Below are 113764 nucleotides of genomic sequence, written 5' to 3' on the forward strand. Positions count from 1 at the left end.
CAAGTCGCGCTCGATCCCCGCAAGCCGCATCTCGGCATAGCGCCCACGCCAGCGGGCCACTTGAATCCGCCCGACGCCCAAATGTTCCGCAATCTGCAGGTTCTGCATGCCCTCGGCGGCCAACAACACAATGCGGGCGCGCTGCGACAACCTGACGCTCGTGAGCCGCGAACTCGTCAGTTTCATCAACTCCGCTCGCTCGTCCTCGGTCAAAACAATCTCGGGCGCAACCCGCATTCGATCCTCCGCTCCGCATGCATGAAGCATGATAGCGGAAGTCGTCAATTAAGTATCCTCAAGAGCACAGCACTACACTAGCATTTGGTGGCACGGCTGCAAGTGGCCATCCCGACGCATCAATGACAGGAGAAATGGCATGGAAATCGACATCGGCATCAACAAGAAGGATCGCGCCAAGATCGCGGAAGGCCTGTCGCGACTGCTGGCAGACAGCTACACGCTGTACCTGACCACACACAATTTCCACTGGAACGTCACCGGCCCGATGTTCAACACGCTGCACACGATGTTCGAGACCCAGTACAACGAACTCGCACTGGCGGTGGATGAGATCGCCGAGCGCATTCGCGCGCTGGGCTTTCCGGCACCGGGCACCTACAAGGAGTTCCAGAAGCTCACCAGCATGAGCGAGCCGGACGGCGTGCCGGCGGCGCAGGACATGATCCGCCTGCTGGTGCAGGGCCAGGAGGCGGTGATCAAGACCGCGCGCAGCATCGCGCCGATCGCCGACAAGGCGAGCGACGAGCCCACGCTGGACCTGCTGACCCAGCGCATGCAGGTGCATGAGAAGACCGCCTGGATGCTGCGCAGCCTGCTCGAAGGCTGAGCGCATCGCCAGCGCCTGAATGACAAAGGGCCGCATCCGCGGCCCTTTGTCCGTGCGAGCCAGGCGCGACGTGGGTCCGCTCAGGCCGTCTTGCGCGTCGTGCTCCGCTTCTTCGCGGCCGGCTTGGCCTCACCGCCCTCATCGGCTGCCGCGTCGGCCGCCTTCGCCGCACCCGCCTTGGGCGCCTTGGCCTCGAACTCGAAGCCGACCTTGCCGTCCTTGCCACGCACCAGGAAGGCGGAGAACTTGCGCCGCGTGCGCGCCGACACGAAGCCCTTCAGCAACTCGGTCTTGCCCTCGGCCAGCAGCTTCGCCATCTGCTCGCGCTCGATCGGCTGCTGCAGGATGATCTTGCCGGAGCGGAAATCGCAGCTCTTGGCCGGGCCGACCGATTTCTCGCACACGTAGGCCATGCCGTGCTCGAACACGCGGCTGGCGCACTTCGGGCAGGGGCCGATGCTCTCCTGCGCGGAGAAGTCCACCGCCTCGGCCACTTCGCCCTCCTTGGGCTGGCCGAAGTCGAAGGTCGGCTGCTTGTCCTCGTTCAGCACGATGTCGGCGTTGAACAGGCGCCCCATCTTGTTGCGGAAGCCGAGCAGCGGGCCGACCTTGCCCGTGCGCAGCAGGGTCTCGATCTCGTCGTATTCGAACTGGCGGCCGGCGACGATCTTCCAGGTGCTCCAGTCGCAGGCCTGGCAGGCGAACTTCTTGTAGTTCTCCTTCACCACCCCGCCGCACTTCGGGCACGGCGTCTGCAGCGTGACGAACTCGCCCGGCACGGTGTCCGATTCATAGCGCTTGGCGCGCTCGACGACCTCGCGCGTCATCTCGGCGATCTCGTTCATGAAGGCCTCGCGGCTGAGCTTGCCGTGCTCCATCTGCGCGAGCTTGTATTCCCAGCCGCCGGTGAGTTCGGGCGAGGTCAGCGCGGTGACGCCCAGGCCCTTCAGCAGCGTGATCAGCGAGAAGGCCTTGGCGCTCGGGATGAGCTCGCGACCCTCGCGGTGGATGTACTGCTCGCTGATCAGGCCTTCGATGATCTGCGCGCGCGTGGCCGGGGTGCCCAGCCCGCGCTCGGCCATCGCCGCGCGCAGCTCCTCGTCGTCCACCATCTTGCCCGCGCCTTCCATCGCCGACAGCAGCGTGGCTTCGTTGAAGCGCGCCGGCGGCTTGGTCTGCAGGGACTTCACCACGATGTCCTCGGTGGACACCGTCTCGCCCTGCTTCACCGCCACCAGCTGCGGGGCGCTGCCTTCCTTGGTGTCCTTCTCGTCGTTGGCGGCTTCCTTGCCATACACCGTCAGCCAGCCCGGATTGACCAGCACCTTGCCCTCGGTCTTGAAGGCCTCGCCCGCGACGCGCGTGATGCGGGTGGTGATCTGGTACTCGGCGGCGGGGTAGAACACCGCCAGGAAGCGCTTGGTGACCAGGTCGTAGATCTTGTGCTCGGCGTCCGACAGGCTCTTCGGCAGGGCCCCGGTGGGGATGATGGCGAAGTGGTCGGAGATCTTGGCGTTGTTGAAGATGCGCTTGTTCGGCTTCACCCAGCCCTGCTTGGTGATCTCGTTGGCGAAGGGCGCGTACTGGTCGGGCAGCGTGCGCATGACCTCGCTCACGGTGGTGAGGTAGTCCTCGGGCAGGGCGCGCGCGTCGGTACGTGGGTAGGTCAGCACCTTGTGCTTCTCGTACAGCGCCTGCGCCAGTTGCAGGGTCACGCGGGCGGAGAAGCCGAAGCGGCCGTTGGCCTCGCGCTGCAGGCTGGTGAGGTCGAACAGCAGCGGTGACAGCTGGGTCGAGGGCTTGGCCTCCTCGCTGACCACGCCCGGCTTGCCCTCGCACTTGGCGCGGATGGCCTCGGCCTGGGCCTTGTCCCACAGGCGGAAGGCGGTGGCGTGCTCGTCGCCCTCGGGGCGCTTGAACTTCTCGTCGAACCAGCGCCCGGGGTATTCGCCGGCGGCGCAGCCGAAGCGCGCCTCGAGTTCCCAGTAGTCGCGCGACTTGAACTTGCGGATACGGTCCTCGCGCTCCACGACCATCGCCAGCGTCGGCGTCTGCACGCGGCCGACCGTGGTGAGGTGAAAGCCGCCGGTTTTGGAGTTGAACGCGGTCATCGCCCGCGTGCCGTTGATGCCGATCAGCCAGTCGGATTCGGCGCGGCAGATCGCGGCGTTGCGCAGGCCCTCGACCTCCTGCGCGGCGCGCAGGTGGGCGAAGCCGTCGCGGATCGCCTGCGCCGTCATCGACTGCAGCCACAGGCGCTGCATCGGCTTCTTGCTGCCGGCGTGCTGGGCGATGAAGTTGAAGATCAGCTCGCCTTCGCGGCCCGCGTCACAGGCGTTGATGAGGCCGGTGACGTCCTTCCTCTTGATCAGCCGGGTCAGCAGCTTGAGGCGGTCCTCGGTCTTCTCGATCGGCTTGACCGCGAAGTGGGGCGGGATCACCGGCAGGTGGGCGAAGGTCCACTTGCCGCGCTTGACCTCGAATTCCTCGGGCACGGTGAGCTCGAGAAGGTGACCGACGGCCGACGACAGGACGTAGTCGTCGGACTCGAAGTAGTCCTTCTCTTTCGTGAAGCCGCCCAGCGCACGGGCGATGTCCTGCGCGACGGAAGGCTTTTCCGCGATGATCAGTTGCTTGCTCATGCTCGTGTCGAGACGGCTGTGGCGCCCGGGAGGCGCGCGGGTTCGGGGAGCGGCGGATGATAAGGACTGCCCGCTTGCGCGTGCAAGCTGGCCGGGTGGACCGGTCAATGCACGATCGGTTCGTAGGCCCAGTCCTCCTCCTCGGTGAGGAGCTCGTCCACCATCAGGGTGTCGATTGGCTCTTCCTGCTGCCACAGCACCATCAGCACGATGACCTTGAGGCGGTTCAGCGTGATGGTGAAGTCCTGCAGCGCCATGGCGCGTTCGATGATCAGCTCACGGTGGGCTGCACCGAGTACGCCGGCGCTCTCGAGCAGACTCAGGAAGCCGCGGCAGCGCGCATCGAGCTGGGCCTGTTCCTGCTCGCAGAAGATGCGTAGCGAGCCGGCGCTGGGGGCGATGCCCGGCTGGATCTCGCGCGCCACCCGGCGCAGGCCGGCGAGCCACTCGAGCGCCTCCGAGATTTCCTCCGCCTCGAAGCCCACTGCCGACAGCTTGCGTGCGAGCAGATCGGATTCGGGGCAGGCGTCGGCGTGAATGTAGCTTTCGAACAGGTATACGAGGATGTCGAACAAAACGGCCTCTTCGGGGTCGGGCGGTAAACGCGTTTGGGGTGTGCAGACGGACCCTGCCGCGGGGTCCGCGGCCGCGCAGGCGAGGCTGGGGATGCCGTTTCAGATGCGCTGGAGGCGACCGCCGGGCAGGCGGGCGAGGTGACCGTCCAGCTCCAACGGCAGCAGGATGGCGTACAGGGCATCGACCGTCAAGCCGCAGCGCTGGGCCAGCGTGTCGATGTCCACCGGGTCGTGGCCGATGATGCCGAGCACGCGCGCAGCTTCGTCGCCCAGCGCCAGTGCGGCCTGAGTAGGAGGGGGCGCAGGGGTATCCGCAGCGGCGCGCAGGCCGCCCGCCCTGCGCGGGCGCCCGCCGCGCGCCGGCGCGGGCGGCGCCTGCCAGCCCAGCCGGCCACGCAGCTCCTCGATGACGTCCTCGGCTGTCTCGACCAGCTTGGCGCCCTCGCGGATCAGGCGGTGGCAGCCGCGCGACAGCGGCGAATGAATGGAGCCCGGGATGGCGAAGACTTCGCGCCCGCTTTCGGTGGCTAGCCGGGCGCTGATCAGCGAGCCGCTGTTGAGGGCGGCCTCGACCACCAGCACGCCCTGGGCGAGGCCGGCGATGAGACGGTTGCGGCGTGGGAAGTTGTGTTGCAGCGGTGGCATGCCGAGCGGGAACTCGCTGACGATCGCGCCGCAACGGGCGATCTCGCGCGCAAGCGCGGCGTTGCGCGCCGGGTAAATGCGGTCGATGCCGGTGCCGATGACGGCGAGGGTGCTGCCGCCCGCCTCGCCAGCGGCGAGGGCGCCACGATGCGCGGCGGCGTCGATGCCGAGGGCGAGGCCGCTGACGATGGTCAGCCCCTGAGCGGCAAGGCTGCGGGCGAAGGCTTCGGCATTGGCCTCGCCCTGTGCGGTGGCCGAGCGCGCGCCGACCAGGGCGATCGCGGGCTGCTGGAGCAGGGCGGGGTTGCCCTTCACGTACAGCAGCACCGGCGGGTCGGCGATGTCGAGCAGGCTGCGCGGGTAGGCTTCGTCGGCCAGGGTGAGCAGGTGGCTGTCGGGTTCGGCTGCCCACGCCAGCGCGCGCTCGATCCAGTCCGGCGCGGGCGCCGCCAGCAGGGCATCGGCGGCTTCGCTGCCGACCACAGCGGCGAGCGCGCTGCGGCTGGCGGCAAAGATGTGGCGCGGCAGGCCGAAGGCGGCCAGCAGATTGCGCTGGCGCTCCGGCCCCAGGCCGGGGATCGAACTCAGCCGCAGCCAGTCGGCGCGATCATCAGTGTCGGCGGACGAGGTTCGCGCTGCGGACGGCGAGTCGGGGGCGATCACGGCCGCGTGCGAGGCTGGTGCGCGTTGGTGCTCAGGGCTGGCGCACGGCGTCGGCAATCGTCACCTGGCCATCGGATTCCATCACCAGCGCGTAGGACACGCGCTCGAAGACGCGGAACACGAACACCACGCCGTAACGCTTTTCGGGCAACTGGAAACGCTCCTTGCCGCCTTCGCCGGCGTATTCGGCGACACCGCGATTGCGGAACAGCGACAGCACATGGCCGCGCTCGATGCCGTCACGCTCGCCGACATTGAGCGCCACCACGTTCAGGCGACCGGTTTCGCTGACGCCGCGGTGGATGGCAACGATGCGGCCATCGACCTGCTGCTCGGGCGCGTGGGGGACAAAGGCAAAGACGCTCGGCCGCTCGCTCGGCATCATCAGGTCGCCGACACCGATCTCCTCGACCGCGGACACGATCTCGAGCGTGGTCGGCTCGCCGCGCTCGGTGACGCGGGCGGCGCCGAGGTAGGCCGCCTCCCAGGCGATGGTCTCGCCGGTCACCGGATCCTCGAGCGGGCGTGCGGGACGGTAGACATGCCAGACCTCGGCCTCGGCGCCGACATCCTTGGCGAAGATGGTGTCGCCCGAGCCGGTCAGCACGCGGCTGGTCTCGGTGGCGATGATGGTGGCCGAACCCTCGAGGCGCGGACCGTCGATGACCAGCGGGCGGTTGAGGAAGGGTTCGATGATCTGCAGCGGAATGCTCGGCAGGGCGGCGTCGAGCTGCTCGGTGTAGATGCGCGGCTGCAGTCGCCCATCCTGCGTGCCGCTGCCGATCGGGCGTCCGATCGACAGCCACGGGCCGCTGCGATCGAGCAGGATGACCTGGCCGGGGTAGATCAGGTGAGGATTGCGGATCTGGTCGCGATTGAGGCGCCACACTTCGGGCCAGCGCCAGGGCTGCTGCAGGAAGCGCCCGGAGATGTCCCACAAGGTGTCGCCCCGCACCACGGTGTAGCTGTCGGGGGCGTTGTCCGCCAGGCGCACGCCGGACTGGGCCTGGCTCGCGCCGCTGAACAGGGCTGCAAAGGCGACGAGCAGAGGGAATATAATTCGGGTCATTGATCGCTTCCGGTAGATGCGGGGCGCGCCGAAACCGCCCCGGAACGCTGCTGGCCCGCCCGGGTCTCACCAGGCGACCTCAGGGCCGTGCGGCGCGGAACCGGCCGCGAAGCGCTTCGAGTCCCCGGCGCAGCACATGTGCATGCATGTGAAATCGCTTGAAATTCTGCACTTAAAGGTTTAACGCGGCAAGGCATTCATGGCTCTCCTACCCATCCTCCGATACCCCGATCCCCGCCTGCACACGGTTGCCAAGCCGGTCGCCGAAGTGGACGATGAAATCCGCCAGCTCGTCGCCGACATGGCCGAAACCATGTACGAAGCCCCGGGCATCGGCCTCGCCGCGACCCAGGTCAATGTGCATCGCCGGGTGGTGGTGATCGACATCTCCGAAGACAAGTCCGGCCTGATGGCCCTGATCAATCCCGAGATCCTCGAGCGCTCGGGCGAGCAGGTGTGCGAGGAAGGCTGCCTCTCCGTCCCCGGAATCTACGAGAAGGTGGCGCGCGCCGAGCGTGTGAAAGTTCGCGCCCTGAACGAAAAAGGCGAAACCTACGAGGTCGAGGCCGACGGCCTGCTGGCGGTCTGCATCCAGCATGAGATCGATCACCTCGACGGCAAGGTCTTCGTCGAGTACCTGTCGCAGCTCAAGCTCGGCCGCATCAAGAGCAAGCTGGCCAAGAAGGCCCGCATCACCGCGTGATGACGGCCACCCGAGCCCCTGCCCTGCGCGTCGCCTTCGCCGGCACGCCCGAGTTCGCCGCCTGCGCGCTCGAGGCCATCCTCGCCGCCGGCTACGCGGTGCCCCTGGTCCTGACCCAGCCTGACCGCCCGGCCGGGCGCGGCATGAAGCTCACGCCGAGCGCGGTCAAGCAGCTTGCCCTCACGCGTGGCATCGCAGTGGACCAGCCCGACAAGCTGCGCACCGACGAACAGCGCGCGCGCCTTGCCGAATGCGCGCCGGACGTGCTGGTGGTCGCCGCCTACGGCCTCATCCTGCCCAAGGCGGTGCTGGCGTTGCCGCGCCTGGGTTGCCTCAACATCCACGCCTCGCTGTTGCCGCGCTGGCGCGGCGCGGCGCCGATCCACCGCGCGATCGAGGCCGGTGATGCCGAGACCGGCATCACCATCATGCAGATGGACGAAGGCCTGGACACCGGCGCGATGCTGCTCAAGCGCGCAACGCCGATCCTGCCCGGCGACACCACCGCCACGCTGCACGACCGCCTGGCGGCGCTCGGCGGCGAATGCATCGTCGACGCCCTTGCCGCCCTGCAGCGCGGCGAGCTGGTCGCCACCCCGCAGCCGGCAGAGGGGGTCACCTACGCCGCCAAGATCGGCCGCGCCGAGGCCAGCATCGACTGGACGCGGCCGGCGGCCGCCATCGAGCGCGCGATGCGCGCCTTCGATCCCTTCCCGGGTATGGCCTCCAGCCTGCGCGACACGGTGCTGAAGTGCTGGTCGGCCGAGGTCGTGCCCGGCCAGGGCGAGCCCGGCACGGTGCTCGCGGCGGGCGATGAGGGCATCACCGTCGCCTGCGGACGCGATGCGCTGCGTTGCACGGTGTTACAGCGCCCGGGCAGCAAGCGCCTGCCGGCGGGGGAATTCCTGCGTGGATTCCCGGTCTCTGTGGGCGAACGCTTCACCGCTGCGGCCTGAGTCCTGCAGCCCGCCCGGGGGTTGCAGCGTCGTGCTTGATTTTGCTCGGTCGGGCCCCAAACTAGGCTGCTGAATCAACCTTTTGCAGGAAGGAAACCGCAATGCTCGGTAACTGGATCAAGACCTCCATCCTGATGGCAGGCATCGTCGCCCTGTTCGGCGCGATGGGCGCGGCCATCGGCGGCCAGCAAGGCATGCTGATTGCGCTGGTGGTCGGTGGCGCGATGAATTTCTGGGCCTACTGGTTCTCGGACAAGGCGGTGCTCAAGATGTACAAGGCCCGCCAGGTCGACGCCGCCTCCTCGCCCTACCTGTACAACATGGTGCGCGAACTCGCCCAGCGCGCCGAGCTGCCGATGCCCAAGGTGTACATCATCGACGAGGCCCAGCCCAACGCCTTTGCCACCGGGCGCAACCCGGAAAACGCCGCGGTCGCCGCCACCACCGGCATCATGCGCATGCTGTCCGAGCGCGAGCTGCGCGGCGTCATGGCGCACGAGCTGGCGCACGTCAAGAACCGCGACATCCTGATCTCGACGATCTCGGCGACGGTGGCCGGTGCGATCTCGATGCTGGCCAACTTCGGCATGTTCTTCGGCGGCCGCGACGGCGAGAACCGCCCCAACCCGATCGTGTCGATCGCGATGATGATCCTCGCGCCGATGGCCGGCATGATCATCCAGATGGCGATCAGCCGCACGCGCGAGTTCGGCGCCGATCGCGGCGGCGCGGAGATCTCCGGCGACCCCGAGGCGCTCGCCAGCGCGCTCGGCAAGATCGATGCCTACGCCCGTGGCATCCCGATGCACACCGCCGAGCAGCACCCGGAGACGGCGCAGATGATGATCATGAATCCGCTCTCCGGCGGCGGCCTGCGCGGCCTGTTCTCGACCCACCCCGCCACCCAGGAACGCATCGCCCGCCTGCGCGCGATGCGCTGAGGGGCCTCAGGCCCCTTGCAGGGCGGTGCGCACCAGCGCGAGCAGTTCGCCGGGGCGCACCGCCTCGCCGAAGGCGCCGGCGCGCAGCAGCGTGTCCCGTCGTGCCGTGCGTCGCGTCTCGTCGAATTCGCCGTGGTAGAAGATCACCGGTAGCCGAGGCGGCCGAGTCGCCAGCGCGCGCAGCAGCTTCAGGCCTGCGCTCGGCATGCCTTCCAGCGCCTCCGGCCGGCTCCAGTCCGAGATCACCAGGTCGAAACCCTCCTCGTCCGCATCGAGGCGGGCCAGCGCCTCCTCTGAGCTGTGCACGGTGACGATCTCGATCTGCAGTTTGGCCAGTGCGGCAATTTCGTGGCGGTTGCCCTCGGGCTTGTCATCCACCCACAGCACGCGTTTCTGATCGGGCATGTCGATCAGGGCCAGGGCCGTGCCCTCGGCTTCGCTGCTCTCGATGTCGTCGACGCCACGCATGCGAGCCGCCACCGAGAGTTCGTTGGCGAAGCCGGCCATCATGCGCCGCACCAGCGGGTCGGGGCTCTTGTCGGCCGTGCGGGTGTCCTCCTTGGCGCGTGCCCCCAGCCTGGCGCCAAGCACCTTGAAGCCCGCCTCGGGGGCCGGCGCCGTCGCAGTGGCGGTGCCGACATCGCTCGAGCGCGTCGCCTTTGGCGCCCCACTCGGCGGCGGCGCGCTCGCCCAGCGCTGCTGGATGCGCTCCACCGTGCGCCGGATCCCCTTGGCGACATCGGTCCAGGCCTCGTCGCGGTTGGGCCAGGAGGTGACCGGGCGCAGGTCGGTGGGCAGACCTTGCAGATGGGCGAAGGGGGCGCCCTCGATGTCCACCGCGCGTAACAGCACCGGCACCACGCTGGCGTCGCCGCGTTCGGCGCGCGCGACCGCGGTCGCGAGTTCCTTGCCCCAGATGTAGTCGGAGTTGAGGAAGTCCATGCTCACCAGCAGCAGGATCAGGTCGGCCCGGGTGAGCTGGGCGTCGATCGCCTCGTCCCATTTCTGTCCCGCAACGATGCCGCGATCGTGCCACGGGCGGATCACGCCCTTGCGACGAAGCAGCGCAAGGTGGCCGTCCAGTTCGTCACGCAGCTTCTCGTCTTCGTGGGCGTAGCTGTAGAACAGATCCACCGGTTCCATGGCGCGCATTCCCTTGGCTTGTGATCCGATCTTAAACATAGATCAGGCCGGCGCCCGCGTCTGCGTGGGCCTGCCCGCCCTGGCCGCCTGTGGATCAGTCTGTCGCCGACCGGCGCTGCAGCACGGTGAAGGTGGTGCCGCGCCCCGATTTGCCGCGGTCGTCGCTGACGATCATCACGCGGCCATCGCCGAGCGCGGTCAGGCCCTCGAAGTTGTCGGCCTCGTCGGGACGGTCGAGCACGGCCAGCTCGCGCACCGCACACACCGCTTGCACGGCGCAGGCGGCCAGATCCACCGCGCGCAGCACCACCACCATGGTCTTGCCCTTGCCTTTGCCCGCTTCGGCGCGTTCAAGCACCAGCAGGCGGCCGTCGTCCATCACGTCCATGCCCTTGAGGCGGGCGTTGCGCGCCGCATAGCTGGGGAAGGACCAGCTGCGTCCGGCCGCGACCACGCGGTGGTGGCCGGCGGCCTCGCCCTCCAGCGGTGCTTCGGCGGCGACCAGCAGGCCGTGCTCGGGATGCAGGGTGACCGCCTCGAGCATCGCGTTGCTGCGGCGGAAGCGCTCGCGGTCGTCGAGTCCGCCGGGCAGCGCCAGGGTCTCCAGCGCTTCGCCGGCCAGCGTGTAGCGGATCACCCGCGGCTCTCCTTCGGTGGCCACCAGCAGCTCGCTATTGCCGCGGATGCCGTCGGCGGCGTGGGTGAGCGCGAGGCCTTCGGCATCCACGCCGTTGCTGCCCGGGGGTGGGGCGAGGCGGCCGGCAGCGAGCGGTTCGACCTCGAGCGGGCCGTTTGCGCCCAGTGTGACGGCGAAGCGGAACAGTACGCCGCGGTCGGAAATCGCATACAGGCGTTGCGCGTCGGCGTCCCAGGCCAGGCCGGAGAGCTCGGTAATGCGTTCGCCATCGATGGTGGCGCCCACTACGCGCAGGCTGGCGGCGACCACCAGCGGCTCGGCATCCGGCGCTGGCGTGGGCGCGGCGCTCTCAGCGGGTTCCTGGGCGAGCGCGGCAAGGCTGAGGAGCGCGAGCGCCAGAATGGGGAGGGCGGTGAGCTTGGCTTTCATTGCTGGAGTCCTGTGTGGATTGCCCCGCTGCCGGCGCGCCTACCGGGTGGCGGGCGCGGGCGCGGAGCGGCGGAAGGATGCGGACGAGCGCGCGTTCAGTGCGCGGCGGCGTGCAGCAGGGGGGCGAACGGGGGACGGGGCGGCATGTCCGGCGCGCGGTGGCGTGCGGGCTCGACCTCGAGCTTGCGCAGCGCGGGCAGGAACTTGTTGTGACGCTCGACCGCCTCCAGCGCCGCCATGCCGACGCAGTACTTCGAGCAGCGCGCGGTCGGATGCTGGTGCAGCCCGCGCAGGATGCGGTCGGCGATGCCGTTGCCGTTGGCCGACTTGGTCTCGACGACGAACACGTCGGGCGGCGTCATGCAGCTGCGCTGGCCGCGGCGGAACAGCAGCCGCGAGTCGATCGTCATGCGCTCGCCGCCTTCGCGGGCGACCAGGGTCACGCGCTCGTAGCGCATCTCGATCACCGGCGCCAGGGCGTAGCGGAAGGGCTCGCCGTACAGGTTGCGATGGCAGCGGTCGACATGGGCGCAGGCGGCTTCGTCGAGCGTGCCGTACTTGTCCACCGTGTAGTCGAGGCGCTTCTTGATCGTGATGCCGCGCTTGTCCTTGAGCTTGACCTCGACGAAGCACAGCTGCGCGTCGTTGTAGCGGCGCACCCGCACCTTGCAGCGCCGGCGGCGGCCCTGATGGTGGTCGTAGTAGCTGTGCAGCGCGTCGTCGTCGAAGTAGCAGGTGTCGTAGCTGAAGGCGCGCCTGCCGTCGATCTCGAGCACGTCGAAGTGCTGCGCCAGTTCGGCCAGCGCCGCGCGCAGCACCGCCTCGCGGATCACGTACTTGTTGTCCAGGCGTTCGAGCATGGCGGCCTTGGCGTTGAGCGCCGCGAGCGAGATCGGGGTGAAGCCGGCGAACAGCCGGGCGCTGCGGTCGATGGTGTGGCTCATGATGCGCTCCGTGGGCAAAGGCGGTTCAGGGTTTGCGGTAGAAGACGTTGATGCGCGCCATGTCGTTGATGTAGTCGAGCGCGGTGATCTGGTAGGACATCACCTCCACGCCGAGCCGCGAGGACAGGTCGGCCTTCATGACGTCGGGGTTGGAGAGGGCGTGGGCGTCGATCTTGTCGAGGGTGATCTTGACGCCGTCGGCCGAGCGCAGGATGCGCGGGTGGTCGATGATCCAGGCGGCGAGCAGGATCAGCGCGGCCACGGTGGCGACCAATTCCAGCGTCGTGCCCTGCACCGAACAGATCACCGCGATCGCCACGCTGCCGAAGAAGTAGGTGATCTCGGTCTTGCCGATCTGCTCCGAGCGCAACGAGAAAAGCGCCAGAATGGCGAACAGGCCGAAGCCGGCGGCGAGGCTGAAGTCCACCGAGGACAGGATGGTCAGCACCGCGAAGGCGAAGATGTTGAACAGCGCGGCGGCGGTGACCAGCTCCTTGTCGCGGTAGCGGCGGTAGTACATGCCGAACACCAGGGCCGCCATGGCGAGGACGTCGATGGTGAAGCGGGCGATTAGCTCGAGGATGGCGGGATGGGGGAAGTCGAGGTTCATTTGTTTTCTCCGGCGCTGGGGTTGTAGCGATCTGCATCCGGGCCGCGTGCTGCCTGCCCTTGCACCGACAACGCGCCGCCGCGCCGCTTATTCCGGCCGGACGAGGCCTTTTACATTTCGCTTACACATTCGACGACGGGCCGGAGCGCGCCGCAGGGCGGCCGAAAAGACGGCGGGGAGACGTCCTGCGACGCCTCCCCGCTCGAAGGATCCCCTGGGTCGGGCCAGCCGGGCCCGAGCAACTCATTGCGCTCGTGCGTGACGCAGGATCTCGGCATAGACCTCGGCGCTGTGGCGGCCGCTGACGGGCAGCCTGTGCGCCGCCTGGAAGCGCATCAGCGCGCGCGTGCTCTGCTCGCCCCACACGCCGTCGGCCGTGCCCGGCGCATGGCCGGCGCGCGCCAGCGCCTGCTGCACCGCGCGGTGGCGCTCGCCCGCGCTCATGCGGGCGTAGGCCTGGACGTTCGCCTCGTAGCTGCCGGGGCGGGCCCAGGCATGCTCGATGCAAGGCCGGTAATCGACGTTGAAGGCGTGGGCGACGTGCACCAGCACGGCGGCCTCGGCGATGCGGCGCTGGGCGAACTGCGGGCCGTCGCTGCTGCTGGTACCGAGTTCGACGCCGACGCTGTTGCGCCCATCCTCGATGCGCAGGTCGAGCCCGGCGTTGCTCGCATTGACCGCGACGCTGATCGCGCTCGCATGCAGCACGTGGCCGTCGCGCGAGGACAGGAAGTCGCCGGCGATGACGTCGGCGCGGCGTTGGAAGCCGAACGCCAGGTCGAGCAGCCCGCTGCCGGTGCGCCGCCGCCCGCGGGCATCGACCCCGCCCTTGCCGACGTCGGCGTCGTCCTGGGTCCACGCCCCTTCGAGCACGATGTGGTTGCCGCGCGGCTTGGCGCGTTCCGCGCTGGCCGAGCGCACCTTGGCCGTGCCCAGGCGGTTGATCGCGGTATGCAGCCACCACGCGCCGCCGCTGCTCAGGCGGCGCTCCTCGAAGCTGCGCGGCACGGTGGTGTCGGGCACGTCCTCGACGAACACGGTGAGCGTGGGGCGGGCGCTGCGCTCGATCAGCCCGCCGAGGCAGGACAGCGCGAGCGAATGCTCGGTCATCACCGGGCTGACCGGGCTGCGGTAGCCGCTGGCTTGTTCGTTGACGAGGGTGGCGCAGCCGCCCAGCCCGACGAGGGCGGCGGCGGAGAGGGCGAGGGCCGGGATCGGGGTTTTCATGTCGGAACTCCTGATGGATGCGAGCCAGGGCACTGCCCTGCTTGTTCCGACAACGCGCAGCCGGCCGCCTTATTCCGCGCCGGCCGAAAAAAATCAGTCCGCGCGCCAGCCGCGCTCGATCAGCGTGCGTTCGCGCGCGGCCTCGAAGGGCTCGCCGTCCACGTGCTCGCCGAGGAAGGCATCGACCGCCTCGTGCAGGCGGTCGCTGGCGGTGCCATAGCCGCCCTGGGCCGCGGCAAGGGCGGGCTCATGGGCGACGAAGGCGAGCCGCCAGCCGGTCTCGGCCGCGCCGTCACGACAGGCGATGCCGATCTCGTGGCCGCTGGCCGGGCCGCTCAGCGCGTATTCGCGGCAGACGCGGCCGTCGCGGCCAGCGAAGCTCGCCATGATCTCCACCCGGGCATCGCCCAGGTCGACCACGACGCCGCTCGGCGCCGCCTGCAGGGCCACGGCCAGCGCAGGATTGCGGATCGGCTCGCCCTGGCGCACCAGCGGCGCGCCGGCTTCGGGCGGAGGCAGCAGGTAGTGGCCGATCAGCGCACCGATCGCCAGGGTGAGGATGGAGGCGAAGGCGGCGGCGCCGCCGAAGCCCTGGCCGAACCAGGCGCTCAGGCGCGCGCCGAGGCCGGGCGCGGTGGGGTGTGCCTTGGGCTGGGGACCGCCCGGTCGTACGGGCGTAGCCGGCGAGGCGTCGTCTGCGGGCTCGGGCGTGGCCTGGCGCGTATCGCCCGTGGTCGCGGCCTGCGCGGCGGTGTTTGCGGCGGAAGCCGCAGACTGCGGCAGCGGCGCATTCATGATCGCGGCGATCAGCTGCGGTGGCACCGCCTCCTCGAGCTTGGCGTCGAAGGCCTTGCGCGCCAGCTCGCCGCTCTCGGCCAGCGCCTGCAGGCGGGCGCGCAGCGCCGGGCTTGCCGCCAGCGCGTCCTCGACCGCCTCGTACTCGGCGTCGCTGCCGAGCTGGGCGTCGAGGTAGGCGACCAGGGTGTCGTCGTCGATCCTCATGTCAGCTTCCCTCGCCGCCGATGGCGTCCGCCAGCCGGGCGCGGGCGCGCGCCAGCCGGCTCATCACCGTGCCCATCGGCACGCCGAGCGCCGCGGCGGTCTCCTTGTAAGACAGTCCATCGACCGTGATCATCATCAACACCACTCGCTGCTCCTCCGGCAATTCGGCGATCACCCGCCGCACCACGCGCGCATCGCTGCGCGCCTCGACCACCCGGCGGCCGTCCTCGCCGGCGATCGCCTCGAGCGCCTCGCTGTCGGCCTCCGTCTGCTGGCGCTGGCGGCTGCGGTACTCGTCCAGCCAGGTCGTCTGCAGGATGCGGAACAGCCAGCTCGCCAGGCTGGTGCCGGGCTGCCACTGGTGCCAGCGCTCGATCGCCTTCAGGCAGCCGGCCTGGACAAGATCGTCGGCGACATGGGCGTCGCCCGTGAGGCCGAAGGCGAAGCGGCGCAGGCGCGGCAGCAGACTGACGATTTCGGCGCGGGGGTCCGGGGCCGACATGGGCTTTCCTTGTGTGGATAACGGCGGGCGGCGGCTTTTATTCCCGCCCGGTGGCGGAATATTCTCGCGCTCGCAACGTTGTCGTTAAGCGCAGGGCCCGTCGTTGACGAACGCTGCGCGCGGCAGGGGCGCGGCGATCTTATCACCGCTGCGGAACCGGCTCCCCGGCCGGCGACTCGGACCGCATGCACCCTGCGCTCCCTGGACTGCGGCCCGCTCGTGCAGGCGGAACCGCCCTTCCTCAGCCACTCGGATCGGAACACGATGAAACCCCACAATCGGCTCCCGCTGCGCGGCACGCTGCACGCCCTCGCCCTGCTCCTGGTGCTCCATGGCGCTTCATTTGCCGAGCTTGCCCCGTGGAGCGGCCTAGTCGTCGGTGTCAGCGCGCATGCGGACGATGGCGACGGCGACGGCGATGGCGGCGACGGTGGAGGCGGCGGCGCAGGCGCAGGTGGGGGCGGTGACGGCGGCGGGGGCGGCGAGGCCGCCTACGAGCCGCTGGAAGACCCGCTGCCGATTGCCGGCGAGACCTTCATCGCCGACGAGCTGCTGCTGCTCGCGCCCACCCAGGCGGCACTGAATCGCGCCAGCGCCATCGGCTTGCGCGTGATCGAGCGCGTGCAGACGCGCCACCTCGGCCTCGCCTTCGCCCGCCTGCGCCTGCCACCCGGCCTCGATGCACGGAGTGCGCGCCAGATCCTGGCCGAGCGCGGACCGGGCAGCTTCGACCTCCACCACCTGTACAAGATCGCCCAGGGCGCGCCGGCGGCGCGCTGCGACGGCCCCGGCTGTGCCGCCCGCGCGCTCATCGGCTGGCCGGCCGACAGCCGCGCCTGCGGGCGTGGCCAGGCGATCGGCATCGTCGACACCGCGGTCGATGCGGGCCATCCGGCGCTGGCGGGGGCGGATATCCGCGGCCTTGCCTTCGTCACCGAGGGCAAGGCGGCCGCGCCGGCCGACCATGGCACGGCGGTTGCCGCGCTGCTGGTCGGCCAGCCCGATTCGGTGGTGGCTGGCCTGGTGCCGCGCGCGCGGCTGTTCGCGGCCGCGCCCTTCTACACCCTGCCGTCGGGCAACGCCACGACGGACACCGCCGGCCTGGTGAAGAGTCTGGACTGGCTGGCCGGCCAGGGCGTGGCGGTGATCGGCTTGAGCCTGGCCGGCTCGGACAACGCCGTGCTGCGCGAGGCGGTGCGACGGGTGGCGGCGCGCGGCATCGTGGTGGTCGCGGCGGCGGGCAACGGCGGCCGCAACGCGCCGCCCACCTACCCGGCGGCGCACGAGCGCGTGCTCGGCGTCACCGCGATCTCGGCCGATCGTCGGGTCTACTGGCGCGCCAACCAGGGCGACTACATCGATTACGCGCTGCCCGGCGTCAACGTGTGGACCGCCGACCCCGCCGGCGGCGGGCGCGCGCGCAGCGGCACCTCCTACGCCGTGCCCTACATGGTGGCGCTCAGCACGCAGAGCTTGGCGCAGCGCAGCGCCAGCCGCGAGGTCCTGCTCAACGGGCGCCTCGGCGGGCTCGCCGACCTCGGCGATCCGGGCCGCGATCCGGTATTCGGCTACGGCAAGCCGCGCTTCGATCGCGATTGCCGCTGAGCGGCCCGGCGCGCCGCAGGCTCACTCGGCGGCGAGGCGCGCGAGCACGGCCTCGATGCGCGCCGGCGTGGCCACTCCGCTCGGCAGCGCCGCCGCCAACATCGCCACCCGCTGGCGGCGCTCCTCGAACCAGCTGCGGCGCACGTAGTGGCCGAGGGACGGCGCGTAATCCCAGGTGATCGTCTGCAACGGCAGCGGGAAGTTGGGCGCATAGGCGTTGCAGCGCACATGCCAGGCGGCGAAGTCGCCCGCCGGGACGAAGCTGACCCGTGCGTCCACCACCTCGCAGTCCCAGCGCCGGCGCACCGTCGCGACGTACCCGGTCTCGGTCCAGGTGGTGCGCCGCGTCTCCTCGAAGCTGACGCGCTTGCCCGCGGCCAGTGGCCACAGGCTCGCGGGCTGGCCGCTGATCGTGCTCTGCACCCGCCGCCCGGGGTAGTCCGCCGCCAGGGGCGGCACGAAGAAGTCGCGCGTGCCGCGCAGGCTGCGGCCGTCGGCCAGCGTCCATGTCAGCGACTGCGCGCTGGCGGCGCTGACCCGGCTGACCGTGCTGCGACCGAAGACGAAGGTGTCGCCGCGCTGCAGGTTCGGTCGTGCGGCCGGCGCAAGTTCGATGCGCTGTGGCCGGGTGTCGAGTGCAGCCCGCGTCTGCTCGAGCAGGCTGTCGCCATGGAAGGGCACTGCCGGCAGCTGGGCACAGCCGCCGAGGGCGAGGGCGGCGCTTGCCGCGACGGTGCGTGGCCAGGGGGTCATCGGCAAGGCTCCTGTTTGCGTCAAGGCAGGTGTGGTCGAGACAGGGGCGCCGCGGACCGGTTCCGTCGGCTCCGCTGCATCGGGCCTCACGGTATCGCTGCCGTGCGCGATTGCGGATAATGCGCGCCGGACCCCTGAGCGTCGATCTTCATATCGGCCGTCCATCCTGCCCGGTGCTTGCGCCGGGCGATTAAACCCCGGCGCGCCCGCACCGGGGTGGCTGGAAGCGGGGCGGCATCGCGCATGCCCGCCGCCTCCGCACAACGGGAGCAACACATGCATCACCATCGTCCTGCCTCGCGCAGAGGCTTCCTGCTGTCCGCCGCCGCCCTCGCCGTGGCCGCCAGCCTGGGTGTGAACGCGGGCGAGGCCCTCGCCCAGCAGCCGCCGGCCAAGCTCATCATCACCGCGATTCCGGACGACGGCGACGCCGACCGTATGCGCGAGAACTTCGGCGCACTGGCCCGCCATCTCGGCCAGGCGGTGGGCATTCCGGTCGAGTACATGCACGTCGAGAATTACGCCGCCAGCGTCACCGCGCTCGCCACCGGCCGCGCCCACGTCGCCTGGCTCGGCGCGGTGACCACCGCGCAGGCGCGCATGCAGATGGGCGAGCAGCTCACCATTCTCGGCTGCCGCGACATCGACAAGGGCTTCGTCAGCTATTTCATCGCCCATCCGGCGACCGGCCTTGGTCCTGTGAGCGATCTCGGCGAACTCGCCCAGGCCGCGCAGGGCAAGGGCTGGAGCTTCACCTTCGGCAGCAAGAGCAGCACCTCGGGCCACATGATGCCGCGCAAGTACTTCATGGACCAGGCCGGCGCCACGCCGGAGAAGGTGTTCCGCAGCGTGGCCTATTCCGGCAGCCACGACGTCGTGATGCAGATGGTGGCCGACGGTACGCACCAGCTCGGCGCCCTCAACTACGCCTCCTGGGACAAGGCTGACGATGCGCTCAAGGCGCGCGCGCCGATCGTCTACAAGACCCCGCCCTACACCAACTATGCGCTCGCCGCGCGCGCCGATCTCGGCCCGGACTTGCTCGCCAGGCTGCGTGCCGCCCTGCTCGCGGTCGATGGCAGCACGCCGGAAGGCGCCCAGGTGCTCAAGTACCTGAAGGCGGGCAAGTTCATCGAGGCCGACATCGGCGAGTGGCAGGGCTATGTAGACCTGCTCGAGTCCGGCATCGACATCGGCGGCTGACGCACCCCTGGGGCGGGCAGCTGCGGCGTCCGGGCGGACGCCGCGCCGCGCCCTGCCCCTGTCCGTGATCATCATGAAGATCGACTCCATCGACGCGCAGGCCCTGCCTGCCGTTCCGATCCGCCTGGAGGCCGCTGCGGTCGCCTACGGCGGCCAGCGCGTGCTCGACGACATCAGTCTGGACATCGCGCCCGGTGAGCGCGTCGCCGTCATCGGCCCCTCGGGCGCCGGCAAGACCACGCTGTTCCGGCTCGTCGCCGGCCTCGTCAAGCCGGCCGCCGGGCGCGCGCTGACCCTGGGCGAGGACACCCGCCGCCTGCGCGGGCGGCGGCTGGCGCGGCTGCGCCGCGAGCTCGGCTTCCTGCACCAGCAGGACAACCTGATCCCGCAGCTGCGCGTGGTGCACAACGTGCTGATGGGGCGCCTTGGCCACTGGTCGCTGGCGCGCGCGCTGCTGTCGCTTCTGTGGCCGCAGCAGATCGAGCGCGCGCGCGCGGCGCTGGCGCGCGTCGAACTCGCCGACAAGCTGTGGGCGCTGCCCGACGAGCTCTCGGGCGGTCAGCAGCAGCGCGTCGCCGTCGCCCGCCTGATCGTGCAGCAGCCCAGGCTGGTGCTGGCCGACGAGCCGGTGAGCGCGCTCGACCTGCGCCTCGGGCGCGAGATCATCGGCCTGCTGAGCGACCTGACCCGGCGTGACGGGGCGACGCTGGTGGTCAACCTGCATACGCTGGACCTCTTGCAAGGCCACTTCGACCGCGTCGTCGCGCTGCGCGGCGGGCGCCTGTTCTGGCAGGGCGCGCCGGCGCAGATCACCCAGCATCTGCTGCGCGAGCTCTACGGCGCCGAATATCGCGCGCTGCACCTGGACGAGATCGAGGTGCCGGCGTGAGCGGATCCACGTCTTCACGGTGCAAGGCGGCGTGCCCGGGCGCGCCCGCGCCTGATCGTGCCGGAGCGCGGGGATGAGCACGCTCGCGCTGGCCGCCGGCGCGCGCTACGAGCGCCGCCCGCTGGGCCATTTCGTCGCCCTGCTCGCCGTCCTGCTGGCCTTGCTGGCGGCCTTCGCCGCCGCCGACTGGGACTGGGGCGCGCTCACCGACGCCGAGCGCCGCGCCCAGGCGGCAGCGCGCATCGGCGCCTGGCTGGCAGCCCTCGCCCGTCCCGACCTGTCGCCAGACTTCGTGCGCCATGCCTGGGACCTGACCCTGCAGACTCTTTCCGCCGCCATCCTCGGCACCGCGCTGGCGGTGCTGCTGGCCTGGCCGCTGGCGATGGGGGCGAGCCGGGCGGTGTGCGTCGGCGAGGAACGCGGCGTGGAGGGGGCGGGCCCGCTTGCACGGCTATGGCGCCTGTTGCCCCTGCGCTCGCCGGCGGCCTTGCTGTGCGCGGCCTGCCGGCTGGTGCAGGACATCCTGCGTGCGGTGCCGGATTTCGTGTGGGCGATCATCCTGGTGGCGATGGTCGGCCTCGGCCCGCTGACCGGCGCGCTGGCGCTGGCGCTCAACATCACCGGCATCCTGGCCAAGGTGTATAGCGAGCTGTGGGACAGCGTTGACCCGGCACGGTATGGCCAGGTGCGCAGCCTCGGCGGTGGCCGGCTGGCGACCTTCCTGTACGGCATCCGGCCGCTGGCCTCGCGCAACGTGCTGTCCTTCACGCTGATGCGCGCTGAATGCGCGATCCGCAACGCCGCGGTGATCGGCGCGGTGGGCGGCGGCGGGTTGGGCTCGGAAATCTGGTACCAGGTGCGCTTTGGCGCCTGGGACAAGGTCGGCACGCTGATCCTGTTCACCCTGCTGCTGACGCTGGCCGCCGACCTTGTCAGCAACACGATCCGCCGCCAGCTGCGCGGTGACCAGTCCCGCCAGGGCGGCGGCGCCTCGTGCGCAGTGGCCGGCGGTGGCGCTGCGGCGGCCGACAAAGCGCAGCCGCCGGTGCGCACGGATGCGCCGCGCCAGGGCCGGCCTGCGGCCGAGCCCGCGGTCCCGCCTGTTGCGGGCGCTGCCGCCCGTCCGCCGCTCGGCCCCTGGCTGGCCACCGGCCTGGTCGTGCTGGCCTTGCTGTGGTCGCTGTGGTTCATGGGCTGGGGCAACCGCGCCGGTGACGAGGGCGCGGCGCGCAACCACCTCGCGCCGGCGGCCGAGCTGCTGAGCGGCGAGGCCTGGGGCAGGCTGCGCTTTTTCGAACGCCTGCTGCAACCCGAGCTCGACCTCGCCGCGATCGGCCTGGGCGACCCGGCCAAGGCGGCGGCGCGCCTCGCGCAGGGCAAGGCGGTCGAGCTGTTTGCCGAGCACGGCGCGCTCGACTTCTGGCGGCCGTCGGCCTGGGTCGCCTGGCAGCAGGAGCTGCAGAAGTGGTTCGTGTGGCGGGTCATCGAGTCGGCCGCCATTCCGCTCGCGATCGCAGTGGTCGGCACCGTGCTCGGCGTGGTCGGGGCGATCCTGCTCACCTACCCGCATTCGGCCAGCTTCCAGCTCCACGCCGCGCGCTTCAGCGGCGAGACGCCGGCGCCCTGGCAGCGCGGGCTGCGCGCCCTGCAGCTTGCGGCGGCGCGCGCCACCGCGGTGATCGCGCGCGGGGTGCCCGAGGTGATGTGGGCCTTCCTGTGCATCGCCTTCTTCGGCCCCGGGCTGGTCGCGGGCACCCTGGCGATCGCGTTGCACACGCTGGGCGTGCTCACCCGGGTGTTCGGCGAGGCGGTGGACAACCAGCCGCTGCCTCGCTTCGAACCCACCTGCGGCGCCTCGCGCATGGCGGCCTATGGCCTGGTGGCGGTGCCGCGGGTGTGGCGCGACTGGATGACCTACAGCTTCTTCCAGTTCGAAAGCAACGTGCGCGCGGCGGTGGTGCTGGGCCTGATCGGGGTGGGCGGGCTGGGCTTCCAGTTCAGCTTCAACTTCGAGTGGTTCCGCTTCGAGCGGGCCGGCACCTATCTGCTGATGATCGTGCTGCTGACCGTGCTGATCGACCGCGGCTCGCGCCGGCTCAAGCTGTCGCGGGTCGGGCGCTGAGGGGCCGACGCTGAGAGTCGGGCGCCGAGCGATGGGTCGCCCGGCGCCGGGTAGTGGTGCCGGGTAGTGGCAGCAGGCTTGACCGGCTTGGTGTAGGCTAGCGGGCGGACCAGCCGGCGGCCGACGAACAAGCCGGCATCACCCTCACCCACAGGAGAACACCATGAGCACAGTCACCCTTGGCGGCAACCCGATCGACGTCGCCGGCAGCTTCCCCCGCGCCGGCAGCGCGGCGCCCGCGTTCAAGCTGACCGCCGCCGACCTGGCGGACGTCGGCCTCGACGCCTTCGCCGGCAAGCGCAAGGTACTGAACATCGTCCCCAGCCTGGACACCCCGGTGTGCGCCACCTCGACGCGCAAGTTCAACGAGGAAGCCGGCAAGCTCGCCGACACCGTGGTGCTGGTCGTGTCCGCCGACCTGCCCTTCGCCGCCAAGCGCTTCTGCGAGGCCGAGGGCCTGAACAACGTGCACACGCTGTCGACCTTCCGCAACCCGGGCTTCGCCCAGGACTACGGCGTGGCCATCACCTCCGGCCCGCTGGCCGGCATCACCGCACGTGCGGTGGTGGTGATCGATGCCAACGACAAGGTGGTGTACTCGCAGCTGGTGCCGGAGATCAAGGAAGAGCCGGATTACGCGGCCGCGCTCGCCGCGCTGAAGTAAGAAACGGCCACCTGCCGAGCCGGGACGGGCCCCAGTTGGGGCCCGTCCTGCGTTCACCTGTCAGCGCCGCCGGCCGGTCTCGGCGCCCGGCCGCTTTGGCGTATCGAAGTGGCTGTCGTCCTCGAGCGGAAACACGGCCAGGCCTTGCTCGGACAGGCGCACGGTGGTGGGGCCGCGTTCCTGGGGGATGCGCAAGGTGTTGTCGCCCATGCTGACGGACACGCCCTCGTGGATGGCCTGTTCGGCATTCACGCGCGCCTGCTGGGCGAGTTCGAGGCGGAAGCGGAGGTCGTCCTCCTCGCCGCGCAGGGCCTCGATCTCGGCCGACAGGGCGGCGGCGGCCTGCTCGGCGCGGGCGAGCATGTCGGGCGTGACCCTGCCCGGGTTGCGGTCGGCGACGGTCAGCAGCTTGCCGATCTCGAGCAGGCGGTTTTCCTTGCCGTCGCGCTCCTGCGCTTTCTCCTGTACGGCGCGAGCCAGCTCGGTGTCGCTGCCGATCTCGAGTTCGGTGCGAATGCGGTTGGGCGCGCCGATCACGCGCGCGTGGATCGACAGGCAGGCGTGCGTCTTGCCGCCGATGATGTGGCCGCGGCGCAGGTTGCCGATGCGCACGTGGTTGGCGGCCTGGAGCTGGCACTGCATGGCGAGGTCGTCGATGAAGATGGAGTCGCCGGCGGTGATCCTCGCCTGCTGGGCATAGGTGGCGGAAAAGCTGCCCTCGCAGCGGATGGCGTGGGCGCTGAGATCCTTGCCGGCCGTCTTGCCACCGATGCCGCCCATGACGCCGCCGCGGACGATGATGTTGCCGCCGGCCTCCAGCGTGGCCGGCTCGACCACGCCGCCCACCTCGATGTCGCCGCTGGCGCGAATGCTCATGCCCGCCTGCACGTCGTTGCGGACCTTGACCGTGCCGTCGAAGTTGATGTTGCCGGTGGCCATGTTGACCGCATCCACGGTGTAGATCGGCTCGACGATGATGCCGCCGCGCACGCGCACCGGCTGGCCGTCGCAGGCCGCGACCAGCAGGTCGGGGTCTTGCGCCGAGAGGCTCACGCCGCGCAGTCCGCTGGCAAAGCGCGTGTCCTTGCCGGGCTTGGGCGCGATCGGCTTGCCGAACACGCTGAGGCCGTCCTCGCCGCTGGTCGGGGGGTGGCGGCGCATCAGGGCGTCGCCGGTCGCCACCACCAGGATCTCGCCCAGGTCGCGAAAGTCGGTGCGGCCGCAGGGGCGGATGCTGGGTACGCGCTCGCGCATGTCGGGCAGCAGGTATTCGAGCCGGCCGTCCTCGCCGGGTACCGGTTCGCGGCCGACGGCGATGACGAGCTCGTCGGCCTTGCCGGCGGCGATCGCGCGGTTGATCTCATCGACGCGCACGCCTTCGACGATGCCCTTGGCGGCGAGCAGGGCGAGCAGCTCGGTCTTGGTTGCGGCCTTGCCGCCCTTCGCGGGGACGATCGTGAGGCGGGCGCAGAGGCCGTCGATCGTGGTCGTGATCTGCAGGCTGGCGTCGAGGCAATCGGCGATGTCGAGCGGCGGCACGGACTCGCCGGCGTTGTAGCGGGCGATCAGTTCCTTGATCGCCTGCGGCCGGATCTTGACGTCCGCATAGCCGGCGTCGCCGAGACGGTCGCGCAGCCACAACGCGTCGATGCGCGGAAAGCGCGTGTCGTGCGCGAGACTGGCGCACAGGGTGCGCGTCGTTTCGTCGAGCGTCAGCGTGAGCGGGGGGCCGGCGGGCAGGTGGTCGTCCATCTTCTTATCGCAGTGGCATGCGTGGGGTTGCGCGTCAGAGGATTCTAGCGGTCATCACGACCGCAGGTTCATGCCCAAAGTCAAACTTCGTCAATCAATCCTGCTGCAGCGCGCGGGCGATGAACTGGCGCGACACCCGCGGCCGCGGCACCTTGTCGGCAAACCAGCTGCGCACGTCGGTGTCGAGTCCGATACCGTGCATATAGTTGTATAGCGCCTTGTTGAGCGCCTTGCCGAGGCGATCGTGATCGACGCCGGTGGGGTCGATGAAACCGACGTCGTTCTTGGCGAAGCTCACCTCGGGCAGGGGCACGAGTTCGACGCCGTAGTCCTGCGGGTTCATGCCCACCGGCGAATGCACGGTACAGGCAAAGCGGTGGAAGAAGCCGGACTGGATGCAGCCGGCCTCGAACAGCTGGCGCACGTATTCGAGCGCGTCGACGGTGTCGTGCACCGTCTGCGTCGGGAAGCCGTACATCAGGTAGGCATGGACCAGCACGCCGGCCTCGGTGAAGGCGTGGGTGACGCGCGCCACCTGCTCCACCGACACGCCCTTCTTCATCAGCTTCAGCAGGCGGTCCGAGGCCACCTCCAGCCCGCCCGACACCGCGATGCAGCCGCTGTCGGCGAGCAACCGGCACAGCTCGGGCGTGAAGGACTTCTCGAAGCGGATGTTGCCCCACCACGAGATCGCCACGCCGCGGCGCAGCAGCTCCTCGGCGAGCGCGCGCAAGGCCTTGGGCGGCGCGGCCTCGTCGACGAAGTGAAAGCCGGTCTGGCCGGTCTCGGCGATGATGGCCTCGATGCGGTCGACCAGCAGCGCGGCGGGGGCGCCGTCGTAGCGGCCGATGTAGTCGAGGCTGACGTCGCAGAAGCTGCACTTCTTCCAGTAGCAGCCGTGGGCCACGGTGAGCTTGTTCCAGCGCCCGTCCGACCACAGCCGGTGCATCGGGTTGAGCATGTCGAGCACCGACAGATAGCCGTTGGGCGGCAGGCCGTCCCAGGTCGGGGTGCCGACCTCGGCGAAGGGGATGTCGGGCTCGACGAGGTTGATGTAGCGCACCAGCCCCGTATCCGCCTCGCGCACGAAGGTCCGCACCAGGCGCGACCGGCCGCGCTTGCCCTGCAGGTGCTCGAGCAGCGCCAGTAGCGGACGCTCGCCGTCGTCGAGGGTGACGTAGTCGAAGTAGTCGAACACGCGCGGCTCGGAAAGCTCCCTCAGCTCGGTATTGACGAAGCCGCCGCCGAGCACGGTGACGATGTCCGGGCGGGCCGCCTTGATCGCCTGCGCGATGCGGAAGGCGCCGTACACCGAGCCGGGGAAGGGCGTGGACACCAGCACCACCTGCGGCGCGTGACGGGCGACGGATTCGAGGGTGAGCGCGCGCAGGGCGTCATCGACCAGCGTCGGCGGCGCGATGAGTGCGGCGGCGAGCGGCTCGAAGCTCGGCTGGCTCATCGCCAGCGACTCGGCGTAGCGCACGAACTCGAAGCGGGCATCGACCGCGTCGCGCAGGATGTCGGCGAGCTCGTTGAGATACAGCGTGGCCAGATGGCGCGCGCGATCATGCAGGCCGAGCGCACCGAAGGCCCAGGCGAGCGGATCGCCGCCGTCCGGATCGTCGGGGTCGACGTAGGCGTCGAGCGCATCGAAGCGCGGCCCCTCGGGCAGGAAGGTCCGGCTGGCGATGCGGTGGGCGATGGTCGGGTCGCGGTCCTGCAGGAAGGCGATGGTGGGCGCGATGGTGGCCCGGTAGCGCGCGAAATGCTCGATGAAGCCCTGCACCAGCGGCGTGCGCTGCTTCTTCGGCAGCGCCTCGGCGCGGGCGCGGATGTCGTCCAGCCCGGCGGGCGACAGCAGCCGCAGCACCAGCTTGAGCGCGAGGTCGTCCTGCACCGCGTCGATGCCGCGCGTGCGCAGGAAGCCGGTGAGATAGGCGGTGGACGGGTAAGGGGTGTTGAGCTGCGTCATCGGTGGAATCACCGACAGCACGCGCGGCGAGGTGTCTGTTGCCATGATGACCGCCGGTGCGCGGGAATGCGGGGCGAGGGCGGCGCCACTTCCCGACCACCATTGAATGCGCTGGGCCTGGGGCGCTCATTCTACGTGAGCGTTGCCGGCCCGGCGCACCTCAGCGTGCTCGCCGCCGCTTCACGACATCTCGCCGCACAGCGCGGTGGCAAAGCGGGCGCGCACGGTGGCCGGATCGGCGTGGGTGGCGAGCAGCACGTGCAGCTTGGCGAAGGCGGCCTCGAGGGTCATGTCGGCAGCCGACACCACGCCGATGCGCGCGAGTGCCGCGCCGGTGGCGTAAGCGCCCTGCACCACCGGTCCGTGGGCGCACTGCGTCCGGTTGACCACCACCACCCCGCGCGCGACGGCGCGCGCCAGCGCCTCGAGCAGGCCCGGCTCGGCATCGGGGATGTTGCCCGCGCCGTAGCTGCACAACACCAGGCCGCGCAGCACCGGGTCGTCGAGCATCGCCTCCACCCTGCGTGCCGGCAGGCCGGGATGGAGGGTGAGCACGGCGACGGCCGCGGGCTCGAAGTCGGGCAGACTGAAGTCGCGCGCCGTGACCGGCAGCAGGCGTGCGGCGTGCAATTCGATGTCGATGCCCGTCGCGGCCAGCGCGGCGGCGTTGGGCGAGTCGAAGGCGTCGAGCGCGGTGCTGCTCACCTTGGTGCTGCGGTTGCCACGCAGCAGCCGACGGCCGAAGAACACGCCCACCTCGCCGGCCGGCAGCCCGGCCGCCAGGGTCAGCGCCGCCTGCAGGTTGGCGAGCGCATCGCTGCGCGGCTCGACCAGCGGAATCTGCGCGCCGGTGAGGATCACCGGCCGGTCGGCGCCGCGCAGCATGAAGGACAGCGCCGATGCGGTCCACGCCATGGTGTCGGTGCCGTGCAGCACGACGAAGCCGCAGTAGTCGTCCCAGCGCGCGACGAGCTCGGCGGCAATCGTCGTCCAGTGGCCCGGCTGCAGGTTGGCGCTGTCGATCGGCTGCGCCAGTTCGACGAGCTCGAAGGCGGGCAGGCCAGGCACGCCGTCCAGGTGGCGCCTGAGCACGGCGGCGAAGCCCGGCATCGGACGGTAGCCGTCGGTGCCGCGCGCCATGCCGATGGTGCCCCCGGTGTGGAGCACCAGCACGCGCGCCCTCATGCCGCGCGTCGCTGCGGCGCCAGCATCGACTGCGGGCTCAGCAGTGCGTCCAGCTCGGCCTCGCCCAGCAGGCCCTCTCCCAGCACGAGGGCGCGCACGGTGTCGCCGCTGTGCAGCGCCTGGGCGGCGATGCGCGAGGCGTTTGCGTAGCCGATGTGCGGCACGAGCGCGGTGATCACGCCGATGCTGTGCTCGACATGGCGCCGGCACTGTGCGCGATCGGCGCGGATGCCGCGGATGCAGCGCTCCTCCAGCATGCGGCAGGCGGCGTCGAGCATGCGCACCGAGGACAGCAGGTTGTAGACGATCAGCGGCTCCATGGCGTTGAGCTGGAGCTGGCCGGCCTCGGCCGCCATCGTCACCGCGAGGTCGTTGCCGATCACCTGGTAGGCGGTCTGGTTCACCGCCTCCGGGATCACCGGATTGACCTTGCCCGGCATGATCGACGAGCCCGGCTGCATCGGCGGCAGGTGGATCTCGCCGAAGCCGGTGCGCGGCCCGCTGGAGAGCAGGCGCAGGTCGTTGGCGAGCTTCGACAGCTTGACCGCGAAGCGCTTGAGCACGCCGGAGAACAGCACGAAGGCGCCCATGTCCGAGGTCGCCTCGACCAGGTTGGCCGCCGGCACGATCGGCTTGCCCGAGATCGCGGCGAGATGGCGCACGGCGCGTGCCGCGTAGTCGGGGTGGGTGTTGATGCCGGTGCCGATCGCGGTGCCGCCGAGGTTGACCTCGCACAGCAGCAGGCAGACCTCGTTGAGACGGTCGATGTCCTCGCCCAGATTCACCGCGAAGGCCTCGAACTCGAGGCCGAGCGTCATCGGCACCGCATCCTGCAGCTGGGTGCGGCCCATCTTGATCACGTCGGCGAACTCGCGGCCCTTGGCCTCGAGCGCGCGCTTGAGGCTGGCGATCGCCTCGAGCAGCGGTTCGACGGCGAACTGCAGGCCGACGCAGACCGCGGTGGGGTAGGCGTCGTTGGTCGACTGCGACATATTCACGTCGTCGTTGGGGTGCAGAAAGGCATACGCGCCCTTGGGCTGGCCCAGCTTCTCCAGGGCGAGGTTGGCGATCACCTCGTTGGCGTTCATGTTGGTCGAGGTGCCGGCGCCGCCCTGGATCAGGTCGACGACGAACTGGTCGTGCAGGCGGCCGCCGATGATGTCTTCGCAGGCGGCGAGGATGGCCTCGGCCTTGTGCGCCGGCAGCAGGCCGAGCTCGTGGTTGGCGCGTGCGGCCGCGGCCTTGACCATCGCCAGCGCATTGACGAAGGCCGGGAAGTGGCTGATCGGCACGCCGGTGATGGCGAAGTTGTCGACCGCGCGCTGGGTCTGGATGCCGAACCAGGCCTCGGCAGGCAGGGCCATGTCGCCGAGGAGGTCGTGTTCGATGCGGGTAGTCATGCTGGATGATCCGTCCATGAGGGGTGTCGGAGCGGGGCCACTGCGGCCCCGGTGGGTGAGGGCTGGGCGTCGCGCGACGGCCTCAGGTGGTACGCGGCTGTGCGGCTGCGGCGGCGCGGGTGCCGCCGTCCTCGGGCTCGATCACCCAGGCGGCGCGGTCGATGTCGAGGTCGGCAAAGCGGGTGGCGTCGAACACCGGCTCGTCGACCCCCGCGGCGATCTGGCGGTCATAGTCGTGCATCAGGCGCAGGCCGGGCTTGAACAGCATCGCCAGGGCGAACAGGTTCGCCAGCGCGAGCAAGCCCATCGTCACGTCGGCGAAGGCGAAGGCGGTGCCGAGGTCGGTGGTGGCGCCCCAGCCGCACAGCGCGATCACCAGCACGCGGTAGAGTCCGACCAGCAGCGGGTTGTTGTCGCTGAAGAAGCTCAGGCTGTTCTCGCCGAGGTAGTAGTTGTAGATGATCGTCGTGAAGCCGAACAGCATCAGCGCGATGCTGACGAAGACGCGCCCCCACTCGCCGACATGCCCGGCGAGCGAGGCCTGGGTGAGCGCCACGCCGCCGATCTCGGATGCCACGCCGGGCTGGTAGACCTCGCCCAGCAGCACGATGAAGGCGGTGCAGGTGCATAGGATCAGGGTGTCGATGAACACCGAGAAGGCCTGCACGACGCCCTGGCTGGCCGGGTGCGGCACGTAGGCCACGGCGGCGACGTTGGGCGCGCTGCCCAGGCCGGCCTCGTTGGAGAACAGGCCGCGCTTGACGCCCATCAGGATGGCCGCGCCGATGCCGCCGCCGATCGCGGGTTCGAGGCCGAAGGCGCTCTTGACGATCAGCGCCAGCACCGCGGGCAGTTCGGTGATGTTGAGCGCCAGCACTACCAGCGCGATGGCCAGATAGCCGAGCGCCATCACCGGCACCAGCACCTCGGCGACCTGGGCGATGCGCTTGACGCCGCCGAAGATGATGGCGCCGACGATGAGCGCCAGGCCCAGGCCGGTGGCGACCACCGGAATGCCGAAGGCGTCGTTGAACGAGGTCGCCACCGAGTAGGACTGCAGCGCGCTGAAGCCGAAGCCGAAGGTGAGCAGCAGCAGCACCGAATACACGGCCGCCAGCCACTTCCACTTCGCGCCCATGCCGCGGGCGATGTAGTGCGCCGGGCCGCCGCGGTAGGTGCCGTCGGGTTCGGCCTTCTTGTAGGCCTGGGCCAGGGTGCACTCGAAGAAGCTGGTCGCCATGCCGATCAGGCCGACCATCCACATCCAGAAGATCGCGCCCGGGCCGCCCAGCGTGATGGCGACGGCGACGCCGGCGATGTTGCCGCCGCCGACGCGGCCGGCGACCGACAGCATCAGCGCCTGGAAGGAGCTGAGGTGGCCGTGCTTGTCATGGGCGAAGGCCTGCTTCGCGCCGAGGATGCGGAACATGCGGCCGAAGTAGCGGAACTGGACGAAGCGCGAACCGATGGTGAACCACAGGCCGAGGCCGATCAGCACCACGATCAGCACCTTGGACCACAGCAGGTCGTTGAGCAGCTCAAGCATGGCGGCACCCTCCGTGGCGCAGGCGGCGGTCGCCGGTCGTGGGCACGAAGGGCCGCAGGTTGGCGGCCGGGGCCGCGACGTGACTCGAGTGGGCAGGCATGAAGTGTCTCCTTGCTGCGCGGCGCGGGGCCGCTGTTGTCGTTTTCCCCCGCACGAGCGGCAGGGGTGGAGGCATTTCAGCAAGCCGCGGCGTGCGGGGGAATTTGGCGTTCTGGCTCCGAGCGTTGCCGAGTGACGCTGGAACTGCGCCATACTGCGACAGATGCACTGTGTGCTGCCGGTGTGTGCCGCGATCGCGCCGCGCCGGTGAGCCACCCAGTCCCCCGCCCGAGGAGCCCACCATGCACGAGGATTTCGCCCGCAACCTGCGCCTGCTGTGCAGCTACTACCGCTCGGTGGCCGAGGTCTGCCGCCGGCTCGACATCAACCGGCCGCAGTTCAACCGCTACCTGAGCGGGCGCTACCGGCCGTCGGCACACACGCTGCGCCGCTTCTGCGCCTTCTTCGGCGTCGAGGAGCACGAGATCCTGATGCCGAGCGCGCAGTTCGAGCGTCTGGTGCAGGTGCGGCCGCGGGCGGCGGCGCCGGCTGCAAGCGAAGCGCCGGAGGCGGCCCATCTTGCGCATCTGAAGGACATCGGCAGCGCCGGGCTGGACAAGTACCTCGGCTACTACTTCGAGACCTACCTGTCGATGGCCTGCCCGGGTCAGCTGCTGCGCACCCTGGTGTGCCTGGAAAAGCGTGACGGCCGGGTGTATTACCAGCGCACCGAGCGCCTGGTCGAGCATCCGCGCGAGAAGGCCTACCACGGCATCTACCGCGGCCTGGCGCATTTCCTGACCGACCGCATCTTCCTCACCGACTACGAGACGCTGACCGGCCTCGAGATGACGCAGACGATCCTGTTCCCCTCGTTCAAGAATCGCGTCACCCGCCTCACCGGGCTCAAGCTCGGCGTGTCGGGCAGTGGCGAACGCATGCCGTGCTGCGCGCGGGTCGTGTACGAATACCTCGGCCACACGCTCGAGGTGCGCCGCGCGCTACGCCTGTGCGGCCTGTATGAAGTCGATGATGAACGCGTCGATGAGGCGACGCGGCGGGCGGTGAGCAACGACATCGCGCCCGGCGAGTGGCATTTCCGCGCGCGCTACTGAGCGCGTCGACGGGCGCGCATCGTGCCGCTACTCGCCGCTACTGGAAGGCTACCTCGGCGAAGCTGCGCAGCTTGCGGCTGTGCAGGCGGTCGACGCCTTGCGCACGCAGGCGCTCGAGGGCGCGGATGCCGATGCGCAGGTGCTGGTCGACGCGCTCGCGGTAGAACTTGTCGGCCATGCCGGGCAGCTTGATCTCGCCGTGCATCGGCTTGTCGCTGACGCACAGCAGGGTGCCGTAGGGCACGCGGAAGCGGAAACCGTTGGCGGCGATGGTGGCCGATTCCATGTCCAGCGCCACCGCGCGGCTCTGGCTGAAGCGGCGTTCGGGGCTGCTCGCCATGCCGTGCGAGGGCAGCAGCTCCCAGTTGCGGTTGTCGGTGCTGGCCACCGTACCGGTGCGCATCAGGCGCTTGAGCTCGTAGCCGGACAGCTGTGTGACCTCGGCCACCGCCGCCTCGAGCGCCACCTGCACCTCGGCCAGCGGCGGGATCGGCACCCAGGGCGGCAGTTCCTCGTCGAGCACGTGGTCCTCGCGTACGTAGCCGTGGGCGAGCACGTAGTCGCCCAGCTGCTGGCTGTTGCGCAGCCCGGCGCAGTGGCCGAGCATGAGCCAGGCATGGGGGCGGAGCACCGCGATGTGGTCGGTGATGGTCTTGGCGTTGGCCGGGCCGACGCCGATGTTGACCATCGTGATGCCGCCGCGGTCGCTGCGTACCAGGTGGTAGGCGGGCATCTGCGGCAGGCGTGGCGGTGGCGCGCCGTCGGCGTCCTCGTCCTGCGGGGCCAGGTCGGCGCGGCGGGTGAGGACGTTGCCCGGCTCGACGAAGGCCTCGTAGCCATGGCCCGAGGCGGTGTCGGCCATCAGCTCGTGGCCGAGGCGGATGAATTCGTCGATGTAGAACTGGTAGTTGGTGAACAGCACGAAGTTCTGGAAGTGCGCTGGACGCGTGCCGGTGTAGTGGCGTAGCCGGTGCAGCGAGTAATCGACCCGCGGCGCGGTGAATAGCGACAGCGGATGCGGCTCGCCGGGGCCGGGCTCGAAGGTGCCGTTGGCGATGCCGTCGTCCATGGCGCCGAGATCGGGCAGGTCGAAGTGGTCGCGCAGCAGGCGGCGGCGATCGGGGCCGAGGTGGCCTTCCAGGTAGTCGTGCTCGGGCAGGGCGAAATGCACCGGGATCGGTTGCGTGCTGCTGCCCACGGCCAGCGCCACGCCGTGGTTCTGTATCAGCAGGCGGAACTGCTCGAGGTAGTAGTCGGCGAACAGGTCAGGCCGCGTCAGCGTGGTCTCGAACACGCCGGGGCCGGCGACGAAGCCGTAGGACAGGCGCGAGTCGGCGCGCGCCACGGTGTCGGTGCGCACCCGCAGCAAGGGGTAGCAGGCGCGCACGTGGCGGCCGACGTCGGCGCCGTCGACGTAGTGCTGCAGCCCGCGGCGCAGGTGATCGACCGCCAGCTCGTAGATCTCGCGCACCCGTTCGAGCGCGGCAGCCGGATCGGCGAAATCCTCGAGCTCGAAGTGGGGGGCGTGGCCGTTCATGGCTGGCTGCGCCGCTCAGCTGCGCGCGAGCAGGCGGTGCACCGCCTCGAGGTGCTCGGGCTCGTTGTGGCACATGCCCTGGAAGGCGGCGCAAAGGTCGAGGAAGTCCTTGAGTTCCATGCGCTGCGCCATCTTCATCAGGCGCTTGGTCAGGCGCAGCGCCTTCGGCGGCTGGGCGGCGAAGCGTGCGGCCAGCTCGTGGGCGCGCGTCAGCAGCTGTTCGGGCTCGACCACCTCGAGCGCGATGCCCAGCGTCTTCGCCTCCTCGGCGCCGACGATGCGGCCCGACAGCGTGAGCTCGAAGGCCTGCTGATAGCCGATCAGGCGCTGCATGAACCAGGCGCCGCCGTCGCCGGGGATGATGCCCAGATTCAGGAAGGTCTCGCCGAACTTCGCTTTGGTGGACGCGATGCGGATGTCGGCCATGTTGGCCAGATCGAAGCCGGCGCCGATCGCCGGGCCATTGACTGCGGCGATGATCGGCACCTCGACCGCCTGCAGCGCCAGCGGGATGCGCTGGATGCCGCGCCGGTAGCGGGTGGCGACCTCGGCCACGTCGCCGGCGAAGTCGCCGCCGCGCGCCGCCATGTCCTTGACGTTGCCGCCGGCGGAGAAGGCCGAGCCTTCGCCGGTGATGACGAGCACCGACACCTCGTCGCAGGCGTTGACCCATTCGGCGACGTTCACGATGTCGTCGATCAGCGCGGTGCCGGTGAGCGCATTGCGCACGTCGTCGCGCGCCAGCGTGAGCGTGGCGACGCGGTTCTCGAGTTGCAGGCGGGCGTCGTTGACGGTGGGCAGGGTCATCGTGCGGTCTCCTTGGGCGTGCGGCGCGTGCGCCGCGCAGGGTGCGGGATGCGCGTCAGCGCGGGGTCTTGAGCGGCTCGGGAAGCTTCAGGGTACCGGAATCGGAGAAGCGCATGCCACCCAGCAGGCCGCCGGCAAGCCGCCCGCGCAGGGCGTAGGGCACCTCGGCCTTGATCGCGCCGTCGCCGTCCATGACGCCCAGCGCCTGACGCACCACGGCGATCGCCGACACCGACACCGGGATCTCGACCAGCGTTTCGCCAAAGCGCGGCACGCTGCCCTGGCGGTCGCTGACCCCGGTGGCGAAGGGGCGGCCGTTGAGGTCGAGCTCCAGCGCCAGGCCGTCGAAGTCGATCGCGGTCTCGTTGGGGTTCTGCACGCGCAGCTTCACGGCGAAGCGCATCTCCATGCCCGCGCCGGGCAGCGGCTCGAGGCCGACGACGTTGATGCGGACCGGCTCGCGCTGCATCAGGCTGGCGCAGCCGGACAGCAGCACGGCCAGCATGAGGAGGGCCAGCATGATGGGGGCCCGCGCGAGGGGGCGGCGCGCGAGCGATCGATGCTGCAGCGGGGCGTGGGAATCCGGCATGGTCCTGTCCTCAGCGGTCGGCGATGGGGCCGATTCTACCCCGCCCGTCCGCTGCGCCGGCGCGGCGCCGTGCAGCCGCTGCAGCGGACGGCCGAGGCGCCCGCCTTCAGTCGCCCGTCCTCAGTCGCGGGCCTCGCCGGCGGACAGCGCATCGAGTTGCAGCTGGCCGCGCGCAAGCGCTGCGTCGATCTTCATCGCGGTGACGAAGGGGCTGACCTTCGCCGCATCCGCCGGCACGAGCAGGCTGAGCTCGTCGCGCATGCGGGTGGCGGCGACGTAGAAGCGGTTGTGCTCCTCGCTGCGGTCGCAGCCGGCGAGCGGGAAGGCGCCTTCTTCCAGGAAGGGCAGGATCACCGCGGCGAACTCCTGGCCCTTGGCCGCTTCCACCGTGCACAGCAGCACGGTCTTGCGCCGGCGCAGCTCGGCGACCTTCTCCTCGGCTTCGCGCAGCCACTGGGCGAAGGCGCGCAAGGGCTTGCCCAGGGCCCGCGCGGCGTCGATGAAGCCGGCGATCGAGCGTCCCACCGTGGCGGCGTCGGCCGGGTCGATGAAGATGCGCTGGGCGACCTTCTCCAGGTCCAGGGCCAGCGCCGCGCGGCCGAGGGCGAGATCGGCGGGCTGGTCGGCAGGTGCCTCGCGCAGCATGGCCAGCGCCTGCAGCAGGCGCTGGCGCGCGCGCTGCTGGGCGGGCGTATCGGCGACGGCCTGGGCGGCCGCCTGCTGGCGCGCGAGCAGCGCATTGGCCTCGTCGTGGCGGCCTTCCCGGCGCAGCCGCCCGAGCAGCGCGAGCAGGCGCTGCGCGGCCGCGGTCTCCTCGTCCTCGGACAGCCCGGCAGCGGCCTGGTCGGCCTGCGTCTGCGGCCGCAGCAGGCGCCCGTGCAGGAAGGCGTCGAACAGCTCGGGCTGGGCGGCGGCGGTCTTGAGATCCTCGATGCGGCTGGTCGACCACGACAGTTCCTGCCACAGCTCGAGCGCCTGCAGCACCTGCAGGCGCTTGGCCGCGCCGGGGATGGACTCGTAATCGGCGAGGGCGAAGGCGATCACGCCGCGCAGCAGCAGGATCTCGGGGCGCAGCAGGTAGCTGTCGAAGCCTTCGACGCGCACGCCGATGCCGGCCTCGAGCAGCGCGTTCTCGATCGCGATCGACTGGTCGGGCGAGCGCAGGATGATGGCGCACTCGTCCAGCCGTCCGCCGCGCGCGCGCCAGTCGCGCACGCATTCGAGTGTCCTGCGCGCGGCGTCCGCGGCGTCGGCATAGCGCTCGACGTGCAGGCGCGCCGCATGGCCGCGGCCGGACACCACCGCCTTGGCCTTCAGCGCCGCGGTGGCCAGCGCCATCGCCGGGCCGTGGCGGAAGGTGGTGGTCAGCGTCAGGCGCGCGACGCCGTGCCAGCCGGTGCCGAAGTGGCTGCGGATGAAGCCGACGTCCGCCCCCGCCCAGCCGTGGATCACCTGGTCGAAGTCGCCGGCGCCGGTGAAGAAGGCGCCGCCCTGGGCGAGCAGCTGCTCGAGGCAGGCGTAGCTCGCCGGGTTCATGTCCTGCAGCTCGTCGACGATCAGCACGCGGTAGCGCGGCAGCGCGGGCGGCTCGGCGTCGGGCGCGGTGAGCAGGCAGGCGAGGTCGTAGGTGTGGTCGAAGCGGGTGCGCCACAGACAGGCCTCGCCGTCGCCGGCGCGCGCCTTCTCGAGCTGGCGGTAGAGGGCGAAGATGGACTCCGGAATGTCGAGCGCGTCGGCGCGCAGGGCGACGGTTTCGTCCTCGTCCAGATCGGGTCGCACGAGCTGTGTCTTCAGTCGCTGCGCGATCTTCAGGAAGTCGGCGATCTGCGCGTTGTGCTCGGGCAGCCACAGCTCGCGCGGCGCGCGGCGCAGCGCGTTGAGACGGTGCAGCTCGGCGACGGCGGCGCGCACATGGGGCGCGACGGCCTCGAAGGTGTCGAGGTAGGGGGTGTCGCCGCCTTCGATGTCGCGCAGCGTGGCGCGCGCGAAGTCGTCGAAGGTGGTGCAGCGCACGCGGCGGGCAAGCTGGGCGTCGAGGCCGATCGCGAGCAGCCGGCCCTGCAGCACGCGCGCCGCCTCGGCGGAGAAGCTGAGCGCCAGGATGTGCTCCGGGGCCACGCCGCGCGTGATGGATTCGGCGATGCGCAGCGCCAGTGTGGTGGTCTTGGCCGCGCCGGCGTTGGCCATGGCGATCACATGGCGCGCGCTGCTGGTCTGGATCTCGCTCTGCTCGGCGGTGGGGACTAAGTCCTGCGGCGCGAAGCGCGGCGTGGCGCGGTCGGGCGGGGAGGGGCGAGCGGAGGCGGGGCGAGGGGAGCCGGGGCGAGGGGAGCCGGGGCCAGGGGAGGCAGGGCCAGGGGAGGCAGGGCGCGAGGGCGGGGCGCTGGAGGGGCGGGTGGACATGGTCGGCGGTCGCGTGGCGGCGGGGAGCCTGGCTGGCCATCCGGCGCGGACGGTGGCCGGGCCCGGCGTGAGCGCGCATGGTAGGCGCATTCTGCAACGGCCGGAAGCAGACCATAATCGCGCATGCGCCACCCAAGCCCCGCTCCCTCTGCCGCCGCGCCCGCCCCGTCCGCCCCGTCCGCCGCGCGCGCCGTGACCGCCCTGCGCGGCGTGCTGCCCTTCCTGCGCCCCTACCGCGCCCGCGTGGCGCTCGCCTTCGCGCTGCTGTGTCTGGGTTCGGCGACCATCCTGGTGGTGCCGCTGGCCTTTCGCGACCTCATCGATTCGGGCTTCGGCAAGGGGGTCGCGGCCGGCGGCGGCCTGCTCGGCACGGACAGCCTGGACGGCCAGTTCGTCGCCCTGTTCGGGCTGGCGCTGCTGTGGGCGGTGGCGGTGGCGGGGCGCTACTACATGGTGTCGTGGGTCGGCGAGCGGGTCACGGCGGACCTGCGCAGCGCGGTGTATGCGCGCGTGCTCGGGCAGTCGCCGCAGTTCTTCGAGACGCTGCAGACCGGCGAGGTGCTGTCGCGCCTGACCGCGGACACCACACTGATCCAGACCGTGGTCGGCAGCTCGGTGTCGATGGGCCTGCGCAGCCTGTTCCAGTTCGTCGGCGGCATGGTGATGCTGGCGGTGACCAGCGCCCAGCTGTTCGGCCTGATCGCCGGCCTGATGCTGCTGCTGGCGCTGCCCATCGTCCTCATCGGGCGGCGCGTGCGCAGGCTGTCGCGCGAATCGCAGGACCGCATCGCCGATGCCTCGGCGCTGGCCGGCGAGATCCTCAACGCGATGCCGACGGTGCAGGCCTTCACTCAGGAGGCGGCCGAGGCGCGGCGCTTTGGCGAGCGCAGCGAGACCAGCTTTCGCACCGCGGTGCGCCGTACCCGGGTGCGCGCGCTGCTGACCGCGCTGATCATCGCCGCGGTGATGGGCACCATCATCTTCGTGCTGTGGATCGGCGCGCGCCAGGTGCAGGCGGGCAGCCTGTCGCTGGGCGAGCTGGGGGCCTTCGTGATCTACGCCGCCCTGGTCGCCGGCGGCGTCGGCACGCTGGCCGAGGTGTGGGGCGACGTGATGCGTGCGAGCGGCGCCACCGAGCGCCTGATGGAGCTGCTGCATGCCGAGTCCGCCATTCGCGAGCCGCTCGCGCCGCGTGCGCCGCAGCGCGCCGAGCAGGTGGCGATCGACTTCGAGCACGTCGTGTTCTGCTATCCGGCGCGGCCGGGGCAGCGCGCGCTCGACGACATCTGCCTGCACATCGAACCCGGCGAGCGCGTGGCCCTGGTCGGGCCCTCCGGGGCCGGCAAGACCAGCCTGCTGCAGGTCCTGCTGCGCTACTACGAGGTCTCCGCGGGCTGCATCCGCCTCAATGGCCAGGACATCCGCGAGCTGGCGCTGCATGCGCTGCGCGGCAGCATCGCCATCGTGCCGCAGGATCCGGTGATCTTTTCCGCCAGCGCGCTGGAGAACATCCGCTATGGCCGGCCGGCGGCGAGCGACGATGAGGTGATCGCCGCCGCACGCGCGGCCGCTGCCGACGAGTTCATCGCCCGCCTGCCCGAGGGCTACGCCACCTTCCTCGGCGAGCGCGGCACGCGGCTGTCCGGCGGCCAGCGCCAGCGCATCGCGATCGCCCGCGCGATGCTGAAGGGCGCCCAGGTGCTGCTGCTCGACGAGGCCACCAGCGCGCTCGACGCCGAATCCGAGATCCTCGTGCAGCAGGGCCTGGCGGCGGCGATGCAGGGGCGCACGACGCTGATCATCGCCCATCGCCTGGCCACCGTGCAGCAGGTCGATCGCATCGTGGTGATGGACGGCGGGCGCATCGTCGAGACCGGCACGCCGGCCGACCTGCGCCGCCAGGGTGGGCTGTATGCGCGGCTGGCGGCGCTGCAGCTCGCGCCCTGAGGGGCCGCCCCGCCGCGCCCCGGCCTGGCACGCCGGCGTCCAGCGCAGGCTTGAACGCCGCGGCCGCGCCCCGGTCCGACTGAGCAAGCCTTCTGCTGCCGGACGCCCCGGGTGCCGGCGCGCACTGCGATGAAAACACACGGGTCTCGCCTTCTGCTGTCGCTGCCGGCTGCCGCGCTGCTGGCGGCACTGGCGTGGGCGGTGGTCGGCGGCCGGCCCGATGCGCTCGAGCCGCAGGTGGTGGGCATGCCGGATGCCCTTGCAGCCGGCGGGGCCGACAGCGCCGCTGCCGCGTCCTATCGCTATCCCCATCCCTTCCCCTATGCCGAGGACGACACCCGCTACCCGATCCCGATCGGCGGCATCGGCCCGGCGGGCGCGCCGGCCCTCGGTCCGCTGCAGTATCCCTTCCTGTGCGAGACCGAGCGCTCCGGCCTCGGCCAGCCCGAGATCGACAACCACGACGGCCACGGCGTGCCGGTGCGGCGCGTCGGTGCCGACGGCCTGCCCGGCGGCGAGATCCTCGGCTACAGCCGCGACTGCCTGATCCGCAGCCGCATCGATCACTACTACAAGCCGGTCGGCAGCGAGGCCTTCGTCCCCTGGAGCGCGGCGGCAACCGATGTGGACATGCTGCGCCACGAGGGCCGCGACATCCCCTTCGTGCTGCGCGTCGAGCGCGGCAGCCTGAACCGCTTCCTCTACGCCATCGTCGTCCTTGCCGATCCGGCCGAGGCGGCAGAGGCGCCCGACGGTCGCTACTGGAACCGGCGCCTCATCTATCTGTTCGGCGGCGGCGTCGGCATCGGCCGCCGGCAGGGCCGGCTGGCGCTCGAGCGCATCCTGGTGCGCAACGCCGAGGCGCTGGCGCGCGGCTATGCCCTCGTCACCTCCACCGGCAACCACAGCTCGGTGCACTACAACATGGTGCTGGCCGGCCACACCGCGCTGCGCGTCAAGCGCCAGTTCGTCGCCCGTTACGGCGCGCCGCTGTACACCGTCGGCCTCGGCGGCTCGGGCGGCGGGCTGCAGCAGTACCTGTTCGCGCAGAACCTGCCCGGCCTGCTCGACGCGGCGATTCCGCAGTACGCCTACCCGGACATGGTCACCCAGACCACCCATGCGCTCGACTGCGAGCTGCTCGAGTACTACTTCGACGTCGCCGCCGCCGACACCGCACGCTGGCGCGACCACGAGGCGCGGCGACAGGTCGGCGGACTCAATGCGGTGAACGGCGTCGATAACCGCTATGCCGTGCTCTATCCGCCCAACCTGCTGCTGCAGGGGCGCCTGCCGCGCTGGCCGGCGGGCGCGAGCGAATGCGTGCAGGGCTGGCGGCGGCTGACGCCGCTGGTGCTCAACCCGCGGTTCACACCGCGCGCCGATCACTACGCCGAGGCCCTGCGGGCGCAGGTGAACTGGACCTACTGGGACGACCTGGCGCCGATCTACGGCCTCGATGGCGAGGGCCACGGCCGCCGCACCTGGGACAACGTCGGCGTGCAGTACGGCCTGCAGGCGCTGCGCCGCGGCGAGCTCGAGCCCGAGGCCTTCCTCGAGCTCAACGCCCGCATCGGCGGCTGGCTGCCGGCGGCGCAGATGAAGCCCGAGCGCCTGTACCGCCTGCCCGGCCTGCGTCAGCCGCTGTGGCTGTCATTGTGGAGCGCGCACAACATGACGCGCGCGGCCGGCGATGGGCCGGCGCCGCGCAGCACGGGCGACGTCGCGGCCATGGAGGCGGCCTATCGCAGCGGACAGGTCTTCCTCGGCTACCTCGACATTCCGGTGATCGACCTGCGCCACGACCGCGAGGCCGAGCTCGACATGCATCACATCAGCGCCTCCTTCGCCGCGCGCGCGCGCATCGTCACCGCGCTCGGCGACAGCGGCCGCCAGGCGATCTGGGTCGCGCACCCCGACTACGACCCGACCCCGCGCGCGCTCGCGGTCATCGACGACTGGCTGCAGGCGATGCGCGCGGCGCCGGCGCGCGGCGTCGTAGGCAACCGCCCGGCGGCGGCGGCGGCGGACAGCTGCTTCGATGCCGCCGGCGAGCTCATCGCGCGCGGCGACGGGGTGTGGGACGGTGTCGGCAACGCGCGCCCCACCGGCCCCTGCAGCGCCGCCTTCCGCGTCTTCGGCACCTCGCGCACGGCAGCCGGCGGCCCGCTCGCCGGCGACCTCTTCAAGTGCCGCCTGCAGTCGGTCGACGCCGCCATCGCCGCCGGCGAGTACGGCGCGGTGGACATGCGCGCCCATGCCGATCGCCTGCGCGCGATCTTCCCCGACGGCGTGTGCGACTACCGCCTGGGCGATGCCGGCCGGCCGCTCGATGCGGTGCCGGCGCACTGGCGGTCGGCGCCTCGCTGAGTCGCGGCGCCCGCAGCACCTCCAGACGCACCCCGCTGGCTTTGCCCGACGGTCAGGGCGAAGTTCATTTCGTCTCGTAACCGAGTCCGGCTCGCCATGCGAAGCACGCTTCGCGCCGGCAGCGCTGCGCACCGCGAATCCACGCGATGTTCGGGCTGGCACGGACCCTGCTGGGAACCTGGCAGGCGGATCGACCGATTCGCGATGTGCAGGGTGGATGCCATGAATCGAGCACTGGTGGACTACAGCCCCGAGACCGAGCTCCTCGAGATGGCCGGCGCGGCGCGCGGAGCGGCGTCGGCCGACGAGGCGGTCGCCGACCTCGGCGACCTGGAACTCGCCGCCGAACTGCTCGACCTGCGCAGCGAGGCCGAGTTCGATGGCTTCCTGCACCGGCTGCTCGCCACCGCAGGCGCGGCTGGCGCGACCTGCCTGAGCCCGCCGCTGAGTGGCGCGCTGGCCGGCACGCTGCGCGCCGCGGCGAAACGGGCGTTGCCCGCGATGGCGCGCCTTGCGCACGGCCGCGCCGTCGGCGAGGGCTCGCCGCCTGTTACGGAAAGCGCTCATTACTTCGGTCTGGAGCTCGAAGGCCTCAGCCCGGAGGATCAGGAGTTCGAGCTCGCCCGCAGCTTCGTCCGCTTTGCCCGTGACGCGGTGCGCCACGTCGCCGGCGCCAGCCGGCGCACGCGCTCCGCATTGCGGGCCCTGCGCAGCGGGGTGCTTCAAGCCGCCAGCCATCATGCGCCCGGGCTGCTGCCGGCGCTTGTCGGATCGGGGGCGCCGCGGCCCGTCCGCGGTGCGCCATCACCACGTGCCGGACGCTGGGTGCGTCGCGGCGCCAGACTCATCATCGTCGATTGCTGAACCGGGGGTTCATGCCGTCGGCGCCGTTCGTGCCACCACATCCAGGAGACAGATCATGCACGACATCGATCGCACGCAGATGGAATATTCGTACGAGCAGCCCGGCTTCGAGTCGGAGGAGTTCGAGACCGACGGTCTGGGCGAGTACGACGAAGCCGAATGGTCCGGCGAGACCATTGGTGAGAGCGTCCTGAGCGAGGCCGACGAGATCCAGCTCGCCGGCGAGTTGCTGGCGGTGACCAACGAGGCAGAACTGGATCAGTTCCTCGGCAGCTTCATCAAGCGGGTCGGGCGGGTGGCGGGCAAGGTCATCCGGTCGCCGGTCGGGAAGGCCGTCGGCGGCGTCCTCAAGGGCGTGGCGAAGAAGGCGTTGCCGCTCGCCGGCGGCGCCATCGGTGGCTACATCGGTGGGCCGCTGGGCGCGAAGATCGGCAGCGGACTCGCTTCCGCAGCCGGCAGCGCACTCGGCCTGGAGGCCGAAGCGCTGGACCAGGAGGACCTCGAGTTCGAAGGTGCGCGCCAGTTCGTCCGAGTCGCGGCCGACACCGTCCGCCGCGCCGCTGTCGCCCCGGGGGGCGCCGATCCGCGCGCCGTCGCGCAGGCGGCGGCGGTGGCGGCGGCGCGACGACTGGCGCCGGGCCTCGTCGGCGGTGCTAGCCCGCGCGCGGCGCTGCTTGCCGGGGTCCGCGGCCAGAAGGGCACCTGGGTGCGCCGCGGCAACAAGATCGTGCTGTTCGGAGCCTAGGCGGCGATGCCCATCAGCCCGTACGCATCGTGGATGCTGGGGCAGGAAGCGCGGGCGCTGCTGACCCGGGTGGCGCGCGTGAAGCCCTTCGCCCTGGTCGAGCCCATGGTGCCGGCCGCTGCCCTGCTGCCTGCCGCGCAGGCCGCGATCGAGCGCCAGCTCGTGCAGGGTCGCCATCAGCTGCGTCGCTCGATCCGCGCCTTCCTTGCCTGGCTGGCCGGGCCGGAGGCAGGACGGACGACGATCGAGCAGGCGCAGCGGCGCTTCGCCCTGCTCAAGCTCCGCTTCAATGCGGCGGTCACCCAGTTCGACCTGTTCAACGACGCGATCATGCAGCGCAGCGAGCACGAGGCCGGGGTGTGGCTGGCTGGCCTGGACGTGGCCGCGGCGGATGCGCTGCGCCTGCCGGGGGGCTACTACGAGCTGCCGCCGGTGGTCTGTTACCTCGACCGTGGCGTTGGCGCCGCCATCCGCAGGGCGCGGACGCGGCTGCCTGGCGGCGGCGCGAATCCGGTGGCGATCATCCGCGTGCCGCGTGAGCGCATGGTGGGCAGCGGCATCGCCTCCTCGCTGTTCCACGAAGTGGGCCATCAGGCCGCGGCGCTGATCGAGCTGGTCGACTCGCTGCGCCCTGTGCTGCAGGGCATGCAGCGCGGGGGCGGCCATGAGCAGGTGTGGCGGCTGTGGGAACGCTGGATCTCGGAGATCGTGGCCGACCTGTGGTCGGTGGCGAGGGTTGGCATCGCGGCGACGATGGGCCTCATCGGTGTCGTGAGCCTGCCGCGCGCCTTCGTCTTCCGCCTCGACCTGGACAATCCGCACCCGGTGCCCTGGATCCGCGTGAAGCTGAGCTGTGCGCTCGGCGACGCGCTCTACCCGCACCCGCAGTGGGCGCGGCTGGCTGCGCTGTGGGAGGCCTACTACCCGGTCGACGCGCTCGAGCCCGCACGCCGGCGCCTGCTCGCCCAACTGCAGGAAGGCATGCCGGGCTTCGTCACCTTGCTGCTGAATCATCGCCCGGAGCGGCTGCGTGGGCGCTCCCTGGTCGAGGTGCTCGATGTCGCGCAGCGCCAGCCGGCGCGTCTCTCAGCCCTGTTCCGGGCCTGGTCGCGCCAGCCCGCCGACATGTACCGGGCGCCGCCCACGCTGGTGTTCGCGGTGCTTGGCCAGGCGCGCGCGGACGGTGTGCTGCGGCCCGAGGACGAGGCCGTCCTGGTCGCCAGGCTGCTCACGCATTGGGCCTTGCGCAGCGCGCTCGATACCTCGTCGGCCTGTGCCACGGCTTCCGCCGCGACCGGGGCGACGCACGCACTGGCGCGGCAGCTGGCGCAGCGCGTGAGCTTCCAATGAGGAGGATGACATGACAACCGAACAGAAACAGCAGAAGGGAACGGTCGACGTCCATGTGCGCGACGCCGCCGGTGCGCAGGCCGCGATCATCGGCGCGGCGGTGCGAGTGAGTCGCAAGCCTGAGGGCGGCGGCAAGGCGGAGGCGGGCGGCAAGCCCGAAGCGCCATCGCGGCTGCCCGGCCTCGTGGTCGCGGAAGGGGTCACGAACGGCAACGGCGCTGTCGCTTTCGAGTTGCCGGCCGGCGCCTACGAGATCCGTGCCGAGGCCCATGGCCTGAGCGATTGCCAGGACCTGAGGCTGCGGTCCGACTGCCGCGAACGGGTCGAGCTCGGGCTGCCCTTCGGCTTCACGGTGGAGACCTTCGTCGCCGGCAGCAACTGCACGCGGACCCCCTGCAACGAGGTGCGCGAAGGCCAGTCGGTCTTCGTCAGCCTGAGCTGGCAGCGGCAGGCGGGAACGGACTTCGTGACCTCGCTGACTTCGGCGGGCGGCAACATCCTGCCCGATTACCGCAGCCAGGAGGACGCGGAGCGGGTCACCCGCGAATACATCTTCCATGCCAGTCGGCGCGGCGTTGCGTCGTGGGACGCGACCCTGAGGGGCAGTCCGGAGCTGCATGTGCGCGGCGATCTGATCGTGCTGCCGAACGTGCAGAGCGTCGCCGGCGACATGTCGGTGACGATGCGACGTGCGGCCACCGAGCCGACCGAGGACCTGCCGCTGTGGGTCGTCATCCGCAAGAGCACCGAAGCGCTGTCATTCAACAACTACGCCCGCTTCATGAACCACGTGCTGTGCGGCGAACCCCTGCCTGACGCGCCGTCCGACTTCGAGACACAGCGTTTCCCGAAGAAGAAGGAGGCCTTCGACAGCCTGCTCAAGAAGCGTTTCCTGCCATTCACCGATACCGAGGCATACCGCATCCTGAAGACGGCGACCGAGGCTTTCGTCGCGGTCAATTGCGGCGTGGCGCTCGACGACTTCCCCTTCGACCAGGCCGATCTGGACTACGTCACCCGCCGGGTCGGTCGCAACGTCGATCTCGATGCCCTGTGGGACCGCTATCTGGTCGCCGTCAACGGCACCAGCGACCCGACCCTGCCCTATCTGGGCCTGATCCGCGCCAAGCTCGCCGACGTTCGCATCAAGGAGGCGATGTTCGGCGGCGCCGATCTGCCCGAGGAGTGCTTCGGCATCCTGCGCGAGAAGCTGCTCGCGCCCTGCCTGCTCGAGCTCATCTGGTCCTACTGGCACGAGGAAGGGATGCTGGTGCAGACCATGAATGCGATCACGCGCCGCTTCCAGAACGTGCGCGGCCCGCGCGAACCCGATCCGCTCGCCAACCTCGAGATCGACCCGCTGCGGCCGCTGAACAACCTGTTCTGGGGCATGGTGCAGGACGAACAGCACCGCCTGACCGTGGTGCGGCGCAACTACGAGTATGACCACCACTACGGCCTGCGCCTGGAAGGCAAGGCGGTGCGCGAGCTGCGCGCGGCCGACACGCGCTCGAAGTTCCTCGAGGCCTTCCACAACCTGCTCAACCTGTGCGCCGGCTTCTTCAAGCAGGACGACGACACCACGATCGTCGCCGACGGCTTCCCCTTGCTCAACGGGCTCAAGGACGTGCATCTGATCCTGTCGCAGGGCGCGCACAACCAGTTCGGCGACCTGCCCTCGACGGCGCGCATCGAGATGCTGATGCAGCAATGGATGCTGGCGCGGCCCGAATTCCGCGAGTTCCTGCCGACCCGCATCATGGTGGCCTATCCGGAGCCGTGGATGGACCGGGTCGATGCGATGAAGAAGCTGCAGGGCTGGACCGACACCAGCGTACTGCAGTTCCGCAACCTGGCGATGTTCGGCGAGCAGGTCCTGCTGTCGATCCGCTATGGGGCCTGGAGCGATGCGAACGATCCGGCCCAGGCCGCGAACTGGGCGCGTTTCTGGCGGCCGGAGATCCAGGGGTACACACACGCCTACCGCGCGGTCACCGGCGTCGACCTGACCGCGGCGAACGTCGGCGGCGCGGTCGACTTCACGTTGCCGGCGACCTTGCTGCAGCGGAGGCTCGCGGCGCAGCCGCGCAGCGCCTGAGGAGCATCGGTCATGCTCGACTTCAGCTCCGCGCTCTACCTCGGCCTGCGCCACCCAAGTGCCGAACTTGCGCCTTGGGACGCGCTGACCGAGGGGCGTCCGGCCGCGCTGGGCGAGACCGCCGCGGCGCAGGAGGCTGCTGCGGCGCTCGCGCGGCTGCAGGGCTGCGAGTCGGGCGTCCTGCTGCCGTCGACCCTGCATCTGTTCCGCGACCTCTTTCTGATGCTCGCCGCCGAGCGCGTGGCCATCTTCTGCGATGGCGCGGCCTATCCGATCGCGCGCTGGGGCGCGGAGGCCGCGGCGGCGGCGAGGCGGGTCCCGTTGCGCCGCTTTCCCCACCACGATGCCGAGGCCCTCGCGCGCCTCGCCGGGGCGGCGGCATGCGCCGGGCGGCGGCCCGTGGTGCTGACCGACGGTCTTTGCCCGAGCTGCGGACGGATCGCGCCGCTTGCACGCTACGCCGAGATCGCCGACCGCGGCGGCGGCTGGCTGGTGGTTGACGATACCCAGGCGCTCGGCCTGCTTGGCGAGGCGCCCAGCCCGGACCGTCCCTACGGCCGTGGCGGTGGCGGTTCGCTTCGCTGGCGGGGGTTGACTGGCGAACGCATCGTCGCCGGCAGCTCGCTGGCGAAGGGCTTCGGCGCCCCGCTCGCGGTGCTGGCGGGCAGCGCCGGCCTGGTCGGGCGTTTTCGGGCGACCAGCGAGACGCGGACCCATTGCAGCCCGCCCTCGATGGCGGCGGTGCGTGCCGCGGGTGTTGCGCTCGCGCGCAACGTCGCCGAGGGCGAGACCTTGCGCGCCCAGCTGATGGCAGCGGTGCGGCGCCTGCGCACATGGGTGGTCGCCGCCGGCGGCATGCCGCGGGGCGGGCTGCCGCTTCCAGTGCTGTCCTGCGTCTTCGGCGACGCTCCAGGCCCGCTGGCGCTGCACCGGCGGCTTCTGCAGGACGGCATCCGCAGCCTGCTGATGCGGGCTTGCGACGGGCTCACGACCTGCCTCGGCTTCGTGCTCACCGCAGGTCACCGCAACGCAGGGGTCGACCAGGCCGGCCGTGCGCTGCTGCGCGCCGTGCGTGGTGGATATCCTCGCAGGTCATATCCGGTGGAGGCGACATGAAAACCTTCTATCCCGGTTCGGGGCCCTCGCTTCGGCCCGTCGACAGCTTCGAACTCGTCCCGGCGCAAGCGCGGGGGTGGGAAGCGGAGGCTCGCCGCGCCCCGGGCCCGCGTCCGCGTTCGATGCCGCGGGCCACTCCGCCGCCACCTCGTCCGCGCAGGCCCGATGGCGGCCGCCCCATCGGCCCCCCGCGTGGATCCCGTCCGCGCCCGCTCCGCGGCCGACCCCGCTGGCCCGGCTATGGACTGCCGCTACCTCGATTCGGGATTGAGGGTGCCCTGGACGACGTCGCCGGGGGCTCGGAGTACGTGCGCTGGACCCAGGATTGCCTGAACCGCGTCATGGCCGCTGGCCTTGCGGTGGATGGGGTCATGCACGCGGCTGCGCGCAGCGTGCTGCGGCGCTTTCAACAGCGCGAGGGTCTGCCGGTGACCGGTATCGCCGGACCGGACACCGAAGCGGCGCTGCGACGCGCGTGCGCGGCGGTTGCCGAGCGCGCAGCCGGCGCTGCGCCGGCTGGCGAGTTGGGGACGGCGAGGCGCGCCTGGTCCGCCGAGTTGTCGCTGCCGGCCGCCATCGCCGACCCGCGCTCGGCCGGCCCGGGGATCTACACCCTGTATCGGAACGGGCAGCGGCTCTATGTCGGGAAAGCGCAGGATCTGCGTCGACGCCTGCAGCAGCACCTATGGTGCCTGCAGCATCTCGGCGTGGCGGCGGGTCGCTACGCGGTGAAGCTGACGCCGATGCGCGGTGCGACGCCGGCGCAACTGCAGCGGGTCGAGTCCGCGGCGATCGCGAGGTGGGGGCGGCGCGGAAAAGGCGGCATGCTGACAAACGTCAAGTCAAGCGAACTGGAAGTCGAACCATGGGGCGAGGCCTGGCGCTGAGGCCCTGCCGCCGGAAAACAGACGATATCGGAGCACATCATGCATGCAAGCAACTGCAACTGTCCGACGTGCCGTCAAGCGCGCGAGACCTTCTTCGAGCCCGAGACCTTCGACGATGAGTTCGGCGCGTTCGGCGACAGCGAATTCGAACTGCCGCTCAGCGAGGCGGAGGAGGTCGAACTCGCAATGGAGCTGCTGTCGGTCACCAGCGAGGCCGAGATGGACCAGTTCCTCGGCAAGGTCTTCAAGAAGGTGTGGCGGGGTATCAAGAAGGTGGGGTCCTTCGTCGGCAAGGTTGCGCGGCCGCTGGGTCGCGCCTTGAAGGCGGTGGCGAAGAAGGCCCTGCCTTTCGTCGGCGGCGCGCTCGGTTCGCTGATCCCGATCCCGGGGGTGGGTACCGCGGTCGGCTCGGCGGTCGGCCGCGCGCTCGGCAAGGCGCTCGAGCTCGAGACCGCCGGCATGAACGTCGAGGAGCGCGAGTTCGAGATGGCACGCCGTTTCGTGCGCATCGCCGCGGCGGCGGCGCAGCGCGCGGCCAGCGCGTCGGACGGCATCGAGGCCGAGGTCATGGTGCGCAAGGTCGTGCGCGACGCGATGCGTCGTCCGATTGCTGCGGGGTCCGGCCCCAGCGGGGCGAGCTCGGGCCGCTGGCTGCGTCGGGGCCGCAACATCGTCGTATATGCGGCGTAGCGCTGTGGACGCGGGCTGCTGCGGATGAGGCCGGCGATGATCGTCGACTGTCACTGTCATGCCGGCAAGGGCGACGGCCTGACCGGCCCGTGGGACACGGACGCGCCGCTCGACAAGTATCTTCGCCGCGCCGAACAGGCGGGCATCGCGCGCACGGTCGTGTTCCCCGCCTTCCACTCCGACTACGCGGTGGCGAACCGCGCGCTTGCCCGCCTGGTCGCCCGCCATCCGGGGCGGCTGTACGGCTTCGCCTTCGTGCACTGCGTGCGCGATCGTGGCCGCATCGGCGAGATGGTGGCACTGGCGGTGCGCCGCTACGGTTTCGTCGGCATCAAGGTCCATCGTCACGACGCGCCGATCAGCCGCGAGGTGTGCGAGGCGGCGCAGGCCTGCGGTGTGCCGGTGCTGTACGACATCGCCGGCGAGACTGCGGTGGTCGAGTTGCTCGCGCGCGAGTACCCGCGGGTGGCCTTCATCATTCCGCACCTGGGCAGCTTCGCCGACGACTGGCGGGCGCAGCTCGCCCTCATCGACCATCTGGTGCGCCACCCCAACGTCCATGCCGACACCGCCGGGGTGCGCCGCTTCGACCTGCTGGAGGAGGCGGTGCAACGGGCGGGCGCGCGCAAGATCCTGTTCGGTTCCGACGGCCCCTGGCTGCACCCGGGTGTGGAACTGGCCAAGATCCACGCCCTCGGGCTTGCACCCGCCGAGCATGCGCTGGTCGCCGGCGGCAATCTGCTGCGCCTGATCGGGCCGGTGCGGGCTCAGGGCGCAAATCCCGCGGGGAGCAGCCGGAACCGGGCCGACAGGCCGAAATGGTCCGACAGGTAGCACTGCATCCCCCAGGCCGCGTGGTAGGCGATCGGGAAGCGCTCGTTGCACATGCGGGTCTGGACCGGCGCGTCCTCGATCCTCACCTCCTCGGTGCGCAGCGCGAGGGCGGAACCCTGGCGGACGAGGATGTGATCGAGCCGCTCCCGCTTGCACGGGTGCACGAACCTGCCGGCGCACCAGTCCGGGTGGTACCGATAGATCTCGTGCTGCCGGCAGGCGGCAGCCGGCAGCCCGGAGGCGACATGCATGTGCCGATGGTCGCCCTCGCCGTCCCAGAAGTGCGCGTAGGCGTTGCGCTCCTGGTCCCAGGTGAAGGGTGCGGTGTCGTCGTCCGGTCCGACCCGCTGGTTCGGCGGCAGGGTGGGGAGGAGCGACTGCTGGACCGCGTCCAGCCAGCCCTGCAGCGGGCCCTGCTCGAAGTGTCCCCGGTACTCGCTGCTTGCGCCCTCGCTCGCCCGTACGTTGGTGTCGCCGAGCAGGATGACCGGATGGCGGCGGTAGCGGTCGGCATCGATGTGCTGCAGGATCATGTCCAGCTGCTGGCGGCGGATCTGCTGGCGTAGGGTCTCGCCTGAGCCGTCGTCTTCCGAGGCTTGCATGTGCGTGTTGATCAGCCAGACGAATGCGTCGGGGTGTTCGCCGAGCGGAACCTTGGTGATCGTGAAGCCCTTTCTGGCCCAGCAGTCGCCACCGGCGCAGAGCTGACCGAAAACGACCGGAGCGAGTTCTGGCGGGACACCACAATAGGGATCGGTGGGCGACGAGTGACAGGTCCAGAACTCGCTGCCTTCAAAGCCGGGAAGGCCACGGGCGAGCGAAGTCCTGACGAACAACGCGAGTCCTGATTCCTCATCCGTTGTCAGCTCCTCGGTCACCGGCCCCCAATGCAGATGGTGGAATCGATGTCGCGAATTCTGCTGGAACATGCCTGCCTGAATGGCTTGGGCACGGTCCAAAGCTGCCCAGGCGGCAAGTTGGTCCCGTTGATCGTCATCGAAGACCTCCTGCAGGGCGACGACGTCGAACTGGCGGATCCGGTTCAGGATGTGCGTTGCCCGTTCTTCATTGTCCCAGGCACGGTTTGCGGTGGTCGGCCATCCGCTCGGGCGCAGCTGCGCATTCTGCGTCCAGATGCGGACCGGGGCGGTGACGACGAAGGCGGTTGGTCGCAGGTGCGCCGAAGGCTGGAGCCGGAAGGCGAGTGGCCAGCCTCGGACCGGCGCGTTCTCCGGCACGGTGCCGGCAACGTACCAGCGTCCTCCGGTCTGCTGCAGCGCGAGCCCCGTTGGCAGGGCACCGGACGCCACGCTCCAGGTGTAGTTGGGGATGTTCCGCGGCCGTGGCAGCTCGCAGCGGAACGCCGCACCGGCTTCGAGCTCGACCCGCGTGCCGCAGGCCGGGTCACCGCCGAGGGTGTCGTGGAAGCGCACGCCGACGTCGATCTCCACCTGACGCTGCAGGATGTGGCCCGCCTGAGTGGCACGCACGGCCCCGCGCGCCGGACTGGCGATCGCCGCAGCCGGCGTCCCGCCGAGCTCGGCACGATGCTGCCGCAGCGTGTTTGCCGAAGGGCTCAGCGCCAGGCCCGCCGGCAGCGCATCCGGGTCGGCGACCCATGACCAGCTCAGGCCCTGCGGATCGCCGGCGACGCAGAGCGCGGCCGCGCCTGGGACGCCCGGCGTGAAGTGCAGCGGATAGGGTTCGCTGCGGTCCTCGCGATGGCTCGGGAAGCGGATCGGGCCGAAGCGGATCGGCAGGCGGACGGCGAAGTCGGTGGTGGAGCCGCTCGCCAGCGACACCCGCAGCGTGAACGATTCCGACTGCGCGCACGCCGGCAGGCCGCTGCTGAACTGTGTCGCCACGCCTATCCGATCCTGGAGCAGGCGAAGTTGCACGCTACCGCCGAAGAGGCTGGCGATGGTAGGGCCGTCCTCGTGCGCTTCGCCGAGCGCAGCGGTGATCGCGATGCCGGTGGCGCCGCTCATGCCCGCCGGAAGGCTCAGGATGACGCGGTAGGGCTCGAGGTCCTGGCCCGGCGGAAGGACGGTGACGCCGCCCGCGATCAATTCCATCTCTGGTGGCTGTGGGCTGCAGTGCGCGGCCGAGCCGTAGCGTTCGCGTAACGCGGCCTCGGCCATTGCGCCCTGGGGGCCGCCCCGGCCAAGCGCCACCAGCTGCCGGAGTTCTCCCTGCAGCTCCCGGGCGCAGTTCATGCGCACGAGATCGGCAATGGCGGGCTGCGCGGCGAGTTGCTCCGGGGTGAATGCGGCGGGTCGGTCGAGCCAGACCGGGCGTGCGCGCACGCCGTCGACCGCGTCGATCTCGAAGCTGGCCGCGAGGAGCTGCAATCCGCGTCGGGACGACACCTTCAGGCGGCTGCCGGTGTCCAGGCTCTCCCGGCGGAGACGTGCGTCGAACTGCCGCAGGTCCGCAGCTGACGGATCGATGCGGACGAGGTAGGCGGACTCCTCGCCCGCCACGCCGGCATGCGTATCGACGACGCGCGCCTGCCAGCGGCGCAGCGCGCGCTCCAGATCGTCGCGGCCAAGCCGTGACGAGACGATCAGGTGGTCCTCCGCGAAGGCACGCGAACTTCCGTCTTCCCCAAGCAGCGCCGCCTCACGCAGGTCGGCGAGCCCCGAGGCTCGCAGAACGGCATGGGGCCGCTCGACACGCTCACCCAGTGCCGCATCGATCTCGAATAGGCGCCCGGGTGGCCGCTGCGCGCAGCCGTCAAGCAGCGCGGCGCAGGCCATCAGCAGGATCAGCCCTGTCTTGGAGGGCGACGAGATGTTGAAGGTCTTCATTCGAGTTCCCTCCTTTCTGCGGCCGGTCGTCTGCCTCCTCGTCACCAGCCGCGACATTCAACCCGGCGCCGGTTCAGTCTGGTCCGACAGCCTCAGCCCGGCCTGCTCAGTGCGGGCGATGATTGGCCCGCCGCATCTGCAGCGCGCGGTCGGTGACGCCGAGCAGACCGGCGGCACGATGCAGGTTGCCGCCCTCGTGCTCGAGGGCGAGGCGGATCGCGGTCTCGGCTGCCGTCTGCGCGATCTCCTTGAGGCCGACACCGAGTTCGATCGCATGGTGGATCGCGCGCTCGAAACCGCCGTCGAGCCAGCCATCGATGCTGGGTTCGGACGCGGGGCGCTCGTCCTCGGGGATGTCGCCGATCGTGATCGGGCCCGGACCACAGTGGCGATGGGCGAGGCGGGCCACGACCCGGCGCAGGTCGCGGACGTTGCCCGGATAGCTGCGCGCGAGCAGGTACTGGCGCACCGGCTCGTCGATCTGCGTCGCGCTTGCTTCGCCCCCGCTGCCCCGCAGGAAATGCAGGGCGAGCGGCAGGATGTCCTCGCGGCGCTCGGAAAGCGCCGGCGTGCGGCAGATCCAGCCCGCCAGCCGGTAGTAGAGGTCGCCGCGGAACTGCCCCTCCGCCACCTCGGCCTCGAGGTCGCGGTTGGTCGCGCAGACCAGGCGGAATGCGGTCTGCAGCCAGCTGTTGCTGCCGACGCGCTTGTAGGTCTGCTCCTGGATCACGCGCAGCAGCTGGGCCTGCAGCGGCAGCGGCAGCTCACCGATCTCGTCGAGGAACAGCGTGCCGCGGTTGGCCAGCGCGAAGGCGCCGTCGCGCGCGTTCTGCGCGCCGGTGAAGGCACCGCGCTCGTGGCCGAAGAACTCGCTGCCGGAGAGCTCGGGCGTGATCGTCGTGCAATCGACCACCACGAGTGCGCCCTTGTCGGGACGTGGGTCGAGGTCGTGAATCAGGCGGGCGATGAGTTCCTTGCCGGTGCCGCTTTCACCCATGATCAGCACCGAGGCCTGGGTGAACGCCGCCACCTCGACCACCTGGCGGACCAGATGGCGCCAGGCCGCGCTCTGGCCGACCAGAACCTCGCGCACCCGCTCGCTGCGAGCCAGCGCCGCCACGGTCTGCCAGCGCTGCAGGCGGGCCGACACCTGCTCGCCGCGGTCCGGGAGCTCGGACCACACGAGCACGTCGCCGGCTCCGGCATGCAACAGCGTCCAGGCCACACGTGGATCGATGCCACGCGGGGCGAGCACGATCGCAAGCACGGTCGCCGTCCTGCCGAAGCGCCGCACGCAGTCCAGCGCGGCTTCGTCGGCCGTGGCCAGCACCACCAGGGCGAAGTGTTCCTCGGTCGGTATTGGCGCTGCGATCTCGATCCCCGCCTGCCTGACGAGTGCCGTCACCGACTCGCGGCAGTCCGCCGAGACCGATTCGCAAAAGCAGACGGAGGCTGACAGGGCCATGTCACACGGGGGTTGCACGGGTCATCCTGCAAGATGTCGTGCGCGGCCTCCCTTACGGAACGCCACGCAGTCGGGTTCCGATTGCCGGACGGCGTCGGCCTGCCGACCATTGGGGCCGCGCTCGGGATAGGCTGGCCCGGGCGTCTAGGGGTCGCGAGCGCCCCTGCGGCAGCGCGTCGAGGGCAAGCCGTCGACGCCGGGGCCGTCTCGAACTTCAGTTCCGGGTCACTGTGAAAACTGTTATAGACGCTCGGCCTGCAAGTGCAAGCATGGTTACCGAATCGCCATAAGCCTCAGCGGTCGATCCGTTGCTCGCAGCACCGGCGGCACATCGGGCGCCGTCGATGCAAATTTCGCGGTCCGCTCGTGCCGGACGGTCCGCGCAGCCGGTATCGAGGTCGGGCATCTGGTGTCGTGCGGCCCGACACGGCCCCGGCAGCATGTCTCCTGTGCCGGCGCTGTGATCCCTCAAGCGCCGATCCACTGTGACAGCTGCCGCTCGATCGCGACCCGCTTTGCCTGGTTGTCGTGTCCGAGCATGATTTCGGTTTCCTCCTCGCTGCAGCGCTTCAGCGAGGCTTCCTTGGGCCTTGAGCTGTAGCGCTCGATATCGGTTTCGATGATTTCGCCGTGCCCGCTCATCGGTGGGTGCTCGTCGGTCTTGAAGAGGTAGCGGCTCACGCCTTCGAAACGTTGGCTGCCGGGTACGGTGCCTTCCCAAGTGAAGCGGAGGTTCCATTGCGCACCACCGTCGACGAGTACCGAGGTGGTGCTGCGCCACCAGGCCGCTGGCTGTGACGGTGCGGCGGGCGCGAAGACGTCGCCCTGCACCGCGAGCGAGGGGCCGAGACGGTCGGGGGTGAGCCTGACGAAGCCGATGCCGTCGCGTGCCCAGTGCTGCAGGCTCCACCAGTAGCCCGCGGTCTCGCCTATGAAGCGCCAGGCGTCCTGTTGGCGCCTGCGGGTGTCGGGGTCGGGCTTGAAGCGGGCACCGATTTCGCGCATCTGCCTGGCGACCATGCGGCAAGCGTGCGCGAGACCAAGGTGATTCGATGATGTGCCGCCGCGGGTCGAGTCGAAGGCGACCTCCTTGACCCCCGAGAGATCCGAGGCGATGTGCGTGGGCGAGGCGCGGTCGATGAAGAAGAAGCAGCGCTCACGGCCGAGGCGGCCGATGAAGAGTCCCAGTTCGAAGACCACGTTGTCGCGAGGAAGGTTGACACGTTGCTCGCGCAGCTGGGCGGCGTCGTCGCCGACGTAGATGACGACGGCAAAGTCGGCGTGGTCGAGTTCGTGCTCGAGGGATTCGATGTAGGTGCGGCTGAAGCTGAAGGTCCCGTTGGTCCACGGCCGCGCTGCGATCGTGGGCCCCTTGTCGCCTGCTGTCCTCCCGGCGGAAGCGAGTTTCTTCGCGACTTCGACCGCGATGTCGATGCGCTCGGATGAAGAGGCGACGAATACCTGCAGGGGTTCGCTCATGGTCGCTGCCACCGCTACCTGGCCGATGATTCAAGCTAGACAAATGGCTACGACTTTGCCAGCCGGGCCGCGGATCGCGAGCACGCCTGGGTGCGTCGGGCCTGCCCCCTCAGGGCAGCGTGCGTTCGCGCACGAAGCGCGGAAAGCGGGGCTGACCGGCGGGGGTGAGTTCGCGGTAGCGGTAGGTGACCAGTGCGCCGAGCGCCGGTGGCTTGGCGCGGGTGGCATCGCTGAGGCCGCTGCCGAGACGGAAGCGGCGGCCGTCGTCGGCCTCCACCAGCAGCGCGCCGACCTTGCCCTGCAGCCGGCCCTTGCCGGGGATGTAGCCGACCACGCGCGCCTCGGCGTCCGCCCAGGGCGTGAGCTTGAGCAGGGCGTCGCTGCGGCCGGGCTGCCAGTGGGCGTCGGCGCGGTGCAGCATCAGGCCTTCGCCGCCGCCGGCGACGGTGTCGTCGAGCAGGCGCTGCAGGGCGGCGCGGTCGGGCACGCGCTGCTGCGCGACCATCTGCAGCCAGGGCACGCCTGCTGTGGCGACGGTGCTTCGCAGGGCGTGCAGCCGGGCGCTGAAGTCGCCGCTGGCCTGGGGCTGATCGAAGAGCATGTAGCGCAGCTCGCGCCAGGCGGGGTCACGCGGGTCTTCGCGGCGGATCAGGCCGGATAGCTCGTCGAAGCGCCGCCGGCCCAGCCACAACTCGCCGTCCAGTGCCGTGGCAGGCAGCGCGGCGACGAACCAGGCCGGGGCGACGAGCTCGCGCCCGCTGCGAAAGCGCAGGCGCTGGCCATCCCAGATCGCGCGCACGCCGTCGAGCTTTTCGCTGACCCAGTAGGCGGCGGGGTCGATCGATTCGTCGTAGCGCAGGGCGAGCATCGCCGCAGGCGGCGGTGAGTGGCGCTGCGGCGCGGCGAGCGGCGCGGCGCGGGCAGGCGCTTGCGCGAGGCCGGGTGGCGGTGACAGGGCGAGCGCCAGGATCAGCAGGGTCCGCATGGCAGTGACGACGCAGCTTGGGCGCAACACCGGCCGCCGGGCGGGCCGATGCGGCGGGCGTTCCTGTCGGCTCGCGGCGGGTCCTGGCGCGGGCGCTGGGTGCTTGCGGGCAATCATGGCGGCGGCTGCGAGACAATGACAAAAGCATTGTAGGTGCAGTCGCCGGGTCCGGCCAGTGCGCGCCCGCTTCAGCTCGGCGGCCTACGGGCCAGCGTGCGCCGGCGCCAGCAGCCGCGTCCAGTAACGCAGCCCGGCGGGCCAGGCGTCGGCGCCGACGCGCAGCAGGTCGGCAGTGGAGACGTGGGTGGAGAAGGCACGGGAGTCGGCTGCGCTGAGCAGGCGCGCCGGCCATTCGGTGGCGAAGCGCTGCAGGCCGAGGCCGATCAGCGCGAGGTCGGTGTCGCCACCGGCGCCAAGGTCGGCGAGTACGCCGGCGAGCGCGAGCCAGCTCTTGCGGAACACCGCCAGCTGCGCGCCGAAGCCGCTTGCCCCCTGCAGCGCGAGCGCATCGAGCAGGCCCACCAGCCAGTCGAAGCCGAGCGGCCGGCCGCTACGCACCAGGGTGTCGAGCGCACGGTCCACGGTGGCGGCGATCGGCGTGCCGCGTGCGTCCTGCAGGCCGAGACCGGCCAGGCCGGTCGTGATGCGGCGTGTGTCGAGCGCCAGCGCGGCAAGCGCGATCTCCACCAGCGCCTCGCGCTCGGCCTTGGTGAGGCGGACGGTCAGGCTCCAGTCGATCACCGCGACGCGGGCGTCGGCGGCGAGCAGCAGGTTGCCGCCATGGAGGTCGCCGTGGAAGGGTGCGGTTTCGTTGCGCGACCAGAACGGGCGGGCGAGCAGGCCGCCGACCAGCGCGCGGCCGAGGCGGCGGGCTTCGGCCGCGGGCAGGGCGGCGTCGCTCAGCTTGGGGCCGTCGATGCGTTCCATCGCGGTGAGCGTGGGTGTGCTCCAGGGCAGCAGCGCGGGGACGAAGACGTCGGCATCGTCGGCGAGCACGCCGGCCGCGGCGCGCATGTTGGCCTGCTCGTTCTCGAGGCGGATCTCCTGCGTCAACAGGCGGCCGGCGGCGGCGAGGTGGCTGTGGTAATAGAGGGCGGGCAGCGCCAGCGCGGCGCCGCGGCGCTCGAGGAAGTCGCCGAGCGCGGGCAGGATGGCAAGCTCCTCGGCCAGCCGCTGCGCCACCCCGGGCTTGAGCGCCTTGAGCACGCCCTCGTGGCTGCGTCCGTCCTGCTGCCACGAGAACGGCAGCACTACCGCGACGCTGCCCTCGGCGAGCGCGCGGTCGGCCAGGCGCAGGTGGCGGTCGTGGCCGAGTTCGGCGCGCACATGGGCGAGCAGGGCATCGATGTCGGTGCTTGCCGGCAGGGATTCCAGCGCCTGCAGGTGGCGGCGCAGCGTGGCGTCCAGGGCGGGCTGGCGGGCGACGACCTGGCCGAGCTTGTGCAGCGTGGGGCAATGCGCGAGCAGCGCGGTGAGGCGGGCGGCGGCAGGGGCGGTTGCGGCCAGCGCGAGCTGTTCGGCGACGATCGCGCCGAGACGGGCGGGCGGCAGGCGGTCGAGGAAGAAGGCCAGGCCCTCCACCAGCAGCGGCCGCCAGGCGGCGAGCGCTTCGGGCAGCAGGGTCTCGAGACCGAGCGATTCAAGCAGGTCGGAGGCGAGTTCGGGTTCCATCGGGCGCGCAGGCAGGAGGCGTTCGCGCCATCTTAGCGCGCCGCGCGAGTCTGGTTGCAGGGACCGTGCCCACGGCATCGTTCACGGATGCCGTGGGCATGTGATGGACGTGTGTGCTTCAGGCCGCGCGCGCCGCCGGTGCCGCGCTCAAGGCGGGCTGCAACCGGTTGACGCCGCTGACGATGGCGCGGATCGAGGCGGTGACGATGTTGCCGTCGACGCCTACGCCGTAGCGGTCGCCGCCCTGCCCGCCGGCCTCGGTGAGCTCGACGAAGGCGCAGGCCTGGGCATTGCCGCCGTCCTCGCTGGGGGCGATCGAGCGCTCCTCGAAGCTGCGCACCTGGACGTCGATGCCGGCGCCGCGCAAGGCGTGGATGGCGGCGTCGATCGGCCCATTGCCCTCGCCGACGAGCAGGTGGCGGGTGGCGCCGATCTCGACCACGAGGCGGATGCCCTGCGCCGCACCGTGCTCGAACAGGTGGTGCTCGACGTAGCGCACCGGCTCGACGCGGTCGAGGTAGGTGGCGCGGAAGAGGTCCCAGATCGCCGCCGCCGACATCTCGCCGCCGCGGGCGTCGGTCACCTGCTGCACCTCGCGCGAGAACTCCACCTGCAGGCGGCGCGGCATCACGATGCCGTACTCGGTCTCGAGCAGGTAGGCGATGCCGCCCTTGCCGGACTGGCTATTGACCCGGATCACGGAGTCGTAGCTGCGGCCGACGTCGGCGGGGTCGATCGGGAGGTAGGGTACGTTCCACGGCTGGCCAGCCTTTTGGGCGGCGAATCCCTTCTTGATGGCGTCCTGGTGGGAGCCGGAGAAGGCCGTGAACACGAGATCCCCCACATAGGGGTGGCGTGGGTGGATGGGCAACTGGTTGCAGTACTCGACGGTGCGCGCGACCGCGTTGATGTCGGAGAAGTCGAGCCCGGGCGACACGCCCTGGGTGTACATGTTGAGCGCGAGGGTGACGATGTCGACGTTGCCGGTGCGCTCGCCGTTGCCGAACAGGCAGCCCTCGACGCGGTCGGCGCCGGCCATCAGGCCGAGCTCGGCGGCGGCCACGCCGCTGCCGCGGTCGTTGTGCGGGTGGAGCGAGAGCACGACGCTGTCGCGGCGCGCGAGATGGCGGTGCATCCACTCGACCTGGTCGGCATAGACGTTGGGCGTCGATACCTCGACCGTGGCCGGGAGGTTGATGATCACCTTATTGTCCGGCGTCGCGCCCCACTCGGCGGTGACGGCGTCGCAGACCTCCCTGGCGAAGTCGAGCTCGGTGGCGGAGAAGGTCTCCGGGCTGTATTCGAGGCGGATTTCGGTGCCCTCGGTCTTCATCTCGGCGGCGATCTGCTTGATCAGGCGTACCGCGGAGACCGCGAGGCCCACGACCTGCGGCTTCTCCATGTTGAACACCACTTCGCGGAAGGTGGGCGAAGTGGCGTTATAGACGTGGATGATCGCCCGCGGCGCACCACGCACCGATTCCATGGTGCGGCGGATGAGGTCCTCGCGCGCCTGGGTGAGCACCTGGATGGTGACGTCCGCGGGGATGTGGCCGCCCTCGATGAGGGTGCGGACGAAGTCGAAGTCGGTCTGCGAGGCGGACGGGAAGCCGACCTCGATCTCCTTGAAGCCGATGTCGCACACGGTGCGGAACATGCGCATCTTGCGCTCGACGTTCATCGGCTCGAACAGCGCCTGGTTGCCGTCGCGCAGGTCGGTGCTCATCCAGACCGGGGCGCGGTCGATGACCCTGTTCGGCCACTGGCGGTCGGCGAGCGCGATCGGGGCGAAGGGGCGGTACTTGGCGGCAGGGTTGGGCAACATCATGGCGCGGTCCTCGTGGGCATGGCGTGATTCGATGGACGAAAGTCTACGCCGGTGAGAGCGGAATTTGCTTGCGATCTTGCGGGCGAGATCGGTCATTTTGCGCAGAATCGTTCACAAAGTTTTGCAGTGGTGCAATGATCTGCCAACCCACGACAAGCCCCGGAGTGATCATGCAACTCGACCGCTACGACCGCCAGATGCTCGAGCTGCTGCAGCAGGACGGCCGCATCAGCAACCAGGAACTCGCCGAACGCATCGCGCTGTCGCCCTCGTCCTGCCTGCGCCGGCTGCGTGCGCTGGAAGAGTCCGGCCTGATCCGCGGCTATCGCGCCCTGCTGGACGCGAGAAAGCTCGGCCTGTCGCTGATGGCGCTGATCCACATCTCGATGGACCGCCACACGCCCGAGCGCTTTGCGCACTTCGAGGGCGAGATCGAGAAGATTCCCCAGGTGCTGGAATGCCTGCTGATCACCGGCCAGGACGCCGACTACCAGCTCAAGGTGGTCGTCGCCGACATGGACGGCTACCAGGAACTGCTGCTCAACCGCATCACCCGCATCCCCGGCGTGACCGGGGTGCATTCGAGCTTCGTGCTGCGCCGGGTCATCGACAAGACCGCGCTGCCGGTGATGGGGGGTTGAGACGCATGGCGCCGACTTCATTCCTGCGGCGCGGATCCGGGCCGAGGCCATCTGGAGCGACGCGAACCTCCCGAGCCCGGTGGGCGATGGCCGCATGGCTGCTTTCCTTGCTCACCGGCTGCGTGATGCTGGAAAACTACGGCGACGACGCGCTACCGGAGAGCGAGCGCGCGATTGTGGAGGGGTACTGGCACTACCGCTTCATCTATGACGAGGAGTTGCATATCGCGTCGGTCGACGGCAGACGGGAGGGCGGGAGGAGCGGCTGGCCATACGCCTACTCGGTCAGCTTGCCGTCCGGACAGCATTGGCTACAGATCGCGATTCTGCGTAACAGCGGAGCGATCGCGGGATGTGCTTTCGCGTGGACCTTCGAGGCGGGCCACCACTACAAACTGCAGCGCTTGCGTCACGACCAGTTCCTGCTTGCGCACCCGGCGACCGAGCGTTTTCGCGCGACCCTGGACGTGGTCGTGACGGCACCGGATGGGGTCGCGCAGCCTGTGAGCGTGCCGGCCGTGTGCGGTAAGCGCCTGATGTGCCGAGGGGACGCGGACTGCCCCGCCGGGCAGTCCTGCCTGATTGATGCCGAGTTCGAGTTCGGTGCCTGCGTCCCCGGTGGTTGAGGCTCAGCGGAACGAGGGCGTTCGCAGACGGGGCTCGGTGGAGGCTGCCCGCGTCGCTGCCTGCGGCCGATCCCGCTGGCAGAAGGCGAGCGGCGCTTTATTTGTCGGCGTTCGGGAAGAACAACTGCTCGCCCTCGATCTTGTACGACGCGATCGCCTCCTGGCCCGCGGGCGACACCACCCAGTCGACGAACTGGCGCGCTTCGGCCGTCTTCACGTGCGGGTGGCGCTCCGGATTTACGACCATCACACCGTACTGGTTGAACAGCCGGGTGTCGCCTTCGACCAGCACCGCGAGGTCGGCGCGGTTCTTGAAGCTGAGCCAGGTGCCGCGGTCGGCGAGCACGTAGGCGCCGGAAGACGCTGCCATGTTAAGCGCCGGGCCCATGCCGCAGCCGCACTCCTTGTAGTCCGTGCCCTTGTCCTCGACGCCGGCCGCCTTCCAGTAGCGCAGTTCGGCGGCGTGGGTGCCGCTCTTGTCGCCGCGTGACACGAAGCTGCCGTTGGCGGCAGCGAGCTTCTTCAGTGCCTCGGTGATGTCCTTGCCTTGCGTGCCGGCCGGGTCGTCCTTCGGCCCGATCAGCACGAAGTCGTTGTACATCACCTTGCGGTGCTCGATGCCGTGGCCTTCGTCGACGAATTTCTGCTCCGCGGCGGCGTCGTGCACGAACACCACGTCGGCATCGCCGCGGCGGCCGACGTCGAGCGCCTGGCCGGTGCCGAGCGCGACCACCTTGACCTCGATGCCGCTGACCTCCTTGAACCGCGGCAGGATGTGACCGAACAGGCCGGACTGCTCGGTGGAGGTGGTGGAGGCGACGATGATGGAGGGCGTCTGCGCCTGGGCGGCAAGCGGCAGCAGCGCAAGGGCGGCGGTGGCGGCAAGGCGGGGCAGGTGCGTGCGTACAAGGGCTTGGATCAAGGCCTTCATCGGGGGTGTCTCCTCGGGGGCGGGGCAGGACTGCAGGGCGCGCGATTGCGGCACGCAGGGGGATTGGCGCAATCTATTGGCCCTGCCTACCTCGATCAATATGAACAGAAATGCATAGGATCAGCCTCCACTACACGCTCGGCACCGACACCGCACCGGCGCTGATCCGAAACCCGCTGCTCGACCTGCTGCAGGCGGTCAGCGCGCAGGGCTCGATCTCGGCCGCGGCGCGTGCGCTGGCGCTGTCATATCGCCACGTATGGGGCGAGCTCAAGCGTTGGGAGGCGGCGCTCGGCCAGCCGTTGATCCTGTGGGAAAAAGGCCAGGCGGCGCGGCTGTCCGAGTTCGGCACCAAGCTGCTGCTCGCCGAGCGCCAGGTGCAGGCGCGTCTGCTGCCCCAGATCGAGGCCTTGCGCGCGGATCTCGAGCGCGCCTTCGCGATCGCCTTCGACGATTCGGTGCATGTGCTGACTTTCCACGCCAGCCACGACGAGGGCCTGGTCGCGCTTGGCGACGCGGCGCGCGCCAATGGCCTGCATCTCGACATCCGTTTCACCGGCAGCGTCGACGCGATCCGCGCCCTCAACGAGGGTCGGTGCACGATGGCCGGCTTTCATGTGCGCCTGCCGGCAGCGCCGGACTCGCTGTCGCAGCGCAGCTACAAGCCGCTGCTGCGCCCCGGCTTGCACAAGCTGATCGGCTTCGCCCGCCGCAGCCAGGGCCTGATCGTGGCGCGCGGCAATCCGCTTGGACTGCGCGGTCTGCTCGACCTCGCCCGGCCCGGCGTACGCTTCGTCAATCGGGCGCGCGGCACGGGCACCCGCGTGGTGCTGGATGAACTGCTCGGCGAACTCGATATGCGCCCCACCGCAATCCGCGGCTACACCACCGACGAGCCTTCGCACGCCGCGGTTGCCCACGCGGTGGCGAGCGGCCAGGCCGACGCCGGCTTCGGGATCGAGGCCAGTGCGCGCAGTCGCGGGCTGGACTTCATTCCGCTGGTCGAGGAGGGCTATTTTCTCGCCTGCCTCAAGTCCACCCTCGACCAGCCCGCCCCCCGCGCCTTGCTCGCCGTGCTGCGCACGCGTGCCTGGCAGCAACGCCTGGCGGGCCTGCCCGGCTACGCGCCGATGCGCAGCGGCGAGGTGCTGTCGATGAGCCGGGTGCTGCCGTGGTGGCGCTTCGGCGGGCGGGGCGAAGCGATTAGCCCGCCTTCATGATCGCTTCGGGGATGCGCTCGAGCGGCAGCACGCTGTCCGCGGCGCCGAGCTTGATCGCCTCGCGCGGCATGCCGAACACCACGCAGGTGGATTCGTCCTCGGCGATGGTCTGCGCGCCGGCGTCGTGCATTTCCTTGAGGCCGCGGGCGCCGTCGTCGCCCATGCCGGTCATGATCACGCCGACGGCGTTCTTGCCGGCGAACTTGGCGCAGGAGCGGAACAGCACGTCCACCGACGGCCGGTGGCGATTGATCAGCGGGCCGTCGATGACTTCGACCGTGTACTGCGCGCCGCTGCGCGCTAGCATCATGTGCTTGCCGCCGGGCGCGATCAGCGCGCGGCCGGGCATGACGCGGTCACCGTGGCGGGCTTCGCGCACCTCGAGCGCGCACAGGCTGTTGAGGCGCTCGGCGAACATCGCGGTGAAGCGCTCGGGCATGTGCTGCACGATGACGATGCCGGGGCACACCGCCGGTAGGCGGGTCAGCACCGCCTCCAGCGCCTGGGTGCCACCGGTCGAGGTGCCGATGGCGACGATGCGCTCGGTGGTGCGAACCATGTTCGCGCCGCTGCCCAGACCGGCGCCGAGAATGGCGTCGGCGCTGAGCTTGGGCGCCGGCGTGAGCGGCGCCACCGCCCGCGGCACCAGCCGGCTGGCGTTGGCGCGCGCCGCGGCCTTGACCGCCTGCACGACGTCGTTGGCGCTGTCCTCGAGGAACTGCTTGACGCCCATCTTCGGCTTGGTGATGATCGCCGCGGCGCCGGCCGACAAGGCCTGCATGGTGGCGGCGGCGCCGGTCTCGGCGAGCGAGGAGCAGATCACCACCGGCGTGGGGTGCTCGGTCATGATCTTCTTCAGGAAGGTCAGGCCGTCCATGCGCGGCATCTCGATGTCGAGCACGATCACGTCCGGCCACTGGCGCTGCATGTGGCCGATGGCGAACAGCGGGTCGGAGGCGGCGGCGATGACCTCGATGCCGGCGTCGCGTTCGAGGGCCTGGCGCACCGTCTGGCGCACCACCGCCGAGTCGTCGACGATCATGACCTTGATTCTGCCGCTCATCGTCCGTGCTCGCTGCGCGTGGGATGAAGGGCGCGCGGGCCGCGGGGGCTGCGATGGTGCTCGAGCAGCGCCTGCGCGCTGGGGCGGCAGTACAGCGTCGGTCGCAGGGTGCTGAGGGCGTCGGTGATGCCGGTCAGCGTCTCGGAGTGGCCGACGATGAAGGTGCCGTCCTCGCGCAAGTGGGGGACCATGTTGCCGACCACCTTGCGCTTGGTGTCGTTGTCGAAATAGATCATCACGTTGCGCAGGAAGATGACGTCGAACTGGCCGAGGTCGCGCGTCTCGGGCGCGATCAGGTTGATGTGGCGGAAGTCCACCCGTTCGCGCAGCTTGGGCACGACGAGGAAGTTGCCCTCCTGGCTGCGCACGCCCTTGAGGCAGTACTTCTTCATCAGCTCGGGCGGAATGCCGCGGCCACGCTCCAGCGGGTAGAGGCCGGCCTGGGCGCGCTCGAGCACGGTCAGGCTGATGTCCGAGGCCACCACCTCCCAGTTCGCCGTCATGCCCAGGGTCTCGGCCAGCACCATGGCGATGGTGTAGGGCTCCTCGCCGCTGGAGGAGGCGCCGCTCCAGACGCGGAACGGACGGCCACGCCGGCTGGCGGCGAAGTCCTGCAGGAAGTCGAAATGCGCCGCTTCGCGGAAGAAATAGGTCTCGTTGGTGGTCAGCAGGTCAACCATCAGCTGCCGCTCGTCCGCGTGCTCGCCGCTGGTGACCAGCTTGTAGTAGGCGCCGAAGCTATCCAGGCCGTAGTGGCGCAGGCGGCGCGACAGCCGGCCGGTGACTAGCGGCTTCTTGCTGTCGGCCATGTTGATGCCGGCCAGGCGGTAGATGAGCTTCTGGAACAGGGCGAATTCCTGGTCGCTGAGGCCTTGGTTATCCATATGCGGGCAGAGCTCCACGATCAGAAGAGTTCGACATTCGATTTCGGCGGCGGTCGCTTCAGCGATTCAGCATAGGCCTGCTCGGCCTTCGCCACTTCCTGCGCGCTCGCCATGGTGGTCGTCATGCGGCGGCACCAGGCGTCGCCGGTGGCGGGCACGAACAGCAGCTTGCGCGAGCAGGCGCCGAGGAAATCCGATGCCAGCAGCTCGATGCCCTCGCGCTTGAGCCATTCGCAGGCGAATTCCGCGTTGCGCTTGCCGATGCCCGAGGCGGCGATGCCGCTGATGATGGTGCCGCCGCCGAAGGCCTTGGCCTTGAGGCGATGGCGCGCGCCGCCGCGGGCGAGGATGCCGTTGAGCAGCACCTCCATCGCGTAGTCGCCCGACAGCAGCGAATCGACGTCCACGCCGCCTTCGCGCTTGCGCATGTTGGGCAGCATGAAGTGGTTCATGCCGCCCACGCCGACCGCGGGGTCATACATGCACACCGCCACGCAGGAGCCGAGCAGCGTGGAGATCGGCTTGTGCATGTCGACCGCCCACTCGCCGGGCGCGATGCTCTGCGCCCGCCGTTCGATCTCCTGCGGCGAAAGGGTGTGCCAGCTCATCATGGCGTGCGTCCGCTCATCGGGCCCTAGGCGAACCGGAGGCGGCGCGCGCCGCTGGCGTCGTCGATGGTGAAGAAGCCCATCAGCTCCTGCAGCTGTCCGGCCTGTCCGCCGAGCTCCTCGGCGGTGGCGGCGAGCTCCTCGGAGGCCGAGGCGTTCTGCTGGGTGGCCTTGTTGAGCTGTCCCATGGCGTTGTTGATCTGGCCGACGCCGGCGGTCTGCTCCTGGCTGGCCGAGGCGATCTCCTGCACGAGGTCGGAGGTCTTGTTGATCGAGGGCACCATCTCGTCGAGCAGCTTGCCGGCGCGCTCGGCCAGGGTGACCGAGTTGCCGGCGAGCTGGCCGATCTCCTGGGCGGCGACCTGGCTGCGCTCGGCGAGCTTGCGCACCTCGGCCGCGACCACCGCGAAGCCCTTGCCGTGCTCGCCGGCGCGGGCCGCTTCGATCGCGGCGTTCAGGGCGAGCAGGTTGGTCTGGTAGGCGATGTCGTCGATGATGCCGATCTTGCCGGCGATGTTCTTCATCGCCTCGACGGTGGATTTGACCGCCTGGCCGCCTTCGCCGGCCTCGGCCGAGGACTTGCTGGCCATGGCGTCGGTGATCTTGGCGTTCTCCGAGTTCTGGTTGATGGAGGCGCTCATCTGCTCGATCGAGGCCGAGGTTTCCTCGACGCTGGCGGCCTGCTCGGAAGAGGACTGGGACAGGCTCTGTGCGGTGGCCGAGACCTGGCCGGCGGCGTTGGTGAGCGCATCGGCCGCGCCGCGGACCTGCTCGATGATCTCGGCGAGCTTGTCCATCGAGTCGTTGACCGCGTGCTGCAGCACCTGGAAGTCGCCGGCGTAGTCGTCGGTGATCTTCTGGGTGAGGTCGCCGCCCGAGAGCGCGACCATGACGCGCTTGACCTCGTCGATGGGGGCGATGACCGCATCGAGGGTGGCGTTGACGCCCTGGACGATGCGGGCGTAGTCGCCCTGGTGGCGGCTGGCGTCGGCGCGGGTGGACAGGCGGCCCTCGACGGCGGCCTGGGCGAGCATGTTGGCGTCGGTGACGAGGGCGTTGACGGCGTCGATGGCGGTGTTGAGGTTGTTCTTGATGGTGTTGAAGTCGCCGTTGTAGCTGTCGGTGATGCGCGGCGGGATGGCGCCGCGGGCGATCTGCTCGACATAGTCGGCGGCGACGTTCAAGGGCCCGATCACGGCGTCCAGCGTGGCGTTGACGCCTTGCACGATGCGTGCGTAATCACCCTGGTGGCGGCTGGCATCGGCGCGGGTGGAAAGCCGGCCTTCCACCGCCGCGGCGGACAGCAGGGTGGCGTCGTCGATCATGGCGTGCAGGTTGGACTGCACCTCGGCCAGCGCGCGCTCGATCTCGCCGAGCTCGTTGTGGCTATGAACCGCGATCTTCTCGTCGAGCTTGCCCTGGGCGATGCGGTGCGCCGCTTCGGCGTTGCCGCGCAGCCCGCGCAGCAAGGCGGTGACCTGCAGCCCGAACAGCACGGCCGCCACCAGCACCGCCAGCGTCATCGCGATCGACAGCGCGAACTGGGTGGACGAGTCGCGGCTCAGCACCTGCGCGCGCTCGAGCAGGATGGCGGCGAACCGGTCCTCCTCGACCTTCATCAGGTCGATCTTGCGCGTGATGGTGGCGAACCAGTTCGCCGGTTCCACGCCGAAGCCCCCGAGCAGCATGCGGTCGAGCGCGATCTGGCGCAGGTGCGCGGTGTCGCGCCCGGCCTCGCTGTCGAGCACCGTCTGCAAGGCAGCGCTCCAGGCCGGCGGCGCCATCGAGCGGAAGTTGGCGAGATAGGTGTCCTGCGCGGTGAGGATGGTGATGATGCGCCGATGCAGGGGCACGTCGGCCGCCGCATCGCCGGCGAACAGGCCGTTGATCGAGGCGCGCTCGCGTCCGGCCTGCTCCTTGGCGAGCACGAACATCAGATAGGCGTTCATGCCGCGCGACAGCTCGACCTCCTCGGCGGCGGAGGCGGCAATGTCGATGACCGTGATCAGACGCTCGATGGTGCCGGTGTAGTAGTTGAACGAGTCCGCGCCCGGGATGCTCAGCGCGCTCACGCGGCCACGGGTGGCCTGCAGTTCGGCGAGGCGGGCCTGGGCGTCGGCGAGGGCCTTCTGGATGGCGTCGCCCAGCTGCGTACGGTCGGCTGCGGCCAGCCACGCATCGAGTGCCGCGCGCGCCTTGTCGCTGTCCTGGTGCTGGGTCGCCAGTTCGGCCTGGAAGCGGCCACCGCGCGAACCGATGAAGCCGGCCGACAGACCGCGCTCCTTCTGCAGCTCATGCACCACACCGTTGATCTGCACCGAGAGCTGGCTGTATTGCGCGCCGCGCTCCATGGCATTGCGGGTGTTCCATTGCGTTGCGACGTCGTTCACCGCATAGAACAGGACTGCCGCAATCACGATTGCGAACAGCAGGAACAGGCGCAGGCGGATCGAGCGCCAGCCGTAGGATTGAGTGTTCATCTCGGGTCTTCCGGATTGAGTGCGGGCGAGGGCGCACAGGGCGCGCGCACCCGTCGTGTGCTTATTCTTCTTCGCTGCCGTTGGCCTCGCCGCTCATGCTGGCGAGCATGGCGATCTCCTCGGTCGACAGCACGCGGGCGACATTGAGGATGATGACGAAGCGGCCTTCGACCTTGCCCATGCCCTGGATGAAGTCGGCACGAATCCGGGCGCCGAAGCTGGGCGGCGGTTCGATGTCGGCGCGCGGGATCTCGAGCACCTCGTTGACCGCGTCCACGATCACGCCCAGATCCTGGCGCTCCTCGCCGTCGCCGAGCTCGACGATGACGATGCAGGTGCGGCGCGACACCCTGGAGGCGGCGCCGCCGAAGCGGGCCGACAGGTCGATCACCGGCACCACCGCGCCGCGCAGGTTGATCACGCCGCGGATGAAGGCCGGCATCATCGGGATCTCGGTGATGTTGCCGAACTCGATGATCTCCTTGACGTTGAGGATGCCGAGTGCGAACACCTCGCCGCCGAGGCTGAAAGTCAGGTATTGCTGCGGGCTGTTGTCCACACGGACGCTGAGCTCGTGCTTGCTGTGTGTAAGGTTCTGGCTCATGGCCGGGCTCCTGCTACGTGGCGTGTGCTCAGAATTTTTCGAAGTCGCTTTCGCTGAAGCTGACCGGCTTGCCGATCGTGACGCGACCGGATGAACGTACCGCCTTGGCGCGTGGCGCAGCGCCCGTCACCGCAACCAGCTTGGGTGCCGCACTGCGCCTGGGGGCCGCGGTGGAGGTCGCGCCGACATTGAAGAAGCCCATCAGCTCCTGCAGCTGGCCGGCCTGTCCGCCGAGCTCCTCGGCGGTGGCGGCGAGCTCCTCGGAGGCCGAGGCGTTCTGCTGGGTGGCCTTGTTGAGCTGTCCCATGGCGTTGTTGATCTGGCCGACGCCGGCGGTCTGCTCCTGGCTGGCCGAGGCGATCTCCTGCACGAGGTCGGAGGTCTTGTTGATCGAGGGCACCATCTCGTCGAGCAGCTTGCCGGCGCGCTCGGCCAGGGTGACCGAGTTGCCGGCGAGCTGGCCGATCTCCTGGGCGGCGACCTGGCTGCGCTCGGCGAGCTTGCGCACCTCGGCCGCGACCACCGCGAAGCCCTTGCCGTGCTCGCCGGCGCGGGCCGCTTCGATCGCGGCGTTCAGGGCGAGCAGGTTGGTCTGGTAGGCGATGTCGTCGATGATGCCGATCTTGCCGGCGATGTTCTTCATCGCCTCGACGGTGGATTTGACCGCCTGGCCGCCTTCGCCGGCCTCGGCCGAGGACTTGCTGGCCATGGCGTCGGTGATCTTGGCGTTCTCCGAGTTCTGGTTGATGGAGGCGCTCATCTGCTCGATCGAGGCCGAGGTTTCCTCGACGCTGGCGGCCTGCTCGGAAGAGGACTGGGACAGGCTCTGTGCGGTGGCCGAGACCTGGCCGGCGGCGTTGGTGAGCGCATCGGCCGCGCCGCGGACCTGCTCGATGATCTCGGCGAGCTTGTCCATCGAGTCGTTGACCGCGTGCTGCAGCACCTGGAAGTCGCCGGCGTAGTCGTCGGTGATCTTCTGGGTGAGGTCGCCGCCCGAGAGCGCGACCATGACGCGCTTGACCTCGTCGATGGGGGCGATGACCGCATCGAGGGTGGCGTTGACGCCCTGGACGATGCGGGCGTAGTCGCCCTGGTGGCGGCTGGCGTCGGCGCGGGTGGACAGGCGGCCCTCGACGGCGGCCTGGGCGAGCATGTTGGCGTCGGTGACGAGGGCGTTGACGGCGTCGATGGCGGTGTTGAGGTTGTTCTTGATGGTGTTGAAGTCGCCGTTGTAGCTGTCGGTGATGCGCGGCGGGATGGCGCCGCGGGCGATCTGCTCGACATAGTCGGCGGCGACGTTCAAGGGCCCGATGACGGCGTCCAGCGTGGCGTTGACGCCTTGCACGATCTTATGGAAGTCACCCTGGTGCCTGGAGGCGTCGGCGCGGGTAGCGAGCTTGCCGGCCACCGCGGCCTCGGACAGCATGCCGGCGTCCGCGATCATGCGCTTGACGCTGGACTGGACGTCGGCGACCGCGCGGACGACTTCGCCCACCTCGTCCCTGGCGTCGGACTTGAGGTCGAAGTTGAAGTCACCTTGGGCCATCTTCTTCGCGGCCGCGCTCACCTCGCTTACCGGGCGGGTGATGGAGCGCGTGATGAAGGTCGCGAAGCCAATTCCGATGACGAGTGCGCCGGCGAGCAGGCCCAGCAGCAGCATGACCGAAGCATCGGCCTGCGCTTCGGCGTGCTGGCCGGTTTCCCGCGCCAGGTTGTTCTGGAAGTCGATGAACCGGGCCAGTGTGTCCCGATAGGCGATGTAGGCCTGCCGGTACTCGGGGAAGATCTCGCCCGCGCGGTCGAAGTTGCGCTGCTGGATCTGCGCTTCGAAGCGCTGCTGAATGCCAACAAAAGCCTGACGTGCAGATTTCACCTGCTCGAGGAGTTGCGTGCCTTGGCTGCTGTAGGCCATGCCATCCAGCTTCTCCAGGCCCTGGATGATCTTTTGCCGCTCCTCCGTCGTCCTTTGCAGGAAGCCTTGCAGCGAGCTGTCGGATTGCAGCGCGGTGATCATCATGTTTCGGTGCTGCAGGCCGAGTTCGTTGACCGAATTGATGATTTCGTTGGCCAAGGCAACCTTCACGTTCTTGTCACCGACCAGGTCGGCGACGCTACCTTGTAATGCCTGCAGTCGCAGGCTGCCCATCACGGCGGTAGTCAGCAACAGCAAGAGGACGACGGCAAAGCCGATGCCGAGGCGCGTGCCGATCTTGAGGTTCTTCATGTTCAACTCCGGGTTGATCTGGAAGGCTTGCCAGCCCTCAGGAATTCGCGGGGGCCGGGACGGCGCGAGCCTTTCCGGCGGGCTGGGCGCGCTGTTCCTCGCGCGCGGCGCAGCGCTTGACGAGGGCCTGCACATCCAGGATCAGCGCGACGTCGCCGCTGCCGAGAATGGTCGAGCCGCCGATGCCCTTGATGTGGCGGAAGATGCGGCCGAGCGGCTTGATGACAGTCTGGAACTCGCCCATCAGCTCGTCGACGACGATGCCCGACTTGATGCCGGCGTACTGGACGACGACCACGTTCTGGCGCTTGGGTGCCTCGCCCTCGATGGCGAACATCTGGCGCAGGCGCACCAGCGGCAGGACCTCGCCGCGCAAGTTGACGTAGTCGCGCTCGACGCCATCGGCGGCCAGCTCGATGCACTCGACCACGCTGTCGAGCGGGATCACGTAGGCGGCGTCGGCGACACCGACCAGGAAGCCGTCGATGATCGCCAGTGTGAGCGGCAGGCGGATGGCGAAGCGCGAGCCCTGGCCCGCTGTCGAGCTGACGTCGACGCTGCCGCGCAGGCTCTGGATGTTGCGGCGCACGACGTCCATGCCGACGCCACGCCCCGAGATGTTGGTGACCTTCTCGGCGGTCGAGAAGCCGGGTTCGAAGATCAGGTTGAAGATCTCGGTATCGGACAGGGCCTGGCCGGGCTGGGCCAGGCCGCGCTCGATCGCCTTGGCGAGGATGCGGTCGCGATTGAGACCGGCGCCGTCGTCCGCGACTTCGATGACGATGCTGCCCGAGTCGTGGAAGGCGTTGAGCTCGAGCCGGGCGCGCGGCGGCTTGCCTTGCGCCTCGCGCACCCCGGGCATTTCCAGGCCATGGTCCATGGCGTTGCGCACCAGGTGCATCAGCGGGTCACCGATCTTTTCGACCATCGATTTGTCGAGTTCGGTTTCGCCGCCGGTGATGACCAGCTCGACGTCCTTGCCCATCTCGCGCGAGGTGTCGCGCACGACGCGGTTGAAGCGGTTGAAGGTCTCGCCGATCTGCACCATGCGCAACTGCAGCGCGGCATCGCGAATGCCCTCGACCAGCCGGCTGCTGAGGGAGGCCGCCTCGACGAGTTCGCCCATGCCACTGCGGCTGGCCAGCAGGCTGACACCGGCGCCGGCGATGACGAGTTCGCCCACGAGGTCGATGAGGCGGTCGAGCTTGTCGGCCTGGATGCGGATCAGGCGCGCTTCGGCGGCCTTTTTCTCGGTCACCTGCTTTTGCTTGGCGACCGCGGCCTCGACCAGCTCGGGCTGCACCACCTGGTGCTCGACCAGGATCTCGCCGAGCTGCGGTGCGGCGGCTTCCCCGGCGCCAGGGGCAGGTCCCGCCACGGCGTCGGCCGGCTGCTGCTGCTGGAGCAGGCCCTCGTCGAGCTCGGCCTGGGTGAGCGCGCCGACCTTCACCAGGATCTCGCCCAGCCGCATCGTGTCTTCGGGCAGGCCGTTGATGAGCGCGAGGTAGTCGTCGAGGCGGCTGTGCGGCGGCAGGATGTGCAGCGTGCATTCGTCGCGCACGAAGTCGAACACGCGCTCGATGGCGGCCTTGTCGGCGTTGGACGAGAAGCTGATCTCGAAGCCGAGGTAGCAGGCCTCGGGATCCATCTGTGCGGCGGCCGGCATGGCGTCGGCGAGGGTCTCGATGCGCTCGATGCGGCCGATGCTGCCCAGGTAGCGCAGGAAGGACAGGGGGTCCATGCCGTTCTTCAGCACGTCGGGGCCGAAGCGCAGCGAGAGGTGCCAGCAGTCGGTCTCGACCGCGGCGCCGCCGCTGGCCTCGATCGGCGGCGCCATGGCGGCGGGTGGGCCGGAGGCCGGGTCGGCCCGGGCACCCGACAGCCAGTCGCGCTGCAGGCGCGCGAGCAAGGCCTCGCCGTCGGCGGCGAGGTCGGCATCCGGTCGGGCGCCAGCGGGCCCGGCAGCGGCGGATTCGAGCACGCCGAGCAGGTTGCCGATATGGTCGGCACAGCCCAGCAGCAGCGCGATGAGGTCGGCGTCGAGGGCGATGTCGCGGTTGCGCAGCTTGTCGAGGACGTTCTCGACGACGTGGGTGAAGGCGACGATGTAGTCGCATTCGATGACGCCGGCGCCGCCCTTGATGGTGTGCGCGCTGCGGAAGATCGCATTCAGGGTGTCGTCGTCGCCGGGGCTGTTCTCGAGCTGCAGCAGGGCGGCCTCGAGCGCGGCGAGCTGCTCGCGGCTTTCGGTGACGAAGACGGTGGTGATTTCATCCATGGTTCGGCGGCTTCCGGCTCAGGCCTGGTGTGCGGGGATCAGCAGCGGGTCGCCGAACTCGGCGGCCATGTTGTAGAAGTCGAGCAACTCGCGCACGGCCTCGCTGTGGGCGACGATCTGCGCCTGCTTGCCGAGGCAGCGCGCCTCGCGCTTGACCAGCATCAGCAGCTGGAAGCCCGCGGTGTCGATCTCGGCCACCGCCGACAGGTCGATCTCGAGCCGGTCGGCGGCACCGGCGAGGGCGTCGAGCAGTTGCTGCTTGTGGGCGGCGGCGTTGTAGATGCTCATGTCCTCGCCGATCGCGATGCGAGCGGGAGACTTCTTCTTGCGGGCAGGCATGGGGGTTCTCAGAACAGTTCGATCTTCGGGTTGGTGCTGCTCGCTGCGCCGACGGCGGTCTTGCCGATGGCCTCGTCATGGGTCCGGCGTTGCTGCGCCATGACGTAGCGGCTGTAGATCTCGTCCAGGTGCGCGCTGAGCGGGGTGTAGCTGAAGCTCGGGTTGTCGCTCTGCTCGAGGCGCTCGGCGAGCATGCCGAGGTGCTGGTCGAGACGGGAGAGGGCGTCGGCCGTGTGCTCGATCTGCTGCCGGGTGACGTCCTGGAACTGCACGCTGGCGAGCGCATCCATGAACATCGAGGCCAGCTCGTTGCTGCTCTCGCGCACCGTGTCCATCGCCTTCGATTGCGCGCGCAGGATGTCCTCGTAGCTCTGGCCGAGCTCGGCGAGCTGCCCGGCGAACTGGCAGAGGGCGTCGCGCTCCTGGTCGAGGTCGGTGGCGGCGAGCTTTTCCTTGAGCTGGGTCTCGATCGTCGAGGCGACGCCCTGGATGCCGAGGTTGATCGACTGCACGGCCTTCTCGGTCTCGGTCGACAGCTTGCGCACCTCATCGGCCACCACCGCGAAACCGCGCCCGGCCTCGCCTGCGCGCGCGGCCTCGATGGCGGCGTTGAGCGCCAGCAGGTTGGTCTGTGCGGCGATGTCCTTGATCAGCTTGGTCAGCGATTCCAGCGAGCGCGCCTCGTCGACGACCTGGGCGACGCGTTCCTGATCCTGGCGCGCCTCGACGATGCGGTGGTCGATGTATGCCTGCATGCGTTGGATCAGGGTCTGGTTGTTGGCGATGCGCGACTCGGAGCTGTGCACCATCTCGGTGGATTCGTTGGAGCGCTCGGTGACGAAGGTGTTGAGCCGCTCGACCACGTTGTCGATGGTCTGCAGCCGCTCGCTGATGTCGTAGGCGGCCTGCTCGGTCTGCTGCACCACGCTGTCGAGCTGCTTGCGCAACACGTCACTGTAGGCGGGCACACCGCGCAACTCGCTGGCGATCGCATGGCAGACCTGGGTGGCCTGCTCGCGGTTGTGCTGTAGCTTGTCCAGGGTGATCTCCTGGCCGAAGGCGTTGTCGCGGAAGAAGGCCAGCGACACCAGGCGCACACCGAGGTAGGCGGCGAACACGATCATCACCGAGCCGACCGCGTTGCCGAGCGGCTGCGGAATGCCCAGCATCGGCAGGAAGCTGTTGTTGAACCAGTCGTTCAACAACAGCACGGTGAGGCCGGTCGCGAGCGCGATGGCGCTCAGCATGAGCAGCGAGCGACGCAGGAAAGTCGAGGTGCTCATGATCAACGCATGACGAGCTTGATGGTGTTGAGCAACTCGTCGGCCGAGGCGGGCTTCACGATCCAGCCGGAGGCGCCGGCCGCCTTGGCCTCCGCCTTCTTCGACTGCTGTGACTCGGTGGTGAGGAACAGGATGGGCATGAAGCGGTAGCTCGGCAGCTTGCGGACTTCCTTGATGAAGTCGATGCCATTCATGCCCGGCATGTTGAGATCGGTGATCAGCAGGTCGACCTTGACCCCGGCCTGGAACTTCTTGAGTGCGTCGAGGGCGCTGGGGGCCTTTTCGACCGCATAGCCCGCCTTGGACAGGATGCCCGAGATGGACAGCAGGATCGTTGCGGAGTCGTCGACGAGGAAGATGGTTTTCATTGCGGGTGCGCCGTCGTGCCGGTTTTGAGTGGGGAATGCGTTCGAGGGCCCATCAGACCATGCAGCAGGGCGGTGAACCTTGATCAAGGTCTAGGACTGGCCGGGCGTGGCAACTCGAACCGCGTAGGAATTCACGTTTCATGATGGAAACCTTATCGGCCGCGGCGGCGCCGACTTTAGCCGCCGGGGGCGGCGCGCCGCCGCTGTGCGCCCGCATGCGAGGGGCCTTGGCGGTGCGGGTCAGGGCAGCCAAAGCAACGGGATAAATTACTGTTTAAACAACAAAATTCCGTGAAACACGGATGCGGAACCTAGTCGCTCGGGCGTCAAGGGCGTAGAATCCTGGCCCTCGTTAATGCATTGCAGCACGGAGCGCACCATGCTCTACCCCACCCGTTTCGATGTCATCGTGGTCGGCGGCGGTCACGCCGGGACCGAGGCCGCGCTCGCCGCGGCGCGTATGGGCGCGGCCGCGCTGCTGCTCACCCACAACATCGAGACGCTCGGCGCGATGAGCTGCAACCCCTCGATCGGCGGCATCGGCAAGGGCCACCTGGTCAAGGAGGTCGATGCGCTCGGCGGTGCGATGGCCGCGGCCACCGACGAGGGCGGCATCCAGTTCCGCATCCTCAACGCCTCCAAGGGCCCGGCGGTGCGCGCCACCCGCGCCCAGGCCGACCGCGTGCTGTACAAGGCGGCGATCCGGCGCCGGCTGGAGAACCAGCCCAATCTGTGGCTGTTCCAGCAGGCGGTGGACGACCTCACCGTGGTCGGCGACCGCGTCACCGGCGTGGTCACCCAGATCGGCCTGCGCTTCGAGGCGCCGGCGGTGGTGCTGACCGCGGGCACCTTCCTCAACGGGCTGGTGCATGTGGGGATGCAGAACTATTCTGCCGGGCGCGCGGGCGATCCGCCGGCGATCTCGCTCGGTGCGCGGCTGAAGGAACTGAAGCTGCCGCAGGGCCGCCTGAAGACCGGCACGCCGCCGCGGCTCGATGCGCGCACGATCGACTTCTCGGTGATGACGGTGCAGCCGGGCGACGACCCGGTGCCGGTGTTCAGCTTTCTCGGCCATGCCAGCCAGCATCCGCGCCAGCTGCCGTGCTGGATGACGCAGACCAACGAAGGCACGCACGACATCATCCGCGCCAACCTCGACCGCTCGCCGATGTATTCGGGCGTGATCGAGGGCGTGGGGCCGCGCTACTGCCCGTCGATCGAGGACAAGATCCACCGCTTCGCCGACAAGGGCAGCCACAACATCTTCCTCGAGCCGGAAGGTCTGGAGACGCACGAGATTTACCCCAACGGCATCTCGACCTCGCTGCCCTTCGACGTGCAGCTGCAGATCGTGCGCAGCATCCGCGGCCTGGAGAACGCCCACATCCTGCGCCCGGGCTACGCCATCGAGTACGACTACTTCGATCCGCGCAACCTCAAGTCGAGCCTGGAGACGAAGTCGATCGGCGGGCTGTTCTTCGCCGGCCAGATCAACGGCACCACCGGCTACGAGGAGGCCGCCGCGCAGGGCCTGCTCGCCGGCGCCAACGCCGCGCTGCAGGTGCAGGGCTTTGATCCCTGGTGCCCGCGCCGCGACGAGGCCTATCTCGGCGTGCTGGTGGACGACCTGATCACGCGTGGGGTGTCCGAGCCCTACCGCATGTTTACCTCGCGCGCCGAGTACCGCTTGAGCCTGCGCGAGGACAACGCCGACCTGCGCCTGACCGAGAAGGGGCGCGAGCTGGGCCTGGTGGACGACGAGCGCTGGGCGGCCTTCTGCGCCAAGCGCGAGGCGGTCGAGCGTGGCACGGCGCAGCTCAAGGCGGCGTGGGCGCGGCCGGAGGCGATTTCCGCCGACGACCAGCAGCGCGTCCTGGGTAAGGCGCTCGAGCGCGAGCAGCGCTATTTCGAGCTGCTGCGCCGGCCGGAGACCACCTATGCGTCGCTGATGAGCTTGCCCGGCGCGCCGGACGCGCGCGAGACCGACCCGCAGGTGATCGAGCAGATCGAGATCGCGGCCAAGTACCAGGGCTATATCGACCGCCAGCAGGACGAGGTCGCGCGCCAGGCCCAGGCCGAGGCCACCCGCCTGCCGGTCGAGCTGGACTATGCCGAGGTACGCGGCCTGTCGCGCGAGGTGCAGCAGAAACTCAACCAGCACAAGCCCGAGACGATCGGTCAGGCGGGCCGCATCCAGGGGGTGACGCCGGCGGCGATCTCGCTGCTGCTGGTGTGGCTCAAGCGCCGCGAGCTGGCGGCGGGCGCCGGCGACACGCGGCGGAGGCCGGCGGCATGAGCGCTCGGCTGCAGGCCCACGCGGCGCAACTGGCCGAGGGGGTCGCCGCGCTCGGCCTGGCCTTGCCGGCGGAGACCGTCGACCGCCTGCTCGTCTTTGGCGAGCTGCTGCTGAAATGGAACAAGGTCTACAACCTCACCGCGATCCGCAAGCCGCAGGACGTGATCACCCATCACCTGCTCGATTCGCTGGCGGTGCTGCCGCATCTGGGCGCGGTGCACCGGCTGGCCGACATCGGCTCCGGCGGTGGCCTGCCGGGCGTGGTGCTGGCGATCGTGCGTCCCGGCCTGGTGGTGAGCTCGATCGAGACCGTGGGCAAGAAGGCAAGCTTCCAGCAACAGGCCAAGATCGAGCTCGGCCTGGCCAACTTCGGCGTGATCAACCAGCGCGTCGAGCAGGTGCAGGCCGAGGACCTGCCGGGCGGCGCGGCCGAGGGCGTGATTTCGCGCGCATTTTCGAGCCTGGCCGATTTCGTGCGCCTGGCCGGCCATCTGGTCGCCGAACGCGGTGCGCTGTATGCGATGAAGGGCACCCATCCGGCCGATGAACTGGCCGCGCTGCCGGCAGGCTGGGCCCTGAGCGATACGCATGCGCTCGCGGTGCCGGGCCTGGGGGCCGACCGTCATCTGCTGGTCATCCGCCGCACGGCATGAGGCGGCATCGCAGGTCGCGCGCGGCAGTGCGCCTGCTGCGCTGCCGCATTGAAGTACACTCCGGGGGCCGCGCAGTCTGCGCAACCCCTCCAACCGGAACAGCCTGAACCGAACATGGCCAAGATTTTCTGCGTCGCCAACCAGAAGGGCGGGGTGGGCAAGACCACCACCTGCGTCAACCTCGCTGCCGCCCTGCACCAGGCCGGGCAGCGCGTGCTGCTGATCGACCTCGACCCGCAGGGCAACGCCACGATGGGCAGCGGCATCGACAAGCGCGAGCTGAAAAGCTCGGTGTACCACCTGCTGGTCGGCCTGGTCGATCTCGCCGGGGTGCGCGTCGTCTCGACCACCGGCGGCTACGACGTGCTGCCCGCCAACCGCGACCTGGCCGGCGCCGAGGTCGAGCTGGTCAACCTCGACCAGCGCGAGAAGCGCCTGCGCAACGCGCTCGCCGCGTTCACCAAGGACTACGACTTCGTCCTCATCGACTGCCCGCCCTCGCTGTCGATGCTGACCCTCAACGGCCTGTGCTGCGCCACCGGGGTGATCATTCCGATGCAGTGCGAGTACTACGCGCTCGAGGGCCTGTCCGACCTGGTCAACACGATCAAGAAGGTGCACGCCAATCTCAATCGCGATCTCAAGATCATCGGCCTGTTGCGGGTGATGTTCGACCCGCGCGTGACCCTGCAGCAGCAGGTGTCGAACCAGCTCGAGGGCCACTTCGGCGACAAGGTGTTCCGCGCCATCGTGCCGCGCAACGTACGCCTGGCCGAGGCGCCCAGCCATGGCATGCCGGGTGTGGTGTTCGACAAGTCCGCCAAGGGCACCCAGGCCTACATGGCTTTTGCACACGAGATGATCGAGCGCGCCAAGACCTTCTGAATTCCGGAACCGACATGAACAAACCCAGACTCAAGGGCCTCGGCCGCGGCCTCGACGCGCTGCTCGCCGCCAACCAGGAAGAAGAGGCCGACAAGGGCGAACTGCAGTCCTTGCCGATCATCGCGCTGCAGCCCGGCAAGTATCAGCCGCGCACACGCATGGACCCGGGCTCGCTGGAGGAGCTCGCGGCCTCGATCAAGGCCCAGGGCGTGATGCAGCCGATCATGGTGCGTCCGGTGGACGACGATGCCTACGAGATCATCGCCGGCGAACGGCGCTGGCGCGCGGCGCAGATCGCCGGCCTGGCCGAGGTGCCCTGCCTGGTGCGCGAGATCCCGGACGAGGCCGCGCTGGCGATGTCGCTGATCGAGAACATCCAGCGCGAGGATCTTAACCCGCTCGAGGAAGCCGGTGGCATCCAGCGCCTGATCGACGAGTTCGACATGACCCACCAGCAGGCGGCGGACGCGGTCGGCCGCTCGCGTCCGGCGGCGTCGAACCTGCTGCGCCTGCTCAATCTCGCCAAGCAGGTGCAGGAGCTGCTGATGGCGGGCGACATCGACATGGGGCACGCGCGCGCCCTGTTGCCGCTGGATGGCGCCAGCCAGATCCAGCTCGCCAACCAGGTCGCCGCGCGCCAGCTGTCGGTGCGCGACACCGAGCGCCTGGTGCAGCAGATCCTCAACCCGCGCCAGAAGAAGCCGGCCCCCCAGCCCGATCGCGACCTGCTGCGCCTGGAGGAAGAGGTGTCGGATGCGATCGGCGCCACGGTGAAGATCAAGGCCAACAAGAAGGGCGCGGGCGAGGTCACGATCCGCTTCGGCAGCCTGGACCAACTCGAAGGCGTGCTCGGCCGCCTGCGCTAGGCGTCCCCGGCGCGCGCCTGTTCGTCGGCGCGCCGCGCCGTGCCCACGCCACGCGCCTCGTCGATGGCGGCCAGCGGCAGCAGCGCGAGGGCGAACAGCGCGATGCAGAACAGCACCGCGCCCTGCAGCCCGAACAGCCACTGCAGCAGGCCGACGCCGAAGATGCCGAAGATTGCCGCCAGCTTGCTGAACAGCCCCCAGAAGCCGAACAGCTCGGCTGCCCGGTGTTCGGGTGCGAACATGCCCACCAGGGCCCGGCCGACCGACTGGCTCGAGCCCAGGCTCAGGCCGGACAGCAGCCCGGCCAGCAGGAACACCTCCTCGACCGCCAGCGTGAGGCCGAAGCTGCGGTTGAGGGCCGCGGTCAGCGCGCCGACGAAGTAGATCGCCAGGATGGCCGCAATCCACAGCACCAGGGTCAGCGCGTAGGTGCGGCGGCCGCCGAGCCGGCCCTGCAGTGCGCCGAACAGCAGGGCCCCGAGGAGGGCGGTGATCTGCACGACGATGAACATCAGGTTGCGCGTGCCTTCGCTCCAGCCGATGACCTGTGCGCCGTAGATGAAGGAGAAGGCGACGATCACATACACACCGGCCATCGCGAACAGGATCGACACGAACAGCAGGCCGAGGTCGGGGAAGTGCGACACCGAGCGCAGCGTGCCGAGCAGGCGGCCGTAGCCTGCGCGCAGCACGCCGCGATCGAGCGTGCGGTGACGACCGACCGGCGGCTCGCGCAGCCACAGGAAGGTGGGGATGGCGGCGACAAGGAAGAACATCGCCGCGAAGGGCCCCACCCAGCGCATGCGCTCGAAGTTCTCCGCGCTCACCTCGCCCAGGAAGAGCAGCACGAAGCCGGCCGACACCAGACCGCCGGCATAGCCCAGCGCCCACCCCAGCCCCGATATCCGGCCCAGCTCGTCGCTGTCGCCGAGAAAGGGCAGGAAGCTCGCAATGAAGGACTCGCCGACCGAGTAGGCGGTGTTCGACACCACGATGAGCACAAAGCCGAGCCAGATGTGGCCCGGGCTGACGAAGTAGAGCAGGGCGGTGCTCGCCACCGTGAGCAGGTAGCTTGCGAACAGCATGCGCTTCTTGGCCTGCGCGTAGTCCATGATGGCGCCGAGCAGCGGCGCGCTCGCCACCACCAAGGCATAGCTCAGGCACAGCGCCAGGCTCCACAGCAGGTTGCCGAGCCGGTAGTCCGGCGCGTCGCCCACCACCAGGCGGGTGTACAGGTCGCCGAAGATCACCGTGATGATCAGCAGCGTGTACGCCTGGTTGGCGAAATCGAACATGCTCCAGCCGAAGATTTCGCGGCGCGCGGCCTTGCGGGTCGTGATCATGGCGGCGTGGTACAGGGGCGGAGCCGGGCGGTGAGGGCAGGAACAATGTGTTCTGGATCGCCCGCAGGTGATCCAACTTCTATAAGATACACGACGGTTGCTCGAGTCCGTGTTGCGATGCAACCTAAGTTTGACTTTGCTGCGGTAAACCCCTACCATCCGCGGGATTTTGGGCGGTCGCCTGCGAAGAAATGCGCACGGGCGATAAAACCGATGCTTAAAGCCGTCATAATGCAGTTCGTTGCGACACTGCTGGCAGCGCTGATTTCAGCAGCCCTGTTCGGTGTCCCCGGCGCGATTTCCGCGGCGGCTGCAGGCCTGGCGTGCGTGTTGCCGAGCTGGATGTTCGCCATGCGCCTTGCGGCCATGACGCGCCGGACCGGTACGGCGACGGTGACCGCCTTCGTCGCAGGCGAGTTCATCAAAGTCGCCTCGATAGTGGGATTGTTGGTGCTGGTGTGGGCTGTCTATCCTGACCTCCACTGGGGGGGCATGCTGATCGGTCTCATCCTGGCGCTTAAGGCGAACTTATTTGCATTTTTGGTGAAGACCTGACCATGGCTGGAAACGCTCCCACCGCATCCGAGTACGTAATTCACCACCTCGGACATTTCAACAACACTGGGCATCCGCAGGAAAACATCGTCGATTGGAGCGTCATCAACATCGACTCGATGTTCTTCTCCATCGCGCTGGGTCTGCTCACCGTCTTCCTCCTCTGGCTGGCCGCCCGCAAGGCGACCTCCGGTGTGCCCGGTCGCTTCCAGGGCTTCGTGGAGCTGCTGGTCGAGATGGTGGCCGACCAGGCCAAGGGCATCGTGCATAGCGCCGAGTCGCGTCGCTTCGTTGCCCCGCTCGCACTCACGGTCTTCGTCTGGATCTTCTTGATGAACGCGATGGACCTGGTGCCCGTCGATCTGATCCCGATGATCTGGACCGGCATCTACTCCGCGACTGGCGGCGATCCCGCCCACGCCTACATGCGTGTCGTCGCCACCGCCGACCTCTCTGCCGCGCTCGGTCTGTCGATCGGCGTGCTGCTGCTGTGCCTCTACTACAACGTCAAGATCAAGGGCGTTTCGGGCTGGGTGCACGAGCTCTTCACCGCCCCCTTCGGCAGCCATCCCCTGCTCTATCCGATCAACTTCGCGATGCAGATCATCGAGTTCCTCGCCAAGACCGTTTCGCACGGCATGCGACTGTTCGGCAACATGTACGCCGGTGAGCTCGTGTTCATCCTGATCGCCCTGCTCGGCGGCACCGCCACCGTGTTCGGCTTTGTCGGTCATGTTGTTGCAGGCACCGTCTGGGCGATCTTCCACATCCTGATCATCACCCTGCAGGCCTTCATCTTCATGATGCTGACGCTGGTGTACGTCGGTCAGGCGCACGAGAGCCACTAAGTTTCGGTTTCATCTTCAAAGCAGTACCTGGTTTTAAACTCACCTTCCCCACTAAGGAGTTGTCATGGAAAACGTTCTGGGTTTTGTTGCTCTGGCTGCTGGTCTGATCATCGGTCTGGGTGCCATCGGTGCTTGTATCGGTATCGGCATCATGGGTTCCAAGTACCTCGAAGCCTCGGCTCGTCAGCCCGAACTGATGAACGCCCTGCAAACCAAGATGTTCCTGCTTGCTGGTCTGATCGACGCCGCGTTCCTGATCGGTGTCGGTATCGCCATGATGTTCGCCTTCGCCAACCCGTTCCAGCTCTGATCGGTTCGAGTTCATCCTTTATTGAACCAACCTGAGGGCCAAGAACCGTGAATTTGAACGCAACTCTGATAGCCCAGCTCGTTGTGTTCTTCATTCTGGCGTGGTTCACGATGAAATTCGTGTGGCCGCCCATCGTGAAGGCACTGGACGAGCGTGCGAAGAAAATCGCCGACGGGCTGGCAGCTGCGGACAAGGCCAAGGCTGATCTGGCACTCGCCGAGAAGAAGGTCGTCGAGGAACTGCGCAAGGCCCGCGAATCCGCGGGCGACGTGCGTACCTCTGCTGAAAAGCAGGCGAGCCAGCTGATCGACGAGGCCCGCGCCGAAGCCGCCCGCATCATTGCCGCAGCGCGCGAAGCCGCTGAATCCGAAGCCGGCGCCGCAGCGCAACGTGCCAAGGAAGCCCTGCGCGACCAGGTCGCCCATCTGGCCGTTGCCGGCGCCGAGAAGATCCTGCGCCGCGAGATCAATGCCCAGGTGCATGCCGAACTGCTTGCCAACCTGAAACAGGAACTGCAATAAGTCATGGCCGAGAACGTCACCATCGCGCGCCCCTATGCCGATGCCGCCTTCGAGCTGGCTCGCGGGGCAGGTGCGCTGGGGCCTTGGTCGGAAGCACTGGATCGGCTGGCCAGCCTGGCCGCCGATCCCGACATGCAGGCGTGCTTCAAGAATCCCAACCTTTCTGCCGACCAGCTCAACAAGCTGGTGCAGGACGTTGCGGGTGAACTGACCGCCGAACAGCAGAACTTTGTCCGTGTCCTCGTGGACAACGAACGCCTGCTGGTGCTTCCGGAGATCCGTGACCTGTTCGTTGCTCTCAAGAACGAACACGAAGGCGTCCTGGAGGCGGAAATCGCCTCCGCCTTCCCGCTCGACGATGCAGCGCTGGCCGCATTGAAGGCAGACCTCGAAGCTCGCTTCAAGGCCGCCATCAACGTGACGGTCACACTCGCCCCCGAACTGATCGGTGGGGTCCGCATCGCCGTCGGCGACGAAGTCATCGACGCCTCGGTCCGCGGCAAGCTCGCGAACATGGCCGCTGCGCTTAAGAACTAGGAGCATAAATGTCTATGCAACTCAACCCCTCTGAGATCAGTGACCTGATCAAGAGCCGGATCCAGAACCTGCAGCTCGCCGCCACGTCGCGCAACGAGGGCACGGTGGTTTCCGTCACCGACGGCATCACCCGCATCCACGGCCTGACCGACGTGATGCAGGGCGAGATGCTTGAGTTCCCCGGCAACACCTTCGGCATGGCGCTCAACCTCGAGCGTGATTCGGTCGGCGCGGTGGTGCTCGGCGAATACGAGCACATCACCGAAGGCGACACCGTCAAGGCCACCGGCCGCATTCTCGAAGTGCCCGTCGGCCCCGAGCTGGTCGGTCGCGTCGTCAATGCCCTGGGCCAGCCGATCGATGGCAAGGGCCCGATCAACGCCAAGCTCACCGACAAGATCGAGAAGGTCGCGCCGGGCGTCATCGCCCGCCAGTCCGTTTCGCAGCCGGTGCAGACCGGCCTGAAGTCGGTTGACTCCATGGTGCCGATCGGCCGTGGTCAGCGCGAGCTGATCATCGGCGACCGCCAGACCGGCAAGACTGCCGTTGCGGTCGACGCGATCATCAACCAGAAGGGCCAGGACATGTACTGCGTGTACGTGGCCATCGGCCAGAAGGCCTCGACCGTCGCCAACGTCGTGCGCAAGCTGGAAGAGAACGGCGCGATGGAATACACCATCGTCGTCGCCGCCACCGCCTCCGAGTCCGCCGCCATGCAGTACCTGGCTGCCTACTCGGGCTGCACCATGGGCGAGTACTTCCGCGACCGCGGCATGGATGCCCTCATCGTCTATGACGACCTCACCAAGCAGGCTTGGGCCTACCGCCAGGTCTCGCTGCTGCTGCGCCGTCCGCCGGGCCGTGAAGCCTACCCGGGCGACGTGTTCTACCTGCACTCGCGCCTGCTCGAGCGCGCCGCGCGCGTGAACGCCGACTACGTCGAGAAGTTCACCAACGGCGAAGTCAAGGGCAAGACCGGCTCGCTGACCGCGCTGCCCGTCATCGAGACCCAGGCCGGCGACGTCTCCGCGTTCGTTCCGACCAACGTCATCTCGATTACCGACGGCCAGATCTTCCTCGAGACCGACCTCTTCAACGCCGGTATCCGTCCCGCGATCAACGCCGGTATCTCGGTGTCCCGCGTCGGTGGTGCCGCGCAGACCAAGGTCGTCAAGAAGCTGTCCGGCGGCATCCGTACCGACCTCGCGCAGTACCGCGAGCTCGCGGCCTTCGCCCAGTTCGCTTCCGACCTCGACGACGCGACCCGCAAGCAGCTCGAGCGCGGCCGCCGCGTGACCGAGCTGATGAAGCAGGCCCAGTACTCGCCGATGTCGATCGCCGAGATGGCCATCGTGCTGTACGCGGTGAACAACGGCTACTTCGATGACGTCGATGTGGGTCGCGTGCTGGCCTTCGAAGCCGCGCTGCTGCAGTACGTCAAGAGCCAGAAGGCCGATCTGGTCTCCTCGATCCTGAGCAAGAAGGAACTCGACGCCGACGGCGAAAAGACCCTGGCTGCCGCGATCGCCGAGTTCAAGAAGAGCTGGTCCTAAGGCTGGCGAGGGAGACGGAATATGGCTAGCGGTAAGGAAATCCGTACCAAGATCAAGAGCGTGCAGAACACGCGCAAGATCACCAAGGCCATGGAGATGGTGGCCGCGTCCAAGATGCGCAAGGCGCAGGACCGGATGCGTGCTGCCCGCCCCTTTGCCGAGAAAATCCGCCGACTCGCCGCGAATCTGTCCCAGGCCAATGTGACCGACTACAAGCACCCCTTCCTGGTCCGCAAGGACCAGGTCAAGCGGGTGGGGCTGATCCTGGTGACCACCGACAAGGGTTTGTGCGGTGGCCTCAACACCAACGTCCAGCGCGTCGCACTCAACGCGATGAAGGACTGGGAGTCCTCGGGCGTGACCGAGATCCGTGCCTGCTGCATCGGCAACAAGGGTCTGGGCTTCATGCAGCGCATGGGCGCCAAGGTGGCGTCGAACGTCACCCAGTTGGGTGACACGCCGCACCTGGAGAAGCTGATCGGTCCGGTCAAGGTCATGCTCGACGCGTTCCAGAACGACGAGCTCGACGCGGTTTACCTCGCCTATACCCGCTTCGTGAACACCATGAAGCAGGAGCCGGTGCTCGAGCAGGTGCTGCCGCTCACCGGCGAGAAGCTGGGTACGCCCGAGAGCTCATGGGACTACCTCTACGAGCCGGACCCCCAGGTCGTCATCGACGAGCTGCTGGTCCGCTATGTCGAGGCGCTGGTCTATCAGGCCGTGGCCGAGAACATGGCATCCGAACAGAGCGCGCGCATGGTGGCAATGAAGGCCGCTTCCGACAATGCCAAGAACGTGATTGGCGAACTGCAGCTGGTCTACAACAAGACCCGCCAGGCCGCGATCACCAAGGAGCTGTCGGAAATCGTCGGCGGCGCCGCCGCGGTGTAACGGATTATTGATTTAAGGATATGACGATGAGTCAAGGTACGATCGTTCAGTGCATCGGCGCCGTGGTGGACATCCAGTTCCCGCGCGATTCGATGCCCAAGGTGTATGACGCCCTGAAGCTCGAGGACGCTGCCGACTCCTTCGCCGAAGCTGGCCTGACCTTCGAGGTCCAGCAGCAACTCGGTGACGGCGTGGTGCGGACCATCGCGCTGGGTTCTTCCGACGGCCTGCGCCGCGGCATGAAGGTTTCCGGCACCGGCAAGCCGATCTCGGTCCCCGTCGGCCACGGCACGCTCGGCCGCATCATGGACGTGCTGGGTCGTCCGATCGACGAAGCCGGTCCGATCGAGACCGACGAGCTGCGCGCCATCCACCAGAAGGCGCCCAAGTTCGACGAGCTGTCGCCGTCGGTCGAGCTGCTCGAGACCGGCATCAAGGTGATCGACCTGATCTGCCCGTTCGCCAAGGGCGGCAAGGTCGGCCTGTTCGGTGGCGCCGGTGTGGGCAAGACCGTGAACATGATGGAGCTGATCAACAACATCGCCAAGCAGCACTCAGGCCTGTCGGTGTTCGCTGGCGTGGGTGAGCGTACCCGTGAGGGCAACGACTTCTACCACGAGATGAAGGACTCCAACGTGCTCGACAAGGTCGCGATGGTGTTCGGCCAGATGAACGAGCCCCCGGGCAACCGTCTGCGCGTGGCGCTGACCGGCCTGACCATGGCCGAGCGCTTCCGTGACGAAGGCCGCGACATCCTGTTCTTCGTGGACAACATCTACCGCTACACCCTGGCCGGTACCGAAGTGTCCGCGCTGCTGGGCCGGATGCCGTCCGCGGTGGGCTATCAGCCGACGCTGGCCGAGGAAATGGGCCGCCTGCAGGAGCGCATCACCTCGACCAAGGTGGGCTCGATCACCTCGATCCAGGCCGTTTATGTGCCCGCGGATGACTTGACCGACCCGTCGCCCGCCACCACCTTCCTGCACCTCGACTCCACCGTCGTGCTGTCGCGTGACATCGCCGCGCTGGGTATCTACCCGGCCGTGGATCCGCTCGACTCGACCTCGCGCCAGCTCGATCCGCTAGTCGTGGGCGAAGAGCACTATGGCGTTGCCCGTCAGGTCCAGCAGACCCTGCAGAAGTACAAGGAACTGCGCGACATCATCGCGATTCTGGGCATGGACGAACTGTCGCCGGAAGACAAGCTTGCCGTGGCGCGCGCGCGCAAGATCCAGCGCTTCCTGTCGCAGCCCTTCCACGTGGCGGAAGTGTTCACCGGCTCGCCGGGCAAGTACGTCTCGCTGAAGGACACGATCAAGGGCTTCAAGATGATCGTCAGCGGCGAACTGGACAGCCTGCCGGAACAGGCCTTCTACATGGTCGGCAACATCGACGAGGCCATCGAAAAGGCCAAGAAGCTCCAGTAACGAGGCTGCCCGCGCGCCGCCATCATGGCGCGCGGGACATCAAGAGGAAACACTATGGCTATGACGGTTCACGTCGACATCGTCAGTGCGGAAGAACAGATCTTCTCCGGGCTGGCCGAATTCGTCGCGCTGCCTGGCGAGACGGGTGAACTCGGCATCCTGCCTGGTCACATGCCGCTCATGACCCGGATCAAGCCGGGTGCCGTGCGGGTGCGTGCCCAGAACGCGACCGAAGACGAGCTGGTCTTCGTCGCGGGTGGCCTGCTGGAAGTTCAACCGGGTCTGGTGACGGTGCTCGCCGACACCGCGATCCGCGGTAAGGATCTGGACGAGGCCAAGGCGCTCGAAGCCAAACGCAAGGCCGAGGAAGCGATGGCCAACCAGACCGCGCGTCTGGACTACGCCAAGGCCCAGGCCGAGCTGATGGAGGCGGTGGCGCAACTCGCCGCCATCCAGCGGCTGCGCAAGCGCGGTCACTGAGCAGCGCCCTTCGCCGGCGCATCAGGAAAGCGGCTCTTCGGAGCTGCTTTTTTTTGGCTGCAGAAGCGCGAAGGCGGCGACGGCCGCGGCTTACGCGCGCCGGGCGCGCTGTTCCAGGCGCCTGATGCGTTTCTCGAGCCGCGCCGCATCGTCGCGCAGCGCAACCAGCGACTGGGCGAAGGGCGCGAGTGCCGCCCTCGGTACCAGCAGCGGGGCTTCTTCGGTGAGGTATTCGGCGACATTGCCGCCCACACGCTCCGCTGACCGCCGACCTTCGGCGACCAGCTTGCGGCCGGTGTCCATCAGGCGGTGGGCGGTGATGTCGCCGAACACCCGCGACAGGTCTTCCTCGGCGTCCCAGCGCAGGTGGCGGAACACGAAGCCGAGGGCCTCGGCAAATTCGGCGTTGCCCTCAATGCGCACGTGACGCATCGCCGTTTCCAGCCCATCGACCAGTAGCCGCGGCAATTCACCGACGGCGACGCGCAGGCCGACGTCGGGCGGAGCCTCGCCTGCCCACTCGGCGAGGTAGCCGTCGGCCGTCACGCAGAAGTCCACGTCGCCGATGGGACTGAGCGCCAGTCTGGCCGTCTGCCCGGCGTGGGGCTGCAGGCGCTGGCGTGCCCAGCCGGACTGGGCGAGGAGGTGGTTGGTGGCCGACAGGAAGGCGCTGGAGAGCATGCGGCGCTGCCAAAAAAGAAGGAGGCACCTGAGCAGTGCCTCCCGGGGTTACGCGAGCGGGCTTACTGGAGCTGCTGCACGCCGGCGATCAGCCACCCACCGCTGCCGCTGACCGGCTTGGTGAGGTGCCAGATCTCGTTGAAGGCCACCGGCGCGGCATCGGCCTCTTCGCGCAGCAGGCCATCGAAACGCACACTCACCACGTAGCGGTTGTCGGCTTCCTCGACGTCGATCACTTCGGCATTGAGTTCGGCGACGTCGGTGCGCTGTTCGGCGCCACGGCGCTCGTTGAGCTGCATGCACAATTCGGCGAACACCTCGGGCGTGGTGAATTCGCGCAGGTCGTCGAGATTGCCGGCATCGTTGGCCGCCTGCAGGCGGATGAAGTTCAGCTTGGCCTGACGCGCAAAACCTTCGGTGTCGAAGCCCGATGCAATCGCCTTGTCGAGCCCGCTGCTTGCCGGCTCGCCCTGCGCGGCGCCGCTGCTCAATGCCGGCTGGCCCTGGAAGGGCATGGTGTTGCCCGTGGTGCTGCCCGCCGCAGCCGGCGCGCCGGCGTACTGCAGGCCACGACCTTGCTGGGCGTTCGCGCCGGCATTGCGGCGGAAGATCATGCGGAAGATGAAGAAGGCCGCTGCGGCGAGCAGCAGGATCATGAAGAAGTTGGCGAAGCCTTCGCCGAGACCCAGATGCGAGAACAGCGCCGCGAGGCCGAGGCCGGCGGCGAGGCCGGCGATCGGACCCATCCACGAGCGGCTCTGGGCCGCAGGCGCGGCAGCACCCTGACGCGGTGCCTGCTGCTGGGTGGCGGCGGGCTGGCGCGGCTGCGACGGCGGTGTGGCCTGGCGCTGCATGCCGAAGCTGCTGCCGCCGCCAAGGCGCTTGGCCTCGGCCTCGGGGATCACCATGGCGAAGGAAGCGATCGCAAGGACGAGCGAGAGGAAGAAGGATTTCATGGGTGTTGAGTCTCCAGGTTCAGATCTTGTAGCCACGGTGCAGCGCAACAACGCCGGCACTCAGGTTGAAGTAGTCGACCCGGCCAAGGCCGGCTTGTTCCATCATGGACTTCAATTCTTCCTGCCCCGGGTGCATGCGGATGGATTCGGCGAGGTAGCGATAGCTGTCGGCGTCGCGCGCCACCTTGTCGCCCATCCAGGGCAGCAGCTTGAAGGAATAGAGGTCGTAGAGCGGTGACAGCGGCTTCCATACGCGCGAGAACTCCAGCACCAGCAGGCGGCCGCCCGGGCGCAGCACGCGGCGCATCTCGGCCAGGGCGACGTCCTTGTGTGTCATGTTGCGCAGCCCGAAGGCGACCGTGACGCAGTCGAACCAGTCGTCGGGGAAGGGTAGCTTTTCGGCATTGCATTGCGCCGCCGGCATCGGGACGCCGCGGTCGATCATGCGGTCGCGGCCACGCGTGAGCATGGCGTGGTTGATGTCGGTGAGCCACACCTGGCCGGCCCTGCCCACCTTCCGTGCAAACGCGAGCGAGAGGTCGGCGGTGCCGCCGGCGACGTCGAGCACGCGGTCGCCCTCGCGCACGCCCGAAACCTGGATGGTGAAGGCCTTCCAGATCCGGTGCAGGCCGAACGACATCAGGTCGTTCATGATGTCGTACTTGCTCGCGACCGAGGAGAAGACCTCGGCCACTTTCTTTTCCTTCTGTTCCTCGGCCACCGTCTGGTAGCCGAAGTGCGTCGTCTTGTCGCTCATGATGTGCTCAGTGGTGATGGCCGCAACCGCCACCCTTCGGCGCCGGCGGCGGGAGCAGGGCCGGGTCGCGGGTACCGCCCTCGTGCTCGAGGCGCTCGAGGTAGGCCGCCCACAGCGCCTCCTGCTCGCGCCCGAGCCCGTAAAGGTAGTCCCATGAGTACAGGCCGCTGTCGTGCCCATCGGAGAACACCGGCTTGATGGCGTAGTTGCCGACCGGCGAGATGTCGACGATGTCGACGTCGCGCTTGCCCTGCTGCAGGGTCTCCTGCCCGGGGCCGTGGCCGCGGACCTCGGCGGAGGGCGAGTACACGCGCAGGAATTCGAAGGGCAGTTCGAAGCGGCTGCCGTCGTCAAAGGCGATCTCGAGACGCCTGGACTTGCGGTGCACCGTGATCTCGGTGGGAATCGGCGTGTTGCGATCGAGTCCGGCCATGGTTTCAGTCCCGGTTTTGGGGCCACAATCATACCCGAATCGGTGCCGGCCGTTCCCAGTGCCGGCGCCAGCGGGGCAGGCCCGCGCCGCCACGGTGGTGTTTCACTGCGATGACGTGTCATGAAAGCGTCAAAGAGCTGCAATACACTGCCGCTGCTGCTTACACGGAGTCGAGGCATGCCAGCGAACATCTTGCTTGTGGAAGACGAACCGGCGATTCAGGAACTGATTGCCGCCAACCTCGCGCGTGCCGGGCACCACGTCGTGCGTGCCGCGGATGCGGAGACGGCCCAGCGCATCGTGCGCGAGGCGCTGCCCGACCTGGTCCTGCTCGACTGGATGCTGCCGGGCGCCTCCGGGGTCGAGTTTGCGCGCCGCCTGCGCGCCGAAGAGCGCACCCGCGAGATTCCCATCATCATGCTCACTGCGCGGGGCGAGGAGCAGGACAAGGTCACCGGGCTCGAGACCGGCGCCGATGACTACATCACCAAGCCCTTCAGCCCGCGCGAGCTGGTCGCCCGCATCAAGGCAGTGTTGCGTCGGCGCGCGCCCCAGGCGACCGAGGACGCGGTCGAGCTCGGCGGCCTGCGCCTCGACCCCGCCACGCACCGGGTGAGCGCCGGCCAGACCGCGCTCGCCCTCGGGCCGACCGAGTTTCGTCTGCTGCACTTTCTCATGACCCATCCCGAGCGCGTGCATTCACGTGCCCAGTTGCTCGACCAGGTCTGGGGCGATCACGTGTTCGTCGAGGAACGCACCGTCGACGTCCATATCCGGCGCCTGCGTTGCGCGCTCGAGCCCAGTGCCCACGACAGCCTGATCCAGACCGTGCGCGGCAGCGGCTACCGCTTCTCGGTGCAGGCGCCGCTGAGCTCGGCTGCGTCCTGATCGACAGCCCATCCCGAGCGGCCCCAGCGTGATCCTCAGACCCCTGCGCTATATCGGTATCGGTGCCGCCACGCCCTTCATCGCGGTCATCGTGCTGGCGGCGCTGGCGGCGGCGTATCGCGGTGCCGATGCGGCGCTGGCCATGCTGCTGGTGGGCCTCATCGCGTCAGCCATTCTGCTCGTGCGCAACCTGCTCGCGCTCGTGGAATGGGCGCGACAGCCGGTCGGCACCCCCGTGCCGCAGGGAGAAGGCGTGTGGGGAGGCGTGTTCGCCGAGATCGGCGAGCGCCTGCAGCGTGAATGCGAGGTCAAGGAAAGGCTGTCGGCCCAGCTTGGGCGATTCCAGCAGGCGGCGCAAGCGATGCCGGACGGCGTGCTGTACCTCGACGAGGACGACACGATCGAATGGATGAACCCGATGGCCGAGCAGCATTTCGACCTCGACCGTCGGCACGATCTGCGCGCGCCGCTGCAGAACCTGATCCGCCAGCCCGAGTTCGTCGCCTACCTGGCCGCGAACGATTTCAGCGAGCCGCTGGTGATGCACTCGCAGCGCCGGCGCGACCGCGCGCTGCAGATCCTGGTCATCACCTTTGCCGGCAAGCGGCGCATGGTGCTGTCGCGCGACATCTCCCAGCTCGAGCGCCTGGAGAACATGCGGCGCGACTTCGTCGCCAACGTGTCGCACGAGCTGCGCACGCCGCTGACCGTGGTGGGGGGCTTTCTCGAGACCCTGATCGACGGCATCGACCACTATTCGCGCGAGGAGGTCATCCAGTACCTGAGCCTGGCGAGCGAGCAGTCGGACCGCATGAAGCGCCTGATCGAGGGGCTGTTGACGCTGTCGGCGCTGGAGACCGGTGCGCCTGCCCAGGTCGACGAGCTGGTCGATGCCATCGGCCTGGTGCGCGAGGTCGCGGCCGAGACCGAGCTGCTGTCGGCCGGCCGCCACGAGATCCGGCTGGTGCTGGAGGGCGGCGAGGCTGCCGTGCTCGGCAGCCGCAAGGAGTTGCACAGCGCGTTCGCCAACCTTGCCAGCAATGCGGTGCGCTACACGCCGGCCGGCGGGCACATCGAGATCGGCTGGCGCGCCAGCGCCGAGGGCGGCGAGTACTGGGTCAGCGATGACGGGATCGGCATCGATCCGACGCACATCCCGCGTCTGACCGAGCGCTTCTACCGGGTCGACCGCGGGCGCTCGCGCGAGACCGGCGGCACCGGCCTCGGCCTGGCGATCGTCAAGCACATCGTCACCCGCCACCAGGGCGAACTGGCGGTCGACAGCGAACTGGGCAAGGGCAGCCGCTTCACGATGCGTTTCCCGGCGGCACGCCTCAGGCGGGAATAGGCTCGACCTCGTCGAAGCTGCACTGGTCGAAATTGGCACCTCGCAGCAACAGCTTGCTCAGTTCGACCTTGCGTGCGACGCCGTCCTGGCGCAGCTCGAGGATCCGTCCGCGCCGGAACCACTGCGCCGGCAGCACCAGCGAGGGGGCGGACTTCAGGGCTGGCGAGGCCGGCAGCAGGAAGGCCTGGTGGTAGGGCTCGCGGCCGCCGTTGCTGGTCTGGCGGATCGCCAGCACGCGCGGGATGCCGGGCAGCACATTGACGCCGATTTCGAGCATGCCTTCGGCGCGGTACATCAGCCAGCTCAGGTCGCCCAGCAGGAACTGCTCGCCGTCGGGCGGCCGGATGGCGATGAGCTGGTGATGCTCGAGGCGCGACGCGACGCTGCGGCGCTGCAGCCGGAAGCCGCCGACCGACTGGTCGAGCAGACCCCAGCGCTCGCATTCGAGACCGAGCATCTCGGCCTGCTCCTTGCGCCGTTGCAGCTCACGTTGCGGATCGGGGACCAGGCTCGCGCGCTCGCGGAAGGTGAGCAGCGCGATGTCGTCGGCCCGCGGACGGTGCGGCGAGGTCGTGCGCGGCTGCTGGAACAGCTCGCCCTGGATGGCGAAGCCCATGCCCAGCCAGTCCCCGGTGAGCTCGACCTCGCCGGCCTTGCTGCGTCGCGGAAAGCGCCTGCCGGCGGCGGCCAGCCCCCAGGGCCGGTACAGCGACAGCAACAGACGGCCGGCGTCGCCGGTCGAGCAATCCTCGCCCAGTCCAAGCGAGGCCGGTTTGACGCCGCGCTTGAACTGCGCCATCACGGCCTGGATCTGGGTTGCCAGCGCGCTGCCGTCGAAACGCATCAGGCTCGGCGTGCGGGCGAGCAGGCCGAGCGGGCGCAGGCCCTGGTCGAGCTCGAAATCGACCCCGTAGGTGGTCGACTTCGAGCTCTCCAGCTCGGCATCGACCGCGCAGTAGGGCGCGAAGCGCTGCGCCCAGCGCACGATCCAGCTCAGCTCGCGCTCGCTGCGGCCGTAGGGGTTGGCGAGATCGACGAGCAGGATCGCGACGTAGGCCTCGTGCGGGCTTTGCGCGCGCCAGGTTTCGTTGAGCGGCTCGGAGACCCGGATGCGGGCGAGGCCCTGCTCGAGCGCGCTGGCATAGCTCCTGTGCAGGGTGCGCCACATGCCCGGCTCGAGTGCGCGATGGGCACGGAAGTACTCGATCAGGGCCAGGCCCTCGTACAGGATGCGGCGTTGCATCAGCAGGGCACGCTGGTCGTCCAGCGTGCCCTCGGTCGCGTCGGCGTCGGCGATGCGTGCGTAGGACCGCGCCATGTCCTGCCACAGGGCGATCACGCGGCCGAGGGTGGCGTTCTCCTCGCTGTCGGGCGGCAGCGGGTGGGCGGCATAGCGCCGCGCCATCTCGCCCTGCGCGAAGCTCAGCGTGTCACGCGCGGCTTCGAGCACCTCGAGGTGCTGGTTGGGGGCGGGGCGACCCTCGAGCAAGCCGTGCACAATTTGCACCAGCGTCTGGTGCGTGGCCTTGACGTCGATCGGATGAAGGCGCTGCAGCAGGTCGAGGCAGGCGGAGGGGTGGGTGTAATCCATGGCGTAGGGTCGAGGTTCGCGCGCGGCCGGCTCAGTCCGCGTGCGCGAGGCTGAGCGCGTCGTCGATGGCGCGTGCGAGGGCAACGGGGTCGGCTGCGGGGTGGACGACGCCGTCGCGCTGCGCGGCGCCCCACACGGACTCCGGAAAGTGGCGGTCGTCGCGGTAGCGCGGGATCACGTGCCAGTGCAGGTGCGGCACCATGTTGCCAAAGCTGGCGAGGTTGATCTTGTCGGGGTGGAGCAGGCCGCGCAGCGCGGCCTCGGTCGCCATTACCACCGCGAGCAGGTGCCGGCGATCGGCGCCGACGAGGTCGGTCATCTCGGCGACGTGTTCGCCCCACACCACGCGGCAGAAGCCGGGGTGGGCGGGGTCATCGACACGGATCACCCGGCAGCGGTCGTCTTCCCAGACGATGTGTTCGGGCGGCAGGGCGCACAAGGGGCAATCCATGGTTGATCTCGATCGGCTGGGGAGGCATTTCGGGACTCACACTCTAACCCGGTCCAAATCCTGCACACGAGGAATTGTTACGCATTCGGGCTCGGCCCGGCTGCGGACGGCCGCGGGTAATCCTGCGCCACGGTGGTGCCGTCGCCGAGCGGCGCCGGTGCGCCGTTGTGGAAGGCCACCAGTGTGCCGGGCGGGATGTCGGTCCACGATTCGTTGTCGGTGAGCGCAGTGGTGGCGATCACCGCGACGCGGTCGTCGGGCGTCGTCACCTCGTTGAAGTCGACGGCGAGATCCTCGTCCGACAGGTGGGCGACCGGGAAGGGGGCCTGGCGCACGATGTAGCACAGGCGCGAGGAGCAATGGGCGAACAGCCAGTCGCCGTCCGAGAGCAGGAAGTTGAACTCGCCCTGGCCGCCGATCTCGCAGGCCAGCTCGCGCAGCGCGCCATGCAGCTCGGCCGGCGCCGGCCGGCCCTGCGGAAAGCGGCTGGCCAGCGCATCGAGGATGGCGCAGAAGGCGAGCTCGGAGTCGGTCGTGCCGACCGGCAGGAAGCGCCCGGACAGGGTGGGCGCAAACGCGCGCAGGTTGCCGTTGTGAGCGAAGATCCAGTAGCGCCCCCACAGCTCGCGCTGGAAGGGGTGGGTGTTCTCGAGCCGAACCTCGCCCTGGGTGGCCTTGCGGATGTGCGCGATGACATTGAGCGAGCGGATCGGGTAGTGCTTGACCAGTTCGGCCACCGGGGAGTGCGCGCTGGGCGCGGGGTCGAGGAACATGCGCACGCCCGTGCCCTCGAAGAAGGCGATGCCCCAGCCGTCCCGATGGTGGTCCGTGCGTCCGCCGCGCGCGCGAAAGCCGGCGAAGGAAAAGCAGATATCGGTCGGCACGTTGCAGTTCATGCCGAGCAACTGGCACATGGTCGCACTCCGGGCAGCGGGCAATAAGGCCGCAGTATAGCGAAGCGACCGCAGATCCCGGCCGCGCGCGGCCTCAGGGTGCACTGGGTGCCGTCGCCGTGCGCGCCCTGGCGGCGCCCTGGCGGTCGACCAGCCAGTCGGTCAGGCTGGCGGCGAGCCACATGGCGCTCAGCGTCACCCATGCGGTGAGGGCAAACACCGCCGCCCCCGACACGCCGGCGCCGACCGCACAGCCGCCGGCGAGCATGCCGCCAAAGCCCATCAGTACCGCACCGACGATGTAGCGGCGCATCGCGTGGCCGCCCTGGAAACCTTCGAGCTTGAGCTCGCGGGCCAGCAGCGCAGCGACGAAGGAGCCGACAAAGACGCCCGGCACCATGCCGAGGTCGAAATTGAGGGGCTGGCCCGGCGGCGACAGCACGCGCATCAGCACATCGGCCGAGGGGCCGGTGAAGGACAGGCTCTGCACCGGCGTCGGCTCGAAGCTGAGACCGGCCATGCGATGGGTGAACCACCACGCCAGTCCCACCGTCAGGCCGGCGCCGATGCCGCCCATCCAGCCCCACGGCGCGATGCGGCTGCGCCTGGCGAACACGATGGCGCCGGCGAGCCAGACGAGGCCGAACACCAGCCCGCCGCTCCTGCCCAGGCCACTGAGGGCGAGCAGGTCGCGCGCGCTGCCGCCGTCGATCACCCACAGCGCGGCGAGCGCCTCGCGCCATGGCGACAGGGCGCCGCTCATCGCGGCCTGGGCGGTGACGGCGAAGATCAGCCCGGACAGCAGGGCACGCAGGTTGCCGTTTGCCGCCAGCACCAGCAGGCGGCTCGAGCAGCCGCGGGCGAGGACCATGCCGATGCCGAACAGCAGGCCGCCGATTGCGGCACCGGACAGGCTTCCCTGACTGGCAAGCTGGCGTACGTTGGCGGTATCGAACAGGCCCGCGAGGATCAGGCCCTGGGTGAGGATGATCGCGGACGAGAAGGCGAGCAGCCAGACGGCGAGCTTGGGGCCGAGCTCGCCGCGCGCCACCTCGACCACGGCGGCGCGCAGGCAGAAACGCGAACGCTGGGCGAGAAAGCCGAACAAGCCGCCGATGAACAGGCCCCCCAGCGCCAGGCTGCGATCCTCCCCCAGCCATTCGATGAGCTCGATCATCGTCGTCATGTCCTCCTCCCGCGCGGCGCTCGGACCCGCGTCGTACAGCACTCGCCAGCATTCAAGAATATAAGAATGTGACGAATTAGAGGGGAGGACATTGACGCAGCGCAAGCCTGCGTCACGCGGCGGCGGCAAACGGGCCGCCGCCGGTCAGGGCGAGGCTCAGCCGCCCAGCTTGCGCTTCAGCAGCTCGTTCACCTGGGCCGGGCTGGCCTTGCCCTTGCTGGCCTTCATGACCTGGCCGACCAGCGCGTTGAAGGCCTTCTCCTTGCCGGCGCGGAATTCGTCCACCGACTTCGGGTTGGCCGCCAGCACGTCGTCGATCATGGCCTCGATCGCGCCCGTATCGGTGACCTGCTTGAGGCCTTGCTTGTCGATGATGTCGTCGGCGGTCTGGCCTTCGCCGTTCCACAGCGCCTCGAACACCTTCCTGGCGATGGCGTTCGAGATCGTGTTGTCGGCGATGCGCGCCACCAGCCCGGCGAGCTGCGCGGGCGACACCGGCGAGGCGGTGACGTCGAGCTCGGCCTTGTTGAGGCGCGCGGCGAGATCGCCCATCACCCAGTTGGCGCAGGGTTTGGCGAGCGCCGCACCGGCCGCCGACACCGTGGCCTGGTAGAAGTCGGCGACCTCCTTGGAGGCGGTGAGGGTGGTGGCGTCATAGGCCGACAGGCCCCAGTCGTGCATGAAGCGCGCCTTCATCGCCCCCGGCAGCTCGGGCATCGCCGCCTGCACGCGTGCCTTCCACTCCGGCGCGATCATCAGCGGCAGCAGGTCGGGGTCGGGGAAGTAGCGGTAGTCGTGGGCGTCTTCCTTGCTGCGCATCATGCGCGTCTCGCCCGTGTCGGGGTCGAACAGCACGGTGGCCTGCTGGACGCGGCCGCCGTCCTCCAGGGTGTCGATCTGCCACTGGACCTCGTAATCGATCGCCTGCTGCAGGAAGCGGAAGGAGTTGAGGTTCTTGATCTCGCGCCGCGTGCCGAACTCGGCCGCACCCTTCTTGCGCACCGACACGTTGGCGTCGCAGCGAAACGAGCCTTCCTGCATGTTGCCGTCGCAGATGTCGATCCAGCGTACCAGCGCATGCAGCGTGCGGGCGTAGGCCACGGCCTCGGCGGAGGAGCGCATGTCGGGCTCGGAAACGATCTCGAGCAGCGGCGTGCCGGCGCGGTTGAGGTCGATGCCGGTCATGCCGTGGAAGTCCTCGTGCAGGCTCTTGCCCGCGTCTTCCTCGAGGTGGGCGCGGGTCAGGCGCACGGTCTTCTCGTAGGCGGCCTCACCCTCGCCGACGCGGATCGTGATCGCGCCCCCGACCACGACCGGCAGGTCCATCTGGCTGATCTGGTAGCCTTTGGGGAGGTCGGGGTAGAAGTAGTTCTTGCGTGCGAACACGCTCTTCTCGGCGACATGGGCGCCGATCGCGAGCCCGAAGCGGATCGCACGCTCGACCGCGCCGCGGTTGAGCACCGGCAGCACGCCGGGCAGGGCGATGTCCACCGCGCTCGCCTGGCGGTTGGGCTCGGCGCCGAAGGCGGTGCTGGCGCCGGAAAAGATCTTGCTGGCGGTGTTGAGCTGGGCGTGGACTTCCAGTCCGATGACGACTTCCCAATCCGTTCTGCTCATGGTCGATTCTCTCGTTGCAGGCGATCGGCCCGCTTCAATGACACTGTCCGTTCGACCGATCGACGATGATCGGCCACACGTAGTCGAAGGCGCCCCGCGTGCAGCGGCCGGCGCAGTTGGCGAAGCCGACGGTGACCGCTTCGCCCTGTTCCCAGATATTCACCGTGCAGCCGTCGCTGGCGCTGAGCTGCACGCTGGGCAGGCGGCGGGTCTGCGTGAACGGGCCCTCGAAGCGGCAGCTGCCGCGGCGCGGAATGTCGACCGCGGCGCTGAAGGCGCGCACGTCCGATTGCGCGATGTCGAGGCGGACCACGGTGAGGTAGCCCGCTTCGTCGCGGAAGCGGCAGTCGGTGCTGACGTCGAAGGGGCGCACCGGCATCGGCTGCAGGCGGCCGGCGGCTGCGGTCGGCCGTTCCAGCCAGGCTTCGGGGATCGTCCCTGCGCCCGCGCTCGGTGACGGCGGTGGCGGGGGGCTTGCGCAGGCGCCGAGCAGGACGGCCGCCGAGGCCCCCAGGCTGGCGCGACGCAGGCTGCTCCTCATCGCCGCGGCAGGCGCGTCAGGCCGCACATGCCGGCCGCCGGACATGCCAGTCGGTGGCCTGCTGGAAGCGGTGGGCGGCGTTCAGCAGCCGGCTCTCGGCGAAGTAGTCGCCGATCAGCTGCATGCCCACCGGCAGGCCGTCGCTGCCAAAGCCCGCGGGATGCGACAGGCCGGGCAGCCCTGCGAGGTTGACCGCGATGGTGTAGATGTCCGACAGGTACATCTGCACCGGGTCGTCCGCCATCTCGCCCAGCGCCCAGGCGGTGCGCGGCGTGGTCGGGCCGGCGATGAGGTCGCAGTGCTGCAGCGCGGCTTGGAAGTCCTGTGCGATCAGGCGGCGCAGGCGCTGCGCCTGCAGGTAGTAGGCGTCGTAGTAGCCGTGCGACAGGACGTAGGTGCCGATCAGGATGCGGCGCTTGACCTCGGCGCCGAAGCCCTCGGCGCGGCTCTTGCTGTACATGTCGACGAGGTCGCCGTAGTCGGCGGCGCGGTGGCCGTAGCGCACGCCGTCGAAGCGGGACAGGTTGCTCGAGCACTCGGCCGGCGCGATCACATAGTAGGCCGGGATCGCCAGCTTGGCGTTGGGCAACGAGACCTCGACCGTGGTGGCGCCCAGGGCGCGGTATTGCGCGAGCGCGGCCTCGACCGCAGCACGCACGTCGTCGGCCATGCCCTCGGCGAAGAACTCGCGCGGCAGGCCTATGCGCAGGCCCTCGAGCGGGCGGGTGGAGGCGGGCGCGGCGAGCGCGGCGGCATAGTTCTCGGTGGGGCGCTCCAGGCTGGTGGAGTCACGCTCGTCGAAGCCGGTCATCGCCGACAGCAGCAGCGCGCAGTCTTCGGCGCTGGCGCCGAAGGCGCCGCCCTGGTCGAGCGAGGAGGCGTAGGCGATCATGCCCCAGCGGCTCACCAGGCCATAGGTGGGCTTGATGCCGGTGATGCCGCAGAAGGCCGCCGGCTGGCGCACCGAGCCGCCGGTGTCGGTGCCGGTGGCGATCGGCGCCAGGCGCGCGGCCACTGCGGCGGCCGAGCCGCCCGACGAGCCGCCGGGAACACGCGCAAGCTTCCACGGGTTCTTCACCGCGCCGTAGTACGAGCTCTCGTTCGACGAGCCCATCGCGAACTCGTCCATGTTCGCCTTGCCCAGGCTCACCGCGCCGGCCGCCTTGAGCAGGCTCACCACGTGGGCGTCGTAGGGGCTGACGAAGTTGGCCAGCATCTTCGAGCCGCAGGTGGTCAGCACGCCTTCGGTGCAGAACACGTCCTTGTGCGCGAGCGGGATGCCGGTGAGCGCGCCGGCCTGGCCGGCCGCAATGCGTTCGTCGGCCGCACGCGCGGCGGCGAGCGCACCCTCGCGGTCGACGGTGATGAAGGCGTTGAGCTCGGGGTTGAGCGCGTCGATGCGGTCGAGGAACAGGGTCGCGAGTTCGACGCTGGAGATCTGCCGCGCGTCGAGCGCGCGGCGCAGTTCCGGAAGGGATGCGTTGATCATGGGGTCTGCAGGCAGGAGAGGGGCTCGGGCAGGGGCTCGGGCAGGGCGCGCGGGCAACGCCCCGGCGCGGCGCTCATTCGATGACTTTCGGCACCAGGTAGAGGCCGGCTTCGGTCTGCGGCGCGATCTGCTGGAAGGCGTCGCGGCGGTCGGTGTCGGTGACGAGGTCGGCGCGCAGGCGGGTGCCGAATTCCTGCGCATGGCTCATCGGTTCGACGCCCGCGGTGTCGACCGCCTGCATCTGCTCGATGAGCGCGAAGATGTCGTTGAGCTTGGTCCGGGTGGCGTCGATTTCGGCGTCGGTCAGCGCGACCCGTGCGAGGCGGGCGATGTGGCCCACTTGTTCATTGGACAGCGACATGAGGTAACAAAACCTGCTGAATCCACAAAGGTTTGTAGGTTATCATAATCCTCTTTGCCCCGCCTGGGGCTACACCCCGTGGCGCCCGCGTCCGGGGCCATCGCGATGCGGCACGCGATCCACACAGTCCACCGGTTTCGGAAGGTTTCATGTTCGGTTTCCTGCGCTCCTATTTCTCCAGCGATCTCGCGATCGATCTCGGCACGGCCAACACGCTGATATACGTGCGCGGCAAAGGCATCGTCCTCGACGAGCCCTCCGTGGTGGCGATCCGCACCGAGGGCGGGCCCAATGCCAAGCGCTCGATCCAGGCCGTCGGCCACCAGGCCAAGCTGATGCTTGGCAAGACGCCCGGCAACATCACCGCCATCCGGCCGATGAAGGACGGCGTGATCGCCGACTTCGTCGTCACCGAGCAGATGATCAAGCAGTTCATCAAGAAGGTGCACGACTCGCGCCTGCTGTCGCCCTCCCCGCGCATCATCATCTGCGTGCCCTGCGGTTCGACCCAGGTCGAGCGCCGCGCGATCCGCGACGCCGCCCTGGCGGCCGGCGCCTCGCAGGTGTTCCTGATCGAGGAGCCGATGGCGGCCGCGATCGGCGCCGGCCTGCCGGTGTCGGATGCGACCGGCTCGATGGTGGTCGACATCGGCGGCGGCACCACCGAGGTTGGCGTCATCTCGCTCGGCGGCATCGTGTACTCGGGCAGCATCCGCGTCGGCGGCGACAAGTTCGACGAGTCCATCGTCAATTACATCCGCCGCAACTACGGCATGCTCATCGGCGAGACCACCGCCGAGAAGATCAAGAAGGAGATCGGCTCGGCCTTTCCCGGCTCCGAGGTGCGCGAGATGGAGGTCAAGGGCCGCAACCTGGCCGAGGGCATTCCGCGCAGCTTCACGATCTCGTCCAACGAGATCCTCGAGGCGCTCGCCGAGCCGATGAACCAGATCGTCTCCGCGGTCAAGATCGGTCTCGAGCAGACCCCGCCCGAGCTCGGTGCCGACATCGCCGAGCGCGGCATGATGCTGACCGGCGGCGGCGCCCTGGTGCGCGACCTCGACCGCCTGCTGATGGAAGAGACCGGCCTGCCGGTGGTGGTGGCCGAGGAACCGCTGACCTGCGTGGCGCGCGGCTGCGGCATGGCGCTCGACAAGATGGACCAGCTCGCCTCCATCTTCACCTCCGAGTGATGTCCCGCTCCGGCGCGCGCGCCGGGGCGTGGCGACACCGTGCAACCTGACGGCCCTGGTTTTTTCGGATGTCTTTCGTCGGCCATCAGCCCCCACCGATCTTCAAGCGCGGCCCGGCGCCGCTGGCGCGCCTGTTCATGTTTGTCGCCCTGTGCCTCGTGCTGCTGGTGGCGGACCTGCGCTTTCGCTACCTCGAGGTGCTGCGCAACGGCCTGTCGGTGATCACCTACCCGCTGCAGATGGCCGCGTCCACGCCGGCCGATGTGGTGCGCAACGCCACGCGCTACTTCGGCACCCTGATCGACGTCCAGCTCGAGAACGCCGAGCTGCGCCGCCACCAGCTCGACGTCGGCGAGCGCCTGCTGCGCTTCGACCATCTCGAGCGCGAGAACGCGCAGCTGCGCGCCTTGCTGGAGATGTCGCAGCGCATCGCGGTGCGCAGCGTGGCCGCCGACATCCTCTACAACGCCCCCGACCCTTTCGCACGCAAAGTCATCCTCGACCGCGGTGCGCAGCAGGGCGTGGAGGCCGGGCTGGCGGTGGTCGATGCGCGCGGCGTGATCGGCCAGATCACGCGCGTGCATCCGATCCAGTCCGAAGTGACCCTGCTCACCGACCGTCGGCAGTCGATTCCGGTCAGCGTGGTGCGCAACGGCGTGCGTGGCGTGCTCTACGGCACCGGGCGCGGCACCCTGGAGATGCGCCATGTGCTCGCCGATGTGGACATCCGCCCCGGCGACCAACTCGTGACCTCCGGCCTGGACGGCGTCTACGTGCCCGGCCTGCCGGTGGCGACGGTGCTCAGCGTCGATCGCGAGGCCGACGCCTTCGCCCGCATCGAGTGCGAGCCGCTGGCCGCCATCGAGCGCAGCGTGCAGGTGCTGGTGGTGGGCCGCGCCGCCTACCCGCCGCCACCACCCGCAGCCGAGGGAGGACGCTGACCCATGCAGCCGACCAATCGCTCCAGCCGCATCCTGCTGCCGGTCAAGCTCTGGTTCGTCTACCTGAGCCTGTTCGTCGCCCTCGGCCTGGAGTACATCCCCACCGGTCGTACCCCCGGCCTGCCCGACTGGGTGGCGCTGGTGCTGGTGTTCTGGTGCGTGCGCGAGCCGCTGCTGATCGGCATGGGGGCGGGCTTCGTGTTCGGCCTGCTGGTCGATGTCGGACTGGGCGCGGCGATGGGCCAGCATGCGCTCGCCTATGTGCTGCTCGCCTACCTCGGCAACACGCTGGCGCGTCGCATCCTGTGGTTCCCGTCCTGGCAGCAGGCGCTGCACGTGCTGCCGCTGCTGCTGCTCGCCCAGGTGCTGATGGTGGTGGTCCGCCTGCTGGCGGGCGGCGAGTTCCCGGGCTGGTCCTATTTCCTGTCGAGCCTCACCAGCGTGCTGCTGTGGGCCCCGCTGTCCTTCCTGCTGCTGCTGCCGCAGTACCAGCCGGTGGAGCGCGATGACAACCGCCCGATCTGAGGCCGGCGGCCGGTGACCGAGTTTCGCACGCCCGCGGTCGAACTCGCCCGCTTCCGCCGGCGGGTGGTGGTGGCAGCCCTGTTCGTGCTCGTGTGCCTCGGCCTGCTCGCGGCGCGCTTCCACTTCCTGCAGGTGCAGCGCCACGACTACTTCCTGACCCGCGCCGAGGACAACCGCATCGCGCTGCTGCCGGTCGTGCCGCATCGCGGCACCATCGTCGACCGCCAGGGCGTGGTGCTGGCACGCAACTACGCCACCTACACGCTCGAGATCATGCCTTCCGAGGTGCGCGACCTCGAGGGCACGCTGGCCGAGCTCGCCAGCCTGGTGCCGATCGAGCCGCGCGACCTGCGCCGTTTCCGCAAGCTGTTCGAGGAGAGCCGCAACTTCGAGAGCGTGCCGGTGCGCAGCCGCCTCACCGACGAGGAGGTGGCGCGCGTGGTCGCGCAGCGCTACCGCCTGCCGGGCGTCGACGTGCGCGCCCGCCTGCTGCGCGACTATCCGCAGGGCACGACCGCGTCCCACGTCATCGGCTACATCGGCCGCATCAACGAGCGCGACGTCGAGCGCATCGAGGAGCGCGGCGAGACCGCCAACTACCGCGGCACGCTGCACATGGGCAAGGCCGGGCTGGAGCAGTCCTACGAGGCCGAGCTGCATGGCACCACCGGCGTCGAGCAGGTCGAGGTCAATGCCAGCGGCCGTGCCGTGCGTGCGCTGTCGCACACCCCGGCCAGTTCGGGCAACGACCTCGAGCTCACCCTCGACATCGAACTGCAGCGTGTGGCGGAGACCGCCTTCGGCGAGCGCCGCGGCGCGCTGGTGGCGATCGAGCCGGAGACCGGCGGCGTGCTCGCCCTGGTGTCGATGCCGACCTACGACCCCAACCTGTTCGTCGATGGCATCTCGACCCAGGACTGGCGGGCGCTCAACGAGTCGCCCGACCATCCGCTGCTGCACCGGGCGATCTACTCCACCTATCCGCCGGGCTCCACCTACAAGCCCTTCATGGCGCTCGCCGGGCTCGAAACCGGCAAGCGCACCGCCCGCCAGGCGATCCGCGACATCGGCTACTTCAACTTCGGCGGTCACCGCTTCATGGACGACAAGATCGGCGGCCATGGCACGGTCGATCTGCACAAGTCCATCGTGGTGTCGTGCAACACCTATTACTACCAGCTTGCCAACGACCTCGGCATCGAGGGCATCGCCGGCTTCATGGCGCCCTTCGGGTTTGGCGATCGTACCGGCATCGATCTGCCGGGCGAGGCGGCCGGCGTGCTGCCCTCGCCCGAATGGAAGCGCAGCCGCTTTCGCAAGCCCGAGCAGCAGCGCTGGTACGCGGGCGAGACGATCTCGGTCGGCATCGGCCAGGGCTACAACGCTTTCACGCCGCTGCAGCTTGCCAACGCCATGGCCGCCCTGGTCAATGACGGCAAGCTGTTCCGCCCGCATGTGGTCAAGTACGTGGTCGATTCGCGCACCGGCGAGCGCCGTGCGGTCGAGCCCGAGCCGCTGCGCGAGATCCCGCTGCAGCAGGCGCACCTGAAGGCGGTGCTCGATGCGATGGTCGATGTGAACAAGAGCGGCACCGGCCGCCGAGCGTTCCAGGGCGCGCCCTACAGCGTCGGCGGCAAGACCGGCACCGCGCAGGTGTTCTCGCTGCGTGGCCAGCGCTATGTCGAGAAGAACGTGCGCGAACGCCTGCGCGACCACTCCTGGTTCGTCGCCTATGCACCGGCCGAGAAGCCCAAGATCGCGCTTGCGGTGCTGGTCGAGAACGGCGGCTTCGGTTCGCAGTCGGCGGCGCCGATCGCGCGCCAGGTGATCGACTACTACCTCCTCAACCAGCGCGCCGGCGCCCCTGCGCCCGAGGACGAGGACGCGAGCGAGTCGGAAGACGCCGTCAACGGCATCGAGGAGCCGGTGGCCACCGGCGCTGCGCTGCCGGCGCCGCCCCAGTCACCCCCCCAATCGCCCGTGCCCCCGGCGCAGCCCGCGGTCGCCACCACGGCGCCCGTCCCGCCGACCAGGAGCGCGCGATGAACGAGACCCGCTTCAATCCGCTGGCCCTGGCGCGCGCCTTCCTGCGCCCGATCGACCCCATCCTGCTGCTGCTGCTGGGCGTGCTGCTCGCGAGCGCACACGTGCTGATGCAGAGCGCCTCGCCCGAGCGCGTCGATTCGCAACTGACGCATTTCGCGGTTGCGCTTGCCGGCATGTGGATGCTGGCCTGGCTCAAGCCGCAGCGCCTGCTGTCGCTGGCGGTGCCGCTCTACGTGCTCGGCGTGCTGCTGCTGGTCGCGGTCGACCTGTTCGGCGAGGTGTCGAAGGGCGCCCAGCGCTGGCTCGATCTGGGCGTGACCCGAATCCAGCCCTCCGAGCTGATGAAGATCGCCATGCCGTTGATGCTGGCCTGGTTCTTCCAGCAGCGCGAGGGTCAGACGCGCTTTCTCGATTTCATCGTCGCCGGCCTGCTGCTCGTCGTCCCGATCGGGCTGATCCTGATCCAGCCCGACCTCGGCACCAGCCTGCTGGTGGCCGCCTCGGGCCTCTACGTGATCTTCTTTGCCGGGCTGTCGTGGAAGCTGATCATCCCGGTGGTGGTCGCCGGCGTGATCGGGCTGGGCTCGGTCGTCGCCTTCGGCGACACCCTGTGTCAACCCGAGGTCGATTGGCAGGTGCTGCGCGAATACCAGAAGCAGCGCGTGTGCACCCTGCTCGACCCCACCCGCGATCCACTCGGCAAGGGCTTTCACATCATCCAGTCGACGATCGCGATCGGTTCCGGCGGCGTGATGGGCAAGGGCTGGATGGACGGCACCCAGACCCACCTCGCCTTCCTGCCCGAGCGCCACACCGACTTCATCTTCGCCGTGCTGGCCGAGGAGTTCGGCCTGATCGGCGCTGTGGCCCTGCTGTGCGTGTATGCGCTGCTGCTGCTGCGCGGCTTCCACATCGCGGCCAATGCGCCCACCCATGCCTCGCGCCTGCTGGCGGGCGCGATCACGATGATCTTCTTCACCTATGCCTTCGTGAACATGGGCATGGTGAGCGGCATCCTGCCGGTGGTGGGGGTGCCGCTGCCCTTCATCAGCTACGGTGGAACTGCGCTCGTGACGCTCTGTCTGGGCATCGGCATCCTGATGAGCATCCAGCGCAGCCGATTTGCGGACAAGACCTGATTCCCGGATGAAACGATGAATCGAACGCCAACGATCAAACACACCGGGCGGCGCCACCGCCCCGGCGTCCTCGCCTTTGCGCTGGTGCTCGCCGCTGGCCTGCTGACGGCCTGCGGCTCGGCGCCCAAGCGTGACGCTGAGCCGGCCGCCAGCGCCCCCGCGGCCGAGACCCCCGCGCGCGCGCCCACGACGCGCGGGGGGGGCTACTATCTGGACGACGGCCCCGACGACGTGCTGCCCGAGCACCTCGACACCATCCCCGACGCCGAGCCGCGTGCCGAGCCGCTGCATCGCTTTGCCAACCGGCCCTATCACGTGATGGGGCAGAGCTTCGTGCCCGAGACGCAGCTGCGTGCCTTCCGTCAGCGCGGGCATGCGAGCTGGTACGGGCGGCGCTTCCATGGCCGGCCGACTTCGAGCGGCGAACCCTACGACATGTACGCGATGACCGCCGCGCACCCGACGCTGCCGATCCCGAGCTATGCGCGCGTCACCAACATCGCCAACGGCCGCTCGGTGGTGGTGCGCGTCAACGACCGCGGCCCCTTCCTGCGCGGCCGGGTGATCGACCTCTCGTATGCCGCCGCGCATCGCCTCGGCTACATCAATGCCGGCAGCGCACAGGTCGAGGTCGAGCAGATCCTGCCCGACGAGGCACCGCTGGTGGCCAGCGCGCGACCGGTGCCGCCGCTGCGTGGGCGCGGCAACGAGGGCGTGGTGGCGGCCGATGAGCCGCCGCTGCCCGCGCGCACACTGGAGCCGCTGCCCCCGCCGCCGGCGACCGTTGCCAGCGCGGCTCCCGCGGCTCCGGCCGCGCCGGTCGCCGATGCTGTCGCGCCGGATCGGGCGACGGCTGACACCGCGCTTGCTGTCGCGCCGGCGGCCGGCGCCGCCGAGGGCCTGGCGCCGCCGGTCGCATCGGCCAGCGGCGGCATCTTCCTGCAGCTGGGCGCTTTCGCCTCCTATGCCAACGCCGAGGGCTTTCGCGACACCGTGCAGGACCGCGCAGCCGCGCTGGCCGAGCGCTTCGAGCTGTTCGCCGACGGCGAGCGCTTCCGCCTGCACGCCGGCCCCTACGACTCGGTCGATGCGGCGCGCAGTGCGGCCGAGCGCATGGGCACGCTGCTCAAGCTCAAGCCCTTCGTGGTGGTGCGCTGAGCGATGTCGATGGCCGGGTTGCAACAAAGCCTTTCATTTTGGGGTTGTGCGGGGCCGGCGCCTATAATTGGGCGTTCGCGCCGGGCCGTGCGCCGTCCTCGGTCCTGTCCGCCCCCCGCTGGCGCGCCGCGCGCTGCTTCTTCTTCATTTCCCCGGGTTTCGTCATGCGTTTTCTGATCGCCGTTTTCGTCTCACTGTTTTCCCTGACTGCGCTCGCGCAGTCGGTGCCGCCGCCGGCGCTCGCCGCCAATGCCTGGGTGCTGGTCGACCACGCCACCGGCCAGACCCTGGTCGCCAAGGATGCCGACACGCGTATCGAGCCGGCCTCGCTGACCAAGCTGATGACGGCCTACCTGACCTTCTCCGCGCTGAAGGCGGGCACCATCACCGCCGACCAGGTGGTGCCGGTGTCCGAGCGTGCCTGGCGCATGGAAGGCTCGCGCATGTTCATCGAGCCGCGCAAGGAGGTCACCGTCGATGAGCTGATCAAGGGCATCATCGTGCAGTCGGGCAACGACGCCTGCGTGGCGATCGCCGAGCTCATCGCCGGCAGCGAGGAAGCCTTCGCCGCGCTGATGAATCGCGAGGCCCAGCGCCTGGGCATGCGCAACACCCATTTCACCAACTCCACCGGCCTGCCCGATCCGCAGCTCTACACCACCGCCAACGATCTCGCCCTGCTCGCCAGCGCGATCATCCGCGAGTTCCCCGAGTACTACAGCCTGTACTCGCTGCGCGAGTTCACCTACAACAACATCCGCCAGCCCAACCGCAACCGCCTGCTGTACATGGACCCGACGGTCGATGGCATGAAGACCGGCCACACCAGCACGGCGGGCTATTGCCTGGTGTCGACCGCCGAGCGCGGCCCGCGCCGCCTGATCTCGGTCGTGCTGGGCGCGGCCTCGGATACCGTGCGTGCGCAGGAGTCGCTGAAGCTGCTCAATTTCGGCTTTCAGTTCTACGACACGGTGAAGCTGTACGGCGCCGACGAGGCCTTGTCGCAGTTTCGGGTCTGGAAGGGCAAGGCGAACGAGCTGCCGGTCGGCTTCACCCGCGACTTCATGATGTCGCTGCCGCGCGAGGCGGCCGAGCGGATCCAGGTCACGCTCGAGAGCCGCCAGCCGCTGGTGGCGCCGATCGAGAAGGGTCAGCAAGTGGGCACGCTCGCCCTTGCCATCGACGGCCAGCCGCTCGGCCAGTACCCGGTGGTGGCCCTGCAGGACGTCCCCGTCGCCGGCTTCTTCGGTCGCCTGTGGGATGCGATCGTGATGTTGTTCAAGCGCCTGTGAGCCGGCGCGCACCCGAATCCGAGGAGGCCGACGTGACCACCGCGTTCGTCAATGGACAATACCTGCCGCTCGCCGAGGCGCGCGTGTCGCCGATGGACCGCGGCTTCCTGTTCGGCGATGGCGCCTACGAGGTCATCCCGGTGTACTCGCGGCGCCCCTTCCGCCTCGACGAGCACATCGCCCGCCTGGCCAGCACGCTGGCCGCGATGCGGCTGCACAACCCGCACAGCACGGCCGAATGGAAGGCCATCGTGGGCGAGGTCGTCGCCCGCAACCCCTGGGACGACCAGTCGGTATACCTGCAGGTCACGCGCGGTGCCGACAGCAAGCGCAACCATGCCTTCCCCGGCCCCGAGGTCATGCCCACGGTATTCCTGATGAGCGAGCCGCTGGTGACGCCGAGTGCGGAGCAACTCGCCAGCGGCGTGGCCGCGGTCAGTGCGGCCGACATCCGCTGGCTGCGCTGCGACCTCAAGACGGTGTCGATGCTCGCCAACTGCCTGCTGCGCCAGCACGCCATCGACCATGGCTGCGCTGAGACCGTGCTGTTCCGCGACAGCTTCCTGACCGAGGGCGCGGCGTCGAGCATCTTCGTGTGCAAGGACGGCGTGCTGCTGGTGCCGCCCAAGAGCCACCTGATGCTGCCCGGCATCACCTACGACGTGGTGCTCGAGCTCGCCCGCAGTCACGGCATGAAGCATGCGGTGCGCGAGGTGCTGGAAGCCGAGGTGCGCAGCGCCGACGAGCTGTGGATGACCTCGTCGACCAAGGAAGTGCTGCCGATCACCGCGCTCGACGGCCGTCCGGTAGGCGCTGGCAAGCCCGGCCCGATGGCACGGCAGATGGTCGCCTGGTACCAGGACTTCAAGCACACGGTGATGCGAAATGGCTGACACCCCCGGCGCGCCGACGCGCCAGACGCTGATCGAATACCCCTGCGATTTCCCGATCAAGGTCATGGGTGCGCGCGTCGATGGCTTTGCCCAGGCAGTCATCGAGGTGGTGCTGCGCCATGCGCCCGACTTCGACCCCGCCGGGGCGGAGATGCGCCCGTCGAGCAAGGGCAATTACCTTGCGGTGACCTGCACCTTCCGCGCCGTGTCGCAGGCGCAGGTCGACGCGCTGTACCGCGAGCTGACCTCGCATCCGATGGTGAAGGTGGTGCTGTGATCGTCAAGCGCCTCGGCATGGTCGACTACGCGCCCGCCCTCGAGGCGATGCGCGCCTTCACCGCCGGGCGCGGGGCGGACACGCCCGACGAGATCTGGCTGCTGCAGCACCCGCCGGTGTACACCCTCGGCCAGGCCGGCAAGCCCGAGCACCTGCTGCAGAACCCGGCCGCCATCCCGCTGGTGCACATCGACCGCGGCGGCCAGATCACCTACCACGGCCCCGGCCAGCTGGTGGTCTATCTGCTGCTGGACCTGCACCGGCGCCGACTCAAGGTGCGCGAACTGGTGCACCTGATGGAGCAGGCGATCATCGATACCCTGGCCGAGTATGGCCTGGATGCCGCACGCAAGGACGGCGCCCCCGGTGTCTATGTCGCCGGCGACAAGATCGCCGCCCTCGGCCTGCGGGTCAGGAACGGCTGCAGCTACCACGGGCTGGCGATCAACGTCGACGCCGACCTGGCCCCCTTCGGCTGGATCAACCCCTGCGGCTACGAGGGCCTCAAGACCATCCGCATGAAGGACTTCGGCATCGAGGCCGACGTCGAGCAGGTGGGCGAACGCCTGCTTGCGCATCTGCAGCACCTGCTGCCACCGGTTGCGGTCGACACGGATGCGGCACATCAGGTCGCACAGGCTGTCGAAGTGACGCGAGCCGGTTCATAATCCCCCATCCCCACCCGGAACCCACAGAGAACGCGACCATGGAAACCCCAGTGCGCAAGCAGCGCGGCGCCGACAAGACCGCCCGCATCCCGATCAAGATCGTCCCCGCCGAACGCCTCAAGAAGCCCGACTGGATCCGCATCAAGCTCGGCGCCGGTCAGGAGGCCGAGCGCTTCAACGAGATCAAGGCCACGCTGCGCGACCACAAGCTGCACACCGTGTGCGAGGAAGCCTCCTGCCCGAACATCCATGAATGCTTCGGCAAGGGCACGGCCACCTTCATGATCATGGGCGACATCTGTACCCGGCGCTGCCCCTTCTGCGACGTCGGCCATGGCCGACCCGACCCGCTCAACCCCAACGAGCCCGCCGACCTCGCCAAGACCATCGCCGCGATGCGGTTGAACTACGTGGTGATCACCTCGGTGGACCGCGACGACCTGCGCGACGGTGGCGCCCAGCACTTCGTCGACTGCATCCGCGAGACGCGCGCCGCCTCGCCCAAGACCAGCATCGAGGTGCTGGTGCCCGATTTCCGCGGGCGCATGGAGATCGCGCTCGACATCTTCGACGCCGCGCCGCCCGACGTCATGAACCACAACCTCGAGACCGTGCCGCGCCTGTACAAGCAGGCCCGTCCGGGGTCGGACTACGCCTATTCGCTGAAGCTGCTGAAGGAGTTCAAGGCGCGCCACCCCGAGGTGCCAACCAAGTCGGGCCTGATGGTGGGCCTGGGCGAGACCGACGAGGAGATCCTCGAGGTCATGCGCGACATGCGCGCGCACGACGTCGAGATGCTCACCATCGGCCAGTACCTGCAGCCCTCCGGCGGCCACCTGCCGGTGCTGCGCTACGTGCACCCGGACACCTTCAAGATGTTCGAGACCGAGGCGCTGAAGATGGGCTTCAAGAACGCCGCCTGTGGCCCGATGGTGCGCTCGAGCTACTGGGCCGACCAGCAGGCGCACGGCGCCGGGGTCGTCTGAGGGCGGCGTCCCGTCGCCCGCTGATGGGACGAGACGATGAACACCGCGGCCCCCGCGCGTGACGACATCGTCGATGCCGCGCTGCTGATCGCCGAGCGCATTGGCTGGGAGGCGGTGCGCCTGCACCAGGTCGCGGCGCAGCTCGGCATCACGCTCGACGACATCCGGCTGCACTTTCGCGAAAAGGAAGAACTCGTCGACGCCTGGTTCGATCGCGCCGACGCGGCGATGCTGCAGGCGGCCACGGTGCCCGGATTCACCGCGCAGCCCACACGGCTGCGCCTGCAGCAGCTCATGATGGCCTGGTTCGCCGCGCTGGCCCCGCATCGGCGCGTCACCCGCCAGATGATCCTCGGCAAGCTCGAACCGGGTCACCTGCATGTGCAGATCCCGGGCCTGCTGCGCGTCAGCCGGACCGTACAGTGGCTGCGCGAGGCGGCCGGGCGGGATGCCAGCTTCGTGCGCCGCGCGCTCGAGGAGACGGC

At 69.3% G+C, this 113764-nt stretch carries 102 protein-coding genes (1 of these 102 cut by a window edge); 50 read left to right on the forward strand and 52 right to left on the reverse strand.

Features of this window, described 5'->3' with window-relative positions; genetic code table 11:
• Positions 1-237 (reverse strand): helix-turn-helix domain-containing protein (locus ACMV5O_RS02260; RefSeq protein WP_416161951.1); only part of this gene is annotated, 237 nt, incomplete at its 3' end.
• 139 nt (positions 238-376) lie between these two features.
• On the opposite strand from ACMV5O_RS02260, the gene ACMV5O_RS02265 reads away from it, so the two are divergent.
• Positions 377-847: a Dps family protein gene (locus ACMV5O_RS02265; protein ID WP_416161952.1), complete on the forward strand. Its 471-nt coding sequence runs from the start codon at positions 377-379 to the stop codon at positions 845-847.
• A gap of 80 nt (positions 848-927) precedes the next feature.
• Here the strand turns inward: ACMV5O_RS02265 and ACMV5O_RS02270 are convergent, their stop codons facing one another.
• From ACMV5O_RS02270 to ACMV5O_RS02285, 4 genes are all read right to left on the reverse strand, one after another.
• Positions 928-3489 carry a DNA topoisomerase III gene (locus tag ACMV5O_RS02270; RefSeq protein ID WP_416161953.1) on the reverse strand — a complete coding sequence of 854 codons (2562 nt, stop codon included), beginning with the start codon at positions 3487-3489 and terminating at the stop codon, positions 928-930.
• 104 nt (positions 3490-3593) lie between these two features.
• Positions 3594-4064, reverse strand: a complete 471-nt coding sequence (locus ACMV5O_RS02275; protein ID WP_416161954.1) for a DUF494 family protein — start codon at positions 4062-4064, stop codon at positions 3594-3596.
• 99 nt (positions 4065-4163) lie between these two features.
• On the reverse strand, positions 4164-5372 hold the full coding sequence (gene dprA, locus ACMV5O_RS02280) for a DNA-processing protein DprA (RefSeq protein ID WP_416161955.1): 1209 nt from the start codon (positions 5370-5372) through the stop codon (positions 4164-4166).
• A gap of 31 nt (positions 5373-5403) precedes the next feature.
• Positions 5404-6441 carry a LysM peptidoglycan-binding domain-containing protein gene (locus tag ACMV5O_RS02285; protein WP_416161956.1) on the reverse strand — a complete coding sequence of 346 codons (1038 nt, stop codon included), beginning with the start codon at positions 6439-6441 and terminating at the stop codon, positions 5404-5406.
• Positions 6442-6640: 199 nt separating this feature from the next.
• Here ACMV5O_RS02285 and def point away from each other — a divergent pair, with 199 nt between their 5' ends.
• The 3 genes from def (at position 6641) to htpX (ending at position 9041) form a co-directional block, all read left to right on the forward strand.
• A complete protein-coding gene (def, locus tag ACMV5O_RS02290; RefSeq protein WP_416161957.1) occupies positions 6641-7144 on the forward strand; it encodes a peptide deformylase in 504 nt (167 codons plus the stop codon).
• Entirely contained in the window at positions 7144-8100 is a 957-nt protein-coding gene (gene fmt, locus ACMV5O_RS02295; protein ID WP_416161958.1) for a methionyl-tRNA formyltransferase, read from the forward strand. The genes def and fmt overlap by 1 nt, the downstream gene beginning before the upstream one ends.
• Positions 8101-8201: 101 nt before the next feature.
• Positions 8202-9041: a zinc metalloprotease HtpX gene (gene htpX, locus ACMV5O_RS02300; protein ID WP_416161959.1), complete on the forward strand. Its 840-nt coding sequence runs from the start codon at positions 8202-8204 to the stop codon at positions 9039-9041.
• 6 nt (positions 9042-9047) lie between these two features.
• Here htpX and ACMV5O_RS02305 read toward each other — a convergent pair whose 3' ends face one another.
• The 7 genes from ACMV5O_RS02305 to ACMV5O_RS02335 all read right to left on the reverse strand — a co-directional run bounded on the left by ACMV5O_RS02305 (position 9048) and on the right by ACMV5O_RS02335 (position 15535).
• Positions 9048-10184, reverse strand: a complete 1137-nt coding sequence (locus ACMV5O_RS02305) for a TIR domain-containing protein (RefSeq protein WP_416161960.1) — start codon at positions 10182-10184, stop codon at positions 9048-9050.
• Positions 10185-10278: 94 nt separating this feature from the next.
• Positions 10279-11250: an esterase-like activity of phytase family protein gene (locus ACMV5O_RS02310; protein ID WP_416161961.1), complete on the reverse strand. Its 972-nt coding sequence runs from the start codon at positions 11248-11250 to the stop codon at positions 10279-10281.
• A gap of 95 nt (positions 11251-11345) precedes the next feature.
• On the reverse strand, positions 11346-12194 hold the full coding sequence (locus ACMV5O_RS02315; protein ID WP_416161962.1) for a polyphosphate polymerase domain-containing protein: 849 nt from the start codon (positions 12192-12194) through the stop codon (positions 11346-11348).
• Between the two features lie 25 nt (positions 12195-12219).
• On the reverse strand, positions 12220-12804 hold the full coding sequence (locus ACMV5O_RS02320; RefSeq protein ID WP_416161963.1) for a DUF4956 domain-containing protein: 585 nt from the start codon (positions 12802-12804) through the stop codon (positions 12220-12222).
• A gap of 243 nt (positions 12805-13047) precedes the next feature.
• Entirely contained in the window at positions 13048-14031 is a 984-nt protein-coding gene (locus ACMV5O_RS02325; RefSeq protein WP_416161964.1) for a peptidoglycan-binding domain-containing protein, read from the reverse strand.
• Positions 14032-14124: 93 nt separating this feature from the next.
• On the reverse strand, positions 14125-15033 hold the full coding sequence (locus ACMV5O_RS02330; protein ID WP_416161965.1) for an anti-sigma factor family protein: 909 nt from the start codon (positions 15031-15033) through the stop codon (positions 14125-14127).
• 1 nt (position 15034) lies between these two features.
• Positions 15035-15535: an RNA polymerase sigma factor gene (locus ACMV5O_RS02335; RefSeq protein WP_416161966.1), complete on the reverse strand. Its 501-nt coding sequence runs from the start codon at positions 15533-15535 to the stop codon at positions 15035-15037.
• Between the two features lie 264 nt (positions 15536-15799).
• Here ACMV5O_RS02335 and ACMV5O_RS02340 point away from each other — a divergent pair, with 264 nt between their 5' ends.
• Positions 15800-17140, forward strand: coding sequence for a S8 family serine peptidase (locus ACMV5O_RS02340; RefSeq protein WP_416161967.1), 1341 nt, complete (start codon positions 15800-15802; stop codon positions 17138-17140).
• A gap of 21 nt (positions 17141-17161) precedes the next feature.
• Here ACMV5O_RS02340 and ACMV5O_RS02345 read toward each other — a convergent pair whose 3' ends face one another.
• Complete coding sequence (locus ACMV5O_RS02345; RefSeq protein WP_416161968.1) at positions 17162-17893, reverse strand: hypothetical protein; 732 nt, start codon at positions 17891-17893, stop codon at positions 17162-17164.
• A 276-nt stretch (positions 17894-18169) separates the two neighbouring features.
• Here ACMV5O_RS02345 and phnD point away from each other — a divergent pair, with 276 nt between their 5' ends.
• The 4 genes from phnD to tpx all read left to right on the forward strand — a co-directional run bounded on the left by phnD (position 18170) and on the right by tpx (position 22771).
• Positions 18170-19096 carry a phosphate/phosphite/phosphonate ABC transporter substrate-binding protein gene (gene phnD / locus ACMV5O_RS02350; protein ID WP_416161969.1) on the forward strand — a complete coding sequence of 309 codons (927 nt, stop codon included), beginning with the start codon at positions 18170-18172 and terminating at the stop codon, positions 19094-19096.
• Between the two features lie 73 nt (positions 19097-19169).
• Entirely contained in the window at positions 19170-19985 is an 816-nt protein-coding gene (locus ACMV5O_RS02355; RefSeq protein WP_416161970.1) for a phosphonate ABC transporter ATP-binding protein, read from the forward strand.
• Positions 19986-20058: 73 nt separating this feature from the next.
• Positions 20059-22107: a PhnE/PtxC family ABC transporter permease gene (locus ACMV5O_RS02360; RefSeq protein WP_416161971.1), complete on the forward strand. Its 2049-nt coding sequence runs from the start codon at positions 20059-20061 to the stop codon at positions 22105-22107.
• A 163-nt stretch (positions 22108-22270) separates the two neighbouring features.
• Positions 22271-22771 (forward strand): thiol peroxidase, encoded by a 501-nt coding sequence (gene tpx / locus ACMV5O_RS02365; protein WP_416161972.1) that lies wholly within the window; start codon positions 22271-22273, stop codon positions 22769-22771.
• 60 nt (positions 22772-22831) lie between these two features.
• Here the strand turns inward: tpx and ACMV5O_RS02370 are convergent, their stop codons facing one another.
• The 5 genes from ACMV5O_RS02370 to ACMV5O_RS02390 all read right to left on the reverse strand — a co-directional run bounded on the left by ACMV5O_RS02370 (position 22832) and on the right by ACMV5O_RS02390 (position 30626).
• Positions 22832-24523 carry a DUF342 domain-containing protein gene (locus tag ACMV5O_RS02370; protein WP_416161973.1) on the reverse strand — a complete coding sequence of 564 codons (1692 nt, stop codon included), beginning with the start codon at positions 24521-24523 and terminating at the stop codon, positions 22832-22834.
• Between the two features lie 94 nt (positions 24524-24617).
• A complete protein-coding gene (locus tag ACMV5O_RS02375) occupies positions 24618-26540 on the reverse strand; it encodes a B12-binding domain-containing radical SAM protein (RefSeq protein WP_416161974.1) in 1923 nt (640 codons plus the stop codon).
• Between the two features lie 135 nt (positions 26541-26675).
• Entirely contained in the window at positions 26676-27668 is a 993-nt protein-coding gene (locus ACMV5O_RS02380) for an asparaginase domain-containing protein (protein ID WP_416161975.1), read from the reverse strand.
• Between the two features lie 8 nt (positions 27669-27676).
• On the reverse strand, positions 27677-29080 hold the full coding sequence (locus ACMV5O_RS02385; RefSeq protein ID WP_416161976.1) for an aspartate ammonia-lyase: 1404 nt from the start codon (positions 29078-29080) through the stop codon (positions 27677-27679).
• A gap of 82 nt (positions 29081-29162) precedes the next feature.
• Complete coding sequence (locus tag ACMV5O_RS02390; RefSeq protein ID WP_416161977.1) at positions 29163-30626, reverse strand: alanine/glycine:cation symporter family protein; 1464 nt, start codon at positions 30624-30626, stop codon at positions 29163-29165.
• 341 nt (positions 30627-30967) lie between these two features.
• Here ACMV5O_RS02390 and ACMV5O_RS02395 point away from each other — a divergent pair, with 341 nt between their 5' ends.
• A complete protein-coding gene (locus ACMV5O_RS02395; protein WP_416161978.1) occupies positions 30968-31780 on the forward strand; it encodes a helix-turn-helix domain-containing protein in 813 nt (270 codons plus the stop codon).
• Between the two features lie 37 nt (positions 31781-31817).
• Here ACMV5O_RS02395 and ACMV5O_RS02400 read toward each other — a convergent pair whose 3' ends face one another.
• The 4 genes from ACMV5O_RS02400 to ACMV5O_RS02415 all read right to left on the reverse strand — a co-directional run bounded on the left by ACMV5O_RS02400 (position 31818) and on the right by ACMV5O_RS02415 (position 37206).
• Complete coding sequence (locus ACMV5O_RS02400) at positions 31818-33317, reverse strand: AMP nucleosidase (protein ID WP_416161979.1); 1500 nt, start codon at positions 33315-33317, stop codon at positions 31818-31820.
• A 15-nt stretch (positions 33318-33332) separates the two neighbouring features.
• Positions 33333-34124: an enoyl-CoA hydratase-related protein gene (locus ACMV5O_RS02405; RefSeq protein ID WP_416161980.1), complete on the reverse strand. Its 792-nt coding sequence runs from the start codon at positions 34122-34124 to the stop codon at positions 33333-33335.
• Between the two features lie 55 nt (positions 34125-34179).
• On the reverse strand, positions 34180-34644 hold the full coding sequence (locus ACMV5O_RS02410; RefSeq protein WP_416161981.1) for an LEA type 2 family protein: 465 nt from the start codon (positions 34642-34644) through the stop codon (positions 34180-34182).
• Between the two features lie 189 nt (positions 34645-34833).
• Complete coding sequence (locus ACMV5O_RS02415) at positions 34834-37206, reverse strand: UvrD-helicase domain-containing protein (protein WP_416161982.1); 2373 nt, start codon at positions 37204-37206, stop codon at positions 34834-34836.
• 33 nt (positions 37207-37239) lie between these two features.
• Between ACMV5O_RS02415 and ACMV5O_RS02420 the strand changes: the two genes are divergently transcribed.
• The 10 genes from ACMV5O_RS02420 to ACMV5O_RS02465 all read left to right on the forward strand — a co-directional run bounded on the left by ACMV5O_RS02420 (position 37240) and on the right by ACMV5O_RS02465 (position 50017).
• Positions 37240-39063 (forward strand): ABC transporter transmembrane domain-containing protein, encoded by a 1824-nt coding sequence (locus tag ACMV5O_RS02420; protein ID WP_416161983.1) that lies wholly within the window; start codon positions 37240-37242, stop codon positions 39061-39063.
• 129 nt (positions 39064-39192) lie between these two features.
• Positions 39193-41433 carry a DUF6351 family protein gene (locus ACMV5O_RS02425; protein WP_416161984.1) on the forward strand — a complete coding sequence of 747 codons (2241 nt, stop codon included), beginning with the start codon at positions 39193-39195 and terminating at the stop codon, positions 41431-41433.
• A 222-nt stretch (positions 41434-41655) separates the two neighbouring features.
• The gene (locus ACMV5O_RS02430; protein ID WP_416161985.1) at positions 41656-42297 is read left to right on the forward strand and encodes a hypothetical protein; all 642 of its coding nucleotides are present in this window, start codon (positions 41656-41658) and stop codon (positions 42295-42297) included.
• A 55-nt stretch (positions 42298-42352) separates the two neighbouring features.
• The gene (locus ACMV5O_RS02435) at positions 42353-43042 is read left to right on the forward strand and encodes a hypothetical protein (RefSeq protein ID WP_416161986.1); all 690 of its coding nucleotides are present in this window, start codon (positions 42353-42355) and stop codon (positions 43040-43042) included.
• Positions 43043-43048: 6 nt separating this feature from the next.
• Positions 43049-44392 carry a hypothetical protein gene (locus ACMV5O_RS02440; RefSeq protein ID WP_416161987.1) on the forward strand — a complete coding sequence of 448 codons (1344 nt, stop codon included), beginning with the start codon at positions 43049-43051 and terminating at the stop codon, positions 44390-44392.
• Between the two features lie 10 nt (positions 44393-44402).
• Positions 44403-46490, forward strand: a complete 2088-nt coding sequence (locus tag ACMV5O_RS02445; RefSeq protein WP_416161988.1) for a hypothetical protein — start codon at positions 44403-44405, stop codon at positions 46488-46490.
• Between the two features lie 12 nt (positions 46491-46502).
• Entirely contained in the window at positions 46503-47606 is a 1104-nt protein-coding gene (locus ACMV5O_RS02450; protein WP_416161989.1) for a hypothetical protein, read from the forward strand.
• 308 nt (positions 47607-47914) lie between these two features.
• The gene (locus ACMV5O_RS02455; RefSeq protein WP_416161990.1) at positions 47915-48493 is read left to right on the forward strand and encodes a peptidoglycan-binding protein; all 579 of its coding nucleotides are present in this window, start codon (positions 47915-47917) and stop codon (positions 48491-48493) included.
• A 39-nt stretch (positions 48494-48532) separates the two neighbouring features.
• Positions 48533-49183 (forward strand): hypothetical protein, encoded by a 651-nt coding sequence (locus ACMV5O_RS02460; protein WP_416161991.1) that lies wholly within the window; start codon positions 48533-48535, stop codon positions 49181-49183.
• Positions 49184-49219: 36 nt separating this feature from the next.
• Positions 49220-50017, forward strand: coding sequence for an amidohydrolase family protein (locus ACMV5O_RS02465; protein WP_416161992.1), 798 nt, complete (start codon positions 49220-49222; stop codon positions 50015-50017).
• On the opposite strand, the gene ACMV5O_RS02470 is transcribed toward ACMV5O_RS02465, so the two are convergent.
• From ACMV5O_RS02470 to leuA, 6 genes are all read right to left on the reverse strand, one after another.
• A complete protein-coding gene (locus tag ACMV5O_RS02470; protein WP_416161993.1) occupies positions 49951-52827 on the reverse strand; it encodes an endonuclease/exonuclease/phosphatase family protein in 2877 nt (958 codons plus the stop codon). The genes ACMV5O_RS02465 and ACMV5O_RS02470 overlap by 67 nt on opposite strands.
• Positions 52828-52933: 106 nt before the next feature.
• On the reverse strand, positions 52934-54232 hold the full coding sequence (locus ACMV5O_RS02475) for a sigma-54-dependent transcriptional regulator (RefSeq protein ID WP_416161994.1): 1299 nt from the start codon (positions 54230-54232) through the stop codon (positions 52934-52936).
• Between the two features lie 528 nt (positions 54233-54760).
• On the reverse strand, positions 54761-55771 hold the full coding sequence (locus tag ACMV5O_RS02480; RefSeq protein WP_416161995.1) for a nucleotide-binding protein: 1011 nt from the start codon (positions 55769-55771) through the stop codon (positions 54761-54763).
• A 109-nt stretch (positions 55772-55880) separates the two neighbouring features.
• Positions 55881-56756 carry a DNA ligase gene (locus ACMV5O_RS02485; protein ID WP_416161996.1) on the reverse strand — a complete coding sequence of 292 codons (876 nt, stop codon included), beginning with the start codon at positions 56754-56756 and terminating at the stop codon, positions 55881-55883.
• Positions 56757-56957: 201 nt separating this feature from the next.
• Positions 56958-58427: an AarF/UbiB family protein gene (locus ACMV5O_RS02490; protein WP_416161997.1), complete on the reverse strand. Its 1470-nt coding sequence runs from the start codon at positions 58425-58427 to the stop codon at positions 56958-56960.
• Positions 58428-58545: 118 nt separating this feature from the next.
• The gene (gene leuA, locus ACMV5O_RS02495; RefSeq protein WP_416161998.1) at positions 58546-60255 is read right to left on the reverse strand and encodes a 2-isopropylmalate synthase; all 1710 of its coding nucleotides are present in this window, start codon (positions 60253-60255) and stop codon (positions 58546-58548) included.
• Between the two features lie 170 nt (positions 60256-60425).
• Between leuA and ACMV5O_RS02500 the strand changes: the two genes are divergently transcribed.
• Both ACMV5O_RS02500 and ACMV5O_RS02505 read left to right on the forward strand, forming a co-directional pair.
• The gene (locus tag ACMV5O_RS02500) at positions 60426-60896 is read left to right on the forward strand and encodes an Lrp/AsnC family transcriptional regulator (protein ID WP_416161999.1); all 471 of its coding nucleotides are present in this window, start codon (positions 60426-60428) and stop codon (positions 60894-60896) included.
• Between the two features lie 86 nt (positions 60897-60982).
• The gene (locus tag ACMV5O_RS02505) at positions 60983-61522 is read left to right on the forward strand and encodes a hypothetical protein (RefSeq protein WP_416162000.1); all 540 of its coding nucleotides are present in this window, start codon (positions 60983-60985) and stop codon (positions 61520-61522) included.
• Positions 61523-61619: 97 nt separating this feature from the next.
• Here the strand turns inward: ACMV5O_RS02505 and ACMV5O_RS02510 are convergent, their stop codons facing one another.
• Positions 61620-62453: an extracellular solute-binding protein gene (locus ACMV5O_RS02510; RefSeq protein WP_416162001.1), complete on the reverse strand. Its 834-nt coding sequence runs from the start codon at positions 62451-62453 to the stop codon at positions 61620-61622.
• 110 nt (positions 62454-62563) lie between these two features.
• Here ACMV5O_RS02510 and ACMV5O_RS02515 point away from each other — a divergent pair, with 110 nt between their 5' ends.
• The gene (locus tag ACMV5O_RS02515; RefSeq protein WP_416162002.1) at positions 62564-63673 is read left to right on the forward strand and encodes a substrate-binding domain-containing protein; all 1110 of its coding nucleotides are present in this window, start codon (positions 62564-62566) and stop codon (positions 63671-63673) included.
• Here the strand turns inward: ACMV5O_RS02515 and ACMV5O_RS02520 are convergent.
• The 10 genes from ACMV5O_RS02520 to ACMV5O_RS02565 form a co-directional block, all read right to left on the reverse strand.
• On the reverse strand, positions 63657-64736 hold the full coding sequence (locus ACMV5O_RS02520; RefSeq protein WP_416162003.1) for a protein-glutamate methylesterase/protein-glutamine glutaminase: 1080 nt from the start codon (positions 64734-64736) through the stop codon (positions 63657-63659). The two genes, ACMV5O_RS02515 and ACMV5O_RS02520, sit on opposite strands and share 17 nt — an antisense overlap.
• Entirely contained in the window at positions 64733-65620 is an 888-nt protein-coding gene (locus ACMV5O_RS02525; RefSeq protein WP_416162004.1) for a CheR family methyltransferase, read from the reverse strand. Before ACMV5O_RS02525 ends, ACMV5O_RS02520 begins: the two co-directional genes overlap by 4 nt.
• 20 nt (positions 65621-65640) lie before the next feature.
• Positions 65641-66231 carry a chemotaxis protein CheD gene (locus tag ACMV5O_RS02530; protein ID WP_416162005.1) on the reverse strand — a complete coding sequence of 197 codons (591 nt, stop codon included), beginning with the start codon at positions 66229-66231 and terminating at the stop codon, positions 65641-65643.
• 23 nt (positions 66232-66254) lie between these two features.
• Positions 66255-68708: a methyl-accepting chemotaxis protein gene (locus ACMV5O_RS02535; RefSeq protein ID WP_416162006.1), complete on the reverse strand. Its 2454-nt coding sequence runs from the start codon at positions 68706-68708 to the stop codon at positions 66255-66257.
• A 61-nt stretch (positions 68709-68769) separates the two neighbouring features.
• Positions 68770-69312 carry a chemotaxis protein CheW gene (locus tag ACMV5O_RS02540; protein ID WP_416162007.1) on the reverse strand — a complete coding sequence of 181 codons (543 nt, stop codon included), beginning with the start codon at positions 69310-69312 and terminating at the stop codon, positions 68770-68772.
• 28 nt (positions 69313-69340) lie between these two features.
• Positions 69341-71536 carry a methyl-accepting chemotaxis protein gene (locus ACMV5O_RS02545; RefSeq protein ID WP_416162008.1) on the reverse strand — a complete coding sequence of 732 codons (2196 nt, stop codon included), beginning with the start codon at positions 71534-71536 and terminating at the stop codon, positions 69341-69343.
• A gap of 37 nt (positions 71537-71573) precedes the next feature.
• Complete coding sequence (locus ACMV5O_RS02550; RefSeq protein ID WP_416162009.1) at positions 71574-73814, reverse strand: chemotaxis protein CheA; 2241 nt, start codon at positions 73812-73814, stop codon at positions 71574-71576.
• A gap of 18 nt (positions 73815-73832) precedes the next feature.
• Positions 73833-74153 (reverse strand): STAS domain-containing protein, encoded by a 321-nt coding sequence (locus ACMV5O_RS02555; RefSeq protein ID WP_416162010.1) that lies wholly within the window; start codon positions 74151-74153, stop codon positions 73833-73835.
• Between the two features lie 8 nt (positions 74154-74161).
• Positions 74162-75436: a methyl-accepting chemotaxis protein gene (locus ACMV5O_RS02560; protein WP_416162011.1), complete on the reverse strand. Its 1275-nt coding sequence runs from the start codon at positions 75434-75436 to the stop codon at positions 74162-74164.
• 2 nt (positions 75437-75438) lie between these two features.
• On the reverse strand, positions 75439-75804 hold the full coding sequence (locus ACMV5O_RS02565; protein ID WP_324539683.1) for a response regulator: 366 nt from the start codon (positions 75802-75804) through the stop codon (positions 75439-75441).
• A gap of 379 nt (positions 75805-76183) precedes the next feature.
• Between ACMV5O_RS02565 and mnmG the strand changes: the two genes are divergently transcribed.
• From mnmG to ACMV5O_RS02585, 4 genes are all read left to right on the forward strand, one after another.
• Positions 76184-78100, forward strand: coding sequence for a tRNA uridine-5-carboxymethylaminomethyl(34) synthesis enzyme MnmG (gene mnmG, locus ACMV5O_RS02570; RefSeq protein ID WP_416162012.1), 1917 nt, complete (start codon positions 76184-76186; stop codon positions 78098-78100).
• On the forward strand, positions 78097-78753 hold the full coding sequence (gene rsmG, locus ACMV5O_RS02575) for a 16S rRNA (guanine(527)-N(7))-methyltransferase RsmG (RefSeq protein ID WP_416162013.1): 657 nt from the start codon (positions 78097-78099) through the stop codon (positions 78751-78753). Before mnmG ends, rsmG begins: the two co-directional genes overlap by 4 nt.
• A gap of 114 nt (positions 78754-78867) precedes the next feature.
• Positions 78868-79638, forward strand: coding sequence for a ParA family protein (locus tag ACMV5O_RS02580; protein WP_416162014.1), 771 nt, complete (start codon positions 78868-78870; stop codon positions 79636-79638).
• A 14-nt stretch (positions 79639-79652) separates the two neighbouring features.
• Positions 79653-80504, forward strand: coding sequence for a ParB/RepB/Spo0J family partition protein (locus tag ACMV5O_RS02585; protein ID WP_416162015.1), 852 nt, complete (start codon positions 79653-79655; stop codon positions 80502-80504).
• Here the strand turns inward: ACMV5O_RS02585 and ACMV5O_RS02590 are convergent.
• On the reverse strand, positions 80501-81847 hold the full coding sequence (locus tag ACMV5O_RS02590; protein ID WP_416162016.1) for an MFS transporter: 1347 nt from the start codon (positions 81845-81847) through the stop codon (positions 80501-80503). The two genes, ACMV5O_RS02585 and ACMV5O_RS02590, sit on opposite strands and share 4 nt — an antisense overlap.
• 213 nt (positions 81848-82060) lie before the next feature.
• On the opposite strand from ACMV5O_RS02590, the gene ACMV5O_RS02595 reads away from it, so the two are divergent.
• From ACMV5O_RS02595 to ACMV5O_RS02635, 9 genes are all read left to right on the forward strand, one after another.
• Complete coding sequence (locus tag ACMV5O_RS02595) at positions 82061-82402, forward strand: ATP synthase subunit I (protein ID WP_324539695.1); 342 nt, start codon at positions 82061-82063, stop codon at positions 82400-82402.
• A gap of 2 nt (positions 82403-82404) precedes the next feature.
• Positions 82405-83250, forward strand: a complete 846-nt coding sequence (gene atpB, locus ACMV5O_RS02600; protein ID WP_416162017.1) for a F0F1 ATP synthase subunit A — start codon at positions 82405-82407, stop codon at positions 83248-83250.
• Positions 83251-83314: 64 nt separating this feature from the next.
• Positions 83315-83560 (forward strand): F0F1 ATP synthase subunit C, encoded by a 246-nt coding sequence (gene atpE / locus ACMV5O_RS02605; RefSeq protein ID WP_002925444.1) that lies wholly within the window; start codon positions 83315-83317, stop codon positions 83558-83560.
• Between the two features lie 47 nt (positions 83561-83607).
• The gene (locus ACMV5O_RS02610) at positions 83608-84081 is read left to right on the forward strand and encodes a F0F1 ATP synthase subunit B (RefSeq protein ID WP_416162018.1); all 474 of its coding nucleotides are present in this window, start codon (positions 83608-83610) and stop codon (positions 84079-84081) included.
• Positions 84082-84084: 3 nt separating this feature from the next.
• The gene (locus ACMV5O_RS02615; protein ID WP_416162019.1) at positions 84085-84618 is read left to right on the forward strand and encodes a F0F1 ATP synthase subunit delta; all 534 of its coding nucleotides are present in this window, start codon (positions 84085-84087) and stop codon (positions 84616-84618) included.
• 14 nt (positions 84619-84632) lie between these two features.
• On the forward strand, positions 84633-86171 hold the full coding sequence (gene atpA, locus ACMV5O_RS02620; RefSeq protein WP_416162329.1) for a F0F1 ATP synthase subunit alpha: 1539 nt from the start codon (positions 84633-84635) through the stop codon (positions 86169-86171).
• Between the two features lie 21 nt (positions 86172-86192).
• Entirely contained in the window at positions 86193-87062 is an 870-nt protein-coding gene (gene atpG / locus ACMV5O_RS02625) for a F0F1 ATP synthase subunit gamma (RefSeq protein WP_416162020.1), read from the forward strand.
• A gap of 26 nt (positions 87063-87088) precedes the next feature.
• Positions 87089-88489, forward strand: a complete 1401-nt coding sequence (gene atpD, locus ACMV5O_RS02630) for a F0F1 ATP synthase subunit beta (RefSeq protein ID WP_416162021.1) — start codon at positions 87089-87091, stop codon at positions 88487-88489.
• Between the two features lie 54 nt (positions 88490-88543).
• Positions 88544-88969, forward strand: a complete 426-nt coding sequence (locus ACMV5O_RS02635; protein WP_002925429.1) for a F0F1 ATP synthase subunit epsilon — start codon at positions 88544-88546, stop codon at positions 88967-88969.
• A gap of 90 nt (positions 88970-89059) precedes the next feature.
• On the opposite strand, the gene ACMV5O_RS02640 is transcribed toward ACMV5O_RS02635, so the two are convergent.
• From ACMV5O_RS02640 to ACMV5O_RS02655, 4 genes are all read right to left on the reverse strand, one after another.
• The gene (locus ACMV5O_RS02640) at positions 89060-89650 is read right to left on the reverse strand and encodes a ubiquinone biosynthesis accessory factor UbiJ (RefSeq protein WP_416162022.1); all 591 of its coding nucleotides are present in this window, start codon (positions 89648-89650) and stop codon (positions 89060-89062) included.
• A 62-nt stretch (positions 89651-89712) separates the two neighbouring features.
• Positions 89713-90606, reverse strand: a complete 894-nt coding sequence (locus tag ACMV5O_RS02645) for a Tim44 domain-containing protein (RefSeq protein ID WP_416162023.1) — start codon at positions 90604-90606, stop codon at positions 89713-89715.
• Positions 90607-90625: 19 nt separating this feature from the next.
• The gene (gene ubiE / locus ACMV5O_RS02650; RefSeq protein WP_416162024.1) at positions 90626-91363 is read right to left on the reverse strand and encodes a bifunctional demethylmenaquinone methyltransferase/2-methoxy-6-polyprenyl-1,4-benzoquinol methylase UbiE; all 738 of its coding nucleotides are present in this window, start codon (positions 91361-91363) and stop codon (positions 90626-90628) included.
• 7 nt (positions 91364-91370) lie between these two features.
• A complete protein-coding gene (locus ACMV5O_RS02655; protein ID WP_416162025.1) occupies positions 91371-91796 on the reverse strand; it encodes a gamma-butyrobetaine hydroxylase-like domain-containing protein in 426 nt (141 codons plus the stop codon).
• 177 nt (positions 91797-91973) lie between these two features.
• Between ACMV5O_RS02655 and phoB the strand changes: the two genes are divergently transcribed.
• Both phoB and phoR read left to right on the forward strand, forming a co-directional pair.
• Complete coding sequence (phoB, locus tag ACMV5O_RS02660; RefSeq protein WP_416162026.1) at positions 91974-92684, forward strand: phosphate regulon transcriptional regulator PhoB; 711 nt, start codon at positions 91974-91976, stop codon at positions 92682-92684.
• A gap of 28 nt (positions 92685-92712) precedes the next feature.
• Positions 92713-94032, forward strand: a complete 1320-nt coding sequence (gene phoR / locus ACMV5O_RS02665; protein ID WP_416162027.1) for a phosphate regulon sensor histidine kinase PhoR — start codon at positions 92713-92715, stop codon at positions 94030-94032.
• Here the strand turns inward: phoR and ACMV5O_RS02670 are convergent.
• The 8 genes from ACMV5O_RS02670 to gatC all read right to left on the reverse strand — a co-directional run bounded on the left by ACMV5O_RS02670 (position 94019) and on the right by gatC (position 102161).
• Positions 94019-95623: a hypothetical protein gene (locus ACMV5O_RS02670; protein ID WP_416162028.1), complete on the reverse strand. Its 1605-nt coding sequence runs from the start codon at positions 95621-95623 to the stop codon at positions 94019-94021. The two genes, phoR and ACMV5O_RS02670, sit on opposite strands and share 14 nt — an antisense overlap.
• 31 nt (positions 95624-95654) lie before the next feature.
• Positions 95655-96074 (reverse strand): HIT family protein, encoded by a 420-nt coding sequence (locus tag ACMV5O_RS02675; RefSeq protein WP_416162029.1) that lies wholly within the window; start codon positions 96072-96074, stop codon positions 95655-95657.
• Positions 96075-96151: 77 nt separating this feature from the next.
• Entirely contained in the window at positions 96152-96988 is an 837-nt protein-coding gene (locus tag ACMV5O_RS02680) for a class II glutamine amidotransferase (RefSeq protein ID WP_416162030.1), read from the reverse strand.
• 73 nt (positions 96989-97061) lie between these two features.
• Positions 97062-98153 (reverse strand): YeeE/YedE family protein, encoded by a 1092-nt coding sequence (locus ACMV5O_RS02685; RefSeq protein ID WP_416162031.1) that lies wholly within the window; start codon positions 98151-98153, stop codon positions 97062-97064.
• A 156-nt stretch (positions 98154-98309) separates the two neighbouring features.
• Entirely contained in the window at positions 98310-99770 is a 1461-nt protein-coding gene (gatB, locus tag ACMV5O_RS02690; RefSeq protein WP_416162032.1) for an Asp-tRNA(Asn)/Glu-tRNA(Gln) amidotransferase subunit GatB, read from the reverse strand.
• Positions 99771-99804: 34 nt separating this feature from the next.
• Positions 99805-100311, reverse strand: a complete 507-nt coding sequence (locus ACMV5O_RS02695) for a hypothetical protein (protein WP_416162033.1) — start codon at positions 100309-100311, stop codon at positions 99805-99807.
• Positions 100312-100327: 16 nt separating this feature from the next.
• Positions 100328-101800 (reverse strand): Asp-tRNA(Asn)/Glu-tRNA(Gln) amidotransferase subunit GatA, encoded by a 1473-nt coding sequence (gatA, locus tag ACMV5O_RS02700; RefSeq protein ID WP_416162034.1) that lies wholly within the window; start codon positions 101798-101800, stop codon positions 100328-100330.
• A 73-nt stretch (positions 101801-101873) separates the two neighbouring features.
• Positions 101874-102161 carry an Asp-tRNA(Asn)/Glu-tRNA(Gln) amidotransferase subunit GatC gene (gene gatC / locus ACMV5O_RS02705; RefSeq protein WP_416162035.1) on the reverse strand — a complete coding sequence of 96 codons (288 nt, stop codon included), beginning with the start codon at positions 102159-102161 and terminating at the stop codon, positions 101874-101876.
• A gap of 149 nt (positions 102162-102310) precedes the next feature.
• Between gatC and ACMV5O_RS02710 the strand changes: the two genes are divergently transcribed.
• The 12 genes from ACMV5O_RS02710 to ACMV5O_RS02765 form a co-directional block, all read left to right on the forward strand.
• Positions 102311-103354: a rod shape-determining protein gene (locus ACMV5O_RS02710; protein WP_324539733.1), complete on the forward strand. Its 1044-nt coding sequence runs from the start codon at positions 102311-102313 to the stop codon at positions 103352-103354.
• A 68-nt stretch (positions 103355-103422) separates the two neighbouring features.
• Complete coding sequence (gene mreC / locus ACMV5O_RS02715) at positions 103423-104295, forward strand: rod shape-determining protein MreC (protein WP_416162036.1); 873 nt, start codon at positions 103423-103425, stop codon at positions 104293-104295.
• Between the two features lie 3 nt (positions 104296-104298).
• A complete protein-coding gene (mreD, locus tag ACMV5O_RS02720; RefSeq protein ID WP_416162037.1) occupies positions 104299-104820 on the forward strand; it encodes a rod shape-determining protein MreD in 522 nt (173 codons plus the stop codon).
• A 12-nt stretch (positions 104821-104832) separates the two neighbouring features.
• Positions 104833-106866 carry a penicillin-binding protein 2 gene (gene mrdA / locus ACMV5O_RS02725; RefSeq protein ID WP_416162038.1) on the forward strand — a complete coding sequence of 678 codons (2034 nt, stop codon included), beginning with the start codon at positions 104833-104835 and terminating at the stop codon, positions 106864-106866.
• On the forward strand, positions 106863-108005 hold the full coding sequence (gene rodA, locus ACMV5O_RS02730; RefSeq protein ID WP_416162039.1) for a rod shape-determining protein RodA: 1143 nt from the start codon (positions 106863-106865) through the stop codon (positions 108003-108005). The genes mrdA and rodA overlap by 4 nt, the downstream gene beginning before the upstream one ends.
• A 15-nt stretch (positions 108006-108020) precedes the next feature.
• Complete coding sequence (locus ACMV5O_RS02735; protein WP_416162040.1) at positions 108021-109163, forward strand: septal ring lytic transglycosylase RlpA family protein; 1143 nt, start codon at positions 108021-108023, stop codon at positions 109161-109163.
• A gap of 164 nt (positions 109164-109327) precedes the next feature.
• Positions 109328-110455 (forward strand): D-alanyl-D-alanine carboxypeptidase family protein, encoded by a 1128-nt coding sequence (locus ACMV5O_RS02740; RefSeq protein WP_416162041.1) that lies wholly within the window; start codon positions 109328-109330, stop codon positions 110453-110455.
• Between the two features lie 32 nt (positions 110456-110487).
• Positions 110488-111348 carry a D-amino acid aminotransferase gene (locus ACMV5O_RS02745; RefSeq protein ID WP_416162042.1) on the forward strand — a complete coding sequence of 287 codons (861 nt, stop codon included), beginning with the start codon at positions 110488-110490 and terminating at the stop codon, positions 111346-111348.
• Entirely contained in the window at positions 111341-111625 is a 285-nt protein-coding gene (locus ACMV5O_RS02750; protein WP_416162043.1) for a YbeD family protein, read from the forward strand. The genes ACMV5O_RS02745 and ACMV5O_RS02750 overlap by 8 nt, the downstream gene beginning before the upstream one ends.
• Positions 111622-112293, forward strand: coding sequence for a lipoyl(octanoyl) transferase LipB (gene lipB / locus ACMV5O_RS02755; protein WP_416162044.1), 672 nt, complete (start codon positions 111622-111624; stop codon positions 112291-112293). The genes ACMV5O_RS02750 and lipB overlap by 4 nt, the downstream gene beginning before the upstream one ends.
• 38 nt (positions 112294-112331) lie before the next feature.
• Entirely contained in the window at positions 112332-113279 is a 948-nt protein-coding gene (gene lipA / locus ACMV5O_RS02760; protein WP_416162045.1) for a lipoyl synthase, read from the forward strand.
• 36 nt (positions 113280-113315) lie between these two features.
• Positions 113316-113764 carry the 5' portion of a hypothetical protein gene (locus ACMV5O_RS02765; RefSeq protein WP_416162046.1) on the forward strand. Its footprint extends 202 nt past the window's final position, so 449 of the gene's 651 nt are visible here — the first part of the coding sequence; it begins with the start codon at positions 113316-113318; its stop codon lies beyond the right edge, outside the window.

This window comes from Thauera sp. WH-1 (assembly GCF_047806685.1).
Classification (GTDB): domain Bacteria; phylum Pseudomonadota; class Gammaproteobacteria; order Burkholderiales; family Rhodocyclaceae; genus Thauera.

Bases quoted from the DNA above. Each gene is read 5' to 3' on its own strand.
- ACMV5O_RS02655 (WP_416162025.1), bottom strand. From the start codon at position 91,796: ATGGCCGGACTCGATCGCAACACGCCGATTCCCACCGAGATCACGGTG.
- ACMV5O_RS02555 (WP_416162010.1), bottom strand. From the start codon at position 74,153: ATGCCTGCCCGCAAGAAGAAGTCTCCCGCTCGCATCGCGATCGGCGAG.
- ACMV5O_RS02685 (WP_416162031.1), bottom strand. From the start codon at position 98,153: ATGACGACGATGATCGAGCTCATCGAATGGCTGGGGGAGGATCGCAGC.
- ACMV5O_RS02615 (WP_416162019.1), top strand. From the start codon at position 84,085: ATGGCCGAGAACGTCACCATCGCGCGCCCCTATGCCGATGCCGCCTTC.
- ACMV5O_RS02735 (WP_416162040.1), top strand. From the start codon at position 108,021: ATGAATCGAACGCCAACGATCAAACACACCGGGCGGCGCCACCGCCCC.
- ACMV5O_RS02580 (WP_416162014.1), top strand. From the start codon at position 78,868: ATGGCCAAGATTTTCTGCGTCGCCAACCAGAAGGGCGGGGTGGGCAAG.
- ACMV5O_RS02640 (WP_416162022.1), bottom strand. From the start codon at position 89,650: ATGCTCTCCAGCGCCTTCCTGTCGGCCACCAACCACCTCCTCGCCCAG.
- ACMV5O_RS02395 (WP_416161978.1), top strand. From the start codon at position 30,968: ATGCACGAGGATTTCGCCCGCAACCTGCGCCTGCTGTGCAGCTACTAC.
- ACMV5O_RS02330 (WP_416161965.1), bottom strand. From the start codon at position 15,033: ATGAGGATCGACGACGACACCCTGGTCGCCTACCTCGACGCCCAGCTC.
- ACMV5O_RS02505 (WP_416162000.1), top strand. From the start codon at position 60,983: ATGGCCGCATGGCTGCTTTCCTTGCTCACCGGCTGCGTGATGCTGGAA.
- atpD (WP_416162021.1), top strand. From the start codon at position 87,089: ATGAGTCAAGGTACGATCGTTCAGTGCATCGGCGCCGTGGTGGACATC.
- ACMV5O_RS02355 (WP_416161970.1), top strand. From the start codon at position 19,170: ATGAAGATCGACTCCATCGACGCGCAGGCCCTGCCTGCCGTTCCGATC.
- atpA (WP_416162329.1), top strand. From the start codon at position 84,633: ATGCAACTCAACCCCTCTGAGATCAGTGACCTGATCAAGAGCCGGATC.
- ACMV5O_RS02470 (WP_416161993.1), bottom strand. From the start codon at position 52,827: ATGAAGACCTTCAACATCTCGTCGCCCTCCAAGACAGGGCTGATCCTG.
- ACMV5O_RS02710 (WP_324539733.1), top strand. From the start codon at position 102,311: ATGTTCGGTTTCCTGCGCTCCTATTTCTCCAGCGATCTCGCGATCGAT.
- rsmG (WP_416162013.1), top strand. From the start codon at position 78,097: ATGAGCGCTCGGCTGCAGGCCCACGCGGCGCAACTGGCCGAGGGGGTC.
- ACMV5O_RS02540 (WP_416162007.1), bottom strand. From the start codon at position 69,312: ATGAGCCAGAACCTTACACACAGCAAGCACGAGCTCAGCGTCCGTGTG.
- ACMV5O_RS02740 (WP_416162041.1), top strand. From the start codon at position 109,328: ATGCGTTTTCTGATCGCCGTTTTCGTCTCACTGTTTTCCCTGACTGCG.
- ACMV5O_RS02440 (WP_416161987.1), top strand. From the start codon at position 43,049: ATGCCCATCAGCCCGTACGCATCGTGGATGCTGGGGCAGGAAGCGCGG.
- ACMV5O_RS02695 (WP_416162033.1), bottom strand. From the start codon at position 100,311: ATGAGGAGCAGCCTGCGTCGCGCCAGCCTGGGGGCCTCGGCGGCCGTC.
- ACMV5O_RS02465 (WP_416161992.1), top strand. From the start codon at position 49,220: ATGATCGTCGACTGTCACTGTCATGCCGGCAAGGGCGACGGCCTGACC.
- ACMV5O_RS02375 (WP_416161974.1), bottom strand. From the start codon at position 26,540: ATGGCAACAGACACCTCGCCGCGCGTGCTGTCGGTGATTCCACCGATG.
- ACMV5O_RS02530 (WP_416162005.1), bottom strand. From the start codon at position 66,231: ATGATGAGCTGGCACACCCTTTCGCCGCAGGAGATCGAACGGCGGGCG.
- ACMV5O_RS02450 (WP_416161989.1), top strand. From the start codon at position 46,503: ATGCTCGACTTCAGCTCCGCGCTCTACCTCGGCCTGCGCCACCCAAGT.
- ACMV5O_RS02635 (WP_002925429.1), top strand. From the start codon at position 88,544: ATGGCTATGACGGTTCACGTCGACATCGTCAGTGCGGAAGAACAGATC.
- ACMV5O_RS02390 (WP_416161977.1), bottom strand. From the start codon at position 30,626: ATGCTTGAGCTGCTCAACGACCTGCTGTGGTCCAAGGTGCTGATCGTG.
- ACMV5O_RS02490 (WP_416161997.1), bottom strand. From the start codon at position 58,427: ATGGAACCCGAACTCGCCTCCGACCTGCTTGAATCGCTCGGTCTCGAG.
- ACMV5O_RS02645 (WP_416162023.1), bottom strand. From the start codon at position 90,606: ATGAAATCCTTCTTCCTCTCGCTCGTCCTTGCGATCGCTTCCTTCGCC.
- ACMV5O_RS02565 (WP_324539683.1), bottom strand. From the start codon at position 75,804: ATGAAAACCATCTTCCTCGTCGACGACTCCGCAACGATCCTGCTGTCC.
- ACMV5O_RS02430 (WP_416161985.1), top strand. From the start codon at position 41,656: ATGAATCGAGCACTGGTGGACTACAGCCCCGAGACCGAGCTCCTCGAG.
- def (WP_416161957.1), top strand. From the start codon at position 6,641: ATGGCTCTCCTACCCATCCTCCGATACCCCGATCCCCGCCTGCACACG.
- ACMV5O_RS02550 (WP_416162009.1), bottom strand. From the start codon at position 73,814: ATGGATGAAATCACCACCGTCTTCGTCACCGAAAGCCGCGAGCAGCTC.
- ACMV5O_RS02285 (WP_416161956.1), bottom strand. From the start codon at position 6,441: ATGACCCGAATTATATTCCCTCTGCTCGTCGCCTTTGCAGCCCTGTTC.
- atpB (WP_416162017.1), top strand. From the start codon at position 82,405: ATGGCTGGAAACGCTCCCACCGCATCCGAGTACGTAATTCACCACCTC.
- ACMV5O_RS02480 (WP_416161995.1), bottom strand. From the start codon at position 55,771: ATGAGCGAACCCCTGCAGGTATTCGTCGCCTCTTCATCCGAGCGCATC.
- ACMV5O_RS02385 (WP_416161976.1), bottom strand. From the start codon at position 29,080: ATGACTACCCGCATCGAACACGACCTCCTCGGCGACATGGCCCTGCCT.
- ACMV5O_RS02525 (WP_416162004.1), bottom strand. From the start codon at position 65,620: ATGGATAACCAAGGCCTCAGCGACCAGGAATTCGCCCTGTTCCAGAAG.
- ACMV5O_RS02420 (WP_416161983.1), top strand. From the start codon at position 37,240: ATGCGCCACCCAAGCCCCGCTCCCTCTGCCGCCGCGCCCGCCCCGTCC.
- ACMV5O_RS02405 (WP_416161980.1), bottom strand. From the start codon at position 34,124: ATGACCCTGCCCACCGTCAACGACGCCCGCCTGCAACTCGAGAACCGC.
- ubiE (WP_416162024.1), bottom strand. From the start codon at position 91,363: ATGAGCGACAAGACGACGCACTTCGGCTACCAGACGGTGGCCGAGGAA.
- ACMV5O_RS02345 (WP_416161968.1), bottom strand. From the start codon at position 17,893: ATGACCCCCTGGCCACGCACCGTCGCGGCAAGCGCCGCCCTCGCCCTC.
- ACMV5O_RS02400 (WP_416161979.1), bottom strand. From the start codon at position 33,317: ATGAACGGCCACGCCCCCCACTTCGAGCTCGAGGATTTCGCCGATCCG.
- ACMV5O_RS02670 (WP_416162028.1), bottom strand. From the start codon at position 95,623: ATGGATTACACCCACCCCTCCGCCTGCCTCGACCTGCTGCAGCGCCTT.
- ACMV5O_RS02415 (WP_416161982.1), bottom strand. From the start codon at position 37,206: ATGCGCCTACCATGCGCGCTCACGCCGGGCCCGGCCACCGTCCGCGCC.
- mreC (WP_416162036.1), top strand. From the start codon at position 103,423: ATGTCTTTCGTCGGCCATCAGCCCCCACCGATCTTCAAGCGCGGCCCG.
- htpX (WP_416161959.1), top strand. From the start codon at position 8,202: ATGCTCGGTAACTGGATCAAGACCTCCATCCTGATGGCAGGCATCGTC.
- mnmG (WP_416162012.1), top strand. From the start codon at position 76,184: ATGCTCTACCCCACCCGTTTCGATGTCATCGTGGTCGGCGGCGGTCAC.
- gatC (WP_416162035.1), bottom strand. From the start codon at position 102,161: ATGTCGCTGTCCAATGAACAAGTGGGCCACATCGCCCGCCTCGCACGG.
- leuA (WP_416161998.1), bottom strand. From the start codon at position 60,255: ATGATGTTGCCCAACCCTGCCGCCAAGTACCGCCCCTTCGCCCCGATC.
- ACMV5O_RS02270 (WP_416161953.1), bottom strand. From the start codon at position 3,489: ATGAGCAAGCAACTGATCATCGCGGAAAAGCCTTCCGTCGCGCAGGAC.
- gatA (WP_416162034.1), bottom strand. From the start codon at position 101,800: ATGATCAACGCATCCCTTCCGGAACTGCGCCGCGCGCTCGACGCGCGG.
- ACMV5O_RS02560 (WP_416162011.1), bottom strand. From the start codon at position 75,436: ATGAGCACCTCGACTTTCCTGCGTCGCTCGCTGCTCATGCTGAGCGCC.
- ACMV5O_RS02310 (WP_416161961.1), bottom strand. From the start codon at position 11,250: ATGAAAGCCAAGCTCACCGCCCTCCCCATTCTGGCGCTCGCGCTCCTC.
- ACMV5O_RS02305 (WP_416161960.1), bottom strand. From the start codon at position 10,184: ATGGAACCGGTGGATCTGTTCTACAGCTACGCCCACGAAGACGAGAAG.
- ACMV5O_RS02510 (WP_416162001.1), bottom strand. From the start codon at position 62,453: ATGAAGGCCTTGATCCAAGCCCTTGTACGCACGCACCTGCCCCGCCTT.
- phnD (WP_416161969.1), top strand. From the start codon at position 18,170: ATGCATCACCATCGTCCTGCCTCGCGCAGAGGCTTCCTGCTGTCCGCC.
- ACMV5O_RS02325 (WP_416161964.1), bottom strand. From the start codon at position 14,031: ATGAAAACCCCGATCCCGGCCCTCGCCCTCTCCGCCGCCGCCCTCGTC.
- ACMV5O_RS02500 (WP_416161999.1), top strand. From the start codon at position 60,426: ATGCAACTCGACCGCTACGACCGCCAGATGCTCGAGCTGCTGCAGCAG.
- ACMV5O_RS02425 (WP_416161984.1), top strand. From the start codon at position 39,193: ATGAAAACACACGGGTCTCGCCTTCTGCTGTCGCTGCCGGCTGCCGCG.
- ACMV5O_RS02595 (WP_324539695.1), top strand. From the start codon at position 82,061: ATGCTTAAAGCCGTCATAATGCAGTTCGTTGCGACACTGCTGGCAGCG.
- ACMV5O_RS02410 (WP_416161981.1), bottom strand. From the start codon at position 34,644: ATGCTGGCCCTCCTCATGCTGGCCGTGCTGCTGTCCGGCTGCGCCAGC.
- ACMV5O_RS02320 (WP_416161963.1), bottom strand. From the start codon at position 12,804: ATGAACCTCGACTTCCCCCATCCCGCCATCCTCGAGCTAATCGCCCGC.
- ACMV5O_RS02435 (WP_416161986.1), top strand. From the start codon at position 42,353: ATGCACGACATCGATCGCACGCAGATGGAATATTCGTACGAGCAGCCC.
- lipA (WP_416162045.1), top strand. From the start codon at position 112,332: ATGGAAACCCCAGTGCGCAAGCAGCGCGGCGCCGACAAGACCGCCCGC.
- ACMV5O_RS02445 (WP_416161988.1), top strand. From the start codon at position 44,403: ATGACAACCGAACAGAAACAGCAGAAGGGAACGGTCGACGTCCATGTG.
- ACMV5O_RS02675 (WP_416162029.1), bottom strand. From the start codon at position 96,074: ATGGATTGCCCCTTGTGCGCCCTGCCGCCCGAACACATCGTCTGGGAA.
- ACMV5O_RS02590 (WP_416162016.1), bottom strand. From the start codon at position 81,847: ATGATCACGACCCGCAAGGCCGCGCGCCGCGAAATCTTCGGCTGGAGC.
- ACMV5O_RS02515 (WP_416162002.1), top strand. From the start codon at position 62,564: ATGCATAGGATCAGCCTCCACTACACGCTCGGCACCGACACCGCACCG.
- ACMV5O_RS02680 (WP_416162030.1), bottom strand. From the start codon at position 96,988: ATGTGCCAGTTGCTCGGCATGAACTGCAACGTGCCGACCGATATCTGC.
- ACMV5O_RS02485 (WP_416161996.1), bottom strand. From the start codon at position 56,756: ATGCGGACCCTGCTGATCCTGGCGCTCGCCCTGTCACCGCCACCCGGC.
- ACMV5O_RS02340 (WP_416161967.1), top strand. From the start codon at position 15,800: ATGAAACCCCACAATCGGCTCCCGCTGCGCGGCACGCTGCACGCCCTC.
- ACMV5O_RS02335 (WP_416161966.1), bottom strand. From the start codon at position 15,535: ATGTCGGCCCCGGACCCCCGCGCCGAAATCGTCAGTCTGCTGCCGCGC.
- fmt (WP_416161958.1), top strand. From the start codon at position 7,144: ATGACGGCCACCCGAGCCCCTGCCCTGCGCGTCGCCTTCGCCGGCACG.
- tpx (WP_416161972.1), top strand. From the start codon at position 22,271: ATGAGCACAGTCACCCTTGGCGGCAACCCGATCGACGTCGCCGGCAGC.
- ACMV5O_RS02460 (WP_416161991.1), top strand. From the start codon at position 48,533: ATGCATGCAAGCAACTGCAACTGTCCGACGTGCCGTCAAGCGCGCGAG.
- ACMV5O_RS02265 (WP_416161952.1), top strand. From the start codon at position 377: ATGGAAATCGACATCGGCATCAACAAGAAGGATCGCGCCAAGATCGCG.
- rodA (WP_416162039.1), top strand. From the start codon at position 106,863: ATGAACGAGACCCGCTTCAATCCGCTGGCCCTGGCGCGCGCCTTCCTG.
- phoB (WP_416162026.1), top strand. From the start codon at position 91,974: ATGCCAGCGAACATCTTGCTTGTGGAAGACGAACCGGCGATTCAGGAA.
- atpG (WP_416162020.1), top strand. From the start codon at position 86,193: ATGGCTAGCGGTAAGGAAATCCGTACCAAGATCAAGAGCGTGCAGAAC.
- gatB (WP_416162032.1), bottom strand. From the start codon at position 99,770: ATGAGCAGAACGGATTGGGAAGTCGTCATCGGACTGGAAGTCCACGCC.
- ACMV5O_RS02545 (WP_416162008.1), bottom strand. From the start codon at position 71,536: ATGAAGAACCTCAAGATCGGCACGCGCCTCGGCATCGGCTTTGCCGTC.
- mreD (WP_416162037.1), top strand. From the start codon at position 104,299: ATGCAGCCGACCAATCGCTCCAGCCGCATCCTGCTGCCGGTCAAGCTC.
- ACMV5O_RS02750 (WP_416162043.1), top strand. From the start codon at position 111,341: ATGGCTGACACCCCCGGCGCGCCGACGCGCCAGACGCTGATCGAATAC.
- ACMV5O_RS02535 (WP_416162006.1), bottom strand. From the start codon at position 68,708: ATGAACACTCAATCCTACGGCTGGCGCTCGATCCGCCTGCGCCTGTTC.
- ACMV5O_RS02315 (WP_416161962.1), bottom strand. From the start codon at position 12,194: ATGAGCCACACCATCGACCGCAGCGCCCGGCTGTTCGCCGGCTTCACC.
- ACMV5O_RS02585 (WP_416162015.1), top strand. From the start codon at position 79,653: ATGAACAAACCCAGACTCAAGGGCCTCGGCCGCGGCCTCGACGCGCTG.
- ACMV5O_RS02370 (WP_416161973.1), bottom strand. From the start codon at position 24,523: ATGGACGACCACCTGCCCGCCGGCCCCCCGCTCACGCTGACGCTCGAC.
- ACMV5O_RS02520 (WP_416162003.1), bottom strand. From the start codon at position 64,736: ATGAGCGGCAGAATCAAGGTCATGATCGTCGACGACTCGGCGGTGGTG.
- atpE (WP_002925444.1), top strand. From the start codon at position 83,315: ATGGAAAACGTTCTGGGTTTTGTTGCTCTGGCTGCTGGTCTGATCATC.
- ACMV5O_RS02360 (WP_416161971.1), top strand. From the start codon at position 20,059: ATGAGCACGCTCGCGCTGGCCGCCGGCGCGCGCTACGAGCGCCGCCCG.